A 115343-nucleotide genomic window follows, 5' to 3' on the forward strand; every position below is an offset into this window, starting at 1 on the left:
TACGGTGCCCGTTGCTTCCTGATCGGCGAAAGCCTGATGCGTCAGGACGATGTCGAGGCCGCTACGCGTCATATCCTATCCAACCCTCTGATCCCCGGAGTGATGTGATGCCGCTGACTCATTTTGATGCTCAAGGTCAGGCGCATATGGTTGATGTGTCGGACAAGGACGTGACCGACCGTGTCGCTGTCGCTGCCGGTCATATCAAGATGGCAGCGGAAACCTTTGAAATCATTTCTGAAGGCCGCGCGAAAAAGGGCGACGTTCTGGGCATCGCCCGTCTGGCGGGCATCATGGGGGCCAAGAAGACACCTGATCTGATCCCGTTGTGTCACCCTCTTCCAGTCACCAAAGTCGCAGTTGAACTGACGCTTGATCCTGATCTACCGGGTGTTCAGATCGAGGCCACGGTCAAGACCTCGGGACAGACCGGCGTTGAGATGGAAGCCCTGACCGCAGTCTCAACCGCGGCTTTGACAGTCTATGACATGACAAAGGCCGTCGATAAGGCGATGGAGATTGGTGGCATCCGCGTTCTTCTGAAAGATGGTGGTAAATCAGGGCGTTACGAGGCGAAATGATCACGGTCGAAGAGGCGCGCGCCCTGCTGTTCGATTTGGTGGGGGTTTTACCTTCCGAAGAGGTTCCTCTGGCACAATCCGCCGGGCGCGTTCTGGCGCAGGATGTTGTGGCGGGGCGGAACCAACCTCCCTTCGCGGCATCGTCGATGGATGGGTATGCGGTGAATGCCGCCGAAGTTGAGCTGCACGCCATGTTCAAGGTGGTCGGCGAATCCGCGGCCGGCCATCGGTTTGAGGGCCAGGTCGGTCCCGGTCAGGCGGTGCGCATTTTCACCGGTGCGCCAGTGCCCGAGGGCGCGGATTTTGTGGTCATTCAGGAAGATACCGACCGACGTGGCGACCTGATCACGATTACCGACGAACCCGGTTCCAAAACCAATATCCGCCCTGCTGGCGTGGATTTTGAAATCGGTACCTCCATTTCAGCACCCCGTTTGATCCGGCCTGAGGATGTGGCCCTGATGGCTGCAATGAACACCCCACGCGTCACCGTTGCGCGCAAACCGGTGATTGCCCTGATCTCCACCGGCGACGAACTGGTGATGCCCGGAGAAGAGCCGGGCCCAGATCAGATCATCGCCTCGAACACATTCGGGTTGCAGGCTCTGCTTGAGGGATTGGGAGCAAAGGTACGCGTTCTGCCCATTGCGCACGACACCGTTTCCTCGCTTGAAACTGCATTTGGCCTGGCACAAGGGGCCGATCTTGTCGTCACAATCGGCGGCGCGTCGGTTGGCGATTATGACCTTGTCTCGGATGTCTCGCAGGGATTGGGCATGGAACGGTCATTCTACAAGATCCGAATGCGCCCCGGAAAACCACTGATGGCCGGACGTATCGGTGAAACAGCTATGGTTGGGTTGCCCGGTAACCCGGTCAGCGCCATGGTCTGCGGTTATCTGTTTCTGGCACCGATGGTACGCCGGATGCTGGGCCTGGACCACGTGGTGCCGCCTTTCCTTACAGCGCAACTCACGGAACCCTTGCCGGAAAACGGGCCGCGAGAGCATTACATGCGCGCGGTTCTAAGCGACACAGGCATTGCGGCCTGCGCCGATCAGGACAGCTCGCTTCTCAGCGTTCTGGCACAAGCAAATGCGCTTTTGGTCCGACAACCGCACGATCCTGCGCGTGAAATCGGGGAAACGGTTCAGTATCTGCCAATCTGAGATGTTCTCAAATCCGTTGACACAAAACGTGAACATGCGTAGAACAAAAGAAAACGCATGAGCGACGAGGTGTGAGCGATGCTGACCAAGAAGCAATTGGATTTGCTGGAATTCATCCACAAACGTGTGCAGGCGGACGGTGTTCCGCCCAGTTTCGACGAAATGAAGGCCGCACTCGATCTGCGATCCAAATCTGGCATCCACAGGTTGATTACCGCGCTGGAAGAACGCGGGTTTATCCGCCGCCTTGCCCATCGCGCCCGCGCGATTGAGATCGTGAAACTTCCCGAAAGCCTAGGTGGCGAACCCACAGCCGGGTTTACGCCGCGGGTTATCGAAGGTGACAAACCGGCAGGCCGCCGCCCTGCGAATGTGGAACCAGTGTCAGTCGACGCGCTGGAACTGCCGGTCATGGGTCGGATTGCGGCTGGTGTTCCCATTGAGGCCATCAGCCATGTCTCGCACCATGTTGCCGTCCCTGGCCCCATGGTCTCCGGCAAAGGCGAGCATTATGCGTTGGAGGTTCGTGGAGATTCGATGATCGACGCGGGTATCAACGACGGTGATGTGGTGGTGATCCGGGAAACGTCGACCGCAGATAACGGTGACATTGTGGTTGCCTTGGTCGAGGATCAGGAAGCGACATTGAAGCGTTATTTCCGCCGGGGCAATGCCATCGCGCTTGAAGCTGCCAATCCGGTCTACGAGACGCGCGTGTTGCCCGAAGAAAAGGTTAAGGTTCAAGGCCGCCTTGTGGGCCTGATCCGGACCTACTGAGCCCGCTTGGACCGAAGGTCCCCGGGCGCGTTCGGGGACCAAAGCCTTTGCCCTGTCAGCTCGGCACTTGATATCAGCTTTCCGTCCAGAACAGACAGGCTGCCGGTTTCGTACAAGCGATCGGGGTCAAAAATCCCGCACGGCCCTTCCAAATTCAGAGCCACGGCAGAGACGATGATCTGGTTTGCCTTGCATTCGTTAAACCCGTTTGCAGCCCTTTTACCAGTCAGGTGGATAATCTCCTGATCTTTCAACAGGTAGCGCTGGATCGTGTCCGCCTCGGGCCACCTGAGCGCAGACTGTGACTGATCGACACCATCCCCGTCATTCTCAAGCCAAACGGTTGCAACAAACCCGCTGCCTTTGGTTTTGCTAAGCGCGCGGCCTTGTTCGGTCATCACGCCCACCAACCCTCCGGTTTCAGCAATCAGGGCGTCGGGACGCTGTCCCGTAGTCCAAAGCAAAAAAGCAGCCGCAAGCGGGCCCATCCCGACCCACCGCGCGTGTCCCTGCCACAAGGCAATCCACAAGGCACCCAAGGCAATGAGAGGCAGGACGTACCACGGCGGGCTGACCACAAAGCCTTGTGCGCCATCCATCTGCGAAACCCAATGCGACACTGTCAAAATCCACTGCAACGCCCAGCCCATTACCGTCAGGGGTATCGCCTCGAGCCCCAGAGGCGCCAATAGCGCAGCAACCACAGCCGCTGGGACGACAAACAAACCCATGACCGGAACAGAAAGCAGGTTCGCCAAAAGGCCATAGTGCGACATGGTATTGAAATGCGCTGCACCAATCGGAGCCGTCGCAAGACCGGCAATGGCCGAAGACATGAGCACGCCAACCACCGGTTTAAGCCATTTTGGTCCGGGCTTGGGGCCGACTTCGCGCAGCGCACCAAATACGTTGACCAAAGCAGTCGTGGCCGCAAATGACATCTGGAACCCTGGGCTCAGAAGCGATTCCGGTCTGAGGAGCAGAACGATCACCGCCGCAACCGCCACGGCGCGCAGCGAAATCGCCCGGCGGTCAATCAGCACCGCGCCCAACATGACCGTGACCATGACAAACGCGCGCTCGGTTGCAACGTTACCGCCAGAGAGCATCAGATAGATGGTCGCTGCAACCAATGCAATTACCGCAGCTACTTTTCGGACAGGCAACCGCAGTGCAAGCGGCGGAAACAGCGACAAACCAACGCGACAGGCCACAAACACAAAGCCCGTCAGCAGCCCCATATGCAATCCCGAGATAGCCAGCAGATGCGCGAGGTTGGATGCCCGTAGCGACGACAGCGTGTCTTGCCCCATTCCGCTACGATCCCCTGTGGTCACGGCGGCTGCAAAGCCACCGATTTCGCCAGGAAGTATCTCTTTCACGCGCCTCGATATGGCCATGCGGATGGCGGTTACCCGAACGCCCTCGATCCCGGCCGAGGCTGGTGCGACGGTCAGAACAGGGACGCGTGTGTACCCCACCGCGCCTAAACTCTGGAACCACGCATGGCGGCGGAAATCGAACCCACCGGGTTCCACCGGCCCCTGTGGCGGAGACAGATGCGCCGTCGTCATAATCCTCTGCCCCGGTGCAATAGGTCCGGTTGAGGCATGAACGGAAAGACGGACGCGCTGCGGCCTTCGCTCCTGCGGTACGTCCCCTATGCGTACCTGATCAAGCGTCAACCGCAACGCATCCGAGGCAGACCGGTCCATGGCGACGACCCTCCCCTCGATCGGGCCATAATATCGCCATGACAGAACCGGTTCTGCCACCATATGGGCGCGAGCACCTGCCAGGCAGAAACCAGCAGCGATCAGCGCCCCCCCGATGGCCAACGAACCCACCCCCGGCGCAAGCCAGCGGCGCACAGTGATGAGAACCGCGCAAAGGCCGGCCAGACCAGCATAGTCCAGCAATTCAGGCTCAACCCGAATCCCGAAATACAGACCGATCCCGGTCGCAAGCAAGACCGGCGTCCATGGGAACAGATACCCCGTTTGGCACAGCAGCGCGGCCTCGACCCGTGCAAGAACACGCATGGTTGCCCCCGTCCTTCGGGCTCGTTAGACAGGCGTCAAACTATGCCAGATACGGTTACCAAAAGGTTAATCCCCATCATGTCCGACCAGGTCGTCACCCGTTTTGCCCCTTCACCCACCGGTTTTCTGCACATCGGTGGCGCACGCACCGCGCTGTTCAATTGGCTCTATGCTCGGGGTCGTGGCGGCAAATTCCTGTTGCGGATTGAAGATACCGACCGTGAACGCTCGACCCCTGAGGCGACTGCCGCAATCCTCCAGGGTATGGCATGGCTGGGTTTGGACCATGACGGCGACGTAATCAGCCAGTTCGAAGGTGCGGCCCGCCACGCCGAGGTTGCGCATCAACTGCTAGCCGAAGGCAAGGCTTACAAGTGCTTCTCGACACAGGAAGAAATTGCTGCCTTCCGCGAACAGGCTCGGGCCGAAGGTAAATCGACCCTGTTCCGCAGCCCGTGGCGCGACGCTGATCCGGCAACACATCCCGACGCGCCATTTGTCATTCGCATCAAAGCGCCACAAGACGGTGCGACAGTGATCCGCGATCAGGTTCAAGGCGATGTAACCATCCGTAATGACCAGCTGGACGATATGATCCTGCTGCGTTCGGACGGCACACCCGTCTACATGCTGGCGGTGGTGGTCGACGATCACGACATGGGCGTCACCCACGTTATTCGCGGCGACGATCACCTGAATAACGCCGCGCGTCAGATGATGATCTATGAGGCAATGGGCTGGGACGTTCCGGTCTGGGCACATATCCCGCTGATTCACGGGCCCGACGGCAAGAAATTGTCGAAACGTCATGGCGCACTGGGCGCGCAGGAATATCAGGCCATGGGCTATCCCGCGGCTGGAATGCGCAATTACCTGGCGCGTTTGGGCTGGAGTCACGGTGATGACGAATTCTTCACGGATGCGCAGGCAAAAGAGTGGTTCGATCTGGACGGAATCGGCAAAAGCCCGGCCCGTTTCGATCTGAAAAAGCTGGAAAATCTCTGCGGGCAGCATATTGCAATCTCAGACGATGCTGCATTGCGGCAAGAAATTGAGGATTACCTTGCGGCAGCAGACCTTCCTGCTCTCACTCCGACACAATCTGGTGATCTGGAACGTGCGATGTATTGCCTCAAGGATCGGGCGCGTACTTTCCCGGAACTCCTTGAAAAAGCGCATTTTGCACTGACCCAACGCCCAATTGTTCCGGATGAAAAGGCCGCAAAGGCGCTGGCATCTGTATCCGATGGTATACTGTCGGAATTGACGCCGCAGCTGCAAAATGTTAGCTGGTCCCGGAACGAACTGGAGGAGGCCCTGAATTCCTTTGCCGAGTCAAAGGAGCTCAAGTTCGGCAAGCTGGCAGGTCCGCTACGGGCTGCGCTGGCAGGTCGGGCCGTCACACCTTCGGTTTTTGACATGATGCTGGTGCTGGGACGGGATGAAACCCTGGCGCGGCTTTCTGAGGCAGCGAAATAAACCCAATCTTCATAAACGGGTAACGCTGCTCCGCTAACACCCGGATTGCGCGTCCGCGCGCAGTCGTTGCCCGTATCGCTGGCGGTCTGTCCGGCGTGCGCATGAATGAAGAAGGGACAACTATGACTGACAGCAACAAAACAGCCACTCTGACTGTTCACGGCAAAGAATACGAGTTGCCAGTTCATTCCCCTACCGCCGGGCCTGATGTTGTCGATATTCGTAAGCTTTACGGACAGGCCGGGGTCTTCACCTATGACCCGGGCTTTACATCGACCGCCAGCTGCGACAGCACCATCACCTATATCGACGGCGAAAAAGGCGAGCTGCTGCACCGGGGCTATCCGATCGACCAACTGGCCGAGAAATCGCACTTCCTCGAGGTTTGCTATTTGTTGCTCTACGGAGAATTGCCAGCGGCAAAAGATCTGGAGAAGTTCGAAACAACGATCACCCGTCACACCATGCTGCATGAGCAGATGCAGTATTTCTATCGCGGTTTCCGCCGCGACGCGCACCCGATGGCCATCATGGTCGGTGTTGTCGGTGCAATGTCGGCCTTCTATCACGACTCGACCGACATTTCGGACCCGCAGCAGCGTGAAATCGCATCGCATCGCCTGATCGCCAAGATGCCGACGATTGCGGCCTGGGCCTATAAGTACCACACCGGTCAGCCCTTCGTGTATCCGCGCAACGATCTGGACTATGCGTCCAACTTCCTGCGCATGTGTTTCAGTGTTCCGGCCGAAGAATATGAGGTGAACCCGATCCTCAGCCGCGCGATGGACCGTATCTTTACCCTGCACGCCGATCACGAGCAGAACGCTTCGACCTCGACCGTGCGTCTGGCTTCGTCTTCTGGCGCGAACCCGTTCGCCTGTATTGCCGCGGGTATCGCTTGCCTTTGGGGTCCGGCGCACGGCGGTGCGAACCAGGCATGCCTGGAGATGTTGGAAGAGATCGGCACTGTGGATCGTATCCCCGAGTACATCGCGCGCGCCAAAGACAAGAACGATCCGTTCCGCCTGATGGGCTTTGGTCACCGTGTCTATAAGAACTTTGACCCGCGCGCCAAAGTGATGAAGCAATCGGCCGACGAAGTGCTGGATCTGTTGGGCGTTGAAAACAACCCGAAACTGCAGGTTGCGAAGGAACTGGAGCGCGAAGCGCTGGAAGATCCGTATTTCGCCGAGAAGAAACTGTTCCCGAACGTGGACTTCTATTCGGGCATCATCCTCGAAGCGATGGGCTTCCCGACGTCCATGTTCACGCCGATCTTTGCCCTGTCGCGCACCGTGGGCTGGGTCAGCCAGTGGAAAGAGATGATTGCCGATCCTCAGAACAAGATCGGGCGTCCGCGCCAGTTGTATCTGGGCGAAACGCTTCGGGATTACGTGGATATCGAAAACCGCTGATACATCAAACTTCCCAGACGTTTTTAAGGCCCCGTTTTAACGGGGCCTTTTTCATCGAACACGACGCACTTGCACAACCCGTTGCTTTCGCAGCAAAAACCTTCGGTCAAACCAGATGTGCCATTTGGGCTTCAGAACAAGCTCATTTGGTCACCCGGTTGCGGTGGAACAGCAAACAGATCGCAACGTAAGGACGCAGATTTAACAGAAAGCCCCAACCGTTTGCAGGCTGTCGAAAACCTTTGGGCAATAATCCCGGCGTATTCGCCCTCGCCCCGCATTCTGTGCCCCCAACGCGGGTCATAGTCCCGCCCACCGTGCATGTCGCGCAGCTTGGACATCACTTTTTCTGCTCGTGCCGGTTGGTGTTCGGCAAGCCAGTCCTGCCACAACTGCGACACCTCACGTGGCAATCGCAACATGATCCAACTGGCGGCATCTGCTCCGGCCTCCTGCCCCGCCTCAAGCAGGTTCTCGAGTTCATGATCCGTCAGGCCGGGCACAATCGGAGATGTCATCACACGCACCGGAACCCCGGCCTCGGTCAGTGTGCGGATCATGCGCAGACGGCGCTGCGGTGACGGTGCACGAGGTTCCATCCGGCGTGACAAAGCGGGATCCAAAGTGGTAAGCGAGATCCCGACGCGCACCAATCCACGGCTGGCCATTTCAGTCAGAATGTCCAGATCCCGCTCGATCAGAGCGCCCTTGGTGACAATTGCAACCGGATGGTTGAACTCGTGCAACACCTTAAGGCAGGACCTTGTAATCAGGCGATCTTTCTCGATCGGCTGATACGGGTCCGTGTTTGTTCCTATAGCCAGCGGCGCGACCTTATAAGACTTGGACGACAATTCTTTGCGCAGAACACAGCTCATGTTGGGACGCGCCGTCAGGCGGGTTTCGAAATCCAGCCCGGCAGACAGACCCAGATAGGCATGACTGGGCCGGGCAAAACAATAGACACAGCCATGTTCGCACCCCCGATACGGATTGATGGAACGGTCAAACGGCAAATCCGGAGACCGATTATACGTAATCGCACTGCGCGCCACCTCATCCCGTGTTTCGGTGCGCAGCAGCGGTAAGGTTTCGTCATTGTCCCATCCGTCATCGACAACGACGGTGGCGAAGCGCTCGAACCGTCCGGCGGTGTTTGTACGTGTTCCTCTGGCTTTTACGGTGGGCACAGCATTCACTTCAGCAATTTGTTCGCGTTATGTTCTCACTCAAAACATACGACCGACACAAGCCCTGCGCAAGTCATCCCTGAGTCAGTCCAAATAGGAGCGATCAAGCGGAGTCCACGATAATCATGCAGATTTTTCATTCGAGCCGCGCGTTTTTTTGACATATAGGTCGGTCCCGAAACGACCGACGTCGCAATCGTCACAGTCAGAATGCGACGTTTTGGCCAAAACGGAAAAAATGCCACCACGGGCCGATGGCCCGCCCAGCACAGGGAATACCCCATGTCCGACGAAGAAGACATCATCCTGTCCGAACTGAACGACGACGAACTTGTCGAGCAGATGTTCGACGATCTCTACGATGGTCTGAAAGAAGAGATCGAAGAAGGAACCAACATCCTGCTGGAGCGTGGATGGACCCCTTATGACATTCTGACCAAAGCTCTGGTCGGTGGCATGACCATTGTGGGCCATGACTTCCGCGACGGCATCCTGTTTGTGCCCGAAGTTCTGCTGGCCGCCAACGCCATGAAGGGCGGTATGGCGATCCTGAAGCCACTGCTGGCCGAAACCGGCGCACCGCGCGTTGGCAAGATGGTGATCGGCACCGTCAAGGGCGACATTCACGACATCGGCAAGAACCTTGTGTCGATGATGATGGAAGGCGCTGGGTTTGAAGTTGTCGATATCGGTATCAACAACCCGGTCGAAAACTACCTGGAAGCACTGGAAACCGAGCAGCCCGACATTCTGGGCATGTCCGCCCTGCTGACCACCACAATGCCTTATATGAAAGTGGTCATCGACACCCTGGTCGAACAAGGTGTGCGTGACGACTATATCGTTCTGGTTGGCGGTGCCCCGCTGAACGAAGAGTTTGGCAAAGCCATCGGCGCAGACGCTTACTGCCGTGACGCGGCTGTTGCTGTGGAAACTGCAAAGGACTTTGTAGGCCGCAAGCACAACCAACTGGCTGGCTAAACCGACTGAAATTTCACTCAAAGGGCTGCCCGAACTGGGCGGCCCTTTTTCGTTTCAAACTAATGACATGAAAATCTGGAACACTAGGAAGCGACTTTTCTCAAGAAGCCGTCGGCACAAACCTCAGGCTGCAAAAGCAAACTGAGGACGTCGGCAGCCTGCCTTCAGAGGTCGGAACAAGACTTGCTCATTGTTGATATTCATCCTCTTCTAGGGGCAGATTCAAAGGACGCCATACCATGCAAAAAGACGCCCTGCCCGATGATGCCAGTCTGACAACCAAAGGTTATTCCAGCGCCGAGTCGGGCCGTATTCTTCTGATCGCGTGCGGGGCTTTGGCCCGAGAGATTCTGGATATCAAAACACGTAATCACTGGGACCATATGGAATTAACGTGTCTGCCCGCGATTCTGCATGTTCACCCGGAACGGATCACACAGGCCGTAGAAGATGCTGTGGCCAAACACCGGGACAAATTCGACAAAATCTATGTGGTCTACGCTGACTGTGGAACCGGCGGCCTTTTACAACAAGCCTGCGAAAAACTTGGGGTCGAAATGGTGAAAGGTCCCCATTGTTACTCGTTCTTCGAAGGCAACCAAGCCTTTGAGGCGCGCGGCGAGGACGAGACTACGGCCTTCTATCTGACGGACTTTTTGGCCCGGCAGTTCGACGCTTTTGTCTGGAAGCCTTTGGGGCTGGATCGTCACCCGGAACTGCGTGACATGTATTTTGGCAACTACACAAAGCTGATCTATCAGGCCCAGATCGATAACCCGGACCTGACCGCGCGTGCCCGCGAATGTGCGGATCGTATGGGATTAGAGTTCGAACGCCGTTTCACCGGCTATGGCGATCTGGAAACCACTTTGACAGATTGGGCAAACCGTCCGGCTTGACCTTAAGCGTTTTCCTGCGCGACCTGACGGATACGTTCGATCATGGCGCGCAGGCCGTTTGATCGCTGTGCCGACAGATGATCATTCAATCCCAAACGCGCCAGTTCAGCCCCGGCATCGACCTTGGGCACTTTCGCCACGGGCAATCCATTGTACAAAGACCGCAGGACGGCAATCAGCCCCCGCACGATCAGTGCGTCGCTGTCGCCGTCAAATTTGAACACGCCCCCTTCGATCATGGGATGCAGCCAAACCTGACTGGCACACCCATTTACTTTGGTGGCAGGAACTTTGAACGCGTCATCCAGCGGATCCATCGCTTTGCCTTGTTCGATGACATGGCGATACCGGTCTTCCCAGTCCTCCAGAAACTCGAAATCTTCGACAATGTCCTCAAAGGCGGGCGTGGCCATGGCGCGGCGATCCTTTTGGTTGCGATACCACCAGTGACCTATGCCGACGACCACCTGCTGTCCAGCCCCGCAGTGGCTTTTCAAGGCGAGGAAATTGCGCTAACCCATTGCTTGAATTCGTGTGAAAAGCTGTGGGTCTATGCAAAAATCTCTGTCCGTTCTTATCATCGCCACGCTGACCCTGACTGCATGCAGCGGCTGGCGTGATTCTCGGGTGAACCCGTCGAATTGGTTTGGCTCCAGCAGATCGGTTAAAACTGAAACACCACCGGACCCTAACGCAGCTGATGCTTTGGTGCCTCAGCAAAGACAAGGCACGGGCCTGTTTTCGCGCCCGAATATCGCGGACTCCAGCATTCGGATCGGTCAGATAGACGAACTGCGCATCGATGCCACTCCCACCGGAGCGATCATTTATGCTACGGGAACGGCCGTCCGTCAGGGTGCCTACAATGCGCGCCTGGTTCGTGTAAACTCGGAAGAAAACGAGAAGAACGGCACAATGGAATTTGAGTTCCTCGTGAACTATCCCAACGCACAAACACTGCAAGGGTCCGAACGTACCCGCATGGTGTCGGACGCAGTCAACGTCAGCCGTCAGGATCTTGAAGGTATTCGACTGGTTCGCGTGGTCGGGCAGCAGAACGCGTTGGAATCGCGGCGACGCTAAGCGCCGCTAAAGCGAGACCACCTTGACCGCCTGCCCCTTGGCAGCCAGCGCGATCTTGCCTTCACAAAGTTTCAGCGCGTCTTCACCAAAGACTTCAAACCGCCAGCCTGCCATGGCGGGCAAGTCGCGTTCACCGGCGGCGATCTGATCCAGTTCAGAGCTTGTGGCGATCAGTTTGGCAGCTACGCCGGAACTTTCTGTTTTGGATTTCAGAAGAACGCGCAGCAAGTCGGCCAATGCCGGATTGACCTTCAGCTTGTCCCGCGACGTGTCGACCTTAGGCAGCTTATCCGCAGGGCAATTCACCCCACGTTTTACAGCGGCCAAAATACCTTCGGCAATCGCGCCCTTTCGTGCCTCGCGCAGCAACAGCCGCGATCCACCCAGATCCGAGGGCGTTTTGGGTTTGGTTGACGCCAGTTCAATCAGCGCATCGTCCTTGAAAACCCGGTTCCGAGGAACGTTGTTTTCCTGCGCATAAGCTTCGCGAAACTGGGCCAGTTCCCGCACCACAGCCAGAAACTTGGCCGAATTTGTCCGCGTCTTGACTCGTTTCCAGGCCTCTTCCGGGCGAATGTCATAGGTGGCAGGCTGCGTCAGCGTGCGCAGTTCTTCCCCTACCCAATGGCTGCGCTTTGTCTTCTCAAGTTCAGCCGCCAGGTGTTCGTAAATCTTGCGAAGATGGGTGACATCAGCCAACGCATACGTTTTCTGCGCGTCTGTCAACGGACGCCGTGACCAGTCCGTGAACCGAGAAGTCTTGTCGACTCCCTGCTTGCAGATCTTGCGCACTAATGTCTCGTAACCCACCTGTTCACCAAAGCCGCAAACCATTGCCGCGACTTGTGTGTCAAACAAAGGGTTAGGAAACACCCCGGCCTCGACCCAGAAGATCTCCAGATCCTGACGGGCAGCATGGAAAACCTTTACCACGTCTTCATTGCGGAACAGCTCATAAAGCGGTTCCAGCGACAGATCATCAGCAAGCGGATCCACCAGAACCGCGCTGTCTTCGTCTTCGGAGGGGACCGCCAATTGCACGAGGCAGAGTTTGGAGTAATACGTCCGCTCGCGCAGGAATTCGGTGTCGACAGTGATATAAGGATAGCCTGCAGCGGCCTTACAGAAGTCGGCCAGCTCTTGCGTCGTCGTCAGGGTTTTCATGCGCCGTACTAGTATCGCTCTTGGTTTTTGTGACTGCCCGTTTTTTTACGTCCCGAGCGTTACCATCGACCATAGGCCGATTATCGGGCAGGTGTAAATCACCCAGAGCGGGTTCAGGGCAACAGGACGGGCGACCTGTTGCCTTCAGCGTAACGGCGCAACACTTCGGGGTAGAGCACATGCTCCTGAACCAGCACTCGCGCAGCAAGTAAATCCGGGGTATCGCCCCGCTCGACAGGCACCCGTGCCTGCCCCAAAATTGGGCCATCATCCAGCGCTGCTGTTACTTCATGAACCGAGCAGCCATGTTCGGAGTCACCCGCCTCAATGGCGCGGGCATGGGTGTGTAAACCCTTGTATTTTGGCAGCAAAGAGGGGTGGATGTTCAGCATCCGCCCCTGAAACCTGGACACAAAATCCCCCGTCAACACGCGCATGAAACCTGCCAGGCATACAATGTCCGGCTGTGCCTCTTGCAAGGGCTTCAAAAGCTCGGCCTCAAACGCGGCGCGGTCCCCTTTGTACGGACGATGATCGACCACTGCGGTCGGAATGCCACGGTCCGCAGCTTTTTTCAGCCCGCCTGCCTGTGCATCGTTGGACAGCACCAAACAAGGCCGCGCCGGATGATCGCCAGTCATGCTATCGACCAGCGACACCATGTTCGACCCACCGCCGGAAATTAGGATCGCGACGCGCTTGTGGCTCACAGCAATTTGCCCGAATAGGCAACGCCGGGCGTCTCGGTCACGGTGCCGATCCGCGCAACTGTTTCACCGGCGTCGGACAGCAAGGTCGACAACGCATCCGCCTTGTCTGCCTGGCAAACCACAATCAGGCCGATGCCGCAGTTGAAGGTCTTGAGCATTTCGGCTTCGACGATGCCACCGGTTTCCGCCATCCAGCTGAAGACGGGTGGCAATTGCCAGCTGTCCAGATCGATCTCGGCCCCCAACCCCTCGGGCAACACGCGCGGCAAGTTTTCGGTCAGGCCACCGCCTGTGATATGGGCCAGCGCGTGAACACCACCGGCACGGACTGCAGCCAAAGCTGGCTTAACATACAGGCGCGTGGGCGTCAGCAGGGCCTCACCCAGCGATCCTTCACCGAAAGGCGACGGCGCATCCCAACCCAGCCCAGACAGCTCGACCAGTTTGCGCACCAGAGAATAGCCATTGGAGTGCACACCGTTCGAAGCCAGACCCAGCAGCACGTCACCCGACTGAACACCCGCGGGCAAATCCGCACCACGTTCCATCGCACCAACCGAGAACCCGGCCAGATCAAAGTCACCATCGGGATACATGCCCGGCATCTCAGCCGTCTCTCCGCCAATCAGCGCACAGCCGGATTGCGCACACCCCTCGGCAATGCCTTCGATGATCCGCGCTGCCGTGTCAGTGTCCAGCTTGCCAGTCGCAAAATAATCCAGGAAGAACAGCGGCTCGGCCCCCTGACAGATCAGGTCATTGACGCACATGGCCACCAGATCGATGCCGACCCCATCCACGACACCGGTATCAATCGCAATCCGAAGTTTAGTGCCAACGCCATCTGTTGCGCCCACCAGAATCGGGTCCTGATACCCGGCGGCCTTCAGATCGAACAACGCACCAAAGCCACCCAACCCGCTCATCACGCCGGGGCGGTTGGTCCGCTTGGCGGCGGGCTTGATCCGATCGACCAGAGCGTTGCCCGCGTCAATGTCCACGCCTGCATCGGCATAGGTGATTCCGTTCTTACCCGCTGTCATGGTCGGTCCCTCATGAATGCTTTGCGGGCGGGTTAGTCGATTGTGCAACATGTTGCAACGGTCAGGCTTGACGCGGGCGTTCACCGTGATAGGCAAGACGCCGTGGCGGGCCTGTAGCTCAATTGGTTAGAGCAGAGCGCTCATAACGCTTTGGTTGCGGGTTCAAGTCCTGCCGGGCCTACCAAATCACCGCCTAACGCTTTGACAGAAAAGATAAACGTTTCGCCCTTGGGCCAATTGGCGTGCCGAACCCCGCGAAGTCGAAATGTCTGGCCTGTTTGCACAGCGATACAAAACGTAGATCCTGCTAAAACACCGCAGACCGGCGGAATTAATACTCCAGAAACTCTTCTACGCTATCAGCCAGCCACCAGGGGCTTTGTGTTTCGTAGAACGTATGTGTCCCAGCCGAATTTGGCAGGTTTCTGACGGTCACAAGGTAGTCTTTAAAATCGATCGGCACGGACCAATGTGAGGCGTCATACAGCATGGCCAAGTATTCATCCGCAGTCGGTTCGTAATACTCCTGATCCGGATCTGGCGGGCCATAGACTTTTGCGAACTCGGCTTGGAAGTAATCCAGAACGTAAGAACAATAGATCACCTGATTTGCTCGGACCTGAACCGGAATAGGTGCGAACTCATCTGCGTCTTCCTGGACAAAGTGCTTCAGCTCAAACGCCATCCCCTGAATCACTTCTTCCTGCATCCAATTGCTGCAGGTATCGCCAAGCGCAATGAAGCTTGCCATGCGTTCGAATTTTCGATCTTCGGCTTCCCGTGCGAATTGCGTGATCGGAACAAGCGCGAACAATGAAGTGACAGTAACAACGACTTTCTCAATATTGCTAAGAGCTGCTTTAATCATTTTCTCTGAACCCCACGTCGTTTGAAAACTGGGGTTAGAATGACATGCTTATACAAAAGCACAAAATTGCATGCATTTAATTAGCAAGAGAATTTTGGCTACCTACCGATTATTATATCCGCACAAAGCCCGCCCAAACGCTCGCTTTTTGCCAGCCGCAAGGTTCCACCATGAGCACGGGCAATATCCGCCACGATCGCCAATCCCAGCCCTACGCCGCTGCCTTTGTTCTGATTGCGCGCCGGGTCAAGTCGGGTGAAAGGCTTGACCGCTTCGGTACGTTCCTCGACTGGAATACCGGGACCATCATCTTCGACACGGATACGCATAGACTTGGGATTCAGCGTCAAGCTGACGTCAGCGCGTGATCCATAACGCACCGCATTTCCGATCAGGTTCTCAACGGCCCTGCGAATGGCCATGGGGCGCAACATAACTGTCCCCTGCCCCTCAACCCCAATTAAATCGGCCTGATGCCCGGCGCGCTTAGCATCCTCGACGATCTGGCGAATAAACACGTCGGGCTGCACTTCCTCGGGGGACCCTTCCGCAGCGCCACGTGTGAAATCCAGAAAAGCGTCTAGCAAAGACTGCATTTCTGTCACGTCCTGCTGCAAAGGTGCGGCCTCATCCTCGGGCAGCATGGACAGCCCGAGCTTTAGACGGGTCAGCGGCGTGCGCAGGTCGTGACTGACACCCGACAGCATCAGGGTTCGTTGTTCAATCTGACGTTCGATCCGGGCGCGCATGTCCAGAAACGCATTGCCGGCCGCACGAACTTCGATTGCACCACCGGGGGTGTACGGCACGACCCGCCCCCGACCAAACGCCTGCGCAGCATCGGCCAATCGCGTGATCGGCCGCAATTGGTTGCGCATATAAAGAAAGGAGATCGTAGTCATGATCACCGCGAAAAACACCATCGTCACGATCAACTGGTGCGGCGCAACCGGTGACAACCTGCGCCGATCAAAGGTCAGTTGCAACACGCCAAGGTGCGTTTGCATATAGACCCGCGCCTCGCGGCTGGTTGGCAGAGCAACGGCAACCAGATCGGGCAAGTTCGCCTGAAGATCGGCCTGAACCTGCGGCGCAATGAAATCATACCAACGCCGCGCCCCTATCATCGGTTCTTCGTTCACGCCCAGAAAACGCGCCTGCATTTCAAGGGCTTGCAAATCGGGGCGCATCGCGGCCACAGCCTCTTGCTGGGTTTCAGCATCTGCAATCATCGTGGTGATCAGGGTCACTTCGCGCGAGGCGGCGCTTGTCATCTGCCCGGTGACGTCTTCCAGGTGTTTCTGAATAAACGCAATGCCCACCACAAGCAGCAACACGATCACCGGCAAAACCAGAATCAAGGCGGCGCGGGCGTAAAGGCTGCGAGGCAGATAGGGTTTGAGCCATTGCGAAGACATGGGCTAAACCTAGCGGGCCGCCCGGATAAGAGGAAGAGCGCAGAATGCAGGCACCTGACGATTTCAATCCTACCGCAGGTATTGCGGTCGATCTGCAACCGGGGCTGCGGCGCATCCTGGCCCCGAATCCGTCGCCTATGACTTATCGTGGCACCAACACCTATTTGCTTGGGGATCGAGACATTGCTGTGATCGACCCCGGCCCTGAAAACGAGGCGCATCTGAACGCGATTCTCGATGCTTTGAAGCCGGGGCAAAAGATAAGCCACATTATCGTGACACACACGCATCTGGATCATTCCCCCCTTGCTGCGCCCCTGTCCCAAAGGTCAGGCGCTCCGATCTATGCCTTTGGCGGGCCAGAGGCGGGCCGAAGCGACGTCATGACCGATTTGGTCGCGCAAGGTATGACCGGAGGTGGCGAAGGTATCGACTCGGCGTTTCGCCCGGATGTTGAAGTCGCAGACGGTGAGGCCATTGCTGGTGACGGTTGGCAGTTGGAGGTCATTCACACTCCCGGCCATCTGGGAAATCATATCGCTTTGGGCTGGCAGAACACCTGTTTCACGGCAGACCACGTGATGGGTTGGGCCAGTTCCTTGGTCTCACCCCCGGACGGAGATTTGACGGATTTCATGGCGGCCTGCCGCCGCCTGCGTGCCCGGAGCTGGTCGGTATTCCACGCAGGGCACGGGGCACCAATTACAAACCCCGCCGAGCGTCTGGACTGGTTGATCCAGCATCGGCTAACCCGCGAGGCTCAGATTCTGTCCGCGTTGGAACAGGCAGACGGCACAGCCCGGCAACTGGCCGAGCGTATCTATACCGACTTACCCGCTGCCCTGTTGCCTGCTGCCGAGCGGAACGTCTTTGCGCACCTTGTTGATCTGCTTGGAAAAAACAAAGTTCTCCCACGTGGAGAAATGTCTGTCACAGCCAAGTTTCATCGCGTCGGCTGAAACATAGAAAAATTTTTGCGCTTCGCGCGCTTCCCCTCTGGACGCCGGAAATCCGGGTTGCTATACGCGCCTCAGTTCCGGCGTAGCTCAGCGGTAGAGCAGTTGACTGTTAATCAATTGGTCGTAGGTTCGATCCCTACCGCCGGAGCCAATCAAATCTTAAATCGAGATATTGGCAATTCCCACTTCGCGGTCCTGAAATCCGCGACTTGTTGGACGTGCTAGGGCAAGCGCTTACTCGACCAAGGTTCAAGTCCAGTTTTTTCAATACATTTCAAAGAAACGCTGAATTGCCTAAAAGCTTGCTACTCGGTCCTGCTGAGGAACAAACGCGTCCCAAAACACGCCCCTACGGAAGCGTTAACAACCGAATGACACGAATCAAGCGGTCGGCGGGAATCTGCATCGGCTCTATCTGGAAAATTGCCATGCGGCCGACAAGCTCAGGCTTGGGCAGAAATTCTTCCGCCGCCTGCAGCCGTGGGCGATCCCCATAGTCGTCGAGCAGTAAGGTCACGGGCCGAGTAATGTTGAAGGCTGTTGCCAGGGCACAGCCCACGCGAAACCGACCGTCAACAAGAACCACATCGGGATGTTTGAACCCTTTGCTCTGCCAGATCGAAAGGGGGTATCTGGGATATCGCGCCGATTTTTCCTGATTTACCGGAAACCCCCATTTCTTGGTTTCACCGACATCAACCCAAGAGATATTGACCTCGGTACCCGTATTCGGAGGATTCTCGCGAAACCAACGTCGCATCATACGGGCCCAGCTTCGATCACTTTCGACACTGAAAACTTTTTTTGATTCCATCTCACCAGCGACCACGGTTGAACCGCCAGAGCCATATTCAAGAATTACAGAGGCCGCATCATAATGCTTTCGCAGAACACGTTGCGCATCTTCCGGCATGGTAAGAACAGGTTTTTCCAGGTTTGCCGTTTTCAATATGATCTCCGGGTCATTTCGTACTTTATGTCATACGTATGAATTCACCGTGGTCTCTGTTCCGGCAAACTCGTCCGTTACAGAATTCACACCACATGACAGCTAAATCAATAGCGACAGTGTGATTCCGTGGGCACAGGTCGGTTAAACTCCTGTATCCCGACTTTCAGGATGCAGATGCACCGACAAAAACGGATTACCACGCAAGCTGCAAGAAAGCACCAATAGCCCGAAGAACGGCTTTGTTCCCAAATTTCAGGCCGAAAAAAATTTCCTCAAAATCTTGCACGCCGCACTGGACGCCGGGAAACCGGATTGCTATACGGCGCGAACCGTTCCGGCGTAGCTCAGCGGTAGAGCAGTTGACTGTTAATCAATTGGTCGTAGGTTCGATCCCTACCGCCGGAGCCATTCTTCCATAACGTACTGATTTCAGCCCTTCAGGGCGTCTTCGAAATCTGCGCGCAGGTTGCGTTTCAGGACCTTCCCGGTTGCGTTCAATGGCAGCGCTTCGACAAACACCACCTTGTCCGGGATCTGCCACTTGGCAATCTTGCCTTCGAAGAAACGCAGCAATTCGTCTTCGCTTGGGTCTTCGCCTTCAGCCTTCACAGCGACGAGCAAGGGCCTTTCATCCCATTTCGGGTGCGGCACGCCCACAACGGCGGCAGTTGCAAGCTTGGGATTCGCGACCGCGATATTTTCAAGCTCGACCGAACTGATCCATTCGCCACCGGATTTGATGATATCCTTGGATCTGTCACGGATGGTCATATAGCCATCCGGGTCCAGCGTGGCGACATCCCCAGTGGCAAACCAGCCGTCTTGCAGAAGCTGCTGATCCTGCAACAAAAAGTAGCTGTCCAGAACCCAATGCCCCCGCACCATCAGATCGCCTTGCGTTTCGCCGTCATGTGGCAGGTCATTGCCATCATCATCGACGATTTTCAGCTCGACCCCAAAGGGCGGTCTGCCCTGGCTCAGACGGACTGCGTGCTGTTCTTCCAACGGTAACTGAATGTGTTTGGCCAGCGGGTAGTTTGCTGTACCCAGAGGGCTCATCTCGCTCATGCCCCAAGCGTGAACCGTGTCGACGCCATAATTTTCGCGGAAGGTTTCGATCATCGAGGGCGGGCAGGCTGCCCCGCCAATCACTGTTCGGTCCAGGCTTTTCAACTCGGTCCCGCATTTGGCGGCATGGGCCAGCAGACCTTGCCAAATGGTGGGCACCCCCATGGCCAGCGTCACACCATAAGTGTCGATCAGGTTGACCAATGCTTCTCCGTGCAAATCCGGCCCGGGCAACACAAGTCGTGATCCTGACATGGCACAGGCATAGGGCGACCCCCAGGCGTTGACGTGGAACATCGGCACAACAGGCATGACGACATCCATCGCGGAATATCCGATTACATCTTTTGTGTTCGACGCAAAGCTGTGCAGCAACGTAGACCTATGGGAATACAACACGCCCTTCGGATTGCCCGTCGTGCCGGAGGTGTAACACAAGCTTGATGCGGTGTTTTCATCCAAATCAGGCCATACGAACCCGGCGTCTCCTGTTTCGATCAGTTCGTCGTAGAATTTGAGATCAGGGATCTGTGACGCTGCCTCTTCATTGCGCGGCCCCATCAAGACAAAGTGCCTGACCTCTGTAAGCGCACTATGCAGTGTAGCCACAAGCGGAATGAAAGTTGCATCAAAGAACAGCACACGATCCTGAGCGTGATTGATGATGTAGTTCATTTGCTCGGGGAACAGGCGCGGATTGACCGTATGGCAAACAAAGCCAGAGCCTGACGTCGCGTAGTATATCTCCAGATGCCGCCGGTTGTTCCAAGCCAGAGTCCCGATCCTGTCTTGCGGTTCCAATCCCAGTCCAGTCAACGCCGATGCCAGGCGTCGGGCGTTCACCGCAATCTCGGCCCAGTTGGTTTTGGTGACCGTTCCATCTGTCTCAACCGAGACAATACTGGTCTGGCCATGGTAGCGCTCTGCGTGATCAATCAGTGACGAAATCAGCAAAGGCTGCGTCATCATCTGTCCCAGCATGGACATCCTCCCGTCATTGGCGGCGTCTTAAATGACCCCTGCCTTATCCATCTGACATTAACAGCTAGGGGCAGGCCCCATTGCGTCAATCCAGTCGTTTCCTAGGATGGAACCCTGCCAAGCATTTAATTGTCTGACAATAAAAGAATGCAACGCGCCAGTGAAGCGCGCTGCGTTTTTAGACGTCAATCCCGATGTTTCAACGCATACGCGACCAACGAAGCGGTGGACGCGTCCTTGCCTTCGGCACTCTCTGCTCCATCCACAATTGGGCCAAGTGAAGTAGCCAGTTCCTTACCCAGCTCTACCCCCCATTGGTCGAAAGAGTTGATACCCAACAGCACACCTTCGACAAACACCCGGTGCTCATACAGGGCAATGATCTGACCCAGTACAAATGGTGTGAGCTTCGGATAGATCAGAGTGGTGGATGGGCGATTGCCGGGGAAAACCCGATGTCGCGCCTGTCGCTCAAGTTCCGCATCTGTCAGCCCTTTTGCCGCCATACGGTCCCGCGCTTCGTCCAGTGATCGACCGCGCAACAGGGCTTCGGACTGCGCCAGACAATTGGCCAAAAGCAGGCGGTGATGATGGGTCAGCTCGGGTTCGTGCCCTTCGGCGGCAACCATGAACTCGCAAGGGATGACATCCGTGCCTTGATGAATCAATTGGTAGAACGCGTGCTGACCATTTGTACCCGGTTCTCCCCAGACCACGGGCCCCGACGGAACAGTCAGCGAAGACCCATCCATGGCAACAGATTTGCCGTTCGATTCCATCTCCAACTGTTGGAAATAGGCGGGCAGCCGCAACAGCCGCTGATCATAGGGCAGCACGGCGCGGCTGGCATGGCCCAGAACCTGACGATGCCAGATACCGACCAGCGCCAGCATGACGGGCATGTTCTCGGTCCATTCCGCCGAGCGGAAATGCAGATCCATCGCCTGCCCGCCGCGCAGAAACGCATCAAACGCGTTCGAGCCGACAGCGATCATGACCGGCAGACCCACTGGCCCCCAGACCGAATAACGCCCACCGACCCAATCGGCGAAACCGAACACATGCGCTTCGGGAATGCCAAACGCCTGCGTCTTGTCCAATGCGCTGGATACGGCGGCAAACTGCCGGGATGGATCGCCTCCGCCTTCGGACATCCAGGCACGCGCCGTGCGCGCATTGGTCATTGTCTCAATGGTCGTGAAGGTTTTCGAGGCGACAATCACCAAAGTCCGCGTCGGGTCCAACTGACGCAGCGTGTCCGCGATATGCGCGCCATCCACGTTCGAAACATAGTGCAGACGCGGCCCATCATGATAAGGAGCCAGCGCATGTGTTGCCATGACAGGACCAAGATCAGACCCGCCGATGCCGATATTGACCATATCGGTAAAGCTGCCCCCTGCCCCCGCAATCGCACCACCACGGACTTCTTCGGCAAAGACCCGCATCCGTTGTAGCGTGTCCAGAACCTCGGGCATGACGTCCTGACCATCCACTTCGACCGGGCCACCGTCCAGATTGCGCAAGGCCGTGTGCAGCACCGCGCGCCCTTCAGTTTCGTTGATCTTTTCGCCCGCAAACATCGCATCGCGCCGCGCCGCAAGACCGGCGTCTTCGCAGAGTTGGCTCAGCCCCGCGCGCACGTTTTCGTCGATCTGCGTCTTGGAGTAATCAAAAAGCATATTCCCGGCCGAAGCTGAAAATTCCGCGGCCCTGTTCGCGTCCGACTCAAACAGGTCCAAGATACGGCGGTCCGCGTCTGCCAATGCTTTCAAAGCGCCCAGTTGCATGTGTTTACTCCGACCAATGGACAGTCATACCGCTCAGCACTGCGGCGATTGGTGCTTCTTCAGGTGGCAACGACATGGCCTTTTCCAAAGCATCGCGCTTTGCCTGACCGTAGATGATCAGGTGCTTTGACAGCGCGCCGTCCAAAATCGGCGCTGTCAGCGAAATGCGCGCTTCGGGTTGCACCTCTGTACGTGCAACAGCCAGCGTCGGCGCATTGCTGTCCAGCGCTTCCGCCAACCCTTCCATCCCCGGAAACAACGAAGCCGTATGCATGTCGTCGCCCATCCCAAGCACCAGAACCGACAACGGCAAAACCGGTGCGATCAGGGATTCAATTTCAGGTAGTGCCGCCTCGGGTTCCGCACCGGGTACATAGAGCGGGATATAATGCGCGGCAGAAGCGCGATTGGTCAGCAGTCTTTCACGGATCAAGCGCTCGTTCGAACGCTCGTGATCGGCAGGTACACAGCGTTCATCAGTGGGCAGAACACGCACACGGTCCCACGCCAGATCAGCCGCACAAAGGCTGTCAAACACTGGCCCCGGCGTTATCCCACCGGGAACGGCCAATGCGACTGTCTCATGATGTAGCAGTGCAGCTTCCAGATCACCCGCCAAGGTATTGGCTACGTCGATGGCCAGCATTTCTCGGTCTGCATATTCCAGAATATTCATGGCTTGATTCCTTGCCAACGGCGACCGTCTCTTTTCATCAGCAGCTCGGCGTCGCCCGGCCCTGTGCTGCCGCTGTCATAAGGTTTCGGCACGTCGCCGCGCGCCAGCCAGCCAGCGATGATCGGATCGGTCCAGGCCCAGGCGGCCTCGACCTCGTCCCCGCGCATGAACAGCGTCTGGTTACCCCGGATCACATCCATCACCAACCGTTCATAAGCATCCGGCGGGTCCTGATTTTCGGGTCCCAAAGCCTCGGCAAAGCTCATGTCCAGTGGGACATCGACCAGACGCATTCCACCCGGCCCCGGCTCCTTGATCGTCACCTTCAGGGTGATCCCTTCGTTGGGTTGCAAACGGATCGACAGCGCATTGGCGTGCCGTCCGGCTTCTTCTCCGAAGATCGAATGCGGCGCGTCCTTGAACATGACATTGATCACCGAAGACCGCGCCACCAACCGCTTACCCGTACGCAGATAGAATGGCGTTCCAGCCCACCGCCAGTTGCTGATATGAGCCTTCAACGCCACATAGCTTTCGGTGGTCGAGCGCGGATTGCCAACGCAGTCCCGGTATCCCGGCCCATCTGGCCCTGCTGCAAACTGGCCGCGCACAATGTGATGGGGCTCTACCTGGTCAAGCGCTCGGATTACCTTGAGTTTCTCGTCGCGCACTGCGTCAGGATCAAATTTGGCCGGAGGTTCCATCGCGATCAGGCAGAGCAATTGCATCAGGTGGTTCTGCACCATGTCTCGCATTGCGCCTGCGCGCTCATAATATTCCTCGCGCCCGGAAATCCCGACGGTTTCCGCAACCGTGATTTGGATGTGGTCGACATATTGGCTGTTCCACAAGGGTTCGAACAGCATATTGCCAAAGCGCACAGCCATAAGGTTCTGCACGGTTTCCTTACCCAGATAATGATCGATCCGGTAAATCTGGCTCTCGTCGAAATGCGCAGCCAGCGTGGCGTTCAGGGCCCGCGCACTGTCCAGATCATGGCCAAACGGTTTTTCCACCACGATGCGAGTGTCGTCCGTCGCCAGATCATGCGCCCTGACCCGCTCGGCCAACGGGCCGAACAAACCTGGACCGACAGAGAAATAAAACGCCCTTATGCGGTCCGGCGACAGCTTTTCGCCCAGAACATCCCAACCATCTGCAGCCATGGCATCCAGCGACACGTAATCGAGCCGCTGCAAAAACCGCGTCAGCGCCCGGCTGTCCTGCGCCCGCTTTGGTGCGTGTTGGCGCAATGCCTCGGCAACCATCTCACGAAATTCTTCCGCAGTATGGTTCGCCCGGGCTGCGGCAAGAATATTAGCATCCTCATGCCATTGCCCCGCACAGAACCGACGGAAAAGCGCAGGCAGGATTTTTCGCTGCGCAAGATCGCCGGTACCGCCGAAAATGATCAGATCAAAAGGATCAACTGGGATGACGCGTGAAACCATAAGCTGTCCTTACCCCGCCCCTTTCGGCATGTCCAATGTTAGCGCAATCAAAATTGAAGACTCAAAGCTCATCAAAACTCTGTCAGAACCGTCGCGTCACCCTTACCAAATCCCAAACAACACGCTAGTTCAAACCGACGACATCAGAAAAACCGGATGCGGGAATGAAAGACAACGCCCCACAGCTCGCCAATATCGGCAAGTTTCAAAACAAATTGGTGACGGCAGACGGGCAGACCCGCGCAACAGTTTCACTGACCCAGCCAGACACGCTGTGGTTTAACACAGGTACGCTGTGCAACATCGAATGCGTCAACTGTTACATCGCCAGCAGCCCGACCAATGACGCTTTGGTTTATCTGACCGCTGATGAGGTTCGTGACTATCTGGATCAAATTAAAGAGCGCAACTGGCCCGTGCGCGAGATCGGCTTTACCGGCGGCGAACCCTTCATGAACCCCGAGATGATCGAGATGACGCGTGCCGCGCTGGAGCGCGGATACGACGTCCTGATCCTGACCAATGCAATGGCCCCGATGATGCGCCGTAAGATGCGCGAAGGCTTGTTGGAGTTGCAGAGCAAATACAACGACAAACTGACCCTGCGCATCTCGGTCGATCATCACCGCCCCGACCTGCACGATGAAGAGCGTGGCAAAGGCAGTTTCGACAAAACCGTTGCCGGAATGGAATGGTTGCGCGATCACGGTTTCAACATGGCGATCGCAGGTAGAACGGTTTGGGGGGACACGGATGCAGAGAGCCGCGCTGGCTATGCTGCATTCTTTGCCCAGCATCGCTTTGACATCGACCCCAACGATCCGGCGCAGACCGTTTTGTTCCCCGAGATGGACGAGACCGTGGAAGTGCCTGAAATTACAACCGCCTGCTGGGGAATTCTGGACAAATCCCCAAATGCGGTGATGTGCGCAAGTTCGCGCATGGTGGTCAAACGCAAAGGCGCAGACCGCCCTGCCGTTCTGGCCTGCACGTTGCTGCCTTACGAACCCGAATTCGAGATGGGGCACAGCCTGGCCGAAGCCGAGGCGGATGTTCACCTCAACCACCCTCATTGCGCTAAGTTTTGCGTTCTGGGCGGTGCCAGCTGCTCGGGGTGATCAGTTCAGTTCGGGCGATTTCCAGAACTTGGTGCCGGATGCACCTGCTGACACGCGCCAACCTTTTTTGCTGAGCACAAAGAAAGAGCGCCCGTCGGTAAAGCGCACGGTTTCGCCCGTTTTCTCTTCACCATACATGGCACCAGTTTCAGCCGTTGCGTCATAGCCATGTGTTATGAAGTGTTCCAGGTCTGCCGGGGTTTCGAACAATATCACAAACTTCGTCTCAAAGCCGCCAATGCCAATGGCCGCGCCAACACCGCCCGTGCCCATGTTCATGTAAGTGTGCTGCTCGGTGTCTTTCGAAACGGCCACACCGCGCCCATACCCTGCCGAAACCGGAAAGACCGAAATCTTGCGCGAGTCGAAGGCCGCATAACCTGCACTGACGTCATAAAGTGACTGCGCTTCGGGGTTTTCGGCAAGCAACTGATCAAGGATCTCTCCTGCCATCACGTCCAGCTTGGCACGCGTTTCTTCCGGTGTCGCTTCGTTGGACAGCAAATCCGAAGTGGAATTGATGGTTTCATCGACGGCCTCAGCGCCTTTGCTGATTGTGTCACCGACGCTTTCCGCGCCACGACCGATCGCGTCTGCGGTGTTTTCAGCACCTTTCTTGATCTTGCCCAGAACACCTTCGGCAAATACAGGGCCACTCAGGCTCAGCATTGCAGTAAAAAGTACCGCTCGTTTCATCGTTTTTTATCCTGTGGCTCCAACGAATTGGCTGCCACCATACCCGACTTGTTCTAAATGAGAACGGGTATTTCGATGCTCGGTCAGACTTTCACATCTGCTTAGTTCACTCGGAACTCACCCACCATGTTACGCCATTCGCCCGGCGCGATCATTTTGCGATGGGTAAATTTGACGGAATGAAGCGGCCCTTCGATCTCTCGCTGCCAGAAATCGATGAATTCGAACAGTTTCGGATGATCCGGCGCAAGGTCGTATTCCTGCCAGATGAACGTGTTCAAGACGTGGATATAGTCGGGCATGTGATAGAAGAATTCTGCCGTTGTCAGACCGTACCCTTTAAGCATCAATTCGGTTTCGCTTGGGTTCATGCGGACCTCCGGTTTGTTGCAAGGTCTCTTCAGGCTAACACAGAAACCTTCTAATTCTTGGATAACAATATGTTACCGGGACGTTACCGTGGTTTTTTGCGCTCAATGCGCTGCTTGCTTGCACCTTATGTGCCGGGTCTGATAAGGTGCATCCACAAGATATAGACCCAAGCCAAAGATCGGGCAGTTTACGTGAGCGATACGCCAGAAATTCCTGAAAACATGGACGAAACCCCGCCAGAGCGCCCAGTTTATGACGGCCCGACGGTCTCCATCGAATCCGAAATGCGCACGTCCTATCTGGACTATGCCATGTCGGTCATCGTATCCCGCGCGATCCCGGATTTGCGCGACGGGCTGAAGCCGGTGCATCGGCGTATTCTGTACGCCATGCACGAGACGGGGAATACCCACGACAAAGCCTATCGCAAATCGGCGCGTCCGGTTGGCGATGTGATGGGTAAGTACCACCCGCACGGTGACTCAGCTATCTATGACGCGCTGGTACGAATGGCGCAGGATTTCTCGATGTCGCTGCCTTTGCTGGATGGTCAGGGCAACTTTGGCTCGATGGACGGCGATAACCCAGCGGCCATGCGCTATACCGAAGTGCGGATGGACAAACCGGCTGCCGCACTGCTGGCTGATATCGAAAAAGAGACCGTTGATTTTCAGGACAACTACGACGGAAAGGACAAAGAGCCAACCGTCCTGCCCGCGCGTTTCCCGAATATGCTTGTCAATGGCGCCGGTGGTATCGCCGTGGGTATGGCGACCAATATTCCGCCGCACAACCTTGGCGAAGTCGTCGATGCGACTCTGGCCCTGATCGACGATCCTGACCTGACCTCAGAGCAGTTGATTGAATATGTCCCCGGCCCCGATTTCCCAACGGGTGGCGTCATGCTGGGCCGATCTGGTGCGCGCAAAGCCTATCTGGAAGGTCGCGGCAGCGTCATCATCCGCGCCAAGACCCGTGTCGAAGAAATCCGCAAGGATCGCTATGCGATTGTCGTGGATGAGATTCCGTATCAGGTAAACAAGGCCTCGATGATCGAAAAGATCGCCGAAGCGGTGCGCGAGAAACGGATAGAAGGCGTCAGTCACGTGCAGGACGAATCCGACCGCAATGGCGTACGGGTCGTGGTCGAACTGAAGCGCGATGCGACGCCCGAGGTGGTCCTGAACCAACTGTTCCGCTTCTCGCCGATGCAGACCTCGTTCGGCTGCAACATGCTGGCCTTGAATGGAGGCCGACCCGAGCAGCTGACCCTGCGCCGATTCCTGACGTCCTTCATCGACTTCCGCGAAGATGTTGTGGCACGTCGCACCGCGTACGACCTGCGCAAAGCGCGAGAGCGCAGCCACATCCTTTGTGGTCTGGCCGTGGCCGTGTCGAACGTGGACGAGGTGGTTGCCACGATCCGATCCTCGGCAGACGCCGCCGAAGCGCGCGAAAAACTGATGACCCGCCGTTGGCCGGCATCCGAGATCGAAGGCTATCTGCGCCTGATCGACGATCCTTTGTCAAAGATGAATGACGACGGCACCTATAACCTGACCGAAGTTCAGGCCCGCGCGATCCTGGAATTGCGCCTGCAACGCCTGACCCAATTGGGTGTCAAAGAGGTCACGGACGAGCTGGAAGAACTGGCCGCCAAGATCAAGGAATATCTGGATATTCTGTCCTCGCGCGAGCGCATCATGGGCATCATCGCAGATGAGCTGCGCAGCGTCCGCGAACAATTCGCCGTCGACCGCCGTACCGAGATCGTCGACTGGTCCGGCGACATGGAAGATGAAGACCTGATCGAGCGTGAAGACATGGTCGTGACCGTCACTTCGGGCGGTTACATCAAGCGCACGCCGCTGGCCGACTTCCGCGCGCAGAAACGTGGCGGCAAGGGCCTGTCGGGGATGCAGACCAAGGAAGAGGACGTCGTTACCAACCTCTTCGTGGCGAACACGCATACCCAACTTTTGTTCTTCACCACCGAAGGGATGGTCTACAAGCTCAAGACCTGGCGCTTGCCGCAGTCCAGCCGGACCGGCAAGGGCAAGGCGATCGTCAACATCCTGCCGATCCCGACCGGTGTGTCCATCGCCGCTATCATGCCCGTGGACGTGCCGGATGAAGAGTGGGAGAACCTGCAAATCGTCTTCGCCACAAGCGCAGGCGACGTGCGCCGCAACCGTCTGTCGGACTTCACCAATGTGCGCCGCAACGGCAAGATCGCGATGAAACTGCCCGAAGGCGTGGAGCTGGTGAATGCCCGCATCTGTTCGGAAGACGAAGATGTGATGCTGGTCACCAATTCGGGCCGCGCGATCCGCTTCCGCACCACCGATGTTCGCGTGTTCAACTCGCGCGAATCCACCGGGGTGCGTGGCATTAAGCTGACCAATGGCGACCGCGTGGTGTCGATGTCGGTGATCCGTCACTTTGAGGCCGAAGCTGATGAGCGTGCGGCCTACCTTAAGCGACGCCGCGCCGTGGCAGGCATTGCCGACGATGGTGAGACGGATGAAGATGAAGCAGCGCCAGGTTCGATCACACAAGAACGCTATGCCGAAATGTCAGCCTCGGAAAACCTGATCCTGACCATCACCACCGGCGGAGCAGGCAAGCTAAGCTCCAGCCACGACTACCCTGTCCGCGGACGCGGCGGTATGGGCGTGGCGGCCATGGACAAGGCGATGCGCGGCGGTGAGCTTGTGGCATCTTTCCCGGTCGAGATCGACGACCAGATCATGCTGGCCACGTCGAAAGGTCAGTCGATCCGCGTCCCTGTCGAAGGAATTTCCTTCCGGTCCCGCAGTGCAGGTGGTGTACGGGTCTTCAATACTGGCAAGGGCGAAGAAGTTGTCAGCGTTGCATGGATCGCCGATCAGGGTGAAGACGAGACAGAAGAGTAGTCGTTCCAGATTGTAAAATAGAAAAACCCGAGGTTTGCTGACCTCGGGTTTTTGCGCTTTTTCAATCCTCTGCCGCATTAACGAACTTGCGGCAGAAAAACCTTGTCTAGGCGGTATTGCGCTTTTGGCGACGCCCGTAGGCGAACAGCCCACCGATGCCCCCAAGCAACAGCCACCCGGCAGCAGGCAGCGGAACAGGAGCGACTGTATACTGACCATAAAGCGTTGCATAATTCTTTGTCTCTTCAACTGTACTGAAACCAGTTGAAATTGTGTTCCCGCCGTCCTGTGAAAAGCCGAGCACCGAGAACACATAGTTCTGTCCACCAAAAGAGAAGTTCTGGGACCCGAGTGTGTTGGCAATGGTCACAATATCGTTGCAGGGCGTTGGATCCTGAGGACAATTTGACTGTTGGTTCACGGTCTCATTATGAGTCAGTGAAAAAGTTGAAGACACCAAAGGTCCGCCGCCGATTTGCAGATCGACGACAAGATCAACCGAACTCAGAACTTCCCCCGGAATCGGGAAGTTGAGATGAGTGAACTGTCCCAAGTCAAAAGCTGTGTCCGGCGAAAGGTTCAATATTGGTGTACCCGTCGGCGTAAAATCATAACCACTCGGGTTACTGCCACCGCCCCAACGCAGCGAAATCGTTGAACCAGAGCTGCTTTCAGTAATACCAGTCGTCGGATTGACGTTCTGCCAAGAGGGAGAAATGGCTGTTACGCTCAACGCTGAGGCGGCGCTTCCGGCCAACACCCCAACTAAGGCAATCGCAGCCACGTTGCTTTTCAGTGCCATGTGTTTAACCCCTAACCCTTCAATCACTTTTCACAAATACGCACTCCCACAGAAGTGCCACACAGACTTAAGATCAATTAGCAACCCAGACACAATTTGGCCACCTTTTTTCCTCATTTGAAGCAAAAACCCTCAACATCGTTACCATTACTGCAACAGTAAGGGTGAATGAGAGCTTTTACTCTTATTGGGATACAATTCCTTTGGCCCCAAACACCAACCCGACGGTATCTGGTAACGGCACGATACGCGTGAATACTGCCTCGGGGGATGCCGCTCGCTTTGGGTCGCAAACTGGTGACACATGCGCTGTATTGATTTCACCAACTGCAATCATCTGAGGATCAGAGCATCTACATTGAAAAACGGTCAAAAACCGCTCTTCCCCCGCGGCGTCACGCGGGAGGTCCCACCTTTGTGTCCACAGGCCGGAAACTGTGTATTCAGCTCACAGCTCGTATAGTGCTCCGAACTTTTCTTCCAGATAGGAAAGCAATGGCTCTGGCCCCGGCTTTACGCCGCTGGCACGTGCAATGATGTCGCGCGGTGCATAAAGCCCGCCATGCTGCTGAACCTGATCCCGCAACCAGCCCGTCGCGCCCGAGGTGTCACCTTCTGCAAGTTGGGTATCCAGCCCCGGTACGGCTGCACGCAAAGCCTGATAAAGGCATCCGGCGTAAACGTTGCCCAAGGAGTAGGTCGGGAAGTAGCCGAACAGCCCAACGGACCAGTGCACATCCTGTAAACAACCATTCGAAGGTTTGTCGACCGCGTAGCCAAAATCTGTCTTGAACCGATCGTTCCACGCGGATTCGAGGTCGCTCACCTGCAAGTCTCCGGCCATCAGGGCGCGTTCCAGATCAAAACGCAGCATGATGTGTAGGTTGTATTGCACCTCATCCGCCTCGGTGCGGATATAGCCATTATGAACTCGGTTCACAGTCGCATAGAACGCATCTGTATTGGCAATGCCGAAATCACCAAAAGCCTCAGTCATTTGGGTGAACAGCCAACCGGTAAAGGCGCGCGAGCGGCCAAGTTGGTTTTCATAGATCCGGCTTTGGCTTTCGTGTACGCCCATTGACACACCGGACCCAAGCGGGGTCAGCAAATAGGCTTTGTCGATACCCTGCTCATACGCGGCGTGGCCGACCTCGTGAATGGTGGAATAGAAGCAATTAAAGGGATCCGTTTCGCTGGTGCGCGTGGTGATGCGCACGTCCAAACCGCTGCCCGAGCTGAACGGATGCACCGCCTTGTCCACCCGGCCGTTATTCAGATCATATCCAAATGTTGTCGCCAGTTTTTGCGTCAGGCGCATCTGGGTTTGTTCATCAAAGCTGCCATTCAGGGCTGCCGGTTCCGGTCGGTCCAGTACGGCGGCGCGCAAAGCCACAAGGCGCGGACGCATTTCATCAAAAATGGCCGCAATCTGCGCGCCGGTTGTATAGGGCTCATAATCCTCGACCATCGCGTCATAGACGTCACCGCCCTGCGCCAATGCCTCGCCTTCCTGCCGTTTGAGCGACACAACCTCTTCAAGCACCGGCAGGAAAGCTGAAACGTCTTCATCCGCCCGCGCCTGCGCCCAAGACCCCTGCGCAGCGGATGTCACACGGGCGATCGCTGTTGCCAGATCAGCAGGCACTTTCACCGCACGCTCATAGGCCCGACGGATTTCACGCAACTGGGCCTTACCCACTTCGTCCTGTGGCGCGGCTTGCTCAAGCCATTCCGCCACACGCGGATCGGAACGGCGCGCGTGAAGCACGGCCTCAATCGCGGCCATTTCTTCGGCACGCTGCGGTGCGGCCCCGCGTGGCATGACGGTTTCCTGATCCCAGCCCAGCCGCCCGGCAATCTGGCCCAAAGCCGAGGTTTCACGCTGAAAGGCCATGAGATCATTGAAAGCGGTCATAGGATCATACTCCGCGCAGGGATGTTGCAAGGGGATAAGCGGTCAAGAACCGGGCGCGCAGGATCAGGGTCCAGACGACAACGGCCATGAACTGATGGAAGATAGCGATCTGCCAGGGCGCACCGTAGACCACAGTCACGATGCCGACGACAACCTGCAGCGCCAGCGCGGCAAAGGCGGCATTGAAGGCAAATCGTGTCTGCGGATGCGCGCTGGTCCCGCCACGACGCCAGACGATGAAAGCAAAGATGAACAGCAGATACCCCGCGCAGCGGTGAATGAACTGAACCAATCCGGGACTTTCAAAGAAGTTCCGCCACATTGGCTCCAGCGCTGTGGCATCGGGTGGGAATACTTGCCCGCCGATCAAGGGCCAGTCGGTGTAAGACCGCCCGGCGTCAATCCCAGCAACCAGCGCGCCGATGAGTATTTGTAAAAAGGCGAAATGCATCAGACCGGTGGACAGTGAGAACAGTTTGGCCTCTTTCGCGCGGCGCGCCTGCATCAGGTCGCGTTCTTCGCGGCCAAGTTCAAAGATGTACCACGCCAAGAAGCCCAGGATCACAAAAGCCAGACCCAAATGTGTGGCCAGACGATAACTGGCAACGGCGGTCATGCCCTCACCCTGCGTCACGCCCGAGGCGACCATCCACCATCCGACCGCACCTTGAACACCGCCTAAAAGGCCCGGAATCAACAGCTTACCGGCCCAGCCGGTTGGAATTTTACGTGCAGCTAAGAAACCAAAGAACCCGAGGGCCCAGACAAGTCCGATCACGCGGCCCAGTTGACGATGGCCCCATTCCCACCAGTAGATGAACTTGAAATCATTCAACTCCATCCATTGGTTTTGAATGCGCCATTGGTCGATCTGCTTGTATTTGTCGAATTCCGCCTGCCAGTCGGCCTCATTCATCGGCGGGATGGCTCCGGTGATCGGGCGCCATTCCGTGATCGAAAGGCCGCTGTCGGTCAGGCGCGTCAAGCCACCAACTGCGATCATCACAACAACCAAAGCAAACAGGATCATCAGCCAAACACGGATCGCTTGGCGCGCGCCGCCGCGTCCCCGGTCGATCATTCCCGGTTGCACGGCTTGTTGTTTTTCGGTGTCCGAGACCTCTTCGAAGATGCTGCGCTTACCGCTCATGCTGTCCTCATGTCCTGATTTTGTCGCAAGCTAGGGCTTGGTGGAAGATAGGTCCAGCCTCAGCCTTTGTCTTTCCAGCGGACCATCTGCCGCATGATCCCATGCAGCATCTGCACATCAGCCCGCGTCATCCGCATCCGCGACCACAGATTACGCAGATTGACTTTCATACCCTCTGCTTTTTCAGGGGGATAGAAGAACCCGGCCTCTTCAAGACGGTCCTCGTAATGCTCGACCAGTTTTTCCACTTCGATCCCAGTGGCCCAGTCGCCTTTGCCCAAATCGGTGGTCTTGTGCACCACGTCGCCGGTCTGGCGCATCCACTCATAGGCGGTCAGTAACACGCATTGCCCCAGGTTCAGCGAGGCGTATTCCGGGTTCACCGGAACCGATATGATCGCGTTGGCCTTTGCAATGTCCTCATTCTCAAGCCCTGCGCGTTCAGGACCGAACAGCACGGCGACTTTTTCTCCTGCTGCGACTTTCTCAGCCGCGATCTGCATCGCACGTTCCGGGCTGTAGACCGGTTTGGTCAACCCGCGTTGCCGGGCGGTGGTCGCGAAGACAAACGTGCTGTCGGCCAGCGAACCTGCCAGATCGTCGAACAATTGCGCCTCATCCAGCAACCGCCCTGCCCCGCTGGACATGGCCACGGCTTTGGGGTTCGGCCAGCCGTCGCGCGGGGCCACAATGCGCATACGGTCCAGACCAAAATTCCACATCGCGCGCGCGGCGGCGCCGATGTTTTCCCCCATCTGTGGGCGCACAAGCACGAAAGAGGGCTGAGAGGTATCGCTGGGCATGGCTGTCTCCGAAAAGTTCCGCCCGCTCTAATCCGATGGCGTTTACAGGGCAACCCGATCCTCTTCTTCTGTTTCCAAATACCTGCTTGGCGGGCTAAAAAGTTTGCTTCCCCTCCGCAATCCGCTAAACCGCGCCAAAGACCAAAAGCCGAAGGACGCGCCCATGGAAACCCCCGAGCAGCCGCAGATTTACCTGATCACGCCTCCGACCATCGAGTTGAGCACCTTCACAAACAAGCTGGCAACGGTATTGGACGGTGCCGATATCGCCTGCATTCGTCTGGCGCTGGCCGGAAACGACGAAGACACCCTTTCCCGTGCGGCAGATGCCTGCCGCGAAGTTGCCCACGCGCGTGATGTGGCCATCGTTATTTCGAACCACGTGCTGCTGGCCCAGCGTCTTGGTCTGGACGGTGTGCATTTGGACGACGCGGCTCGGTCCGTCAGGGCTGCGCGCAAGGAATTGGGCGCAGATGCAATTGTCGGTAGTTTCTGCGGTGCCTCCAGCCATGACGGTATGACCGCTGGTGAAAACGGTGCCGATTATGTAGCCTTCGGTCCTGTTGGCACCACCGTTTTGGGCGATGGCACGCGTGCCGAAAAGGATCTGTTCCAGTGGTGGTCCGAGATGATCGAAGTTCCGGTTGTGGCCGAAGGTGGACTAACGCCCGACCTGATCCGCGACCTAGCCCCCTGCACCGATTTCTTCGGCATTGGGGACGAAATCTGGAACAGCGACGATCCGCTTGGCACGCTGAACACTCTAACAGCAGCGATGTCCTAACCGGGCATCACCCCAACATCCAAGGCTCGGCTAGCCAATACACCCCGAGCCCTGCAATCAGGATTGAGGCCAGAACTGCTATCCGGCCGCGGGTCCTGTGCGAACGGCCAGCAAACAATAGCGCCAGTCCAAACGCAGCCGAGGCAGCCAAAACCAGCGGCACCACAACCCCAGCCCCAAACCCCAACATCGCTGGAAGCTGATGGTCCGGCGGCACGCCGATAGCCCGAAGAGCCCTTGCCAAAGCCAATCCAAACACTGTTCCGCCAACAAACACGGTCAACAGCCGCGCAACCTGCAACCGTCGTTCCACGAGGTTCCACAACGCCAGCCCGATGACAAACGCCGTCGGCGCATGTAAACCAACATAGGTCGGCACGTTCAACACGTCGTAGACAGCCAAGCCAAGCCCAACGAACACGCCAACTGACAGAAACACCACCTGCGCCACGACTGCTCGCAAGGACAAGGACAGAAACACAAGGACCACGGCAAGCAAGCACGGTGTGAACGGAGCGTTTATGACGTAATCGATCCCCAACGCAAAAAACGTCTGTAGTGTCTGTTGCGGCGTCAAGGATGCCCCTCCGCGCAATGGTATGAGAGGGCTGGTTTCACCGGCCGCCAAGTAACTGGTATAGGGCGCCGCAACGCCCTGCTGCCGCAGCACAATCGGCCCGCCATCAACCGGCCAGCGCATTTTCAGGTTCGAAGCTTGATCCGGAAAAGGTGCTGTTAGCAGCAGTTTGGTAACACGCGCTTCTTCCTTACCACCGCCTTCAAGGACAAGCACGCGTTCCAAAGTCAGTTTCAAACGCTCGGGAACCTGGACTTCGACGTCCTGCACCCACGTTTCAACAAACGCTCTGATCTGTGGTTCCAGTTCCGATGACGTCGTCTGCCGCAGTGTCAGGTACTGCGGATCCCCGGAAAGAACTTCATGCCGTGTTGGATCAAACCCAAGCAACAGTGCTTCAGCATTCAATCCAACCTCAAGGAACAGCTTTTCATCGGCGATCCAGAAATCAATCACCGTAGGTTGTTCAGATTGCGCCCGCCCCGCGCTTGAAGAAAGGAACGCAAAGACCAAACAGCTAAAAATAATGAGGGCAAAGACACGAAGGATGGCCCGAAATACACGGCCGTTCATAAGAAACACTCCGGTAAAGGAAACAAATCACCAATCATTGTGGTCAATTGTTCCCGTGCAGGTCTCTGTTCGCAAGCGCAAAAGGCGTAATTGCCGGGTGGTTCGGGAATATCTGACAGCGGTTACGTTCTGACTTGCACGGGCATCACCGCTGCGGCATGACATCTTCATGACTCAGAACGCCAATATACTATGTATCGGTTCGGTCCTGTGGGACGTGATCGGACGATCAGCAAGCGCCATGCGACAAGGTTCGGACGTGCCGGGGCGCATCACCCGTTTGCCCGGCGGCGTTGCGATGAACATCGCCATGACGCTGGTGCGCTTTGGTATGACCCCTACTTTGCTCACCGCAATTGGTCGCGATCCCGAGGGTGATGAGCTTGTCCACGCCTGTTCGCGGCTGGGCATGGTCACGGATCACATCTATCGCTCTCAGGATTTGCCGACCGACCGCTATATGGCCGTCGAAGGCGCAAACGGGCTGATCGCGGCCATTGCTGACGCGCACTCGCTGGAAGCTGCAGGCGCAAAGATCCTGCGCCCTTTGATGCATGGACCACTGGGCTATGAGAATGCGCCCTTTGAAGGACCCATCGCGCTGGATGGCAACCTGACGCTGGACCTGTTGGAAGAAATTGCCCAAAGCCCCGCTTTTGCCCGCGCCGACCTGCGCGTGGCCCCAGCCTCGCCCGGTAAAGCCGAACGGCTGCTGCCCTTCCTCAAGCACGCCCGCGCCACGCTTTACGTGAACCTCGAAGAGGCCGGCATCCTCTGCCAACGTGAATTCACCGACTCCGAATCCGCTGCCAAGGGTCTGCTGGATCGCGGCGCGCTACGCGTGCTGGTGACTGACGGTGGAAACTCAGCCACCGTAGGCAGTTCCGACGAAATTCTAACCCAAACGCCCCCGTCTGTTCTGGTCACCCGAGTGACCGGTGCCGGGGATACCTTCATGGCGGCCCATATCGCCTCAGAATCCGGCGGCGCATCGAGTGACGAGGCCTTGACCCGCGCTCTGCACGCCGCTGCAACCTATGTTTCCGGAGAAACCCCACTGTGATCGACATTCAATACTCAGCTGAGGTCCGCGCCGCCAAAGACGCAGGCCAACCCATCGTTGCGCTGGAAAGCACCATCATCACCCATGGAATGCCTTATCCGCAAAACGTCGAAGTTGCGGCTCAGGTCGAACAGGACATTCGTGATGCGGGCGCAGTTCCGGCAACCATGGCGGTGATTGCAGGTAAACTGCACGTGGGGCTGGAACCCGAGCAACTGCAATGGCTGGGACAGGCACAGGGTGTCGCCAAGATCTCGCGCGCAGACATGGCGGCCTGCATTTCGACCGGGGGCACCGGGGCCACAACCGTCGCCGCCACCATGATCGCCGCGCAGTACGCCGGGATCGAGGTCTTTGCCACTGGCGGCATCGGTGGTGTGCATCAGGGCGCAGAGACAACGTTCGACATTTCTGCCGACCTGCACGAGCTGGGCCATACGCCGGTCACAGTGGTTGCTGCCGGGGCCAAAGCTATCCTGGACCTCGCCAAAACGCTTGAAGTGCTAGAGACTTTGGGCGTGCCAGTCATCGCGTATGGGCAAGATGAGTTCCCTGCATTTTGGTCAGCCAAATCACCTTATGCCGCGCCTCTGCGCATGGACAGTGCCGAAGCCATCGCCAAAGCCCATGCCACGCGGCGGGCGCTGGGTTTGCCCGGCGGACAGCTGGTTGCCAACCCGATCCCTGCCGCCGATCAGATAGCGGCCGGGGAACTGGCCCCGATCATCGCCGAGGCTCAGGCCGACGCGGATGCCCACCGCATCACCGGCAAAGCCGTGACCCCCTATCTGCTGCAACGCATTTTTGAGAAAACCGAAGGCCGTTCGCTGACCGCCAATATCGCGCTGGTCCGCAACAACGCACGCCTGGCCGCCAAAATCGCGCAGTCGCTGGTGCAGCAGGGTTGACGCAGCCCTATTGTACCAAAGCGACGGATTGACTACCTAAACCCCGGAAACCATTCGGAACTGCCCACTCGGACCTGCAATGAACACACCTTTCGACGAAGAGCCCCATCGCCGCCCCGGCCTGCTTTCACGGCTGCGCGGCTCCTTTCTGACCGGCATCGTCGTTATTGCACCTGTCTGGTTGACCGTCTGGCTGATCTGGTCTGTGGTCGGCTGGATCGATAGCGCCGTTCTGCCGCTGGTTCCACAACAATTCCAACCAGAACAATATGTGGGCATCAACCTGCGTGGTGTGGGTGTGGTGATCTTCCTGATCTTCACAATCATCGTCGGGTGGATCGCCAAAGGCATTCTGGGCCGCTCGCTGATCCATTTCGCCGAAAGCCTGGTCGACCGGATGCCCGTCGTGCGGTCGGTTTATTCCGGGATCAAGCAGATCTCGGAAACTGTATTTGCGCAGACCGAGCGGTCCTTTGAAAAAGCCTGCCTGATTCAGTATCCACGCCGGGGCATCTGGGCCATCGGTTTTGTTTCGACAAGCGCGCGCGGCGAGGTCAGCCAACGGGCCGAAACCGGGGGCGAATTGCTCAGCGTCTTTGTGCCGACCACGCCCAACCCGACCTCAGGCTTCCTGCTGTTCTTTCCGGCCGAAGACGTAATCTTGCTGGACATGAGCATCGAAGACGCAGCGAAACTGGTGATTTCGGCTGGTCTGGTATACCCCAACGAAAAAGACCCGACCCAACCGCCTGAATGATCAGCCAAACATCGCAGGCAGATCCACTGTGCTGTTCTGGCCAAGATCGTCTTTGTGTTTCGCAAGAAATCCATCTGCCGCGTCGCGCCCGGCCTGCTTGAGCTTGTGCAGGATAACCGGATTGGGGACAGTCTTGGTTGCAACAGACAAGCTGTTCATCAGTTCGTTATCCGCAATCATGTGCACCAAAACACGGCTCATTTCACCGGCTTTCAGTTTGCCCTCTTTCAGCAACCGCTGCACAAAACTGATCGCCCTAAGTTCGCGAAACAGAGATGAATTGAAACTAATTTCATTAATCCGGTTCTGGATCTGCTGCGGCGTGACGGGCACTTCATCGCGCTCCAGCGGGTTGATGTTCACGATCACCACGTCGTCAGGCAGATCGTTAGCAAACAACGGATAAAGCGCCGGGTTCCCTGTATAGCCACCGTCCCAATACGCCTCGGTCCGCTCGGTTTCAGGATCATAGATTTCGACCGCCTTGAACAGGGTCGGCAAACACGCCGAGGCCAAAATGGCGTCTGTCGAAATTTCATCTCCGGTAAAGACACGGATCTTTCCACTTCGCACACAGGTCGCACAGACAAACAGGCGAGGGCCTTCATCTGCGCACACTTCGGCAAAGTTGAACCGATCAACCACCGACTCCAACGGATTGCTGTAAAATGGACCATATGCATAAGGCGACACCATTCGGGACCACGCCTCGCCTAAGGAATAAGGGACCGAATACTCCATAGCTCTGGAAATCGCTGCAGGCTCCACCCCTCGGAACCAATGGGCCATACGCATATCGCCAATCGCTCCCATACGCGCCCACACCGCATCCAGACTTGCGCGTGCGCCGTCGCGCCCGGCATGCACCATACCTGACTTGAACGCGGCCCCGTTCAACGCCCCCGCTGACGTCCCTGTAATGGCCGCAACCTCGACGTCTTCTTCATCCAGAAACCTGTCAAGGACCCCCCAGGTGAACGCCCCATGCGCTCCACCACCCTGCAATGCCAGATTGATACGTTTCATGCCTCAGCCCCTTCATCTTTTCAAAAATACTCCGGGGGTATGGGGGCAGCGCCCCCATGGATTCTCAAAGCGCGGTCCAGCCTCCATCGACCGAAATCGTTGTCCCGGTAATCTGTGCCGCAGCGTCCGAGCATAGAAAGACGGTCGTGCCGCCCAGCTGCTCAACGGTGGCAAACTCCTTGGAAGGCTGCCGTTCCAGCATGACGTTCTTGATCACGTCTTCGCGGCTCATGTTGTATTCCTTCATCGTGTCCGGGATCTGTGCCTCTACCAGAGGCGTCAGAACATAACCCGGACAAATCGCGTTGCAGGTAATCGGCTCCTGCGCGGTCTCAAGCGCGACAGTTTTGGTCATCCCGACCACACCATGCTTTGCGGCGACATAGGCCGCCTTGTAAGGTGAGGCCGTTAAACCGTGGGCCGAGGCAATATTGACGATCCGGCCCCATCCCGCCTTGCGCATCATCGGCAACGCTGCAGCAGTGGTGTGAAACGCCGAGTTCATATTGATCGCAATAATCGCATCCCATTTCTCGGTCGGGAACTGATCAATCGGAGAGACATGCTGAATGCCCGCGTTGTTCACCAGAATATCACAGGCCCCTGCCTGCTCGATCAGTGCGCGGCACTCATCGCCTTTGGACATATCCGCTTTGATGTAGCGCGCGTTGGTTCCGGTTTCTTTTGCAATCTCTGCAGCCAACGCATGATCTTCATCCCGATCGGTAAAGGAATTCAAAACCACATTGGCCCCTGCCTTGGCCAACTCGCGCGCGACCCCCAGACCTATGCCTGAATTTGACCCTGTGATGATTGCCGTTTTGCCCGAAAGGCTCATGACCGATCTCCCTGATGCGATATCCTCGCGCACCATGCCATGCTGCACCTGCAAAGAAAACGGGGAAACATATGGAATTGAAATCCCGGACCTGGACATTCGGAACTGCCCAAAAAAAAACGCCCGCACGAAGCGGGCGTTAAGTTATTGAGGCAGGTTTCATACAGGCAAGAAACCTATCGAGCAGTGGAACCTTTATAAGCAATTCTGCGCCTTCGTCCAAGCTAAAAGTTTGATAATATGAAAAATCATCACTACGATGAATCCCAACAAAATAAGGCCAGAGCAGGATTGTTTCCAAAATGAGCCCGGATTTTCTCCGACCGTTTCGACCATTTGCGGCGGGAATCGCCAGCATTTTTCTCATGTCTGTCGCCCATGCAGAATCGTCTCATGGCATAGCTATGTATGGGGACCCGGCCCTACCACCGGATTTTGTGTCCCTCCCCTACGCCAACCCGGATGCGCCCAAAGGCGGCAAAGCGGTGTTCGGAAACACCGGCGGCTATAACAGTCTGAACCCGTTTTTGCAAAAAGGCACCTCTCCTTGGCAGTTGCCGTTTTGGACCCACGAAAGCCTAATGGGTCGGTCTTGGGACGAACCTTTCACACTTTACGGGCTGTTAGCCGAATCAGTTGAAGCGGCACCGGACAGGTCTTGGGTCGAATTCACTCTGCGCGAAGAGGCTCGATTTTCCGACGGCAGCCCCGTCACGGTCGAGGATGTGATCTGGTCATATGAGACCCTCGGAACCGAAGGGCATCTGCGGTACCGAGGGCTGTGGGACAAGATCGACAGCATTGAACAGACCGGACCGAGCTCGGTTCGGATCACGTTCAACGAGCCTGACCGGGAATTGGCCTTGCTGGCCGGGATGCGTCCGATCCTGCAAAAGGCGCAGTGGGACGGAAAGGATTTCGCGAATGCCAAGTTACAGGATGTTCCAATCGGAACCGGTCCGTACATAATCGACAGCTATGAGGCCGGTCGCTATGTGAACCTGCGACGTGACCCGGACTATTGGGGCGCTGACATTCCGTTTCGTCGCGGCACCATGAACCTCGATGAGCTGCGGATTGAATTCTACGGCGACGGATCTGTCGCGTTCGAAGCTTTCAAAGCCGGAGAACTGTCGGCCGTGCGCGAGTTCAACGCAGACAAATGGAACAAGCAATACAGTTTTCCGGCCGTTCAGCGCGGCGACGTGATCAAGACTGAAATTCCCCATGGAAAACCATCGGGGATGACGGGCTTTGTGATGAACACCCGCAAACCACCGCTGGATGACTGGCGCGTGCGCGAAGCGCTGACGCTTGCCTTCAATTTTGAATTTATCAACGACACGGTCACGGGCGGCGCACAGCCTCGTATTTCTTCTTACTTCTCTGGCTCTGATCTGGCGATGCAACCTGGGCCGGCAACTGAACCGGTGCGCGCTTTGCTGGAGCCTTTTGAGGCTGAGCTGACGCCCGGCACATTGGAAGGGTACGAATTGCCACAAGGCGACGGCTCGGAACGCAACCGGCGCAACATTCGCCAATCAGTCAAGCTGCTGGAAGACGCGGGATGGACCGTTCAGGATGGCGTGCTCAAAAACGCGGAAGGCCGTCCGCTGAAGATTGAAATGGTGATCAGTCAGGGCAGTCTGAATGTCGTGCAAGATGTTGGTACCATAGCCGAGATTTACGCCCGCGCTCTGGAACGTCTGGGCATCGAGTTGGTGGTCGAAAAGGTCGATGATGCGCAATACACCTCGCGCATGAACGAGCTCGATTTCGACATGACGCCTTTCCGACGTGCCCTGTCCTTGTCGCCGGGCAACGAACAAAGGTTCTACTGGGGCAGAGAATTTGTAGACACGCCAGGCACGCGCAACCTGATGGGGGTTTCCTCGCCCGCCGTCGACGCGATGATCGATGCCATGTTGGCCTCGGAGACGCGCGAAGATTTCACCACGGCCACCCGCGCTTTGGACCGTGTCTTGACCGCAGGTCGCTATGTGATTCCGATCTGGAGCTTTGATGTCGGGCGCATTGCGCATATCCGCGAGCTAAAGTTCCCCGACACTTTGCCGATCTACGGGGATGGCCCCCAATACATGCCCGATGTCTGGTGGTATGATGCGAACTAAGCCAATGTTAGCGGACCCGGGACAACCAAGCCCGGGTTCTTTTGCCTCAACTCTCATCAGCATCGAGAATTGAGCAAGTTCCTGCTGATCATTTTCGACACGAGCGCATGAAAGAATATCCGTCGCAGAGTATCTGCAAACGGTACCAACGGCGTTCCATCTCCATAGGACGTTCACGATATCTGGATCGGCCAAAGAGGTTCATCAACACTCGGTGAGTTGTGCGTGAAACCCATTAGAAGTCTTTATTTTTCGGGCAAAAGATATACACACGGCGCATGAATTAGATCAGGTGCGGACTTGAAGATGCGCCTTCGTGCACAGCGTCTGATCCCTTCGGCAGAGCCGGAGAACGCATAATCGGGCCCGCCACCACTCACACCGACTGCAGGCCCGCCCGCCCGTTGCGGAGCTTTCGCAGCGGGCACCACCCCTAAATAATTTGTGAAAGTGCGGTGCGACATTTTGTCATGTCTTACCCTACGGCAGCCTTTCCGTACGCTGTTGTGGGGGAGAGCAGTCCTAATGGCTACAAAAGGAAAGCTCAAAGATGATGAACTGGACGGATCTTAAACAAGACTGGAGCGCGGCCTACGCACGTGCAAAACGGCGCTTTCCGAACTTGCGGGATCAGGACATGATGCGCGTGTCAAAGGACCGGAAAGGGTTCGAAGCTTATCTGGCAGAGCGTCACCAGCTAACCATGAACGAAGCGCACGAAGAAGTTGAAGATTTCCTGTTTACCGAAGGTCTGAACCGCGAATTCACGCACGCATCACTAAGCAAGTGATGTGACCCAAAGGATCGTCGCATCTTCGTCGCTGACGGAGATGACATTGTGCCCCATGCTGCCATCATAATATGCGCTGTCGCCACGGCGCATTTCGACAGGCTCATAAAACTCAGTGAACAGCCGCACAACGCCCGTGAGGACATACATGAACTCCTCACCATCGTGGCGCACCCAGCCCTCAAACTCATCCATCGACCGCGCCCGCACCCGCGCGCGATATGGCAGCATATGTTTCTTGGTCAGCGTCTCGGCCAGCAACTCATGCTCATAGGTGGCCGTGGCATGGGCCGTCCCTTCACCAGTACGCGTCACAGACATCCGACCGATCACCTGATCACGCTGCGGCTGGGTGAACAGTTGCGGCACTGAAATCTCAAGACCAATTGCCAGCTTCTTGAGCGCGTCATACGTGGGCGACATCTGCCCGTTTTCGATCTTGCTCAGCGTCGAGCGCGCCAATCCCGCCTGTGTGGCAGCCTGTTCCAAAGTCCATTTGCGCGCCTTGCGCAGCTCGCGCACCCTCGCACCTAGGTCCAGAGGTTCAACTTCGGTATGGTCACCGGAATCGCGGGCAATTCGGATCAGGGATTTTGGATCTTGAGTGCTCATGCCCTTCTCTATAGGCCCGGTCTGCCGCGCTTGCAACGCGGCAGGCTCCGCGATAGCCAAGGGCCATGTTGTCCATCTTTGATCAGGGGGCGCCCGCGCCCTGCCCCACACCTTTTAACCTGGCTGCTCATGTTCTGGGCCAAGCGGATCGCATCCCCAGCAGGGTTGCCCTGTCCGTGCTGCGTGAGAGAGACGTGCAGGATTGGAGCTTCCGCGATCTGAAAGCAGCCGTTTTGGGCACCGGTGCTGGGTTGTTGCAAGCCGGTTTGAAACCCGGCGACATCGCATTGATGCGGCTAGGCAATACAGTGGATTTCCCGATCGCCTATCTTGGCGCAATTGCAGTAGGCATCGTTCCTGTGCCGACATCGTCGCAACTGACGGAACCTGAAACGGCCAAAATGATCGCGGATCTTGCCCCAGCGGCCATTCTGCGCGACCCCGACGTTGCCTGCGCTGCGCACCCCAAGCAGATTGGATTGGATGCGTTGAAAACCATGCGAAATCTGACTGCAGCCCGTTTTGACATGGGCGACCCCGAGCGCATGGCCTATGTCGTCTACACCTCTGGAACGTCAGGCAAGCCACGCGCCGTGGCCCACGCCCATCGGGCAATCTGGGCGCGGCAGATGATGGTCGATGGCTGGTACGGCCTGCGCGAAACCGACCGATTGTGCCATGCAGGTGCGTTCAACTGGACCTATACGCTGGGCACAGGATTGATGGACCCGTGGACTATCGGTGCAACGGCCCTGATCCCGGAACCCGGCACCAGTATTGACGCGCTACCGACCTTATTGCGCCAGCACCGTGCAACGATCTTTGCCGCCGCCCCCGGTGTTTTTCGAAAGATGCTGCAAACGTCCGAACATATGGAATTGCCCGACCTGCGCCATGGCTTATGCGCGGGTGAGAAACTGTCGCGCGCTTTGCATGAGAAATGGGTCACCGGCACCGGCACCGACCTGTTCGAAGCCTACGGCATGTCCGAATGCTCGACCTTTATCTCATCCAGCCCGGCCCACCCCGCGCGCAGCGACGCGCTAGGGCAGCCGCAACCGGGGCGTCGCGTGGCGATCCTGGGGACGGACGGCCCAGTACCACAAGGACAGGAAGGCACCATCGCCATACACCGATCAGACCCCGGTTTGATGCTGACTTATCTCAACGCACCCGACGAAGCCGAGGCGCGGATGCAAGGCGACTGGTTTCTGACCGGAGATCAGGGCGCGATGGCGGTAGACGGCCAGATCAGCTATCTGGGCCGAGATGATGACATGATGAACGCGGGCGGCTATCGCGTGTCCCCGGTCGAGGTCGAAGCCGCGCTGTCCCGTTTTCCGGGCGTTACGCAGGTCGGTGCAGCGGCGGTCGAGGTCAAACCGGACACATTTGTGATAGCAGCCTTCTATACTGGTCCGGAAAAGCTGGACGATGCGGCCCTGCGCGCCTATGTCGAAGCCAATCTGGCCCGCTACAAACAACCGCGCGCCTTCATCCACCTGCCTGCCCTGCCAACTGGCGGTAATGGCAAACTCCTGCGCCGCGCGTTGCCGGCCTATTTCGAGGCTCCAACCACATGACCCAGACCGTCAAGCTCGACATCCTGTCCGATCCGATCTGCCCCTGGTGCTATATCGGCAAAACGCATCTGGACAAGGCACTGGCCAATATCCCCGATCACCCCTTTGTCATCGAATGGCATCCCTTTCAGCTGAACCCCGACATGCCGGATGAAGGCATGGACCGGCGCGAATACCTTGAGCGTAAATTCGGCGGCAAAGACGGCGCTGTGCGGGCCTATGCGCCTGTGGTGGAACATGCTGAGAGCGCGGGCCTGAAGATCGACTTCGAAGGCATGATGCGTACGCCCAACACGCTGGACGCTCACCGCCTGATCCATTGGGCCGGGATTGAAGGCAAACAGAACGCTGTCGTCGATGCTTTGTTCGATGCATATTTCGTACAAGCCCGTGACATCGGTGACCCCGAAGTGCTGTCTGACATCGCCGACAGCGCCGGAATGGACGCCGCCGTTGTCATGAAATTGCTGAAATCTGACGCGGACCGAGACGACATCCGCAATCGCGATAGCCATTCGCGCGAAATGGGCGTCAGTTCGGTCCCCACCTACATTGTTGCCAACCAACATGCAGTTCCGGGCGCTCAACCCCCTGAGATGTGGGAGAAAGTGATCGCTGAGATCATGTCTCAGCTTGAGGCTTCCCCTGCAGAATAGCACAGAGGTCTGTGCGAATTTCCAGTCTGGCCTAACCTGATCCTCCGTGATAGCGCGAACGGGTTAGGAGTGCTTCATGGCCAACCGCATGTCGAAGGCGGAATTCATTGCTTTGGTCGCAATGATGTTCGCTACCATCGCCTTTTCGATCGATTCAATGCTGCCCGCCCTACCCGAAATCGGCGCGCAGCTTAGCCCCGATGACATTAACCGGGCGCAGCTAATACTGACGTCCTTTGTGTTGGGCATGGGGATCGGCACATTCTTTACCGGCCCGATCTCGGACGCGCTGGGACGCAAGCCTGTGATTTTTGGCGGCGCACTTTTGTATATCGCGGCATCTGCGGTTGCATGGGCCAGTTCATCGCTGGAACTGGTTCTGATTGCGCGCGTTGTGCAGGGTCTGGGCGCCGCTGGTCCGCGTGTGGTCGCCATGGCCATCATCAGGGATCTCTATTCCGGGCGTGAGATGGCCCGCATCATCTCGATTGCGATGATGATCTTCACACTGGTCCCTGCCATCGCACCGATGCTAGGCGCAGGTGTCATCGCTTTGTTTGGCTGGCGCGGTATCTTTGTTTCGTTCATCTTGTTTGCGCTTATCGTCGTCGGCTGGATGAGCGTTCGTCTGCCCGAGTCTCTCGCTGTCGAGAATCGCCGCCCCTTCCGCCTGCCCCTGATGATCGCCGCTGTGCAAGAGATGTTTGCCCATCCAACAGTGCGCCTGTCGATCCTTGTGCAAACCCTGTGCATGGGAATGCTGTTCACCATGCTGACCATGGTGCAGCCGGTCTATGATGTGATCCACGGCCGGGCCGACAGCTTTCCCTTTTGGTTCGGCTTTGTCGCTCTAATGTCCGGCTCGGCCAGCCTGCTGAACGCTGCGTTGGTGGTGCGCGTCGGAATGCGGCGGATGGTGACATTTGCCTTTGGCGCTCAGATCGCAATTACATCAATGGTCATTCTCCTGAACATGACCAACCTGTCTCCAACAACGTCATTTGCGCTGTTCGTCTTTTGGCAAACCATGGTTTTCTTCATGGCAGGCATCACGATCGGCAACTTGAACGCCATCGCGATGGAACCGATGGGGCACATTGCTGGCATGGCGGCCTCGGTCATCGGATCGATTTCAACAGTGTTGGCCGCGGCAATTGCCGCGCCGATCGGATTGCTGTTCGATGGGTCAATTGCTCCTTTGACGTTTGGCATCCTGACCATGTGCGTTCTGGCTTTCGGCCTGATGCTGCATATGGGCCGGGTGGAACAGCGACTGCCAGCCTGATCTGTGCAACCTCCCCGAAACACGCTACCCTAAGCCCAGGCTGCGGGGAGGTTTTTCGATGAATGATTATTACGATCTGGGCAAATACACCTGCCCGGTTTCAACGACAAACCCAGATGCCCAGCGTTGGTTCGACCGCGGCCTGAACTGGACCTACGGGTACAACCACGAAGAAGCCGTTGCGTGTTTTCAACGCGCGGTCGAGCATGACCCCAAATGCGCCATGGCGCATTGGGGCGTCGCCTACGCGGCAGGTCCCAATTATAACTTGCCATGGGACTTGCAGGATGAGCGAGGGCGAAAAAAGGCACTTACGCTGGCCCATGATGCAATGCAGAAGGCGTTGGAATATGCCGATACCTGCACGCCTGTTGAGCAAGCACTGATCCATGCCCTTCCCGCGCGCTACCCGCAACCCGACCCAATCGAAGACATGCACCAGTGGGACCATGACTTTGCCGACGCGATGCGGGCGGGGTTTGCGGCGCATCAAGATCACCTCGACCTGCGCACGGTCTATGTCGAAGCGTTGCTGAACCTGACCCCTTGGCAGATGTGGGATCTGAAAACCGGCCAACCCGCCGAAGGCGCAGCCACACGTGAAGCCCAAGAAGTGCTGGAATGGGCCATGGCCAACGATCCAGCCGCCATGTCACACCCTGGCCTGCTGCACCTCTATGTCCACCTGATGGAGATGTCGCCCACGCCGGAAAAAGCTTTGAAAGCCGGGGATGTACTACGCACTTTGGTCCCGGATGCGGGGCATCTGGTGCATATGCCAACACACATAGACGTGCTGTGCGGCCACTACCAAAATGTGGTGCACTGGAACGAAAAAGCGTCGGAAGCTGACCTGAAGTATTACGAACGTGAAGGCGCGTTCAACATCTACACCGGCTATCGCCAACACAATTATCATTTCGCAATTTATGGCGCCCTGTTTCTGGGACAGATCGAACCCGCCCTGCGCGCCAATCAGGGCCTATGGGATACAACGCCCGAAGAAATGCTGCGTATCGAAAGCCCGCCCATGGCGGATTTCTTCGAAAGCTACATGTCCATGGGGCCACACATCCTGATCCGGTTTGGCCGCTGGGAAGAGGCGAAGGCGCTGGACCTGCCCTCTGATCCGGGCCTGTACCGCACCCTGACGGCCACGACCCACTACGCCCGTGCCATCGCGCATGCCGCTACGGGAGATATCATCCACGCCGAAGCTGAAGAGAACCTGTTTCTCGCAGCCAAGGAATGCGTTCCCGAAACCCGCAGGCTGCACAACAACCGCGTGATCGACCTGCTGGAGATTGCCCGGGAAATGCTGCGCGGCGAGATCGAATATCGCAAAGGCCACTTCGAGATTGCTTTTGCTCATTTGCGTCAATCAGTCGAGTTGGACGACACCCTGCCCTATGACGAACCCTGGGGCTGGATGCAGCCCACCCGCCACGCGCTTGGCGCTTTGCTTTTCGAACAAGGCCACGTCGCCGAGGCCGAAGAGGTTTATCGCGAAGATCTGGGCTTGGGCGGAAGCCTCAGCCGCGCCTCGATCCACCCCGACAATGTGTGGAGCCTGAAGGGGTTGCACGATTGCCTCGCAGCGAGGAAGGAAGCGACAGAAATCCGCCAAATCAAACAGCGGCTCGACCTGGCCTTGGCCCGAGCCGACCAAATGGTGGCGGCCTCTTGCTTCTGTGCGCAGGCTGCGATGCGTGACTAATGGGATAGATCGCGCTGCCGCGCGATGCCTCCGGCTGAGGTATTTTTAGCCAGATGAAGCTGGGATCCGCCCTTCATCTGGCCGTCAATACCTCGGGGGAGATGCGCGGAACGCGCAGCGGGGGCAGCGCCCCCCGCCCACAATTCAACCTGCCTTGGCCTTTTTCTTTACCGCGACCACTTTTTCGGCCAGATCACGGGCAATGGCGAAAGCCCCTTTGATCTTGTCGCTGTCTTTCTTCCAGTCGCGCCTCACCACGATCTTGTTGTCTTTGACCTTGGCCATACCGCGCTGGTTCTGGATGAATTCGACCAGCCCCTGTGGCGAGGCAAACTTGTCGTTGTGAAACTGAATGGTTGCGCCCTTCGGGCCGCCATCCAGCTTGGCAATCCCGGCGCGCTTGCACATCGCCTTGATGCGAACGACCAGCATCAGAGTGTTGACCTCTTTTGGCAGTTTTCCGAACCGGTCGATCAGTTCGGCAGCAAACCCTTCCAGCTCCACCTTAGTCGACAGCGAGGACAGGCGGCGATACAGGCCCAAGCGCACGTCCAGATCGGGAACGTAGTCTTCAGGGATCAAAACCGGCACGCCCAGATTGATCTGCGGGGCCCATTGATCGTCTGCATCCGACAGCCCCTCCATCTCACCTGCCTTGATCTTGGCAATCGCCTCTTCCAGCATCGATTGGTAGAGTTCATACCCGACGTCGCGCATCTGGCCGGACTGTTCCTCACCCAAAAGGTTACCCGCACCGCGAATGTCCAGGTCTTGCGACGCCAGAGTGAACCCGGCTCCCAGCGTATCCAGCGAGCCCAGAACGCGCAGGCGTTTTTCAGCCGTGGCGGTCAGTTTCTGACGCGGCTTGGTAGTCAGGTAAGCATAGGCACGCGTCTTTGACCGCCCTACCCGCCCCCGTATCTGATAGAGTTGCGCAAGACCAAACATATCCGCGCGGTGAACAACCATTGTGTTTGCGGTGGGAATATCCAGCCCGCTTTCGACAATTGTCGTGGCCAGCAGCACGTCATATTTGCCGTCGTAAAACGCGTTCATTCGGTCGTCGAGCTCGCCCGCTGCCATCTGACCATGCGCCACCACATAGGTCAGTTCAGGCAGTTGGTTTTTCAGGAACTCTTCAATCTCCGGCAGGTCCGAAATACGGGGCACCACATAGAAACTCTGACCGCCGCGATAGTGTTCACGCAGCAGCGCCTCTCGGATCGTGACAGCATCGAACTCGCTGACATATGTGCGGATGGCTAAGCGGTCGATAGGAGGGGTTCCAATGATCGACAGATCGCGCACGCCGGTCAGCGATAATTGCAGCGTCCGAGGTATCGGAGTTGCGGTCAGGGTCAGCACGTGAATGTCGCTGCGCAGTTGCTTCAGACGTTCTTTGTGACCTACGCCGAAATGCTGTTCCTCATCGATGATCAGCAAGCCCAGATTGTTGAACCGGATGGTCTTGGCCAGCAGCGCATGGGTGCCGATCACAATATCCACCGTACCGCGTGCCAGCCCATCACGTGTTTGCTGCGCTTCTTTCGTGGACACAAACCGCGAGAGTTGCCGCACTTCCAGCGGAAAGCCACGGAACCGTTCCTTGAAACTGGCCGCGTGTTGACGCGCCAGAAGGGTGGTGGGCGCAACAACGGCCACCTGTACGCCTGACATGGCTGTCACAAAGGCGGCCCGCATGGCGACCTCGGTTTTGCCAAAGCCCACGTCGCCGCAGATCAGGCGATCCATCGGTGCGCCGGAATGCATGTCTTCCATCACGTCCGAGATGGCCCGCAGCTGGTCATCGGTTTCCTGATAGGGGAAGCGCGCGCTGAACTCTTCCCACGCATGGGGCGGCGGGTCCATCACCGGAGCCTTGCGCAGGGCACGTTCAGCGGCGATGCGGATCAGTTTGTCCGCCATCTCGCGGATGCGTTCCTTCAGCTTGGCTTTCTTGGCCTGCCATGCACCACCACCAAGACGGTCCAGCAAACCTTCGTCATGGCCGTATTTGGACAGAAGTTCGATGTTTTCGACCGGCAGATACAGCTTGGCTTGCTCGGCGTATTCCAGCAGCAGGCATTCGTGCGCGGCGCTTGCAGCTGTGACAACCTCCATCCCCATGTATCGACCGATCCCGTGGTCCACATGCACCACCAGATCACCGGGGCTAAGGGACTGAGTCTCGGTCAGGAAGTTCTCGGCCTTGCGGCGCTTCTTGGGCTGGCGGATCAGGCGGTCGCCCAATACGTCCTGTTCGGCGATGACTGTCAAGCCAGGGGTTTCAAACCCGTGCTCCAGCGCCCAGACAGCAAGGTGCAAGCCGCGTTTGCCGATGCGGGTGCCGTTCGTCACCGGAATGGCCTCGGCCAGACCTTCATCTTCGATCAAACCAGTCAGACGTTCGCGCGCACCCTCTGAATACGAGGCGATCAGCACCGGGCCTTTGTCGAGCTTGGCTGTGATGTGGCTGGCCAAAGCGCCAAACAGGCTGATGTTCTCCTGCTGGCGTTCCGGCGCAAAGTTGCGTCCGATCCGCCCACCTGCATCGATGACACCGGGACCAGAAGCCTGCGGCAAGGGGCTGAACTGCATAACCCTGCGATCTGCGACCGCAGCCTCCCACGCGGCATCGTCAAGGTAGAGCAGACCCGGAGGCGTCGGTTTATAGACCGTGTCCATGCGGGATCGGTTTTCCAAAGCCAAACGTCGGGTTTCATATTGATCGGCAATCGTATCCCACCGCGCCAGACGCGCTGGTGTGACCTGATCGTCTACGGTGACCGTGGCGTCCGGCAGATAGTCAAACAGCGTCTCAAGCTTGTCGTGAAAAAACGGCAGCCAGTGCTCGATGCCCTGATGTTTGCGACCGGCACTGACCGCTTCGTAAAGCGGATCATCTGTACCTGCCGCGCCAAATTCGATGCGATAGTTCTGGCGGAACCGGGTAATAGCGGCCTCGTCCAGAATGACCTCGGATACAGGTGCAAGTTCAACCACATCCAGCTTTTCAGTGGTACGCTGAGATACCGGATCAAAGCGACGCGCGCCGTCCAGAACGTCGCCGAAAAGATCCAAACGAACGGGGCCGGATTCGCCCGGCGGGAAGATGTCGATAATGCCGCCGCGAATGGCATAATCGCCGGGCTCCATCACTGTTGGGCTTTGGGTGAACCCCATGCGCACCAGAAAGTTTCTCAGAGCGGTCTCGTCGATGCGCTGATCAACACGTGCGGTAAACGCCGCCTCGCGCAGCACCTCACGCGCGGGCACGCGTTGGGTGGCGGCATTAAGTGTGGTCAGCAGCACGAATTTCTGCGGCATTTGGTGGACCAGAGCGGCCAAGGTGGCCACCCGTGCCGCCGAAATATCCGCGTTCGGCGACACCCGATCATAAGGCAGACAATCCCAGCCGGGGAATACAAAGACCGGCATGTCGGGGGCAAAGAAGGCCAGCGCAGCGCGCATCGCTTCCATCCGCTTGTCGTCACGCGCGACATGGGCCACCGGCCCGTTGCTGCGGGCGATTTCGTTCAGCACAAGTTGTGCGTCAAACCCTTCAGGGGCGCCGCCAACTGTTACGTGGTTCGGAGCCTTCATCGCCTCGCCTTTCAGATAAGTCTAACCCAGAACGCCAATCGAAATGTTCTGATACATGCCCCAGAACGAAGTGACCAGTATCGAGATCATGCCGATGATCTGGGTATAAAGACGGCAGCGGGAAATGGTCTTGGTGACGGTTTCAAGCGTCAGTTCCTGCCGACGCAGACGCCTGGCCTGTGAGATATTCACCAAAAGAACCAGCGTCATCGGAAACATGAGCAAAAAAACCGCCTGCGCAAATTCAACGTCGTAATAAAACCCCAGTGTCGCCAGACCGGTCAGCATGAAACTTGCAAAAGCCAATAGGATGGTACCCGACATGTCAACGATCAGCAAAATTCGGTTCGTGTTGATGCGTACGATGTCCAAAAGATCGACCTCGACCTGCCCGCCGATCCGTCGCGCGCGTACAACCAGATCATACGGAATGCCCATCACCCAGTGGCTTGCCGACGACCAGACCACCGCCAGCACAATCCAGTACCACAGATTCGAAAAACTGCGCATGTCGATGAGTTCAAAAATCGAAGAGTACCAGTCCAAACCCAACCCTTTATTCAAACAACTCAGGGGGGTTTATCGCGGCGGCGCGTCCATTGATACCCTTGAGACCTTTGTGAATTCATGCCACCCAATGCTGGAATGTTCAAGGAGAACGCGCCATGAAACCAACCATTGCCCCCTACCCCCTGACCCGCTTTCGGCGGGCCCGTCAGTCCGAGGCAATTCGGGGGCTGGTGCGTGAAAATACGCTGACCACACAAGACCTGATTTGGCCGGTTTTCGTGCGAGATGGTGAAGGGATCGAAGAACCTGTGCCTTCGATGCCGGGTGTCGTACGGCGATCGGTTGATTTGATTGCCAAAGCCGCAACCGAAGCACAGGCGCTTGGAATTCCTGCGATTTGCATCTTTCCATACACGGATTCGTCGCTGAAGACCGAAGATTGTGCCGAGGCATGGAACCCAGACAATCTTTCGAATCGCGCTATCCGGGCGATCAAGGCTGCCGCGCCTGATATCGCCGTGATGACCGACGTGGCGCTGGACCCCTACAATATCAACGGACATGACGGCTACGTCGTCGATGGTGAGATCGTGAATGATCAGACCGTCGAGGCATTGGTCAAAATGACCCTTGCCCAGGCCGAGGCCGGAGCGGACATTATCGGCCCATCAGACATGATGGACGGTCGGATTGGCGAAATGCGCCGCGCGTTAGAGGGCGCTGGCCACCACAACGTCATGATCCTCAGCTATGCCGCGAAATACGCGAGCGCATTTTACGGCCCCTTCCGTGACGCCGTTGGGGCTTCTGGCGCGCTGACCGGTGACAAGAAATCCTATCAGATGGACCCGGCCAACTCGGACGAAGCGCTGCGCCTGATCGAGCGTGACCTGTCTGAGGGTGCGGATATGGTGATGATCAAGCCGGGCATGCCCTACCTGGACATCTGCCGGCGGGTAAAAGACAGCTTTGGCGCGCCGACTTACGCCTATCAGGTCTCGGGCGAATATGCGATGATCCAGGCGGCGGCGCAGAACGGATGGATCGACGGCGAAAAGGTGATGTTGGAAAGTCTGTTGGCTTTCAAGCGCTCGGGATGTGACGGCATTCTGACCTATTTCTCGCCGCTGGTCGCACGCATTCTTCAGGGCTAAAACCCCAAAGAGTCGCAATTTTTCGCCGACAAACAGGTTGCTTCCGGCAGCTTTCCCGTGACACATCGCCCTAATCGGCGTATCCTTGCCACCAAGATCGGGATCACCCGACACATCAGGCACAGTTACAGAGATATAAAAACCATGAGCAGTTCCCCTTCCCCCCGACTGAGCCGTCGCGGCTTTGCCTTTGGCATGGCAGGTCTGACCCTGACCACCGCCTGCGGTAACGGCGTCGGCACATCAAACGCAGCAACTATCGACGCTCGCGTCGACGCCACGCTGACGGAAATGTACGCGAAATATCCCAACACGGTTGAGATTGTGAACAAATCCACTGGGATGTTGGTTATGCCCCTGATCACCGACGCCGGATTGATCATCTTTGGGGGTGCCTACGGCCAAGGCGCGCTGCGCATCAACGGCGCGACGGTCGATTATTATTCCGCAATTTCCGGGACCGCCGGCCTGCAATTTGGGGCGCAGCAATATGCGCATGTTCTGTTCTTCATGACCGAAGATGCATTGAATGATTTCCGCCGTTCCAGCGGATGGACAGCCGGAGCCGACATTGGATACGTGGTCGACGCAACAGGGAATTCCTTGTCTGCGGACACAACAACATTGCGTTCGCCGGTACTGGCGGCGGTCTTTGGTCAGGCCGGTCTGAAATTTGGCGCGACCATCGAAGGCACGAAATACACGCGCATCATTCCATAATTCGGATTACCACTTCCCCCACACATGGTCCCCGTCGCAGCACAACACTGCGGCGGGGCAAGTGTTTACAAGCCTTTCCGCGCAGGTTCTTGCGGCGTTCCTCTTTCGGTCAGACCCGCCATCCACTAGTCTCGGCGCAATCTGAATTCGAATGATAATATGGGGCAGTAATGGGTCTTGTTTTCCGCTGGCTGGTGCGCATCGCGTCGGGTCTGATTATTCTGATCCTCGCCGCGATTGGCCTTGTCTATTTCCTGGCCAGCCAATCCCTACCGGATTACGACCAGACCCTTGAAGTTGATGGTCTTACCGCCCCTGTTGAGATCGTTCGCGACACCGCCAACGTGCCGCATATTTTGGGCCAGACCGATCCCGATGTGTTCTTTGGCCTAGGGTACGCCCATGCACAGGACCGGCTTTGGCAAATGACCGTGATGCGCCGGACGGCACAAGGCCGTTTGTCCGAAGTTTTTGGCACACGCACTCTGCACATCGACAAATTGCTGCGGCGGCTGGATCTCTATGGCCTAGCACATCGTTCGGTCGAGGTGCAGGACGACTACACCAAAGCCGCATTGCGGGCGTATGCGGCCGGGGTCAATGCAAGGTTGACTGAAATTAATGAACAGGCGCTGGGTCGCGGTGCACCGGAAATGTTCCTGTTCAACGCCCCGGTATCACCCTGGCAACCGGGCGATAGCCTTGCGATCATAAAGTTGATGGCTTTGCAATTGTCTGGGCACTTGACTGACGAAGTTCTGCGCGCCCGCACCTCTTTGATGCTGAACAACCCAGAACGTCTTGCCGATATTCTGCCGGATGTCCCAGGCCCCGGTATCGCGGCTTTGCCGGAATACGCATCCCTTTTCCCGAATCTTCCACGCTATGCCGCCGGAAAAGAGGCACCCGAGACACCTCTATCACCGCTTCCAAAACGCGGTCTGGCCGGAGCATCGAACGCTTGGACCGCCGCCCCATCTCGGTCGGCAAGTGGAGGCACTTTGCTGGCAAACGACCCTCATCTGGGCTTCACAGCACCCGGTGTGTGGTACTTGGCGCATCTTGATCTTGAAAAAGGCGGTGTGATCGGGGCCTCGATACCCGGTGTTCCTGCCATTATGACCGGACGCAGTGACAGGTTGGGATGGGGGCTGACCTCATCTTATCTAGATGATCAGGACCTGCACATAGAACAGCTGAACCCGGACAACCCCGAGGAATACCTGACCCCGGACGGCTACAAGGAATTTCTGACCCGCCCATCGATCATCGCCATCAAGGACGAGGCGCCAGTCACACTAACGCTGCGCTGGACAGATAACGGCCCGGTGCTGCCCGGCACGGATTACAAGCTGGAGACAATCACTCCGCCCGGCCATGTGGCGTCGTTATCCTGGACAGCGCTGAGCCCCCGTGACACGTCAATGACCGCATCCATGGCCCTGATGAATTCCGACAATGTGCAACAGGCCATTCGGGCGGGCGAGCAATACATTGCCCCGTCACAGAACTTGTCGCTGGTTGACCGGACCACCATCGGAATGAAGTTGATCGGTGCCATGCCGCAGCGCGATTTGCAAAACCAAAGCCGTGGGCGCATTCCTAGCCCCGGATGGATTGAAGCAAACCGCTGGCAGGGCCGTTTGCCCTATACAGACAATCCCGAATTTATCGCCCCTGTTGGCGGTATTCTGGGCAATACGAATAACAAGATTATCGACCGCCCCTTCCCCAACCATGTCTCGTTTGAATGGGGGGATACACAGCGCGTGCATCGGTGGGATCGTCTGATGCAATCGCGCGAGGTCCATACCCGCGACAGCTTTATCGAAGCGCAGTTGGATACAGTTAGTTTTACCGCCCGGTCCTTGCTGCCGTTGATCGGCGCGGATCTGTGGTTCACCGGTGCGTCTGCGCCCGAGGGCACGCCGGAACGTCAACGCCAGATCGCCTTGTCGCTGCTGGCGGATTGGAACGGCGAGATGAACGAACACCTGCCCGAGCCACTGATCTATGCAGCATGGTTGCGCGCTCTTCAGATCCGCCTGATCGCGGACGAACTGGGACCACTCGCCAGCGAATACAAACACGTGGAACCGTTGTTTATCGAGCGCGTTTATCGCGACATCGACGGAGCAAGTGTGTGGTGCGATGTACGACAAAGCGCCCCGGTTGAGACGTGTACCGAAATGGCCCGACTGGCGCTGGACGACGCCCTGATCTGGATCTCTGAACGCTATGGCAGCGCGTTGGAGTCCCTGCGCTGGGGAGATGCCCATCAGGCCACGCATGATCACCAGGTTCTGGGCGACGTGCCTGTCCTGCGCTATTTCGTGAACATCCGCCAATCGACCAGCGGTGGCGACAACACGTTGCTGCGCGGGCGCACCTCGGGCGAAGGCCCGGATCCGTTTCAGAACGTACACGGTGCCGGGTATCGTGGGGTGTACGACTTTGCTGATCCCAACAGCTCGGTCTTTATCACCGCGACCGGTCAATCGGGGCACTTCCTGTCGCGCTACTACGACGATCAGGCACAGCTATGGCGGCGTGGCGAGTATATTCCCATGTCGTTGGACCTTGATCTGGCGCGCGCTGCAGCGGTTGGTGTGACCAATCTGATCCCGCGATAATCCGCCTAGTCGGCAACTCCTCGCCCCGATTTCCGGGGCGTCGTGGCACCTTGAACCTTTTTCGCCTATGATCATTCCACCGATTATGTGGGACCAAAAGGGGGCGAATATGGCCAGTATTCGGGATGTCCTGAATAATCTTGCGCGGGACTACGCGATTGCATGGAGTTCTGGTGACCCCGATGCAGTTGCCGGCTTCTTTGCACCTGATGGACAAATCACAATCAACCGAGGCGACCCCATAGAGGGGCGCGCTGCGATTGCCGATATGGCTCGTGGCTTCTACGCCGACTTCCCGGACTTAGAGGTCCGTTGCGATATGATGCGGTGGGCCGGATCTCACGCTATTTTTGTTTGGACCCTAGAAGGGAACCACGTCGAGACCGGCAATCACGTTGTGGCGCGCGGTTGGGAAGAGTGGGAATTGACGTCAGACTATCTTGTAAAGTCTTCGCTGGGCTGGTTCGACGCAGATGACTATCAACGGCAGATTGACGGCAAATAGCTTAACGCGCTCGATCCGCAGCTGTTTCTATCGTGTAGTTTCGGGGTATTCCCTGCGTGACCTGAAACCAGTCTGACGCCTTAGCCCGTGCCTGATGTGCGTCAAAAGCCGCTTGCGTTGCAAACACTTCTGACACCATGAACCGCCCGGGCGTTGCCTGATCTTCCACAACTTCGAAAGATATACAGCCCTCTTCCGCCCGTGTGAGAGAGATGTGGAGCGGTAATGCTGCCCGCACAGCTTCAAGCCGGTCGGGTGGCACGTCGATATGGCCTTTCAGGAAAACCCGTTGATCCGATACATCCGACATGCCCGCCCCTTGTCTTGTTCAAAGCGACGCAAACTGCGCGGCCTGTTTGTCCGTCCACAAAACGGTCAGACGGAACCCGTCCTCGGTTTGATCCTCGCTCTGGACAACGTCCTGACGGAATAACCACGCCCGCTTGTTCCCCTCGGCGAAAGAAAGTTTCAAAACTACCTCGTGCCGCGCCCCCTGAAGCAGTGTGGCGATCTCGGCCAACAGCGGGTCAACGCCTTCGCCGGTAACAGCCGAGATTGAGAAGATAGTCGGGTCCCGCTCGGCCCGCGCCAATGCGGCGTCCTTGTCCTCGGGGTTGAGCAGGTCGATCTTGTTCCAAACTTCAAGCCGTGGACGTTCTTCATCGACACCTAAAGAGGTTAGGATGGACTCAACATCCTGGGCCTGTGCATCCGTTTCTTCATGGCTGATGTCACGCACATGAACGATCAGGTCCGCGCCCAGCACTTCCTCGAGGGTTGCGCGGAACGCCGCCACAAGCTCGGTTGGCAGGTTTGAGATAAAGCCCACCGTATCCGACAGGATTACCTCGGGGCCATCAGGAAGCTGTACGCGCCGCATGGTCGGATCCAGCGTGGCAAACAGCATGTCCTTGGCCATGACCTCAGCTCCGGTCAGACGGTTGAACAACGTTGACTTGCCCGCGTTTGTATACCCCACCAGAGCAACGATGGGATACGGCACCTTGGCACGTGCGGCCCTGTGCAGCGTGCGGGTCTTGACCACCTTCTGCAACTGACGCCGCAGCCTGACCAGTTGCTCGTCAATGGCGCGGCGGTCGGCTTCGATCTGTGTTTCACCCGGTCCGCCAACGAATCCCAGCCCACCCCGTTGCCGTTCAAGGTGGGTCCAGGCCCGCACCAATCGCGTGCGCTGATAGCTGAGAGCCGCCATCTCGACCTGCAACACCCCTTCACGGGTGCGGGCGCGATCGCTGAAAATTTCAAGGATCAGCCCGGTTCGGTCGAGAATTTTGACCTCCAGCGCCTTTTCCAGATTGCGTTGCTGCACCGGTGTAACCGGACCGTCGATCAGGACCAGATCAACCTTGTGGTCATGAAAGCGGTCATGCAGCTCGTCGATCTTACCGCTGCCGAAGAGATACCCGGCCTGCGCACGAGGAAGGCGCACGATTTCAGTCCCGACCACTTCCAGATCAGGCAACGCGGCAGCCAGCGCAACCGCTTCGGCCAGCGCCGGTTCAGGGACACGGCGCTGTTCATCTGATTTGATTTCGGGATGCAGCACCCAGGCTCGGGTGCGCCTCCGGTCATGTTCCATCAAGAGGCGTCTTCGCCCTCATACAGGTTGATCGGCTGTGACGGCATGATGGTTGAAATCGCGTGTTTGTAGACCAGCTGCGACTGTCCGTCGCGGCGCAACAATACGCAGAAATTGTCGAACCAGGTGATCACACCTTGCAACTTCACGCCATTGATCAGGAAGATCGTTACCGGAACCTTAGCTTTCCGTACATTGTTCAGGAAGGCATCCTGAAGATTCTGTCTGTCCGAAGCCATATTTTTATAATCTCGCCATTGTTCTTGCTACGCGCTGCGGACCAACGCGCTCCCTCCCGGCGAGTATGGAGTGCCGCGAAGAGATATTCCAGATGAAAAATAAGGCGGTAACGTCCGCGGGGCGTGTTCGGCTCAATCGCGCCACAGCGACGGTGTGATCAGGGCGATGATCGCCAGCGTCTCGAGCCGACCGATCACCATCGCTGCACACAGCGTCAGTTTCGCCCCGGAAGACAGATCAATTAGCCGAATTGGGACGTCCGTAGCCAGTTCGATCAGCGGACCCGTTGTCGTCAAAGTGGCAACACTCAGCACCATTGCCTGTTCAAAGCCGGACCCCATCGCCGCCAGCAAAAGGTTAAACACCGCAAGCGTCAGCGCGAAAAGCATCAAAAAGATCCAGGCGATAAAGGCCCCGTCGCTTTGAATGCGCCGATTGCCGCCGCCGACACCGCTGACGGACGAAGGGTAAATCAAGCGGTCGATCTCTCGCGCGCCGTTGAGGTACAACGCAAAAACCCGCAACAGCTTGACGCCTCCGGCAGTGGTGGCGACGCCGCCGCCGATCAGCGCCAATCCCATCAGCAATAACCCCGGCGTACCCAGACCCGACAATTGCTGGGCATCGTTCCAGTTCGCACTTTCAAATCCAGCCGTGGTCAGGAAGGCCAGCACAGTGAACAGCATGCCCCAGATCACCTGCAACGCCTGAAGCGGAGCAATCTGCCCGCCGATTTCCGTCACGCCAGCCACCACGCGGAAGAACAGCAACAACGCGACCGCAAGAACGATCATCAAACCGATGCGAAACTCGGGGTCTCTGTCCAAACGTGAATATCCGGTGGTGGCGGTATCAGTCGAAAAGGTCAGGCGCGAAAGGGCAAAGAACAGGAAAAGGAAAAGGATTGCTTCACCTGTAAATCCGGCCTGTGCGCCTTCCATGCCGCCAACCGGAGAGATACCCGAAGTCGCCATCACTGACATCGCGTGACAGACAGCCGTTAGCCCGGCCTCACCCGCGATCAGCAGAAGCACCCAGATTACTACAGTCAGCCCGGCATATACCGGCGTCAGCGCCCGCGCCACACGCAGCAAACGGCCGCGGGGATCCACGCGCTCGCTTTGTGCGACACCCGATACCGGGCGACCGGGTTGCCCTTTTGCAGTCACCTCGAACCCACCAAGGGACAGCGGGGCCAGAATCGCGGCAGCCGCGATCCACATCAGCAAGCCCCCCATCCAACCGACCAGCGCACGCCAAAGGTGCAGCGGCGCGCTTAGACGGTTGTGGTCAGGAAACAGGTCGGCCCCGGTGGTCGTCAGTGCGCTGACCATATCGAAGTAAGCGTTCAGAAACGTGGTCGTGCCAAGCGCATCATGAAACGGGATCGCAAGAAAAATAGGAAGGATGGTGAAACATCCCAACATTACCGCCAGTTGCCCCAAAGTACCCCGTCGCGGGATTCGATTCGACGACGCCATTGCGATGATGGAGACCAGGAACAGGCCCAGAATGCCCGAGTACAGAAATGACCGCGAGGTCTCGTGATCATCCAATACCAGCGCATAAAGAGCCGGAATCCACATGGCCAGAGACACGATGGCCCAGATCAGCAGGAACAACGGCAATCGCCGCAAAAGCCCAACCTGTTGTGTCCCAGCGCGCGCCATCAGAAGAAATCGATTGAAACCTGCATCAGGCGTTCGACCTCGGGCACGTCCTTGGCCATGGCAAAGATGGCAACCACATCCTTTTCATCGATCCGCAGACTGCCCGTCGGACGCAGAACCTCATCCCCTTTGCGCACAGCACCCACCAGCACACCTTCGGGGAAATCGATATCGCGCAGTTTCTGCCCCGCCATCGGAGAGGTTGACAGAACCTCGGCCTCAATCACCTCGGCCTCGGCATCGCCGATGGAATACACCTGTCTAACACGCCCATGCCGGATATGGCGCAGGATCGAGCTGACGGTGGTGGCGCGCGGGTTGATATAGGCATCAATGCCCAACGGTCCCATCAGGGCAACCATGCTGGGATCGTTGATTAGAGCAATCGCAAGCGCACAGCCTTCGGCCTTGGCACGCACGGCGGCCAGCATGTTGGTGCGGTCGTCATCCGTGACCGCCAGCATCGCATCAGCGCGGTCGATGCCGGCCTCGCTCAGCAGACCGGAATCCAAACCGTCCCCGTGCAGAACAATCGTCCGCTCCAGCGCTTCGGCGGCGATTTCGGCGCATTTCCGATCCCGTTCGATGATCTTGGCGCGCACCCGGCTCTCGCGCTCTTCCAGGGTGCTGGCGACTTCCAATCCGACGTTGCCGCCCCCCACAATCACAACGCGGTCCTGACGCTTCTGGGCCTTGCCGAACACCTCCATCGTGCGGTTCACGTCGTTTACACTGGTAAAGACGTAGCATTCATCACCGACAAACAGCTGGTCTTCGGACTCAGGCGCAAACAACGTGCCATCGCGTCGGACCCCCACCACAATCGAACTGAGTGTGGAAAACAGATCAGTCAGTTGCCGCAGCGGCGTATTCACGATTGGGCAGTCCTCTTCCACCCTGATACCCAGCAGCTGCGCCTTGCCATCCATGAAAATTTCGGTGTCAAAGGCCGATGGGGCCGACAGGCGGCGCATGGCGGCGGCGGCCACTTCGCGTTCCGGGCTGATCACCACATCGATGGGCAGGTGATCGCGGCGATAAAGATCCGAATGAATGGCTTCCAGATAAGATTTCGACCGAAGGCGCGCGATCTTGCGCTGGATCGAGAACACCGAATGCGCCATCTGACAGGTGACCATGTTCACTTCGTCAGAATGGGTCGCGGCGATAATCATGTCGGCGTCACGGGCCCCTGCCCGCTCCAGCACGTCAGGGTAGCTTGCAAACCCTGCAATGCCCTGTACATCCAGCGTTTCCGTCGCCCGGCGCACGAGGTCGGGATTGTTGTCCACGACCGTAACGTCATTCAGTTCGCCCGAAAGGTGCCGCGCAATCTGCCAGCCAACCTGACCCGCACCGCATATGATGACCTTCATGTTTCTGGCCCTTCTGCCTGAAAGGATTGAATGACAGATGCCCCTAAAGCGGTCAATTGAATTGTCATCCCAGCGCAGCTGCGGCAAGATAAGCATATGAAAACGCTGTTTCCTATGCTTGCAACCCTAATGGTGCTGTCCTCATGCGGCGGGCCGCTTTCGCTCTATTACCGCGAAGGGGCAACCGTTTCCCGCCTGCAAAAAGAGACGACACAGTGTCAGCTAAAGGCAGTACAAGAAGTGCCGGTTGCCAATCAAATCCGTCAAAGCCCGCCAACATACTGGCCCGGTCGCACCTATTGCGACGGTCGGGGACGGTGTTACCAGTCACCGGGATGGTGGCAGCCGGGCCGGGTTTACACCGTGGATGTGAACCAGGGCCTGCGCAACACGGTCGAGGCGCAGTGCATGGCGCAAAAAGGGTTCCGCCCCGTCAGCCTGCCAGCCTGCAAGCAAAACGTAAAATCAAGCGTACCTGCAACGCGAACAACAACATTGCCGCCGCTTACGACGCAATCGTGTTTTGTCAAATTCGATGACGGGTCTTTTCAAATCATTTCGCCCGGTCAGTCAGGCTGACCGCGTTTGTGCCGCGCGCTGGCGGGCCAGCGCGATATGCGCAAGGATCGCGATTGCATAAATTCCGATCACACTCAGCAGCATCCCGGCCTCATCCACGCGCCACAAAACCGCCAGCAGAACTGGTGTACCCAGCAAGTTGCCCGCGTTTCCCATCTGCGCCATTGCCCCATAGCTAAGCGCCTGCGCCTCGGCCGTTTGGTTCAGGATCGGCACTGCTGCAAAGCTGCCCCCCTGTACGAGTCCCAACACGGCAAACAGCAGAACGCATACTATCTCCAGCGGCAGACCAAGGAAGGCCCCGGCAATGGAAAAAATGCCCAGCCCGAACCCCAGATTGATCACCGCGACGCAGGGCATCACATTCAATAGGACGGGAACTGCTATCCAACTCAGGACAATTCCAGCCAGCGGCATCAACCCGGCGACGTGCGCGCTGATTTCTTCCGACAAACGACCCGGCAGGATGGCCAGCAAAGACACAAAGGTCAGCGTATAAAAGAACCACCCCACTGCCGGGGCTGACACGAACGGAGAGCGATAGGTGCGAAGATGAACGTTCAGCACTTCTGTCCACTGCCAGGGTTTGGTGTCAGAGGCAAATTGCACGCGCATCCGGCAGATCAGGATCACGCCAGCTACTCCAAGCATCAAGAAACCATGCAGCAGGAAGAACGTGGTCAGACCAAAAGCGGCGATCAGCGGCAATCCGATCCACGCATTCAGCGCAAAAGCGACGCCAAAGAATGTGCTCCAAAGGACCATCGCAATGTTGCGCGCCTTGCCGGTTGTGATCTGTGCGATCAGTGTGGGCGCAGCGACGACAATGGCCAGATGTGAAAGCCCCTCGACAAAGCGACTGGCCAGCATGATGTAAAACCCGGGCCATGTCGCCTGAAACATCGAAATCGCGCCACCGAGGCACAAGCCGAAGATCAAAAGTTTCAAGGGCCCAACCCGCCCCACGATGGCCCCGGACAAGGCCCCAAGCAAGGCTCCGATCAGGCTGATGATCGATAGCAACCATCCCATGGTTTCGACGTGATCAGGATACAGTAAGACAAGCTCGGGAAACGGAACTGCAATTTTTGCAAATTGCGTCGCCGCGCCCAGACCAGCAAGCCAGAGAAGAAGAACCTGAAATATCTGTACCATAAGCCGCTTCTACTGCGCGCAACCGGATCAAGGAACGCATAAATTATGCGGCCTCAATATCTGGATCCGCTGACCAGACGAACAGGCGTTCCGTCAGACAGATACAGGCGTTCCCAGATGATTTCGCCCGCGCTGATGCGAATACGGTCATGGACAGCTTCGGACGTCAGGAACGCCTTTGGCGCGGGCGTATGCATGTCCCACCATCCATCGGCATCGAGTTCAGCCTCGGCTGCCTGTATTTCATCCGTTGCAAACTGCCACAGAGATACTCCCAGCAGCGCGCTCTGACTGGTTTTCCAATCGCGCGCCCGGTTGGCCGAATAGGCAAGACACCTGTGGCTCGCCTCTTCGACCAAATGCACACAATCTGACGAGCTCATGACCAACCGCCGCAATGCGCTGTCGTCAGCGCGGACCGGTCCAAGGGCAGCAAAGACGGCCTGTTGGGTCTCGGGTGGCGGTGTCTGACCGCCTCTTTCCCACCGCGAAACGGTCGCCTGATCCACCTGCAAGAGGTCAGCCAGATGAGCTTGCTTGAACCCGACGGATCGGCGCAGCCGTTTCAGGCGCTTTCCGAAACCCGGATAGCCGCGGGTTTCAAGCCGGTTCACTGCTCTCAAAACACTCATGGCCAGCCCAGCCGTCCCGGCGGATTACTCCGCCGGTTCCGGCTCATCGATTTGCGCAACACGTGCACCGGACTTGTTCGACGTCACCACGCCCAGCGACTTCAGCTTGCGGTGCAGCGCGCTGCGCTCCATCCCGACAAAGCTGGCCGTGCGGCTGATATTGCCGCCAAAGCGATTGATCTGGGTCAGCAGATACTCTCGCTCGAACGCTTCGCGCGCCTCACGCAGTGGCAAGGTCGCCAGCGCACCCGACAGAACGACGCGGCCCGAATCTTCGGTCTTTTCCTCTTCGCTTGGCAGCTCGCGCGCTTCGATCGGGCCGGTTCCGTCGCCCAGGATCAAAACCCGTTCGATCAGGTTCTTAAGCTGACGCACATTCCCCGGCCAGGTCATCGTCTGCAACAGAGCGACGGCCTCTTCCGACAGTTCACGGATCGGCAAACCTTGGGTTTCGTTACACATTTCGATGAAATGCTGGGCCAGAACCGGAATGTCCTCGCGGCGATCTTCAAGCGAAGGAACCGCAACCGGCACAACGTTCAATCGGTGATACAGCTCTTCGCGGAAACGCTCGGCTGCGATTTCTTCGTCCAGATCCTTGTTGGTGGACGAGATAACCCGCAGATCCACACGCACCTTGTCGGAGCCGCCCACACGCTGAAATTGCTGATCCACCAACACCCGCAGGATCTTGGATTGCGTGCCCAATGGCATATCCGCCACTTCGTCAAAGTACACCACACCACCATGGGCTTCTTCCAGCAATCCGGGTTCAACGCCACGCTCGGCGGATTCCCGGCCAAACAATACCTCTTCCACGCGCTCAGGCTCGATCCCGGCACAGTTCACGGTGACAAAGGGCGCGTTTGCGCGGTTGGAATGCGCATGGATATAGCGCGCTGCGATTTCCTTGCCCGACCCGGCAGGACCGCTCAGCATCACGCGACCATTTGATTTGGTCACTTTGTCCAGCTGACCCTGCATGGCCCGGAACGACGCGGATTTGCCGATCATGTCCGAGTTGTTGACCTCTTTGCGCTTCAGCGACGCATTCTCGCGACGCAGGCGAGAGGTCTCCATCGCGCGGCGGATCACCACCATCAACTGGTCAATATTAAAGGGCTTTTCGATAAAATCGTAAGCGCCCTGCTTGATAGCAGCTACAGCGATTTCGATGTTGCCGTGCCCGGAAATGATCACCACCGGCACATCCGGGTTATCGCGTTTCACCGCCTTCAGAATGTCGATCCCATCCATGCGGCTGTCTTTCAGCCAGATATCAAGGATCAACAGCCCCGGCGGTTCGGAATTGATGGACGCCATACACTCGTCTGAGTTGGCCGCCAGCCGGGTTGAATAGCCTTCGTCCTCCAGAATGTCGGACACCAGCTCGCGAATATCGCGCTCGTCATCTACGATCAGAATGTCACTCATCTTTGGCCTGCTTTCAGTTTGTTGGTTCTAATTGCCTGCTTCTTTGGCGCAACGGTCGAGGACATATTGGCCCCCGGCAAACGGATTACGGCCATCGCGCCAAAATGGTCCTGTCCGTCAAAGACGGGCGCGTCCTCAAGCGTCAGCGCTCCGCCGTGTTCTTCGATGATCTTCTTGACGATGGGCAGGCCCAGCCCCGTCCCTTCGTCGCGTGTGGTCACATAGGGTTCAAACAGTCGCGCCCGATCCTCGGGCAGACCGATCCCGTTATCTGCAATGGTGATGACCGTACCCGCATCATCACTGGAAACTGCCACTTTTATCTGTGGCTTGAGATTTTCCGGCGCCCCTTTTTCTTTAAGGGTACCAATCGCTTCTCCGGCGTTTTTAATGAGGTTCGTCAGGGCCTGATGCAACATCGTCGCATCCAGATCAGCCATGATGGGGTGCTGCGGTAAATCCGCGTCGATCTGCACATCCGGTTGCCCTGCCTGTTGCAATACAACCGCTTCACGCACGAGTTCGACCACATTTTCTTCGCGGCGCTCAGGCTCGGGCATCCGCGCGAATTTCGAAAACTCGTCCACGATGCGACGCAGGTCGTTGGTCTGGCGCACAATGACGCCTGTCATCGACTCGAGGCTTTCGCAATCCTCTTCGTCCAGCTTGCGCGCAAACTTGCGTTTGATGCGCTCTGCGCTCAGCTGAATTGGGGTCAAAGGGTTCTTGATCTCATGGGCGATCCGGCGGGCAACGTCGCCCCACGCCGCCATCCGCTGCGCACTGACCAGATCGGTCACGTCATCAAATGCGACCACATAGCCTTCCAGCCCCCCATCTTCACCGCGCCGGATGGCCATGCGTACCAGAAGGTTTTCCAACCGACCCTTGCGGGTGACTTTGACCTCTCCTTGGACTGCCTCCTGCCCGCTGTCTTTCAGGCTTTCGAACAGAGGCAGAAACTCTGGCACCGCGATGCCAATGGCCAGGTGCTCTTCTCCCCGCGACCAGTCCAGCAACCGTTCGGCCGAGCGGTTCACAAAGGTCACGCAGCCTTCGGGGTCAACGCCGACAACACCCGATGTGACAGAGCTCAGAACCGAGTCGAACAATCGGCGGCGGCTTTCGATTTGCTGTGTGTTTTCCAGCAGCGTGTCCCGCTGCCCTTTCAGTTGCCGGGTCATCTGGTTGAAATACCGGCCCAGCATGGCGATCTCGTCATCGCTGGCCTCTTCTATAACCTGAACGCTCAGGTCCCCGGCCCCGACCCGTTGTGCCGCTGTCGTCAACCGACCAACCGGGCGCGACAAACGTTCTGCGAACCACATACCCAATGACATTGCAGCAAGGATCAGGATCAATGCAAAGCCCAGATAAAGTAGGCCGAACTCGAACAGCACCCTTCCCCGTTCGCTTTCGAGTTGTTGATAGAACTGCGCCGTTTCCTTGGTGTCATCCAGCAGGGTCAGCAACTGCCCATCCACCTCACGACTGACATAAAGGTAACGGTCCAGATAAGCTGTCAGGGGAACTAGTGCCCGGAATTCATTGTTAGGCCAGTCAGCTATGATCAGCAGCCCTGTGTCAGTGGCCTCGGCCATCTGTTCCGCAGTGGGTGCTTCGTAGTTGAACAGATATGACCGATCGCCGCGCGATTTGATCTCGCCGCTGCCGTCGATAACATAAGCTTCCCGCAATCCGCGTTGGATCTGAGCCTGCCCCTGCGCCAACACTTCGCGCAGTTCAGCATCCGAGATGTAGAAATCCAGCGAACGCGCATTGTCCAGGAACCGCGCCAGCACCGAGGCGTCCTGAACCAACCCGCGGCGGTGTTCTTGTTCATAAGCTTCTGCCGCTGTCAGTGACGATCCCACCACTTGCCGAACCCGGTCCGAGAACCAGCCTTCAAGGCCGATATTCACCGTGAGCCCGGCAAAAATCGCCACGGTTACGGTCGGCACCAGCGCCAGCAGTGTAAAAGCCCCGATCAAACGCAAATGAAGGCGCGAACCCGCCGACTTGGCCCTGCGCGCCGCAATCAAGCTGCCGACCTGACTCAGCACCAGTGCCGCGACGACAAGTACATAGACGAGGTCTGCCAACAGAATCAGCCGCAGGGTTGGTGCCGTTGCGCCAAGATCAAAGGGACCAATGACCAGATAGGTTGCCAGCGCAAGAATTGGCCCCAAAAGGACCAGCCCAAAGGTACCGAAATTGCGCAGTTTTCGTGATTTACGCCATCGACTTATCGATGGGATCATCCCGCTCTGTGCTCGGGTTGCCACCGTCTGCCCTCATCCTGATGTGCCGCGTTTGCGGCTTACCGCCATATATCGTGATCTTTTCCCAACAGATGCCGGGATGCCACGGTTTGTGTGGCGATATTACATCAGTTTGCGGCGGCGTGTCACCTGAATATCGAGGTCCGTAATCTTTTTTCGCAACGTATTTCGGTTGATTCCCAGCAAATCGGCACATTTCGCCTGATTTCCGCCGGTTGCGTCCAGTGCAATTTCGATCAGCGGTGCCTCAACCTCGCGCAAAATGCGCTGATACAAGCCCGGCGGCGGCAGAATATTGCCGTGCAGGTCAAAATACCGCCGCAGATGTCGCTCGACCGAGGTTGACAGTTTTTCACGCTCGCCGCCGCTGAGAACCGGTTCCGCCTCGGGCTGGCTGCCCAGAACCATTTCCACCTCGGCTTTCGAGATTTCATCCGCGCGGCTGGTCAAACCCAATCTGCGCACCGCGTTTTCCAACTGCCTGACGTTACCGGGCCAAGAATAGCGGCGAACCAGTTCCACCGCTTCGGGGCTGAGCCAACGTTTTGCTCCACTTTCACGTTCTTCGCGGGCCAAGAAATGCTCGGCTAAAAGCGGAATGTCGTCCACTCTTTCGCGCAGAGACGGCACATGAATGGTGGCGCCGCACAATCGGTAATACAGATCCTGACGAATGCGTCCGGTTTCCATGCCTTCGGTCAAATCCGACTGGCTGGTGGCCATGAAACGCGGAACGTGATCGCCAGGCGTATCCATCATGCGCACGATCCGGGCCTGAACTTCATCATCGATGTCGGCAATTTCATCAATCAAAAGCGTGCCGCCGCGTACCCGTGCCAAAACACGCGCGGGGCCTTCCAGATCCCGCAATTCAGCCGCTGTAACGGTGACAAACGGCAAGGTGCGACGGTCAGAAAAGTCGTGAATAGCGCGCGCAATCAAAGATTTACCCGTGCCGCTTTCACCAGAAATCATCACTGAAAGATCGGTATTCATGACCCGAGCAACCAGCCTGTAAAGGGCCTGCATCACTGGGGTGCGTCCAACCAAAGGCAGCTCGTCCGGGCGCTCGCTATCTGCTTCGGCAGGCTCTGGCTGCGCACGTTGTTTCTGATCCAGCGCACGTGCGGTTCGCTTCATCAGGTCCGGCAAATCGAACGGTTTGGGAAGGTAATCATAGGCATCCGCCTCTGCGGCCTGAATCGCCGTCATGATCGTATTCTGCGCTGAAATCACAATGACAGGCAGACCCGGGCGATCTTCGGCAATCTTTGGCAGCATTTCCAACCCGTTGCCATCGGGCATGACCACGTCCGAGATCACCACGTCGCCCTTGCCCTCGCCGACCCAGCGCATCAACGTGGTCAGAGACGATGTCGCATGTACCTTGCACCCGGCACGCGTCAGGGCCTGTGTCAAAACGGTCCGGATCGTGCGGTCATCATCCGCAACCAGTACTGTGCCATCCATTAGGTGGTCTCCTTTTTGTGCTCGGCGTCTTCGCGCGGTGCGCGGCGCAGCGACAGTTTGAATACGGTTCGCCCGGGCACAGAATCGGCCGAAATCCAGCCGTCGTGGTCCGATATGATCTTACTCACCAGCGCCAGTCCGAGGCCGGTGCCGTTCTCTTTGCCTGAAACAAACGGATCAAAGATATCGCCGCGAATGTCTTCGGGCAGCCCCGGACCGTCGTCTATGATCTCGATCTGTAAAGGCAGCGAATGGCCGGACCCATCGCTGCGGCGCAATCGGAAAGAGTGTTCGAAATAGGTCCTTAGCCGAATAGTTCCGCCTTTTGGCCCGGCAGCCTCGGACGCGTTCTTGAGCAGGTTCAGCACCACTTGCAACAATTGATCCGGGTCTCCGAACGCCAGCGGCAAGGACGGGTCGTAGTCTTCGATGATCGTCATATCCGCGCCAAACCCCAGCAATGCAGACCGGCGGGCGCGATCCAAAACATCGTGGATATTGACAGGTTTGAAGTCGGGTTTCTGCAAGTTTCCGAATTGCTCGACCTGTTCTAACAGCTTCACGATCCGGCGACTTTCAGCCACGATAAGGTCCGTAAGTTCAAGATCTTGCGCCGGGATATTCATGCTTAGCAACTGCGCGGCACCCGTGATCCCGGCCAAAGGGTTCTTGATTTCATGCGCCAGCATTTCGGCCATGCCGATAGCCGATTGAGCCGCCGATTTTACGGTGTTGCCTCGTGTCATCCGCCCCGACAATTCGCGTGGCGAGATGATCATGATCATCGATCCCGGATACCCAACCAACGGCGCGATCTGCAACGCGCATTGCAACGGCGCACGATTTCCCGATCCGGCGTCAACATCGTTTACAAACAGAGGCGTGCCATAGGTCCGTGCACGTTCAAAAGCCTCTTCAAGCGGTGCATCTACTGCGATCTGATCCCACACGGGATGGCCGATCACAGCCTTGCGGGACGCGTTCAAAAACCCCTCACCTGCCGCATTCACATCAGAAATGCGATCGTCCGGATCAATGATGAAGGCCGGAACGGGCAATGAGTTCCAGATGCTGGCGTTCGAGTTCATGCCGCCACCTCGCCCGTCTCACTCAATGCATCCGCCAGCAGGCGCAACACTTCGTTTGGATCGCGTGAGGTCAGAACGGCCCGCCGCAAAGGCGCTGGCGTCCCGGCTTCATCCATGTACCAGCCAAGATGCTTGCGGGCGACGCGCGGGCCCAGATCCGCCCCATAGAAGGACAGCATCGCCTGATAATGCGCCTGCACCATGTCTATCAGGTCCGCGCCGACCGGAATCTCAGGGGCCTCTGCCCCGAATAGGTCATGGCATATCTGCGCCAAGAGCCAGGGCTTGCCCTGCGCGCCGCGTCCAACCATCACCCCATCTGCACCCGACTGATCCAGCGCAGTCTGCGCGGCCGCGGTATCCACGATATCGCCGTTTGCAACGACTGGAATCGACACGGCCTCTTTCACAGTTCGGATCGCCCGCCAATCGGCATGGCCCTTGTAAAACTGACATCGCGTGCGCCCATGAATCGTGACCATCTGAATACCGGCGTCCTGTGCCCGTCGCGCCACGTCTGGTGCGTTTAGCAGAGAGTCGTCCCAGCCCAGCCGGGTTTTCAAGGTCACCGGCACATCAACGGCACTGACCACGGCTTCGATCAGGGTCAACGCATGATCCGGCGTTTTCAGAAGCGCCGAACCAGAATAACCATTGGTCACTTTCTTGGCGGGACAGCCCATGTTGATGTCGATCACCCGTGCGCCCCTGTCGGCGACCTGACGAGCGGCTTCAGCCATCCAATGCGCCTCGCGCCCGGCCAATTGCACAGCAGTGTTTTCGACATCCGCAGACAGTTCCGCACGTTCGCGCACGCCAGGCTTGGCTTGCACCATCTCCTGGCTGGCAACCATTTCGCTTACCACCATGCCGGCACCAAACCGCATCACCAGATCGCGAAACGGGCGATCCGTGATTCCGGCCATCGGGGCCAGCAATACTGGTGGGTTTACTTCCTTGTCAGCGAGGTGAAGGGTCAACGTGCTTAATCCTTGGGCAGTTGCTGATTTGATATCGAATTCCGCGCATATGAACAACAAAATGGCGTGAAACAAGCCCGCAAAATCATCACATGCCTATTTTTTAATCGTTTTACCTTGGGTGATTGCCTCTGCTTTCACCGCCGCCTAAACACAGCCAAGACGAAGGAGCGCCCGAGACATGACCACAGCCGCCATTATAGTCGCCGCGGGGCGCGGGTTGCGCGCCGGAGGCGGCGTGCCCAAGCAATGGCGCAGCCTTGCGGGGCGTCGTGTGGCCGACTGGACGATCGAGCAGTTTCGCGGACAGGTGGATCACATCGTTCTGGTGCTTTCTGACGAAGACACCCCCGCATGGGAAGAGTTTCGCAATTCAGATCTGATCCTCGCATCTGGCGGATCAGATCGCTCAAGCTCGGTCCGGGGCGGACTGAAGGCCGTAGAAGGATTGGGTGTTCAACATGTTCTGATCCACGACGTGGCCCGCCCTTGTGTCTCATCGCGCATTATACAGGACGTGCTGACCGCGCTGGAAACGCATCAGGCGGCCGCCCCGGGGCTTGCTGTCACCGATGCACTGTGGGTTGGGCAAGACAACGCCGTAACGGGCACGCAGGACCGCAATGGCCTCTACGCCGCGCAAACACCGCAGGGGTTTCACTATGACGCTATCACTGCTGCCCACGCGGCCCATTCGGGCGAGGCGGCGGATGATGTGGAGGTCGCCCGCGCGGAAGGCCTTGATGTTTGCATTGTCCCCGGCGACGCAGACAATCTGAAAATCACCCGACCCGAGGATTTTGCCCGGGCGGAACGGATAATGGGAACGGATATGGATGTAAGGCTTGGCAACGGGTACGACGTGCACCGTTTTGGCGAAGGGGATCACGTTATCCTGTGCGGCGTGAAGGTGCCTCATGGGCGCGGATTGCAGGGGCACTCGGATGCAGATGTTGGGATGCATGCCGTAACCGATGCGATCTATGGCGCTTTGGCGCAGGGTGACATTGGTCAACACTTCCCGCCCTCAGATCCGCAATGGAAGGGTGCAGCCAGCGAGATTTTTCTGCGCCATGCGGTCGAGCTGGCCTGGCAGATGGGATACCGCATTTCGAATGTCGATTGCACCTTGGTCTGCGAGTATCCAAAGATAGGCTCTCATGCCGCTGCCATGCGCGCTGAAATGTCTAAAATCATGGGGTTAAGCGCAGATCAGGTCTCGGTCAAGGCCACCACATCTGAGCGTTTAGGCTTTACTGGTCGCAGCGAAGGGATCGCCTCGCTTGCCACAGCCTGCTTGGTGAAGGCATGACTGCGGCGCAGGTGATCGGCACCGTGGGTGGTGTCGGCTATTTACGCCCTGCCCCAGGCACCTGGGGATCCCTGGCGGCGCTACCGATGGCTTGGGTGTTGCATACGCTGGGTGGGTTTCCCCTGCTGGCACTTGCAACACTGGCCGTTTTTGTTGGCGGCCTTTGGGCAACCCGCGTGATGACCGAGGGCCAAGATGATCACGACCCGTCAGAAATCGTCATTGATGAGGTCGCAGGCCAGTTCATCGCGCTTTGGGCAATTTCTTACCCGTCCTGGGCCCATGGGATCGACATTACCGCCCTTTGGCCCGGTTGGGTGGCTGGGTTCATCCTGTTCCGCCTGTTCGACATCACCAAACCCGGCCCCGTTGGTTGGGCTGACAGGCGTGGCGATCCGATGGGCGTTATGCTCGACGACGTCATCGCCGGCGTTTTCGCAGCGATCGGCGTCATGGTAATGGCGGGAATAGCACACGGAGTACTGGGTCTGTGAACGTGAGCAAGCTGTTGGATCTTGCCAAGGCGCAGGGCGTGATGATCGCCACGGCTGAAAGCTGTACGGGCGGGATGGTGGCTGCGGCCCTGACCGATATTCCCGGCAGCTCCGCTGTGGTTGACCGGGGCTTTGTCACTTACACCAACGCAGCCAAAAAGGACATGCTGGGCGTTTTGGCCGAGACGCTGAACGCGCATGGCGCAGTGTCAGAGGAGGTCGCCCGCGAGATGGCAGACGGAGCCCTTCGCAATTCTCAGGCGCAGCTTGCCGTATCGATCACCGGCATTGCCGGACCGGGCGGATCCGAGTTCAAACCGGAAGGGCGCGTGTGTTTCGGACTGGCCCGCGACGGCCGGGACACGCAGACCGAAACCATAGAATTTGGCGCGTTGGGTCGGGACGCTGTGCGTCTGGCGGCGCGGGATCACGCGTTAGAGTTGCTCAAAAACGAACTTTCACAAGCGCCCATTATTTAGGCACTCCGCACCAAAAGATGCGGAAACTGTCATCACTTGAACAAAAGGCGACATTTTAAGCGCCTTTTGCAGGTCTGCCTCTTTTTTCCTCACTCCCCCTCGGTTTCAAGGCTGCGCACACACTCACACGGGTCCGGAGAGCTGCCGAACAGCCTCCTGACCAAACGCAGGGGAAAGGAGAGCGGCCCATGAATGGAGCCGATACAGCCTGGATCATCGTTGCAACCGCACTGGTCCTTTTCATGACATTGCCGGGCCTTGCGCTGTTCTACGGTGGGCTTGTACGTGCCCGAAATGTGCTCAGCGTGTTCATGCACTGCTTCTCAATTGCCTGTTTGATGAGCATCTTGTGGCTGGTTGCGGGCTACTCGATCGCCTTTGGTCCTGGAGAAAGCGGGGTTTGGGGTGGTTTGGGCAAAGCGTTCCTGAACGGTGTTGATGCCGATAGCCTTGCGGGTACCCTGCCCGAGATCCTGTTCTTCGCCTTTCAGATGACCTTTGCGATCATCACACTGGCCTTGATCGTTGGCGCCTATGTCGAACGTGTTGGCTTTGGCTTTGTCCTGACCTTTTCAGCCCTTTGGATGCTGCTCTGTTACGCGCCGGTCGTCCATTGGATCTGGGGCGGCGGAATGCTGGCTGATGGCGGTATTCTGGGTGAGATCGGTGTACGCGACTTTGCGGGCGGAATCGTTGTCCATGAAACTGCGGGTCTGGCCGCTCTGATCATCGCCGTCATACTTGGCCCGCGCCGCAATCGCACCACACCGCCGCACAACCCCGGCTATGTCATGGTTGGTGCTGCGATGTTGTGGGTGGGTTGGTTCGGCTTCAATGGCGGATCACAGCTGGCCGCAGATGGCGGCGCCGCAATGGCCATGACCGTCACGCATCTGTCCGCCGCAACCGCGTCGCTGACCTGGGCCCTGTGGGAACGTATCCGCTTTGGCAAGGCTTCGATGGTTGGTCTAGTCACGGGAACCATTGCCGGTCTGGCCTCGATCACCCCGGCATCCGGCTTTGTGGGTCCGGTACAAGCGCTGATCATCGGTGCGGTCGCCGGTGTCCTGTGTCAGGAAGCCGTCAGTGTCATCCGCAACAAGCTGAACATCGACGACACACTGGATGTCTTTGCGGTGCATGGCGTCGGCGGCATTTTAGGCACCATCATGATCGCTGCTTTTGGCCTTGGCACATGGACCGCGCAATTGGGCGGGTTGATGATCGTGGGTGTCTTTACGGCAGTTGTTACGATTGTGTTGGTGAAGGTGGTTGCACTTATCACCCCGCTTCGCGTAGACGCCGAAACCGAAACAAATGGGCTCGATCTTTCGGTACACGGGGAACGCGCCTACGACATGAGCAGCTAAGCCCACCTTGGCGCTCTGCCCGAAAGGGCGAAAAGCGGACCTCTTGGAGGTCCGCTTTTCTTTTGCGACCCTCTCGACTCTGGGCCAGCGCTCGGGCTATCAGCCCGCAACGTGTATTCAGCCCCGAGGTTTGCGCCATGATCCCCAGTTCCTTTCCCGACAGCACCGAAATCGCCCGCCTGACCGCGCGAATGCTGCTGGAGATCGAGGCCGTTCATTTCAATGCGCGCGAGCCGTTCACGCTGGCCAGCGGACTGCCCAGCCCGACTTACATCGACTGTCGCAAGCTGATCTCGTACCCGCGCATCCGGTCGACCTTGATGGACTTCCTGACCGTGACCGTAATGCGCGATGCCGGGTTCGAAGCGTTCGACAACATCGCAGGCGGCGAGACGGCAGGCATCCCCTTTGCTGCCATGGTGGCGGAACGCATGGCGCTGCCGATGACCTATGTGCGCAAGAAACCCAAAGGCTATGGTCGCAACGCCCGCATCGAAGGCGCGATGAGCGAAGGCGAGCGTGTGCTGCTGGTCGAGGACCTGACCACCGATGGTGGCAGCAAGCTGTCTTTTGTGGACGCTATCCGCGAAACCGGCGCGACCTGCGGGCATACTGCGGTGATTTTCTACTATGGCATTTTCCCCGAAACCGAAAAGACGCTGGGCGACCACGGCGTAAAGCTGCATTCGCTGTGCACATGGTGGGACGTTCTTGCCGAGGCCAAGGCACAGAAAGCCTTTGACCAAGAGACACTTGACGGTGTTGAGGCGTTCCTGAACGATCCGCGTGGCTGGCAAGAAGCCAATAAATCCACGTAAACCTCTTGTGGGCAAATTGGGGATAAGTGCACAAGAATCGGGGCATGGGCCACGATATCTGGTGACTTTTCCCTCATTTCATACATAATAAGCTACGCATACGCAGGTATCCAAACGGTCCGGAAAGTTATCCCTAGGCTTTACCCCAACTTAGCCACAGGTATTTCCAGATAGCTTGCGGTGGCGTTTCGCGTGTAAAACCCCCTAACGGGCAGCGGGGACAAGATGAACGAGATCAGCAGTATCGAGCAGGCAGCGGCGCAGATTCAAAACGCGGAAACCATGCCGCATTCCATCGAGGCCGAGCAGCAATTGCTGGGCGCGATTCTGACCAATAACGATCTGTATGACCGGGTGGCTTCGATTATCGGGGCCGAGCATTTCTATGATCCGGTCCATGCCCGGATTTATGAAGTCGCCGCCGCCCGTATCGCCAAGAACGCGCTGGCGTCACCTGTCACGCTGAAATCGTTCATGGGCGAAGACGAGGGTCTGAAAGAACTGGGCGGTCCGGCCTATCTGGTCAAGCTGGCCGGGGCCTCGATCAGTGCCTTCGCGGTGCATGACTACGCCCAGATGATCTATGACCTCGCCATTCGGCGCGAGTTGATCCGTCTTGGCCGCGATATCTCGGACAAGGCCGCGCGGGTCGAAGTCAACAGTGAGCCCAAAGAACAAATCGTCGAGGCCGAGCAGCAGCTCTATCAGCTATCCGAGCAGGGCCAGACCGAACAAGGTTTTCAATCCTTCCTCAAGGCGGTCACAGAAGCCGTCAACGTCACCAATGAAGCCTACCAGCGTGGTGGCGGCATGGCGGGGATATCCACCGGTCTGGCCGACTTGGACAAGCAATTGGGTGGCCTGCACCCCTCTGACCTGATCATTCTGGCCGGACGTCCGTCGATGGGGAAAACCTCGCTGGCGACGAACGTGGCGTTCAACGTGGCCAAAGCCTACAAACGCGGACAGAAGCCGGATGGATCAGAAGGCGCGATTGACGGTGGTGTGGTCGGGTTCTTCTCACTTGAGATGAGCGCCGAGCAATTGGCGGGCCGTGTGCTGGCCGAAGCGTCCGAGATTTCCAGCCACAAGATCCGTCAGGGTGACATGACCGAGGCCGAGTTCCGCCGCTTCGTCGATGCAGCCAAGGAACTGGAAGCTTGCCCCCTGTTCATCGACGACACGCCTGCCCTGCCGATATCACAGCTTGCCGCCCGCGCGCGGCGGTTGAAGCGGACGCATGGGCTGGACCTGCTGGTGATCGACTATCTGCAGCTTTGCCGCGGTATGTCAGACAACCGGGTAAACGAGATTGCTGAAATTTCGATGGGCATGAAAGCCATCGCCAAGGAATTGAACATCCCGGTCATCGCGCTGTCACAGCTGAGCCGTCAGGTGGAAAACCGTGACGACAAGCGCCCTCAGCTGTCTGACCTGCGTGAATCGGGCTCGATCGAACAGGATGCGGACGTGGTGATGTTTGTATTCCGCGAGGAATATTACAAAGAGCGCGAAAAACCCGGCGATCACGAATTGGAAAAGATGGAAGAGTGGAAGCAGGCCATGGAACGCCTGCACGGCAAGGCCGAGGTTATTGTTGGCAAGCAGCGCCACGGTCCGATCGGCACGGTCGAGCTTTCGTTCGAAGCCCAATTCACCCGCTTTGGCAATCTTGTTAAACCCTGGCAACAGGGCGGCGAGATCGAGGGATACTGATCACACTGCTTCTGACAATGGGTACGCCGCTGGTCGAACTGGTGGCGTAGTTTTTAGGCTATGTTAAGGTAGATAAAGTTAACCTGCACAGCACGCTCATACTGGTCGGAGACCCCGAGTTTTGCCCGCGATCATCTCGGAAATCAGGTATCGGAACGGCCCGAATTTTGCGCCGGACGGGGATTTCATTGAAGTCCGTGTGCCGACCGGAACGGATGTCACCGGGCTTCAGGTTGATGTCTATAATTCAAATGGCACAGTGCGCAGTTCCACAGATGTCGACACCGCGACAATGACGACGGTGGGCGGCTTCGACTATTACGTGGTCACGGCCCGTATCAACCGATTGGGCGCTGTCTCATTGTCCGACAACGGTTCGGTTCTCAGCTTTGTGTCCTTCGATGCGCAGGTAACGGCCACCCAGGGTCCGGCCAACGGTCAGACCTCAACCCAGATCGGCAGCAATGGCACGGATGATACGTCTTCGTTGTCCTCAACCGATGGGGTGAATTTTGTTCAGGATCCAAATCCAAGTCCCGGCGCCCCTTGTTTCACCTCGGACACGTTGATTCTGACCGATCAGGGCGAGGTCCTCATTCAGGATATCGAACCCGGAATGCGCGTCATGACAACCGATGGCACCCTGGAAACGGTACGAATGCGCCTGTCACGGACCCTACGACACGCGGATCTTCTGAAGAAACCAGAGCTCTACCCGGTCTGCATCATGGCTGGTTCATTGGGTCATGGTTTACCGCGCCGTGACCTGATTGTATCGCGCCAACATCGGATGTTGGTCCGCTCGGCCATTGCGCAGCGGATGTTTGCAACGCGAGACGTTTTGATCTCGGCCATTCGATTGACCGAGTTGCCTGGCATCTACGTCGACGATTTAGCGACCAAAGTGACCTATCATCACCTCATTTTTGAGCGTCACGTTGTTCTGTTTGCCGAAGGCGCGCCAAGTGAAAGCCTTTTTACTGGACCAGAAGCGTTAAAATCGCTTTCACCAGAAGCGCAACAGGAACTGCTCAAGCTGTTCCCGTCCCTGATCAGTGATCAAGAAATGGCACCTGCTTGCCATATCCCCAGCGGGCGGCGGCAAAAGACACTGGTTGCCCGCCACATACGCAACAGCAAGGCGATGCTTGATCAACCTCTGTTCTAAAGGCAAATCCCGTTGCGTGGCTTCAGCTTATTGAGGGTCACCAAAGCGTTGGATTATTCAACGCAGCCACGCAATGCGACGGGCCTGTCAGTGACGTTAGTTCCCGACCATTCAACGCTTGCCCCAACCACCCATGCGGATGGCTCAGCGACAGTGGCGGTTGCGCAGTGTCCTCAGTAATCTGCGTGAACCCCGTTTTACAATAGTACTCCGGATCACCGTAGGTCAGAGCAACATCCACACCTTTGGCCCGCAATTGGTCCAGCCCGTAGGAAATCAACGCTTGGCCAACACCGGTTTTCTGGCTGCCGGTGGTGACGGCCATCGGTGACAGAATGAACACAGAACGCGTATCCTGTGGATACACGATCCGAGAAAAGATGGCGCATCCCAGCAACTCGTGATCGCGATGTGCTGTGCACACGACCAGATCCTCAGGTGGGGTGGTTTCGATCAGGTCTTGCACAAACGCGCCGATCAGCGCGCCTTCATCCTCTCCTTCGGATGCTGAAAAAACATCCGCAAACAACTGCACCAAAGTAGAAGGATCCGGTGTTAGCCCCGTCGAAAACTCCATAATTTGCGTACTCCTACTGCTGCGGTCCCGAGTGTATTGCGATGGAACGATCACACTCTCAAGATCGTTTTAACATCAATGTGAAGACAATCCCAAAACCGATCCTGTACAGCGACAAACCGCCAAAATCTCTTGGTTTTCGGCACTTTTCGTCGATTGCGGCAACGTGGCAACGGAATACGTTACGGAAATGCGCCATTCCCTCTTGACCTTGGACGGCGCAATGTCATGAACAGTTCCATGAGTACTGCACGTTTGACGATCAATCTTCAGGCGTTGGCCAGCAACTGGCGGGCGCTTGATGCGAAGACCGGGGTTGAGACCGGGGCTGTGGTCAAGGCCGATGCCTATGGGCTGGGGGCCGGGCCGGTTAGCGATATGCTGGCCGAAGAAGGCGTTCGCAAGTTCTTTGTCGCCGCCGCCGAGGAAGGCGCTGCGGTGCGCGAGGCCGTGGGTCCAGGCCCGATGATCGGTGTCTTTTCCGGGCATATGGAAGGCGACACAGATCTGTTGCGCGCGCACGACCTGACCCCCCTGATCAACTCGGCCGAACAGTTCCAGCGTCACCTTCAAGCCCTGCCCGATCACGCATTTGGCATTCAGCTGGACAGCGGCATGAACCGTCTGGGGCTTGAGCCCGCCGACTGGGCGGAACTGCGCCCAAAGGCTGAGGCTTTGAACCCGTCGGTGGTCATGTCTCATCTGGCCTGTTCGGACGAACCGGATCACCCGATGAACCAGCAGCAGTTGAAAACGTTCCGCGAGATGACCGACGGCGTCACCGCACCGCGGTCACTGGCCGCGACCGGAGGCACGTTTCTGGGACCAGAATTCCATTTCGATTTCTGCCGTCCGGGCATCGGCCTCTATGGTGGCCTGCCCTTTGCCGGTGCCAAACCGGTTGTCACCGTTGATCTGCCCGTCATCCAGGTGCGTAAACTGGAGGTCGGAGAAACGGTTGGCTATGGCAACAGCTGGGTGGCGCGCCGCCCGTCGCGTATCGCCACTGTTGCTGCGGGATATGCGGATGGCCTGCATCGCGCCATCGGTGGTGGGATTGACACATTTGCCGGAAACCAGCCCTGCCCGGTGGTCGGACGGATTTCGATGGACCTGATCACCGTGGACGTGACCGATCTGCCCCATGACCCGGAACGCCTGCGTATTCTCAACGGCCATCAGACCGTCGACGATCTGGCCGAAGCTGCCGGAACGATTGGGTATGAGATCCTGACATCCTTGGGCAATCGCTATTCGCGGGGCTATGTGGAATGAACCCAATTTACGCGCTTGGGGGGCTGGGCCGCGCCGTACTAAGCCTGTTTGCGGCCTTTGGCCGTGTCGCATTGTTCGCGCTGGATGCCATCTCACACATTCTGCGCCCGCCCTTCTATCCGCGCGAGTTCGGAATGGCGCTGCTGAACATCGGCTGGCTGTCCCTGCCCGTGGTTGGCCTGACCGCGATCTTTACCGGCGGTGCATTGGCGCTGCAGATTTACGCAGGCGGCGCCCGTTTCAACGCCGAAGCCGTGGTGCCTCAGATCGTCGCCATTGGCATGGTACGAGAGCTTGGCCCGGTGCTGGTCGGCCTGATGATTGCCGCCCGCGTGACCTCATCCATCGCGGCCGAAATCGCCACGATGAAAGTGACCGAACAGATCGACGCATTGGTCACGCTGTCGACCCACCCAATGAAATACCTGACTGCGCCCCGCGTCTTGGCCGCGCTGATTACCGTGCCCGCCCTGGTCGCGGTGGGTGACATCATCGGCATTGCCGGAGGCTACACGGTTGCCACTCAAAACCTGGGCTTCAACCCGGCGGCTTATCTGAAAAACACCGTGGATTTCCTTGAAACCCGCGACATCGTCTCATCACTGGTCAAAGGCGCGGCCTTTGGCCTGATCGCGGCCATCATGGGCTGTTACTATGGCATGAATTCCGGTCGCGGCGCGCAAGGCGTGGGCCGCGCCACCAAAGGCTCGGTCGAGGCCGCAGCTGTGCTGATCCTGGCTGCAAATTTCGTTCTCACAGGGGTATTCTTCTCGCTATGATCCGGATGGAGAACGTACATAAAGCCTTTGGCGACAACCACGTATTGCAAGGTCTTAACCTTGAGATCCCAAAGGGCACCTCGATGGTCATCATCGGTGGGTCGGGCACCGGGAAGTCGGTGGCGCTGAAATGTATCCTTGGCCTGATCCACCCGGACAGCGGCATGATCTATGTGGACGGCAAAGACGCCAGCAAAGTCGACCGCGACGCGTTTCTGGCCCGGTTCGGGATGCTGTTTCAGGGGGCAGCCCTGTTTGATTCACTGACCGTCTGGCAGAACGTCGCCTTCCGCTTGCTGCGTGGGTCTCTGAAACGTCCGACCGAAGAAGCGCGCGAAATCGCCATCGAAAAACTGCGTCGTGTGGGCCTAAAATCCGACGTCGCCGACCGCTTTCCGGCAGAGCTGTCGGGCGGGATGCAAAAACGTGTCGGCCTTGCCCGCGCCATCGCCGCCGAGCCCGAGATCATCTTTTTCGACGAACCCACCACCGGTCTTGACCCGATCATGTCCGGCGTCATCAACGATCTGATCCGCGAAATCGTGACCGAGATGGGCGCCACCGCGATGACCATCACCCATGACATGAGCTCGGTCCGTGCGATTGCCGACAACGTCGCCATGCTGCACGGAGGCGTCATCCAGTGGACCGGTCCCGTGGGGCAGATGGATGCCTCGGGTGATCCCTATGTCGAGCAGTTCATTAGCGGGAGTGCAGAGGGGCCGATTGAGGCGGTGCGGTGAGCATTGGCTGGGGGAATTTCGATTTCTCGGTATTGCCAGCTCTCTATGGTTTGTCTGTTATGATTGCTTGGTTCGCTGCGGACAGACTCCGCGAGGGCATTTTGTTTCAAAAACCCCTGTATGTTACTGCCGCAGTGTGTCTGATTGGTGTATTCCTTGCATACTTGACTGAACTTGCATTCCCTCAAGCCGAGTGGCTATCGAACCTCATAGAATTGATCGGTATCATGGCCGGATTTGTACTATTGCATAGGAGTCTGCTTTCCAAAGTGGCAAATAAATGGCGTTGGAATATCGCGATTGGTGTGGTCTTGCTTCTTCTGGTCCTAACGCCGGTTTTGTTTCACACTCTCTCCATATAAAAAATCAACATGACCCTCCGCCTCGCCACCCTCTCGCTCCTGATCCTATACCCCATCGCATGGTTCGCCCCGCTGATGCGCGCGGGGTTCCTGCCGATCTTCGGTCTCAGCGAAATCAGCGTCATCACCGGCCTCCAGTCGCTTTGGAAATCCGACGTCTTCCTCGCGCTGATCGTCACCATCTTCGCGCTCTTCGCCCCGTACATCAAAACCGTCGGCACTGCGCTGATCCAATGGAACCTGCTGGATGCCCGCGTCCAGCCTGCGCTCAACATCCTGGGCAAACTGGCCATGGCCGACATTTTCCTGATCGCTCTTTACATCACTTTGGCCAAAGGAATCTCTTACGCGACCATCGAAACCGCATGGGGTCTTTACCTGTTCACGGCCTGCATTCTGGCCTCGATCGCACTGGGTCATATTACAGAGATGACATCTGGTTCACGAAAACCTCAGACCTAATTGATTGAAAACACATATCTAAGTATCATCTTTATATTTCGAGCAGTTAAGATTTGTAGTTTTCGGGTCCGCAGCGGATCGCCCTAAGTTGTTTGATCTTCCTCCGCTTCGGCCCGGTGTGTTCCGGTTTGAAAAAGGAGTTCGACGATCATGGCCGCCCTCCACAACATCACATTGCAATGTCAGAATGTCTTTTTAAGATTGACTTTTTTACTGATCTGCATGGCGGCCCTGCTGGCCGTTTCAACCACGATTTTATCCGTTTTGGGCGTGTTGCCCTGGCTTTCAATGCAGGCCGGATTCGGCGACGAACCGGCGGCGGATGTCGGGATGTTCATCCAGATCGGGCTGACCGCACTGATTCTCATGCTGGCGTTTTATCTGCCGGCAAATGCGCGAATGATGGCGTTGGAGAACAACCATCGCAAATTTGCCCTCAACATGTATGACATCGCGAACGCGTATCAGATGGCCCATGCCGCTGACCGAGGCGGGCTGTTCATGATGTCTTCCGAGTTCGACGCGGTCAAAGAGCGTATGGCGTTTCTGCGCCAGCACCCTGATCTGCAAACGCTGGAACCAGAGATTCTGGAACTGGCTGCGCAGATGAGCCAGATCAGCCAGGAATTGGCCGAAACCTATGGCGACGCTCGGGTCGAACGGGCGCAAATGTTCCTGCAACAACGGCAGCAAGAGATTGAGCTGTTCCAGCAACGTTTGGAAGAGGCTCAGGTCATCCAAAACGAATTGCGCCAATGGACGCGCGACGTGGAAATGGAAGAGACCATCGCCAAATCGCAATTGGCACGCTTGCGGGATGAACTGTTCGAGCTTTTGCCCGAACTGTCGACTCAGTTGCAAACGCCACGCAAAGACAGCACCTCAAAAGCGTCCAGCGTGGTTGCGATGTCCCCCCCTCGGGCGGCGGAATAGGCGCGTCAGCGCCCGCTGTGGGCGATGGCCCGTTCTGGGCCTGAGGCCGCAGCGCGCCACCGGCGGTGAGGAGAGCCCGCAAGGGCTTGAAGAACCGCCCAAGCTCGGGCACCAAAGGCCGCATGGCAAAAACGACTTCTTTCTCCTGCTCGGCCTGCGGAGCAACACATACGCGGTGGTCCGGACGCTGCGACGCGTGCGGCGAATGGAACACCATCGTTCAAGACGTGCCCCTTTCGGCTGGCCCGACCAAGAAATCCCTCGGCGGCAAACGCGGCCAGTCCATTGCACTCACGGATTTGTCGACCGAGGAAACCCCACCGCCCCGCACCCTTTGCGGCGTGGAAGAACTTGACCGGGTATTGGGCGGTGGTCTGGTCCCGGCCTCTGCCCTTCTTGTGGGCGGAGATCCGGGCATCGGTAAATCCACGCTGCTATTGCAGGCTGCTGCCCGGTTTGCGCGTGCTGGCGTCAAAACCATCTACGTCTCGGGCGAGGAAGCCAGCGCACAGGTCCGGATGCGCGCACGTCGCCTTGGGCTTGAGGACGCGCCAGTCCAACTGGCCGCAGAAACCAACCTGCGCGACATCCTCACGACGCTTGAGGCTGAAAAGCCCGGTCTGGCGATCATCGACTCGATCCAGACCATGTGGGCCGACAACGTGGACAGCGCGCCCGGATCGGTATCACAAGTCCGGGCCGCAGCCCATGAATTGACCACATTTGCGAAACGACATGGCGTTTCGATCATCATGGTTGGCCACGTTACGAAAGAAGGTCAGATCGCGGGCCCGCGCGTGGTCGAACACATGGTCGACACTGTGTTGTATTTCGAGGGCGAACGCGGCCACCAGTTCCGCATCCTGCGCGCGGTCAAGAACCGCTTTGGCCCCGCTGATGAGATCGGTGTGTTCGAGATGACGGGCAAAGGGTTGGCTCAGGTCACGAACCCTTCGGCCCTGTTCCTGTCGGAACGCGGTACGCCCAGCCCCGGTTCTGCTGTGTTTGCAGGCATTGAAGGCACCCGCCCCGTTCTGGTCGAATTGCAGGCCCTTGTCGCCCCTTCTCCCCATTCCCAGCCCCGTCGCACGGTCGTTGGATGGGACAGCGGGCGGCTGGCCATGATCCTTGCCGTGCTCGAGGCGCGCTGCGGAATCCCGTTTGCTGGCCTTGATGTCTATCTAAACGTGGCCGGGGGGCTAAAGGTCAGCGAACCCGCCGCCGACCTCGCGGTTGCCGCAGCGTTACTCAGCGCGCGTGAAGACACCGCCCTGCCCGCCGACACCGTCGTTTTCGGAGAAATCTCGCTATCAGGGGCACTTAGACCCGCTCCGCAGACAGAAAACAGGTTGAAAGAAGCTCAAAAACTTGGTTTCACAGCGGCAATTGCTCCGGCAGGTGGCAAAACCGGCACTGTGGCAGGTCTGTCACTCACCCGACCCTCTGATTTGGTTGGGTTTGTTGGCGAAACCTTCGGAGCAGGTTAAAGTCGCGCCTTGAGGGGCAGAAAACGAACAGGCGAGGGCCATGGAAGGTTTTACAATAATTGACGGGGTCGTCGCCCTGGTCATCGTGCTATCGGGCTTATTGGCCTACTCACGTGGTTTCATGCGCGAAGTTCTGGCCATCGCTGGCTGGGTCGCAGCGGCTGTTCTGGCGTTCATCTTTGCTCCGCAGGCCGTCCCACTGGTCAAGGAGATCCCCGTAGTCGGAGATTTCCTGCGCGACAGTTGCGAGCTTTCGGTCATCACCGGCTTTGCTGCAGTCTTTGCTGTGGCGCTGATCGTGGTCAGCATTTTCACGCCGTTGTTTTCGTCACTGGTGCAACGCTCGGCTTTGGGTGGTCTGGATCAGGCGCTTGGTCTGTTCTTTGGCATCGCGCGGGGCATCCTATTGGTTGCGATCGCTTTCTTTGTCTACGACACCGTTATGACCGGTCAGTCGTACACAATTGTCGACGAAAGCCGCTCGGCCAAGGTGTTTGAGCAGTTCAGCGGTCAGATCGAAGAACAAAACCCCGAGGCCGCTTTGGGCTGGGTTACCGCACAATACGAAGAACTGGTGGCCAGCTGTACCGCAGGCAACACCCAGCCTGAGACCACTGCACCTGCGGAAGGCTAAACACCGCCCAATCCATGTTTCATCGAAAGCCCGGTTCGGACCGGGCTTTTTTCTTGTGGGTCAGGTGAAACCTTCGCCGCCGCATACAGTGCATTTGATCGTTTTTAATCCAAAACACCCATCACACCGGCTGGAGATCGGTTTGCCAAGAATATCGCGGCTTTTGACAACTTCACCTGCGCCGTTGCAGATCTGACAGGGCGCGCGCCCCATGCCCCGGCATCGATGGCACCGTTGCTTGACCCGTTCCGGTTTCTTTTGCTGAGACTTATGTTGCCACATTCGGATCCTCTGGGTGTTTCTCCAATCCAGACTTATACATATTCATGCGCATGACAGCATATATGACTGCACATGTCATCCGTTTCCCGAACATCAGCCGTTGTGCACAATTTCAGCCTGCGGCAATTGGTAAATGTGATCCTTTGATGACAGCCACGCCATTAGGCTTTATGTGGAGGCCAACCCGCCACGGAATCGGAGCCACCGATCTTGTTGTTTCTGTATGAATGCGCGCTGGTCGTGATGATGGTCGCCCTATTGGCGTCACTTTCTTCTGCCTCAAATACACCCGCGCACGCGTCACAGATTGTCCGAAGCCGTAAAGCGGTCAGTCCTCAGATCAAATCGTCATAGAAGTTGGAGCCCCGTAAATGTGTGGGATTTTGGGAATCGCAAGCCGGACACATGATGTGTTTGCCGAGATCTATGACGGGCTGCTGATGCTGCAGCACCGGGGTCAGGATGCCTCGGGGATCGTGACCTTCAATGGCGAGTTTTTCCGCGAAAAGAAGGCCAACGGTCTGGTCAAAGATGTATTCAACGCTCAGGACGCGGAAACCCTTCTGGGCCATGTTGGCATGGGCCATGTCCGGTATCCCACCGCAGGTTCGCTTAGCGCGGCCGAGGCGCAACCGTTCTTTGTGAACGCGCCATACGGCATCTATCTTGTTCACAACGGCAACATCACAAACACCGCTGAACAGCGCGAAAAGGTTACAGGCAAATACAGTCGTCACCTGCGCACCACGTCAGATTCAGAAATCCTGTTGAACGTGCTGGCCGACAAAGTGGCTGACGCGATCAAGGTGAACGGCAATGCAGAACCCATCCGCAACCTGTTTGCAGGTGTGAAGATGACGATGGAGCGGGTTCAGGGCGCTTATTCCGTGATCTGCTTGGTCGCAGGCGTTGGGATGCTAGCCTTCCGCGATCCGTTTGGCATTCGCCCCTTGTCGGTTGCAAAACGCACTGTGGATGGCGCAGGGGATGATTATGCGTTCGCCTCGGAAGATGTGGCTTTTGGCATCAATGGCTTTGAGAAACTGCGTGACCTGCGTCCGGGTGAAGCGATCCTGATCGATCTGGACGGCAACATGCACGAATTTCAAGCAGTTGAAGGCAAGCTGACACCCTGTATCTTTGAGTATGTCTATCTGGCCCGCCCGGACTCACTGCTTGACGGTGTTTCGGTCTACAAGACCCAGATGCGCATGGGTCAGACACTGGCCAAACAGATTCAGGAGTCCGGCCTGGAAATCGACCGGATTATACCGGTGCCCGACAGCGCCCGCCCCGTGGCGTTGGAAGCCGCAAAGATCACAGGCATCCCTTATCGCGAAGGTCTGGTCAAGAACCGCTACGTCGGGCGTACCTTCATCATGCCGGGTCAGGCAGAGCGACAGAAATCCGTCCGCCGCAAACTGAACGCCGTGCCGCTGGAATTTGATGGTCACAGTGTTCTGCTGATCGACGATTCCATCGTACGCGGGAACACAATTAAAAAGATCGTTCAGATGTGCCGCGACGCAGGTGCCAAAAAGGTCTATGTCGCCAGCGCCTCACCCCCGGTGAAATATCCCAACGTCTACGGCATCGACATGCCGACCAAGGCCGAACTGATCGCAAACGGCAAAGAGATCGAAGAAATCCGGGAAGAATTGGGCGCGGACGCGCTGTTCTATCAGCATCTGGATGACCTGATCTGGGCCGCGAAAGAAGGCAACCCCGAGATCGAAGCCTTTGACTGCTCGTGCTTTGACGGAAACTATATTACCGGCAGCGTCAGCGAGGATTATCTGGACAATCTGGAAAACAGCAGCCGCGTCAGCCAGAAACGTGCAGATATGCAGGTACCCGGCGGGTCGTGGAACGCAGCAAAGCTGGCGTCTGGTTAAACGGGTTTACCTTTACCATCCCACGTTAACGGCGAATGATTCGCTTTATCAGCTTGGCGACTGCATTCGTTTCGAACCGTTGTAATGAGTGGGTTTTTGCCACAACTCAGCGGTGAATGCTGCGTGATCTCAAGGGCTTTTTTGTAGGGCACGTTTGTCTCGATGACATCAGTGTGTGATGCGCTTTAGCTTCCGTTTCGGTTTTGATATTTGGCCCGCACCACTCACTTACAAAGGGGTTTGGGCTACGGTCCAGGCCGCAGATCATGTCGAATACAAAAGTCAAAAGCGCAGCCACCCAGCGTGGCGCGTTAAAGAAGAATTCCGTTTCGGTTCTTGGGGTCTTTGGGCCAAAAGCCGATCTGCGGGCCCTTATGCGGCTTTCATCGGGGCGCGTGAAAGAGGTGAAAACCGGCAGCCGAGTTGCTTCGGGTACGGTTGTTGCGATTGATGAACATGGCATTATGCTGCGACAAAGCGGCCAGACCAAGCGGATCACCATTCCCGGCAGCTAATCGCGACTTGACGCCCCGCGCGCAGGGGTACAAACCGCAGCCATGACCGATCAGACCAAAATCGCCCTTATCACCGGGGCCTCCCGCGGGTTGGGCGCTGCCCTGGCCGAAGCGTTGGCGCCCGAGTATCACATAGTTGCAGTCGCCCGAACCACTGGCGGACTGGAAGAGTTGGACGACCGGATCAAGGCCAAGGGAGGTTCGGCAACGCTGGCCCCTATGGACATCACCGATCCAAATGCCATGGCAACCTTGTGCAGAGGGATTCACGACCGATGGGGTAAGGTGGATCTCTGGTTGCACACGGCGATCCATACCTCGGCCCTGACACCAACTCATTTCATTGATCCGAAAGAGTGGTCAAAGGCCGTTAACACCAACGCCAATGCGACCTCGGTTCTGATCCCCTACGTTACGCCCCTGCTGGGTGAAAACGGCCACGCGGTGTTCTTTGACGACCCGAAGGCCGGCGAGAAGTTCTATGGCATCTATGGGGCCACCAAGGCCGCGCAGATGGCCCTGGCCCGCAGTTGGGCCGCGGAAACTGAACGCACCGGCCCACGCGTTTCAATTGTCGAACCTGCGCCTATGCCCACCGCCGTGCGCGCACGGTTTCACCCCGGAGAAGACCGGGACGCGTTGAACAGCACGGCAAACGAAGCCGCGCGCATTCTGGCACTGCTATAGGAAATGGCCCTCGCGGGCCATGCCTCCGGCGGAGGTATTTTTGGCCAGATGAAGCTGGGATCAGGCGATGTGAACGCCGTTGCGACCGGCCAGATCGACAAAGAATTGCCAGGCAACGCGGCCTGAGCGTGAGCCGCGCGTGGCTTGCCACTCAATGGCTTCGGCCCTCAGAGTGCCTGCATCGACCGATACGCCATAGGCCGCGCAATAGCGGTCAATCATGGCCAGATATTCGTCCTGATCGCAGGGGTGAAAGCCCAGCCAAAGTCCAAAACGGTCGGACAGCGAAACCTTTTCCTCAACCGCCTCGGATGGGTTGATGGCGCTGGAGCGTTCGTTTTCGATCATGTCCCTTGGCATCAGGTGACGACGGTTCGAGGTGGCGTAGAACACGACATTTTCCGGGCGACCTTCAATACCACCGTCCAGAACGGCCTTGAGCGATTTGTAATGCTGGTCATCGTGGCTGAACGACAAATCGTCACAGAACAGGATGAACCGGTGCGGCGCAGCGCGCAGATGGTTCAGAAGGCGTGCAACCGACGCCATATCCTCGCGTTGCAATTCGACCAGCTTCAAATCCGGATGGTCCGATTGCAGGGTTCCGTGCACTGCCTTGACAAGGCTGGACTTCCCCATGCCCCGCGCGCCCCACAACAACGCGTTGTTCGCCTTGTATCCGGCGGCAAACCGACGCGTGTTATCAAGCAAGGTGTCGCGCGAACGATTGATGCCGACCAACAAGTCCAAATCGACGCGGTTGACCTGGTTCACAGGCTCTAACCGGTCGGGTTCCACATGCCAGACAAATGCAGGGGCTTCGTCAAAATCCGGGGCAGCCAATGGGGCCGGTGCCATGCGGTCCAGCGCATCAGCAATACGGTTCAGGGCTTGATCATCCATAGGGGCCTCCGGTCGTTTTGGCGTTCAAACCATGTTCCTTCCGGCGCAACAAGAGGCGGAAACGAAAAAGGCGCGCCAGAGATCGGCACGCCTTGTTCAGTATTTTCTATAGATCACGATTTTTCTTCGTAATCCTGCATATGATCGGCATCCGCTTCGGCCTCTTCATCGTCGTAATAGCCGTCGGCACGTAGCTGTTCTTCGCGCTTGCGTTCGACCCGAGCGACCAGGAAGATCGAAATTTCGTAAAGGCCATAAACCACAACAAAGAGAATGATCTGCGTGATTACATCCGGGGGTGTCACGATAGCAGCCAGCACCAGAATGCCTACGACTGCATATTTGCGCACGGCACCCAGGCCTTCGGCGCTCACCAGCCCTGCCTTACCCATGAGGGTCAAAAGAACCGGCAGTTGGAAGCACAGCCCGAAAGCCACGATGAACTTGATCGTCAGGTTCAGGTATTCCTGTGCTGAGCCCTGGAAAACCACGCTCAGAGGTGCAGCAGTTGCACCATCTGCTACGGCTTCACCTTCAGCACCAAATTGCTGAAACCCAAGGAAGAAATCATAGGCCAGTGGCGTGACGACATAGAACGCGAAGCTTGCGCCCAGAAGGAACATGAAGGGCGAGGCCAGCATGAAGGGCAAAAACGCGTTCTTTTCCGACTTATACAGCCCCGGCGCCACAAAGCGCCACATCTGCATCCCGATATAGGGAAACGCCAGAATGAACCCGCCAAGCAACGAGACCTTGATAGCCACAAAGAAACCTTCCTGTGGCGAGATGAAAATCAGGCCGCAATCCTGTCCACGCTCAGTCAGTACCTCGCATAGGGGATTGGTCAGAAAGTTAAAAAGCGGCGTGGCCACGGTAAAGCAAATGATCATCCCGACCAGAAAAGCCACGACGCAGTGTATCAACCGCGTGCGCAGCTCGGCCAGATGCTCGATCAGGGGGGCCGAGGTATCTTCGATCTCGTCGGTCTTGCTCATGTCTTGCTTTCAGTGTTCAGCGCGGCTTCGGCCTCTTCCGCCTTGGCCAGTGCGTCGGCGGCTTCCTTGGCTTTGCGTTCGGCAGCGGCACGTGCTGTGGTGGCCTGAATTTTCTTGGCCTGCTCGGCCCGTTCTGCCGCCAGTTTGCCGGTTTCGCTGTCAGGATCGAACTTGGTAGGATCAATGCTTTTGGCCATATCCTGCGCGGCTTGTTTGACACCGTCCATGGCAGAACCCACAGGATTCGCGGCAGCGTCGAGACCTTTCTTGATCTCGTTCACACCAGCTTGATCGGCGGCCTCGTTCATGGCGCTGCTGAATTCGCGCGCCATGCCACGGGCTTTGCCGACAAAACGCCCGACATTGCGGAACAACACCGGCAGGTCCTTTGGCCCCACAACGATCAGGGCAACGATGCCGATGACCAGAAGTTCGGTCCAGCCCAGATCAAACATCTGCGCTTACGCCTTGTCTTTCTCGGTTTCAGGTGTGACGTCCTTGGCCATCTCGGACGCATCTTGTTCCAGCTCTTCCGTGCCATCCTTCACGCCCTTCTTGAACGCGGTGATACCTTTGCCTACTTCACCCATCAGCGAGCTGATCTTGCCGCGGCCAAACAGAACCAGAACCACAACGGCGATCAGCAGAAGACCGGGAAGGCCGATATTGTTGAGCATGTCTTTTCTCCTCTTTCATCGGCACCCTTACGTGCCGGGAATATGAACTGGCTCTGTGTTTACGCCCGGATGCGTTGCCTCAAAAGGGATCAAGCACGGTTTGAAGGGAAAAATTGATGTGATCCCGCAAAATCTAAGGGCTCGCATTTTACAACTGACAGGTTTATGTCAGTTGAATAGCAATAAGAAGACGGTATCGAAACCTGGTCAACGGAGACCCAAATGACCCATGTTGCTGAAATCGTCACCTTCACCCTTGCCAACGGCACCACACCGGAAGAATTTGTGAAACTCAGCCAAGCCTCAGAAGCCTTTGTCCGCAGCGCACCGGGCTTCGCCCATCGCCAGTTGAGCCAGGGCGAAGACGGGCGTTGGACCGATTATGTCGTCTGGACGGACATGAAGGCGGCCAAAGACGCCGCCGCGCAATTCCCACAACAGGACTTCTGCGCCGGTCTGATGGCAGCCATCAATCCTGACAGCATTCAGATGCGCCACGAGAACGTGTTATGGAACATGACCGCCTAAGCGCGGTCTGGACGGCGTAATATGCGCCGCACGGATCGTCTTTTCGACATCATACAGATCCTGCGCGACGGCAAACTGCACCGTGCGCAGGACATTGCGGACCGGCTCGAGGTATCGGTCCGCACCATCTATCGCGATATGGATACGCTGGTGGCTTCGGGTGTTCCGGTCGAAGGCGAACGCGGCGTGGGCTACATGGTGCGCGAGCAGATCACCCTGCCCCCGCTGAACCTGACTACAGCCGAGCTTGAAGCGCTCAACCTCGGTATGGCTATCGTGGCCGAGGCCGCCGATCCTGACCTGAAAGCCGCTGCCAATTCTCTGGCTGACAAAATCGATGCCGTCTTGCCCACGCAGGTAGTAGCCGAAGCCGACGCATGGAAGTTCGCCGTTTACCCCTTTGCCGATGCTGCCCGTGGGCTGGCACATATGGCCCCGATCCGCGCAGCCATCAAATCGCGCCAGAAACTTCGCTTGTCATATCAAAGGATCGACGGGGTTCTGACCGAACGCACCATCCGCCCGCTTCACATGGAATACTGGGGCCGCGTCTGGACCCTCACCGCTTGGTGCGAACTTCGCCAGGGTTTCCGCGTCTTCCGTATCGACCTGATCGAAACTATCGCCCCGCTGCCGGAACTCTTTGCGGACGAACCCGGCAAACGCCTGAGCGACTACGACCCAAACGTCTGACCTTCTTCATCTTTTCAAAAATACTCCCGCCGGAGGCATGGCCCGAAACGGGCCATTCATCCTCACTTCAGGTAGGGCTCTGGATCAACAGACTCGAACCCTTTGCGCACTTCAAAATGTACATAGGCGTTGTCTCCACCCCGCAACTGCGCCAGCTTTTGACCACGACGTACGCGGTCACCTTTCTTGACGGTGATGTCGTCCACATTGGCATAAACTGTCAGCAGATCGTTTTTGTGTTTGACCACGATGATCGGAACCTGATCCGCATCCGCCGTTATCGCCGCAACCGTACCTGCCTCGGCCGCTGTTACAGCCGTACCGGGTGCTGCGGCTATGTCGATGCCCTCATTCTTGCCCTTGTTGTAGCCACGGATGATGGTACCGCTTACTGGCAGTGAAAGGGCTGAAGAGCGCGTGTTGGTCGGGGCTTCGGCCGTCACATCCGGCGCCTCGGCTTTGGGTGCAACTTTTTCTTCAGGCAGCGGCTGGGTGGCGCTTGGCGGGGTCGGAGTTGGCGATCCCTGCCCCGGCTCGGTCACTTCAGTGGCCGCAACAGGTGCCGCAGCCGTCGCAGCGCTTTGCCGGGGCGCAGGCTGGTTCTTGACCGGAATCAAAAGAAACTGACCTTCGCGCACGGTAAAATCGGGCCCAAGCCCGTTCCACTCCGCAAGCGCGTCGACCGGCACCTGATAGAGCCTCGAGATGGTGTAGGCCGTCTCGCCCCGTTTGACCTTGTGCCGGACCGGTTCCGGCCCCGAAGGCACAGGGGCGGCGGTTGGCGCGGGTTTCGCTGGTTCCAATGTCGTTGTCTGAACCGAACCCGTATCCGGGGCCTGATCGATCGCACTTCCGGCCACCGAAGCGATATCCACCCCGCTACCGGCGCCGACCGAGCGCGGCAAGGCCAGCACTTCGCCTTCTCGCAAACTGTCGGTCGCCTGCAATCCGTTGAAGCGCGACAACTCACTTTCCGGCAGGCCAACACGCGCGGCAACGTCACGCACTGTGTCGCCCCGACGGGCTACGGCAACCTGATAGTTGGGATAAGTGATCACACCCCGGCTGTCCGGTGTGGGCCGCGATGTGGTGGAAGCTTGCGCCGCATCGGCAGTCGAGAACCCACCGACCTGCCCACGCAGATCATAGTCCAATGGCCCTTCACACCCGGCCAAAACGGCCACAGCGACCAGTCCGGTCGCGCAGCGGCGCATAGCTGATTTGGATACTGCTTTCATAATTCTGTCCTCAAAGCCTGCCCCTGTTGTCCGGGGTTCCGGCGACCAATTCACAAAGCCTGTTACGTCTCGTCCTTCCCAAGCCCCTCCAGCAGAGGCACAAAACGAACCGACGTCAATTCATCATAGTCCAGACCGGTTTCAGTGCGCGTCACTTTGATCAACTGCTGCACGGCGTCCGACTGACCCACGGGTAAAACCATAATACCCCCGATTTTCAGCTGCGCCAAGAGCGGGCCCGGAGGGTCTTCGGCCGCTGCGGTCACAATGATCCGATCAAACGGCGCCTGTTCCGGCAAACCAAAGGATCCATCCGACAACATGGCAGTGATATTCGTCAGTCCCAGGTCGGCAAACAGCTTACCCGTTTCATTGACCAACCGCCTGTGGCGTTCGACCGTGTAAACCCGGCGCGCCAGCTTGGACAGGATCGCCGCCTGATAGCCTGAACCAGTGCCAATCTCGAGCACGGTGTCCCGTGCACGCACATCCAGCGCCTGCGTCATCAGCCCGACAACCGAAGGCTGGCTGATCGTCTGGCCGCAGGCAATCGGAAGCGGCATGTCCTCATAAGCGCGGTCTGCAAACAGGCCGGTGACAAACCGGCCCCGGTCCACCTGCTCCATCGCTGCCAGAACGCGCGCATCGGTCACGCCCCGTTTGCGCAGGGCAAACAGGAACTGCATTACGGTTTCAGGGTCCAGTCCGCTCATTCGACTGCCTTCAGCGCCTCCAGCATGTCGTAGGCGGTCAGGTCAGCACGCATTGGCGTGACCGAGATATAGCCTTCCAGATTGACCGCCGCATCGGTGCCCGGGGCGGTTGGGTTGTGCTGATAACCGCCTTTGATCCACAGGAATCGCCGCCCCGAGGGCGAGCTGTGCGGTTCGACCGAGAAATGCGTGTCGCGCCGGAAGCCCTGCGCTGCAACACGCGTGCCCAGCACCTCATCTGCAGGAACGGGTGGGAAATTCACGTTATAGAACAGGCGGTAATCGCCCTGCTCGGCCGGATTGGCATCCAGAATACGCCGGACCAGATCAGCGCCAAAGCGCGCGGCGGCCTCAAACGGATCATCCAGCCCAAGATTGCGCGGGCCGAAATACTGCGACAGTGCAATTGCGGGCACACCTTGCAGGGCTGCCTCCATCGCACCACCAATCGTGCCGGAATAAAGCGTGTTCTCAGCCGAGTTGTTCCCCCGGTTTACACCGGATAAAACCAGGTCGGGTCGGCAGTCTGCCATCACATCATGCAGCCCCGCCAAAACGCAATCCGCAGGCGACCCTTCGGCTGCATAGCGCCGCTCGCTCAGCTTGGCGATCATTGTGGGATGGGTGTAGCTGATACAATGCCCAACCCCGGATTGCTCGAAGGCAGGCGCAACCACCCAAACTTCGCCATCCGGCCCAGCCAGTTCGGCTGCAATCGCCTCAAGCGTGATCAAGCCCGGAGCGTTGATCCCGTCATCATTGGTCAGAAGAATACGCATATGCCCGTTTTACCCCCGCGTTTGGCCCTTGATAGACCCCGGCCTGCGTTGCGGCAAGCGACGCAGGACTGCAATCTGAGGCTTTCGCGCACCACTTGGGTGGAAATCGTCAGGTCAGGTTTTGCTCTCGGGGAATACAAAACACCTGTCCCGGCGAATGGTCAGCCACATGACGCGACCCGGACCCGGCACAAAGACATTTGGAACCGTCGCCTTGAGGATCGAGCCGTCATAGTCCATGCGAAACTCGACAAGGCTTTCGTTTCCTAAAAAGCGCGCACGCTCGACCACGCCTCGCGCAGCCACACCAGCCGAGGGCGTGGGCGAAGGCCCCTTACCATTGCGGTCAAAGTCCAGCTTGACGTGCTGCGGGCGGAATACAATTTCGACATCTGTTCCATCCGGGATACCTGGCGCAAGAAACTGACCAAACGGCGTATCCGCCAAAGCCCCATTGACTTGTGCCCGCAACACGTTGACATCACTGAAAAAAGCCACGGCAGCTTTGTCTGCCGGTCGGGTGTAAACGTTATAGGGCGCGCCTTGCTGCACCACCTTGCCACGCCGCATCAGCGCGATCTCATCCGCCATGCGCATCGCTTCTTCCGGCTCGTGCGTGACCAGCAAAACGGCGGCGTCCTCTTCCTTGAGGATGGACAGCGTTTCGTCCCGAATGCCATCACGCAGACGGTTGTCGAGGCCGGAAAATGGCTCGTCCATCAACATAATCCGGGGTCGTGGAGCCAAGGCGCGGGCCAGCGCCACACGCTGCTGCTCACCCCCAGACAACTGATGCGGAAACCCGTCGATGAAGCGCATCAGATCCACTTTGCGCAGCAGTTCTTCAACCCGGGCGCGTTTTTCATCCTTGCTGCCTTTCAGGCCAAAAGCGACATTGTTGGCCACGCTCAGATGTGGAAACAGCGCGAAATCCTGAAACATCAGACCAATCTCTCGCCGTTCCGGGGGAACCCGGAAGACAGTGTCGCAAATCAGCTTGCCATCTACGTATATCTCGCCCGAGTCCTGCATCTCGACCCCGGCGATCATGCGCAGCGTCGTGGATTTGCCGCAGCCCGACGGCCCCAACAAACACGTCACCTTGCCCGCCTGAACGGTCAGTGACACGTCATCCACCACAACCCGCCCCTCGAAGCGGCGGATAATGTTGCGAATTTCCAGACGTGGAGGAGTTGCGTTACCTGTCACCGATGGACCCCAATTGCCTTTCCCGATCAATTCCATCGGGCTTAGGCGGGGATAGCAACCCCGCCCCTCAGGTGCAAGGGATCAGCAGCAGCCGCCGCCCGAGGATGCGGTTTCACCCACGGCCTCAAACGGGCTTTCACCGCCGCAGCCTTCGAAGATGCCGTAATGGGTCGAGAAGTCACCGATAAAGTCAAAGTGCCGCGCGAACCGCGTGTCATGCAGCATCATCCATGTGTTGCCGCAGACCAGAAAGACCTTGCCGGTTTCGATGATGTGATGATCGTCCAGAACAAACTCATGCGGGGCGTTGGGTACAGTGCCCTTATAGATCACCGCCTGGCCGTAATCTTCGCAAGCCGGTTCCAGCGCGGGCAGTTTGAACAATCGATACGTCGCCGACAGGAACTTAAGCGGTGCCACACGTGCTTCGAGCGCGGGATTTTCGATAGTCAACGGACGGTGAGTCTCGCGTCTTGGATCACCAAAACCGGCCTTACGGGCCATCGACAGGAAGTCATTCCAGTACAATGCACCCGACAGGCATTCGCCATACAGCACTTCGTCCTCGGCCATCGCCTGCGGGATACGGCGGTCTGCGTAAACGTCCGAGAAATACATCTCGCCGCCTTCTTTCAACAGCCGATGCGCGCCGCGCAGAACTGCATCTTTGTCGGTGGCCAGGTTGATGACGCAGTTCGACACGATGATGTCGAAGGATCCGGGCTCCAAGTCCAGCTCATCCAGCTTTTCGATATAGCCGTGATGGAATTCTACGTTGCTTTTGGCGTGCCCAAACGCTTGGGCGTGATAGTCCTGATGCGCACGGGCAATATCCAACTGCTCGGGCGTCATGTCGACACCAACCACCCGGCCCGTTTCACCGACCATGGCTGAAAGGGCGTACACGTCACGCCCCGCGCCACAGCCCAGATCGAGGATCGACATGCCCTCAAGATCCAGAGGCGCGATCAGACCACAGCCGTAGTACCGTGTCAGCACGTCGTCATGGATTTTCGAGAGGATCTTTTTCACGTGATCCGGCATGTCATCGGGCGTACAGCACGCGTTGGTCTGCAAATCCGCGCTGCTCTGCAGGACTTCACCATAGTAATTCTGCACCGATTCATGCTTCATCGCAGTCTTCCCTTCATACTTGGTTGGTCCGCAGGTAATGCAGCGCGCTGTGTCAAGCAATCCAAAGCCTGCGTTTATTACAAAAACGTTAACTTTATATGTGGGCCTAGCCCAGCAGCTCGAAATCGACACCTGCACGAACCTTGCCGTTCACTTGCACCTCAAGACGATGCGCACCGGGCACCAGTTTGAACGTTGTGGCGTCGCCCTTCAGCTTATGACGTTTGCTTAGGTGCAAGCGACCATTCTTCAGCGCCGCCTGCTTGAGTTTATGCACCTTGGCCGAGGTTTTCCCGCCAGGGCGTTGGAAATGAACAATATAATCCACCAGAACCGGCTGTTCGCCTGCACCGGTCAGGGCAACTGAAAACTCAAGCGCATCACCAATCCGGGCTTCAGAAATCACATCAATTGACGCAGCTATTTCAGCATCCGGATCAAACCCCAGCACCTTCATCGCCTCAGGGTGTCCTGCTTTCACCAGCCCGCGCAATGTGTGCGACGTCATCCAATCCAACTCGGCCGTGTTTTGTTGCCCAGCAACGCGCCACTTTTTTAAGCGTTCCAATACCAGTTCGGGGTTCTTCTTGGTGATGTCGTTCAGATGGTTGGCCACAGACCGGGTGACATAGCGTGTGCCGTCCCCGTGCAGCTGGTCCAGCAGCGGTAGCGGATCGGTCAATTCCAGATCAATCCCCTGTCCCCATGGTAACCGGGGGCGTGTGCCCTCGCTGACCAACCGGCGCACGTGATAACTGTCATGGCTGCACCACTGTTGCATCCGCTTTATCACAGCATCAGGGGCTTGGTTCAGAAACGGGCGAATGGCCCACTCCATGGAAAACCGCTGTGTTATCTCTTCCAACACATCCAACGCCAGTTCCACATGATCCTGCCCGATCGCCGCCACCCATTCGCCCAAGGGGGCAAAGATGAAATCTCCGAAATCGTCATCTGTTTTCGTGGGGTCCAACGGCGGGGGCAAAGCGCGCAGGATAACGGGGGCAACCGTTGGCAGATCGCCCGGCACAGCCTGTTGAAGACAGTCTGAAATCCAGGCCATTCTCTCTTTCAGTTCCAGTTCCAGCAGACGCGACATGACCTGCGCATGAAACGCCTCGGCATCAAAAGACGCATCAGCTGCGTCAAACAAACCCGCGAGATAGCGGGTTTTTTCCGCATTGAACAACTGGTCTTTCAAAGAGAAATTCTGCGCCATCTTTACATCGTCATGTTTCCGGCGCCACCGTCCAGCAGAACGTTTTGCCCGACTATGAATCCCGCCTGTTGCGAACAAAGAAATGCACAAGCGGCACCGAATTCCTGCCGTGTGCCATAGCGGCGTGCAGGGATCGTGGCTGCTCGGTTTGCACGCGCCTCATCCATCGAAATGCCTTGTTGCGATGCGACACCGCTGTCCAGTGAATCCGCCCGGTCGGTGGCATGAATTCCCGGCAGCAGGTTGTTGATATTGACCCCAAAGGGCGCAACCTGACGCGACGTGCCGGCCACATATCCGGTCAGACCCGTGCGCGCCGCGTTCGACAACCCCAAGGCCGGGATCGGAGCACGCACAGATTGCGACGTGATGTTGACGACACGCCCCCATCCTTTGTCGATCATTCCGGGCAACAGTGCTTTCATAAACGCAATTGGCGTCAGCATGTTGGCATCCAACGCCTTAATGAAGTCGTCACGATCCCAATCCGACCACAATCCCGGAGGGGGACCACCTGCATTTGTCACAAGGATATCAACGCCCTGCGCCGCATCAATCACGGCCTCTTGCCCTTCGGCTGTGGTGACATCACAGGCAACGGTGTTCACCTTGACGCCGTAGTCATTTCGCAGACGCGCAGCCTCAGCCTCCAAAGCGTCAGAACCTCGCGCGTTCATCACCAGATCAACGCCTGCTTCGGCCAACGCCTCGGCGCAGCCCAATCCCAACCCTTTGCTACTGGCACACACCAGCGCACGTTTTCCCTGAATACCCAGATCCATTCTGATCCCCTTTGCCTGTCTTCGTGCGCATGTCTAGCACTGGCCAGACAAAGAAGACCAGAAACGGTTCGTTCATCAATAAAAGAACTCTTCCCGCACGATTTTGCCGTCGGCCACGTGGTAGACGCCCACTTCGCGCATATCGAAGGATTCACCAGTTTCCTTCACAGTGCCCTGCACTTCGAAAATCACGGCAAAACGGTCGTCACCATGGGGAAACGGATCACTGACGGAAGCCCCCGAGACTTCATGGGCACTTTCCCACCACTCATGCTTGCCACGTATGGCTTCCACGCCGTGGGTTTCGCGCCCCATGCCTTGAAAGTCCTGCCCTTCGACCGAAACAGCATCGGGAGCGTAAAGCGTAGACAGGTTTTCCTTGGCACGGTCCTCACGGCATCCGGCGACCAGTTCATCTGCAATCTCTTTCAAATTCATTGATCCTCTCCATTATTTGTTCACTATATGTTCTTATTGTCACAGGCACATGATTCGAACCACCCCCTTTGTCTTGCTTCGGCGGGTTTCCCCGCATATACGCGCGCTCATGCTTGATACCTCGAACCAACCAACCCTGCCGCCCGAGATCGCCCGTCGCCGGACATTCGCCATCATCTCGCACCCGGATGCGGGCAAGACCACGTTGACGGAAAAGTTCCTGTTGTATGGGGGCGCGATCCAGATGGCCGGTCAGGTGCGCGCCAAGGGCGAGGCACGGCGGACGCGGTCGGACTTTATGCAGATGGAAAAGGATCGGGGCATCTCGGTTTCCGCATCGGCCATGTCGTTCGACTATGACAATTTCCGCTTCAATCTGGTGGATACGCCCGGCCACTCGGACTTTTCAGAGGATACTTATCGCACGCTGACTGCGGTGGACGCGGCCGTCATGGTGATCGATGGTGCGAAAGGTGTGGAAAGCCAGACGCAGAAACTGTTCGAGGTCTGCCGTCTGCGCGATCTTCCGATCCTGACCTTCTGTAACAAGATGGACCGCGAAAGCCGCGATACGTTCGAGATCATCGACGAAATTCAGGAAATGCTGGCCATCGACGTCACGCCTGCGGCCTGGCCGATTGGCGTGGGCCGTGACTTCATCGGCTGTTACGACATGCTGCGTGACCGGCTGGAACTAATGGACCGCGCTGATCGCAACAAGGTGGCGGAAAGCATCGAAATCAACGGGTTGGACGACCCGAAATTGGCCGAACATGTGCCCGAGCACCTGCTGGACAAGCTGCTGGAAGAAGTCGAGATGGCGCGTGAGCTGTTGCCCGCGCTTGACCCGCAGGCGGTTTTGGAAGGCCACATGACCCCGATCTGGTTCGGTTCGGCAATCAACTCGTTTGGCGTCAAAGAGCTGATGGAAGGTATCGGCGCTTACGGCCCGCAGCCGCAGGTTCAATCGGCGGAACCGCGTCAGATTGCGCCCGACGAAAAGAAAGTCGCAGGCTTTGTCTTCAAGGTGCAGGCCAATATGGACCCCAAGCACCGCGACCGGGTTGCCTTTGTCCGTATGGCTTCAGGTCACTTCAAACGTGGCATGAAGCTGACGCATGTGCGGTCCAAAAAGCCCATGGCGATCTCGAATCCGGTTCTGTTCCTTGCATCCGACCGCGAACTGGCCGAAGAGGCTTGGGCCGGGGACATCATCGGCATCCCGAACCACGGCCAACTACGCATCGGCGATACGCTGACCGAGGGCGAGGCGCTGCGCGTGACCGGCATTCCTTCGTTTGCGCCAGAACTGCTGCAGGGCGTCCGTGCGGGCGATCCGATGAAAGCCAAACATCTGGAAAAAGCCCTGATGCAATTCGCCGAAGAAGGCGCGGCCAAAGTGTTCAAACCCTCAATCGGGTCGGGCTTTATCGTCGGCGTTGTCGGCGCGCTGCAATTCGAAGTGCTCGCCAGCCGGATTGAGATGGAATACGGCTTGCCCGTTCGGTTCGAGGCGTCGCAATTCACCTCGGCCCGATGGGTCAGCGGTGACAAGGCCGAGGTCGAGAAGTTCGTCAACGCAAACAAGCAGCACATCGCCCATGATCATGACGGTGACATCGTCTATCTGACGCGCCTGCAATGGGACATCGACCGGGTCGTGCGCGACTATCCGGCGCTAAACCTGACCGCGACAAAAGAGATGATGGTGTAATCCAACTGGCTGATTGCGCAGCCGAACCCGGCTGTGCAATCCTGCGCGCATGAGTGACGACGAACTGACCTTTCCCGGTGGCTTGCCCGACATGCTGGACAGCTATGAGAACCGGCGCAGTCCGTTTCAGTTCGGCACCCTCACCCTGCCCGATCCCGACGTTGATCTGGATGATCTAGCCAGACGCACGGTTCCAGACAGCGCCACCGAAGTGCCGCCCGGGCGCAGCACCACATGGGATCGCAAACGCGCCCAAATCGCGCGCGAGTTTGTTGGTCAGTCGGAACTGGCCTTCCTAAACGCGCAATTGATTTCGAACCTTAGAAAACGGTCTTTTCCCCGCCACGCGCCAGCCCTTTTCTGCCGATTGTGGGACGAACAGTCCGATCACCTGCTGGCCACACTCGACCTGCGCTGGCTGGTGTCTTCGGTTCAGACATTTGCAGACCACGGCCAGACGGCAACACAGCGCGAGGTGGGTCACGCGTTGCGGATGCTGTTTGGTCTGATGAAGCTTTACGAGTTTGAACGCCTGTTCTCGGGCCTGGCCCCGGATACGCCCTTTCGGTTCGAAGACAAAAACCATGTAGATCTGCCCTTTCAAATGAAGGGTTTTTCTTTTGAAAAAGGTGGGTTGGACGTCAATCTTATCGCCCCAATCTGGACCCAGGCGATGCACGACCCAACCATCGCGCCGCTGGTCGATCACCTGATGACGAATCTCAACAAAGATTCCGGCGGTGTCTTTCGCCGCCTGAAACAGATGCGCGACGCCCGCGCGACGCGCGCATGACCACCTGGGGTATCGTATCGATGGTTCGGGGGCCGACCGAGAACGTGCTACGTTTTGTGGCCCATCACCTCGATCTGGGCGCGGACTTTATGTACATTTACATGGACGAACCCAATCGGCTTACATTTCGAACCCTTCGGATGCACCCCAAGGTGCGTGTGCGGGTCTGCGATGATGCGTTCTGGGAAAATCGAGGTCGCGCTCGGCCGGAAAAGCATCAGGTTCGTCAAACGGTTCATGCAACCTTTGCCTATCGCAACACGCCATTGGACTGGCTTGCACATATTGACGTGGACGAGTTTCTTTGGTCCCCAACCCCCATCGCCGATGTGCTTGGCAATGTACCGCCCAACATCAATGCCGCCCGTGTCCGCCCGATGGAGGCGCTGGCAACTGGCGACGATCTGTACAAGGCACACATCCCCCAGGGCCCCAACCGCGAGGCTCTGGTCGAAGCGATTTATCCAACCTACGGAGCTTTTGTTCTGGGCGGTTTTCTCAGCCACGTGCAGGGCAAGCTGTTCGTACGAACCGGTCTGAAGTACCTGAACTTCCGCATCCACAACCTGTTTCAGAACAAAAAACTGCTGCCGTGCAAATACGAGCTGCCTGAAGTTGAACTGTGCCACCGACACGCACCGGATTGGGACCACTGGATCGGGCATTACCAATTTCGCATGGATCGCGGCTCGTATCAGGCAGGCATGGCACCCAACGTACCACGCGAGCAAGGCGGGCTGAACAAGAACGAACTACTCAACTGGATTGAGGACGAACAGGGCATGGAAGGGCTGCGCGCGTTTTTCGATGAAATGAGCGGCGCAGACCCCGAAGTGCGCGCTCGACTGGACCAGCACGGCCTGTTGCGGCACCGCCCCCTGGATTTAGATGAAAAATTGGCGAAACACTTCCCCGGAAGCTGCTGAATTGTTGCGGAAAATCTTGCGAACGGTCTGCGTGCCCCGCATTAAGCCGACTTCATTTGACCCTGACCTACGTTTTTGTTATGTCCGCCTCCAAGCCGAACAGGCGCATTGCGCGCATGGCCATCCGGGCCCGGCACATCTTTGACGCGCGGGCCAGGTCAAGTGTCCGCAAAAACCGGACTTACATGACAAAGTTTAACGAACTGAACCTGAACCCAAAGGTCCTCAAAGCCATTGAGGAAGCCGGATACGAAACCCCCACTCCGATCCAGGAAGGTGCGATTCCGCCCGCTCTGGAAGGTCGCGATGTTCTGGGGATTGCGCAGACCGGCACTGGCAAAACCGCCAGCTTCACCTTGCCGATGATCACCCTGCTGGCCCGTGGCCGCGCCCGTGCACGCATGCCGCGTTCGCTGGTTCTGTGCCCGACACGCGAACTCGCCGCGCAGGTGGCTGAGAATTTCGACACCTACACAAAGCACCTGAAACTGACCAAAGCGCTGTTGATCGGCGGCGTCAGCTTTAAGGAGCAAGAGGCGTTGATCGACCGGGGCGTTGACGTTCTGATCGCCACGCCGGGTCGCCTGCTGGACCATTTCGAACGCGGCAAGCTGTTGCTGACCGGTGTTCAGATCATGGTGGTGGACGAAGCCGACCGGATGTTGGACATGGGCTTTATCCCCGATATCGAACGCATCTTCTCGCTGACGCCGTTCACGCGCCAAACCCTGTTCTTCTCGGCCACCATGGCCTCTGAGATCGAACGCATCACCGACACCTTCCTATCCGCCCCTGCCCGGATTGAGGTTGCCCGTCAGGCCACCGCATCCGAGACCATCGAACAGGGCGTCGTCATGTTCAAAGGCGGTCGCCGCGATCGTGAGGCCAGCAACAAACGCAAAGTTCTGCGTGCGTTGATCGATGCCGAGGGTGACAAGTGCACCAACGCGATCATCTTCTGCAACCGCAAGACAGATGTGGATATCTGCGCGAAATCGCTGAAGAAATACGGCTATAACGCTGCCGCGATCCATGGTGATCTGGACCAGTCGCAGCGCATGAAAACGCTGGACGGGTTCCGCGATGGATCCTTGCGCCTGCTGGTGGCCTCGGACGTCGCCGCGCGGGGTTTGGATATTCCTTCGGTCAGTCACGTGTTCAACTTCGACGTTCCCGGCCATGCCGAGGACTACGTCCACCGCATCGGCCGCACCGGTCGCGCCGGGCGCGAAGGCAAGGCCATCACGATTTGCTCGGGCCGTGATGAGAAAGCTTTGGATGCAATCGAAAAGCTGATCCAGAAAGACATCCTGCGCATCGACAACCCGGTCAAGGAAGAGGCCAAGCCCGAAAAGCCCAAATCTGAGAAACCGAAGCCCGAGAAAAGGGCCAAAGACCAGGAAGGCGCTAAGGACACCCGGAAAGAGCGTGAACCGAAAGGGCGCGGCCGAGGCCGCAAGGCTGATAACGGTCCGGTTGTTGTAGGGATGGGTGATCACCTGCCCAGCTTTATCGCTCTTAGCTTTGATGAGCGTCGTGCTGGCTAAATTGCCAGCACCAGAGCCAGTATCGAAAGCCCCAGCAAAGTCATTCCGGCGATCTCTCGCCGGGTGATCGTTTCACGGAAGAACAATGTCGAGGCCATCAAGCTGAGGAGCAGTTCGACCTGCCCCAGCGCTTTGACATACGCTGCGTTTTGCAAAGTGAACGCCCAGAACCAGCAGAACGACCCACCCAGACTGGTCAGCCCGACAAAGATGCCGGTGGACCGCGTTTGCCAGACTGCGATCAACTCGGACCGATCGCGCCACAACAGCCATAGCCCCATGCTGAGAAATTGAAACGTGACTACGGCGGCCAGAGTGACCAAGGCCCTGAACCATGCATCCACATCGCCCAGTTGCAACGAAGCACCGCGATAGCTGACTGCAGAGAAAGCAAACAAAACGCCCGAACCAAGCCCCAGTTGCGAGGCGCGATTGCTCAGATGTCGCCACCATACCCCATCACCTCCGGGTGTTTTCGACAGCAGCAAAACTGCGGCAAGCCCCAACAGAATGGCCACAAGCGCACCCGCTGACACGCGATCCCCCAGAACCAGAAAGCCGACAATCGCTGTTTGTATCACCTCGGTTTTCTTAAAGGTGATCCCCACCGCAAAGTTGCGCTGCTTGAACAGGGCAACAACACAAATCGTCGCCAGTATCTGCGCCGTCCCGCCGATCACCGCGTATAGCCAGAACAAAGGGCTGAGCGTTGGCAGGCTTGCCCCCGTTACCTGCAAAGCGACCAGCAACCCTGCAGCAGCCAACGGCATGGAATAAGCAAAGCGCGCAAACGTTGCGCCAGCCGCAGACAGTTTCACACTGCTCAGCGACTTTTGCAGCATGAAACGTACCGTCTGAAAACTGGCGGCAGCGATGGTGACAGGGATCCAGAGACTCATGCCACCCGTTGTGTCGTCAAATCAGGACTTTGGCCAGAGCGGATGCGGCACAGGGTCTTTCGCGCGAAGCAGATACTGTCGGAAAATCTGCGCGTAAGACCGGTACACGTAAGCCTCATTGCAGGCCAGATACCTATCCTTGCCGTCTTCATACAGTTGCGGCAACTGGTACCACGGGGCGTTGGGGTTCATGTGATGAACCACGTGCAGGTTGTTGTTCAGAAACAGAAAAGCCAGCGGGCCCCGGTCTTCGATAATAACCGTACGCGCACGGGATTTTTCATGCGCACGGTGCTCAAGGAAGGTCCGTATTTTTAGCAGCCCCAGCCCGAAATAGGCAGAAATCAAATAGGCCCAAACCGGCATGGACGACTGGGCAACAACCCACAGCACCACCGCCGCACCCGGCAGGTGCAAAGCCCAAGCCAGCAGGATATCCTTGTCCCAATGCCGCGCGCCTCGCCATTCGTCGCGCAGAAACAGAACTTGTCCGATAGCCGGGCCCAAGACCATGCGCCCAAGCAGCGTGTTGTTGACCGCCAGCAGCTTTTGTAAGCCGCGCGGAAGAGTCGACCAGATCTTGGGATCCAAATAGTTCGATTCCGGGTCGTCATATGGATCGGTCAACGCTGCATCCTGATGATGCGCCAGGTGCAAATCCCGAAAACGGTTGTACGGGATGAACAGTGTAAGCGGCAGCGCCATCAGCGCCTCGTTCACCCATTTTGTGCGGAAAGGATGCCCGTGCAGGGCCTCGTGTGTCAGCGAAGAATGCAGCGCCGCAACAACAGCAAGGGCCGGAACAGCCAGCCAAACTGACAGGCTTGCCAACCAAAACAGCCCTGCAAGCCACGCCCCATAGCAGGCAATGATCAGGAACAATGTGCCCCATTCAGGCGATTGGGAAGTGGGTCGCTCAGCCATTGCGCCCCCACGAGATACCTGCCCAAACCCGCTCGTAAATCACATACATGGTCAGGCCAATGGCGGTGTTCACCAGCGCCACAACCCCGCCCACAGTGGCCGAGCCCGTGGCAATCAGCCCCACAACAGTCATGGTGACTAGCCCCATGACATTCCAAACGATTGCTTTCACGACAGATCTTCGCCGCGTTTCCATTCCGACCCTCAGTCTTTTTGCTTTTTTCAAAGGGTTACAGGGCGATGGTCATGGTGGGAATTCTGAATATGATTAACAAAATTCACCATCTATGATATTTATCACTGTATGCAGGAAAAAATCGACAAAAGAGATCGCGCCGCTCAGTTCCGTCAACGTCTGGCTCAGGCGATGGAGCAGCGAAACATCAGTCAAAGCGCGCTGGCACGGCACATCAGTGTTGACCGCTCGACCGTATCGCAGCTTTTGACCGGGCATGGTGCGCGTCTGCCCAACGCGCATGTGGTCGGAGGATGCGCGGCCGCACTTGGTGTTTCAGCCGATTGGTTATTGAGCCTCTCCGACAGGCCCGAAAGCGCGGCCGAACTTCTGGCCAGCTCTCTCAGTTTCACCGAAGCCCCCCGCGCGCTGGTCGATGAGCGGATCTTCGAGTGGCACAAGGAGGCCGCTGGCTACAAGGTTCGCTATGTCCCGGCGACCCTGCCCGACATGCTCAAGACCCGTGCTGTGCTGGAATGGGAATATGCCCCGCATCTGGGGCGCACGGCAGATCAGGCCATCGGCGCGTCCGAGGACAGGTTGGCCTGGATGCGCAGTGCGCAGTCAGATTATGAAATCGCCATGCCGCTGTTCGAAATCGAGAGCTTTGCAAGCGCCACAGGGTATTACAGCGGCCTTAGCGCGCAGGTGCGGCTGGAACAGATCGACCACCTTCTGACACTTTGCGATCAGCTTTACCCCAGAATGCGGATCTATCTGTTTGATGCAAAACGGCTTTATTCCGCCCCGGTGACGATTTTCGGCCCCCTGCTCTGCGTGTTCTACGCTGGCAGTCACTATATGGCGTTCCGCGACCGGGACCGAATCGAAACCTTCACACGTCACTTCGACACGCTGGTGCGCGAAGCTGATGTGACTGCCCGAAACTTTCCCAACCACCTGCGGCAGCTCAGATCCAGGGTTTCTGAAACCACATGATGCGGGCAGACCAATCCTGTGCTATGGTCCGTTGGCGCGAACCTTCGGGCATTCCGATCACAGACGGAGGACCACAGGAATGGACGCATTACAAACCGCTCAATACGCACGTGCCCTTTACGCCGCTCACGGAGACCGGGCCGAGGCCGAAGCTGCGCAGAAAATGCGCGAATGCGAGGCTGCCGGAAACCAACAGGAAGCACAGGACTGGCAGGCGGTCCGTCAGACCATCCGCCAGATTCGTGGGCCAAATCAGGGCTAGATCACAGTTTCGGGTCAGGATTAACCGTGTGACCATCCACCGCGATGACCTGACCCGACACCAGCCGCGCCGCATCTGACGCAAGGAAGACGGCCATATTGGCTATGTCCTGCGCTTCGACAAAGCGCCCCATGGACGTACCCGAAGCATAGCCTTGGTACACCGCGTCTCGGCTCATGCCTTTGGCTTCTGCCTCACGGGCCAGAACGCCTTCCATGCGCGGACCTTCCACTGCGCCCGGACAGATGGCGTTAGCGCGTATGCCATGCGGGCCCAGCTCCATCGCGAGTGTCTTCATCAAGCCAATGACCGCCCATTTGGCCGAAGCATAGGGCGCGCGGTACGGATAGCCATACTGCCCCGCCGTCGACGAGGTCAGGATGATGCTTCCCGCCCGCGCCGATTTCATCAATGGTGCTGCATATTTGGCAGCCAGAAACGCACCGTCCAGATTAACCGCAATACAGGCCCGCCATGCGTTCAGATCGATGTCTTCAATGGCATCGGTTGGCCCTGCTATTCCTGCATTGGCACACAGGGTGTCCAGCCCGCCTGCCTCAGACACAGCATCAAAGACGCAGCGCATATCAGCCTCATCCGACGCATTGGCGCAATGCGTCGTCCAATGATCGGGCACGGAGCTTAGCGCTGCCTGATCGATATCCGTGACCCAGACATCATATCCAGCCGCGTCAAACGCTTCGGCCATGGCGCGACCGACACCAGACGCGCCAGCCGTTACCAGCACCCTCTGGTTCATGAGGGTTTCCGAATAGCAGCCCCTGCACCTTCAGGGTAAGGCAAAGCGGATTGCGCCTCAGCAATTCTTGCCATCGCAGCCTCAATCTCAGCGGAAGGAGGGCACGGTCGGCGCGTCTCAAGGCTGACATGCAGCATGAAGCTTTCGCCAGTGGCCAGAAGCTTGTCGCCTTCATACATGCTGTGGAACACGTGCAACTTTTTGCCCTGCCCCAGCAACATCTGCGTGCGCACCTCGATCTTGGCGCCCGCGTGCACCTCGTCGATATACCGGATGTGATTTTCAGTTGTGAAATAGCTGCCGCCGGATGAGATATACTCGGCGTCGCATCCGATGATCTCCATGAACCGGTCGGTGGCGGCAGAGAATGCTTCCAGATATTTTGCCTCGTTCATATGACCGTTATAGTCGGTCCAGTCCAATGGAACCGCACGCGCAAGGGTCAGGATCGGCTGGCTCACATCCGCCTGATCCAACGTCGGCAAGGCACCTGGTTTCAAAGCCGCATCATGCTGGTTCAGCACAGCGCCTGCCCCGTAATTCTGCACCTTGAGCGCCCGCATCATGCCCACAAGGTTGTTGTCGCGAATACGCTCCAGCTCGCGAATCGTGTGCATCCCCGATTGCACGTCGGACTGATCGGCGATCATGTCGACCAGTTCATCGGTGAACTCGGGTACATCCATCAGCTTGGTCCAGGGCCATTTCAACGCCGGGCCAAACTGCGCCATGAAATGCCGCATTCCGGCTTCACCACCCGCAACGCGGTAGGTTTCGAACAGACCCATCTGGGCCCAGCGAATGCCAAACCCCATGCGGATCGCTTCATCGATTTCCTCGGTCGTCGCAATGCCGTCCTTGACCAGCCACAAAGCCTCGCGCCAGACCGCTTCAAGGAACCGGTCCGCGATATGCGCATCGATTTCCTTCTTGATATGCAATGGGAAAAACCCAACCGATTTCAACAACTCCTGCGCTCGCGCGACCGTCTCGGGCGGGTTCTTGTCGCTGGGCACCAGCTCGATCAGCGGCAGCAGGTAGACCGGGTTGAACGGATGTGTGACGACGATCTGCTCGGGGCGCAACGCGCCGTCTTGCAGTTCGGAGGGTTTAAAGCCGCTGGTCGAGGACCCGATGATTGCGCCCGGTTCGCAAGCCTCTTGCAAACCCTTGTAGACTTTCAGTTTCAGATCCAGCCGCTCTGGTACGCTTTCCTGAATCCAAATCGCGCCTTCAACCGCGTCAGCCATGTCATCATGGAAGCTCAGCGTCCCTTCGGGCGGCAATGGCACATCGCTCAGGCCCGGCAGTGATCGCCGCGCATTGTCCAGAACCTCACCAATCTTGCGTTCCGCTTCCGGGTCCGGGTCGAACACCCGCACGTTCCAGCCATTCAGCAGGAACCGCGCGGCCCATCCGCCGCCAATGACCCCACCCCCGATGATTGCTGCCGTTTTTGTCATATCGTCCTCTAATCGATACAGATCACTTGTGCCTGCCCCGCCTCATCCAGATGCGAAATGCATCCGAATTTCGGCGTAACGGCACTGCATTGTTTGGTGTCCGACAGGCAGAACCCTGCACAATCGGAGGCTTTTTCACAGGACTCCCCGGCGTCTGGCAAAGGTTCAAAGCAGATAAACTGCCGGAGTCGCCCACCCACCTCATAGCGTCCACCCTTGGCTTCGCACTCCTGACGGGCCAAGTCGTCCTCTGTGGCTTGCGCTGCCCCTTCCCTGGGCAGGCACAGCATCAGGAGCGCCACGCACATCACCAGAACCGCTCGCATGGTTTTGATCCTTATGCTGACACCCTGAGCTTTCGGATTGGGCCGTCCAACGCGAACAAATCAGTTTTTGGGCGCGCGTTTTTCCAATCCCAACTTCTCGCGCACTTCTTGCGGCCCGATGACCCGTGCGCCCATATTCTCGATGATGGTCCCGGCCCGTTCGACCAGTTGCCAGTTCTCGGCCAGCACGCCCTTGTCCAACCACAGGTTATCCTCCAGACCCACGCGCACGTTGCCGCCCGCCAGCACCGTAGCGGCGACATAAGCCATCTGGTTACGCCCCAGCGAAAATGCGCTGAAGGTCCAGTCATCGGGGACATTGTTCACCATTGCCATGAAGGTATTCAGATCGTCCGGCGCGCCCCACGGCACACCCATGCACAGCTGAACCAAGGCGTTGGGCTCCAGAATCCCCTCTTTCACCAACTGCTTGGCAAACCACAGGTGGCCGGTGTCAAAGGCTTCGATCTCGGGCTTTACCCCCATATCCGTCATCATCTGTCCCATAGCGCGCAGCGCACCGGGCGTGTTGGTCATGACGTAATCGGCCTCGGCAAAGTTCATGGTGCCACAGTCCAATGTGCAGATTTCGGGCAAACACTCGGCAATATGCGCCACGCGCTCCGACGCACCGATCATGTCCGTGCCGGCCTCATTCACAGGAAACGGGCTTTCAACGCCCCCAAACACGATGTCCCCACCCATCCCCGCGGTCAGGTTCAGAACAACGTCCACGTCGGCGTCGCGAATCCGGTTTGTCACTTCACGATACAGGTCCAGCCGACGGCTTGGCGCACCGGTTTCGGGGTCACGCACATGGCAATGCACAACCGCAGCCCCAGCCTTGGCGGCGGCGATCGCACTGTCGGCAATCTGCTGCGGCGAGCGCGGTACATGAGGGCTGCGATCCTGCGTTCCACCCGAGCCGGTCACGGCGCAGGTGATAAAGACATCACGGTTCATTTCCAGAGGCATGGCGTTTTCCCCAAGTTATACCCGGTTTTGACCTGAGTTTTCCCCAGGCTTCTCCCCGGATTCCGATTTGCGTTCTGACCCGACTCTGGCGCAGCCTTGGGAAAACAACTTGCCAGAATGCGAATCGAACTTGATGCAATCCGCAAAAAACATACTGCAACCCGAACATCGCGCCCTGAAAACGGCGGTGCTGGTGCTTGATGACTGCAACACGCTCAGCTTCGCCTCGGCCGTCGACCCGATGCGCGCGGCCAACCGTCTGGCCGACCGCCCGGCTTTTGACTGGGACTATGTGACAGCCACACCCGAACCGGCAATGCTGACCAGCGCCCTGCAAGTGCCCGGCATCCCGCTGGCACGTCTACAAGGCTGTGACCTGATGATCGTTGTGGCCGGGTTCCAACTGGCCCGTCACGCCACCCCCAGCCTGCTCGCGGGTCTACGCCGGATCGCAGGCACCGGTGCAACAATGGCAGGCATCGACGGCGGCCCATGGCTGCTGGCCGAGGCCGGGCTGCTTGACGGTCACGCCGCCACCACCCATTGGGAAGACTTGGAAAACTTCGCCGCGCGCTTCCCCGAGGTCGATGTACGCCCTGACCGCTACACCGTCTCGGACACCCGCCTGACGTCAGGGGGCGCGATCCCAGCGGTTGAGATGATGCTGCACATCATCGCCGCCCGCCATGGCGCGGGTTTCGCGGCGCGCGTTTCGGGCTTGTTCCTCTACGAAGGCGCTCCAGACCCTGCCAAACCGCAAAGTCGCACTGGCGCACCACACCGCCACACAGCTTTGACCGCCAAGGCCAATTCACTGATGCAGGACTCTTTGGATGACCCCCTGCCGCTTGCCTATATCGCAGACCGACTGGGCACCAG

Annotated in this window: 112 protein-coding genes and 3 tRNA genes (2 of these 115 cut by a window edge); 57 read left to right on the plus strand and 58 right to left on the minus strand. The window is 57.7% G+C overall.

What is annotated here, in order from left to right; genetic code table 11:
- The 4 genes from trpC to lexA all read left to right on the plus strand — a co-directional run.
- Window positions 1-108 carry the final stretch of an indole-3-glycerol phosphate synthase TrpC gene (trpC, locus tag GOV90_RS03110; RefSeq protein WP_171090248.1) on the plus strand. It extends 705 nt beyond the left edge of the window, so 108 of the gene's 813 nt are visible here — the last part of the coding sequence; the start codon falls outside the window, past its left edge; the stop codon is at window positions 106-108.
- Window positions 108-581 carry a cyclic pyranopterin monophosphate synthase MoaC gene (moaC, locus tag GOV90_RS03115; RefSeq protein WP_171090250.1) on the plus strand — a complete coding sequence of 158 codons (474 nt, stop codon included), beginning with the start codon at window positions 108-110 and terminating at the stop codon, window positions 579-581. The genes trpC and moaC overlap by 1 nt, the downstream gene beginning before the upstream one ends.
- Window positions 578-1750, plus strand: coding sequence for a gephyrin-like molybdotransferase Glp (gene glp / locus GOV90_RS03120; protein WP_171090253.1), 1173 nt, complete (start codon window positions 578-580; stop codon window positions 1748-1750). The genes moaC and glp overlap by 4 nt, the downstream gene beginning before the upstream one ends.
- Window positions 1751-1828: 78 nt before the next feature.
- On the plus strand, window positions 1829-2527 hold the full coding sequence (lexA, locus tag GOV90_RS03125; protein WP_171090255.1) for a transcriptional repressor LexA: 699 nt from the start codon (window positions 1829-1831) through the stop codon (window positions 2525-2527).
- Here lexA and GOV90_RS03130 read toward each other — a convergent pair.
- Window positions 2521-4569 carry a ComEC/Rec2 family competence protein gene (locus tag GOV90_RS03130; protein WP_171090257.1) on the minus strand — a complete coding sequence of 683 codons (2049 nt, stop codon included), beginning with the start codon at window positions 4567-4569 and terminating at the stop codon, window positions 2521-2523. The two genes, lexA and GOV90_RS03130, sit on opposite strands and share 7 nt — an antisense overlap.
- 78 nt (window positions 4570-4647) lie before the next feature.
- Between GOV90_RS03130 and gltX the strand changes: the two genes are divergently transcribed.
- Both gltX and gltA read left to right on the plus strand, forming a co-directional pair.
- Window positions 4648-6048: a glutamate--tRNA ligase gene (gene gltX / locus GOV90_RS03135; RefSeq protein ID WP_171090259.1), complete on the plus strand. Its 1401-nt coding sequence runs from the start codon at window positions 4648-4650 to the stop codon at window positions 6046-6048.
- A gap of 122 nt (window positions 6049-6170) precedes the next feature.
- Window positions 6171-7466, plus strand: a complete 1296-nt coding sequence (gltA, locus tag GOV90_RS03140; protein WP_171090260.1) for a citrate synthase — start codon at window positions 6171-6173, stop codon at window positions 7464-7466.
- A 131-nt stretch (window positions 7467-7597) separates the two neighbouring features.
- Here the strand turns inward: gltA and GOV90_RS03145 are convergent, their stop codons facing one another.
- Window positions 7598-8656, minus strand: a complete 1059-nt coding sequence (locus GOV90_RS03145) for a PA0069 family radical SAM protein (RefSeq protein WP_256367920.1) — start codon at window positions 8654-8656, stop codon at window positions 7598-7600.
- A 282-nt stretch (window positions 8657-8938) separates the two neighbouring features.
- Between GOV90_RS03145 and GOV90_RS03150 the strand changes: the two genes are divergently transcribed.
- Window positions 8939-9637 (plus strand): B12-binding domain-containing protein, encoded by a 699-nt coding sequence (locus tag GOV90_RS03150; RefSeq protein ID WP_171090262.1) that lies wholly within the window; start codon window positions 8939-8941, stop codon window positions 9635-9637.
- Window positions 9638-9876: 239 nt separating this feature from the next.
- Window positions 9877-10536 (plus strand): DUF1638 domain-containing protein, encoded by a 660-nt coding sequence (locus GOV90_RS03155; protein ID WP_171090264.1) that lies wholly within the window; start codon window positions 9877-9879, stop codon window positions 10534-10536.
- 2 nt (window positions 10537-10538) lie between these two features.
- Here GOV90_RS03155 and GOV90_RS03160 read toward each other — a convergent pair whose 3' ends face one another.
- Window positions 10539-10949, minus strand: coding sequence for a SufE family protein (locus tag GOV90_RS03160; protein ID WP_171091173.1), 411 nt, complete (start codon window positions 10947-10949; stop codon window positions 10539-10541).
- Window positions 10950-11088: 139 nt separating this feature from the next.
- Between GOV90_RS03160 and GOV90_RS03165 the strand changes: the two genes are divergently transcribed.
- Complete coding sequence (locus tag GOV90_RS03165; RefSeq protein ID WP_171090267.1) at window positions 11089-11619, plus strand: hypothetical protein; 531 nt, start codon at window positions 11089-11091, stop codon at window positions 11617-11619.
- Window positions 11620-11625: 6 nt separating this feature from the next.
- On the opposite strand, the gene rnd is transcribed toward GOV90_RS03165, so the two are convergent.
- The 3 genes from rnd to purM form a co-directional block, all read right to left on the minus strand.
- Complete coding sequence (rnd, locus tag GOV90_RS03170; RefSeq protein ID WP_171090268.1) at window positions 11626-12783, minus strand: ribonuclease D; 1158 nt, start codon at window positions 12781-12783, stop codon at window positions 11626-11628.
- Between the two features lie 113 nt (window positions 12784-12896).
- Window positions 12897-13493 (minus strand): phosphoribosylglycinamide formyltransferase, encoded by a 597-nt coding sequence (gene purN, locus GOV90_RS03175; RefSeq protein WP_171090270.1) that lies wholly within the window; start codon window positions 13491-13493, stop codon window positions 12897-12899.
- A complete protein-coding gene (gene purM / locus GOV90_RS03180; RefSeq protein WP_171090272.1) occupies window positions 13490-14536 on the minus strand; it encodes a phosphoribosylformylglycinamidine cyclo-ligase in 1047 nt (348 codons plus the stop codon). The genes purN and purM overlap by 4 nt, the downstream gene beginning before the upstream one ends.
- Window positions 14537-14643: 107 nt before the next feature.
- On the opposite strand from purM, the gene GOV90_RS03185 reads away from it, so the two are divergent.
- Window positions 14644-14720: transfer RNA gene (locus GOV90_RS03185), tRNA-Ile, on the plus strand.
- A 147-nt stretch (window positions 14721-14867) separates the two neighbouring features.
- Here the strand turns inward: GOV90_RS03185 and GOV90_RS03190 are convergent.
- Together GOV90_RS03190 and GOV90_RS03195 are read right to left on the minus strand one after the other, a co-directional pair.
- A complete protein-coding gene (locus GOV90_RS03190; RefSeq protein ID WP_171090273.1) occupies window positions 14868-15404 on the minus strand; it encodes a hypothetical protein in 537 nt (178 codons plus the stop codon).
- Window positions 15405-15502: 98 nt separating this feature from the next.
- Window positions 15503-16822, minus strand: a complete 1320-nt coding sequence (locus GOV90_RS03195; protein WP_171090275.1) for an ATP-binding protein — start codon at window positions 16820-16822, stop codon at window positions 15503-15505.
- A 44-nt stretch (window positions 16823-16866) separates the two neighbouring features.
- Between GOV90_RS03195 and GOV90_RS03200 the strand changes: the two genes are divergently transcribed.
- On the plus strand, window positions 16867-17781 hold the full coding sequence (locus GOV90_RS03200; RefSeq protein ID WP_171090277.1) for an MBL fold metallo-hydrolase: 915 nt from the start codon (window positions 16867-16869) through the stop codon (window positions 17779-17781).
- 76 nt (window positions 17782-17857) lie between these two features.
- A tRNA-Asn gene (locus GOV90_RS03205) sits at window positions 17858-17932 on the plus strand.
- Between the two features lie 198 nt (window positions 17933-18130).
- On the opposite strand, the gene GOV90_RS03210 is transcribed toward GOV90_RS03205, so the two are convergent.
- Complete coding sequence (locus tag GOV90_RS03210; RefSeq protein ID WP_371808816.1) at window positions 18131-18730, minus strand: hypothetical protein; 600 nt, start codon at window positions 18728-18730, stop codon at window positions 18131-18133.
- A 336-nt stretch (window positions 18731-19066) separates the two neighbouring features.
- Here GOV90_RS03210 and GOV90_RS03215 point away from each other — a divergent pair.
- Window positions 19067-19141, plus strand: a tRNA-Asn gene (locus GOV90_RS03215).
- 21 nt (window positions 19142-19162) lie between these two features.
- Here the strand turns inward: GOV90_RS03215 and GOV90_RS03220 are convergent.
- From GOV90_RS03220 to zwf, 4 genes are all read right to left on the minus strand, one after another.
- Window positions 19163-20782, minus strand: a complete 1620-nt coding sequence (locus tag GOV90_RS03220; RefSeq protein ID WP_171090281.1) for a long-chain-fatty-acid--CoA ligase — start codon at window positions 20780-20782, stop codon at window positions 19163-19165.
- A 185-nt stretch (window positions 20783-20967) separates the two neighbouring features.
- Window positions 20968-22572, minus strand: a complete 1605-nt coding sequence (gene pgi, locus GOV90_RS03225; protein WP_171090282.1) for a glucose-6-phosphate isomerase — start codon at window positions 22570-22572, stop codon at window positions 20968-20970.
- A 4-nt stretch (window positions 22573-22576) separates the two neighbouring features.
- Window positions 22577-23248, minus strand: coding sequence for a 6-phosphogluconolactonase (gene pgl / locus GOV90_RS03230; RefSeq protein WP_171090285.1), 672 nt, complete (start codon window positions 23246-23248; stop codon window positions 22577-22579).
- Window positions 23245-24699: a glucose-6-phosphate dehydrogenase gene (zwf, locus tag GOV90_RS03235; RefSeq protein WP_171090287.1), complete on the minus strand. Its 1455-nt coding sequence runs from the start codon at window positions 24697-24699 to the stop codon at window positions 23245-23247. Before zwf ends, pgl begins: the two co-directional genes overlap by 4 nt.
- Window positions 24700-24863: 164 nt before the next feature.
- Between zwf and GOV90_RS03240 the strand changes: the two genes are divergently transcribed.
- Entirely contained in the window at window positions 24864-25817 is a 954-nt protein-coding gene (locus tag GOV90_RS03240; protein ID WP_171090289.1) for a radical SAM protein, read from the plus strand.
- Here the strand turns inward: GOV90_RS03240 and GOV90_RS03245 are convergent, their stop codons facing one another.
- Together GOV90_RS03245 and GOV90_RS03250 are read right to left on the minus strand one after the other, a co-directional pair.
- Window positions 25818-26513: a hypothetical protein gene (locus GOV90_RS03245; RefSeq protein WP_171090291.1), complete on the minus strand. Its 696-nt coding sequence runs from the start codon at window positions 26511-26513 to the stop codon at window positions 25818-25820.
- Between the two features lie 101 nt (window positions 26514-26614).
- Window positions 26615-26884: an usg protein gene (locus GOV90_RS03250; protein ID WP_171090293.1), complete on the minus strand. Its 270-nt coding sequence runs from the start codon at window positions 26882-26884 to the stop codon at window positions 26615-26617.
- A 192-nt stretch (window positions 26885-27076) separates the two neighbouring features.
- Between GOV90_RS03250 and gyrA the strand changes: the two genes are divergently transcribed.
- Complete coding sequence (gyrA, locus tag GOV90_RS03255) at window positions 27077-29800, plus strand: DNA gyrase subunit A (protein ID WP_171090295.1); 2724 nt, start codon at window positions 27077-27079, stop codon at window positions 29798-29800.
- Between the two features lie 106 nt (window positions 29801-29906).
- Here the strand turns inward: gyrA and GOV90_RS03260 are convergent, their stop codons facing one another.
- From GOV90_RS03260 to GOV90_RS03275, 4 genes are all read right to left on the minus strand, one after another.
- Window positions 29907-30602, minus strand: coding sequence for a THxN family PEP-CTERM protein (locus GOV90_RS03260; protein WP_171090297.1), 696 nt, complete (start codon window positions 30600-30602; stop codon window positions 29907-29909).
- A 448-nt stretch (window positions 30603-31050) separates the two neighbouring features.
- Complete coding sequence (locus tag GOV90_RS03265; protein ID WP_171090299.1) at window positions 31051-32520, minus strand: carboxypeptidase M32; 1470 nt, start codon at window positions 32518-32520, stop codon at window positions 31051-31053.
- Window positions 32521-32524: 4 nt separating this feature from the next.
- Window positions 32525-33670 (minus strand): heme A synthase, encoded by a 1146-nt coding sequence (gene ctaA / locus GOV90_RS03270; RefSeq protein WP_171090301.1) that lies wholly within the window; start codon window positions 33668-33670, stop codon window positions 32525-32527.
- 59 nt (window positions 33671-33729) lie between these two features.
- Entirely contained in the window at window positions 33730-34473 is a 744-nt protein-coding gene (locus GOV90_RS03275) for an RNA methyltransferase (RefSeq protein WP_171090303.1), read from the minus strand.
- Between the two features lie 163 nt (window positions 34474-34636).
- Here GOV90_RS03275 and GOV90_RS03280 point away from each other — a divergent pair, with 163 nt between their 5' ends.
- Window positions 34637-35257, plus strand: coding sequence for a thiamine phosphate synthase (locus GOV90_RS03280; protein WP_171090305.1), 621 nt, complete (start codon window positions 34637-34639; stop codon window positions 35255-35257).
- 7 nt (window positions 35258-35264) lie between these two features.
- On the opposite strand, the gene GOV90_RS03285 is transcribed toward GOV90_RS03280, so the two are convergent.
- A complete protein-coding gene (locus GOV90_RS03285; protein ID WP_171105269.1) occupies window positions 35265-36407 on the minus strand; it encodes a HupE/UreJ family protein in 1143 nt (380 codons plus the stop codon).
- 169 nt (window positions 36408-36576) lie between these two features.
- Between GOV90_RS03285 and GOV90_RS03290 the strand changes: the two genes are divergently transcribed.
- The 3 genes from GOV90_RS03290 to GOV90_RS03300 all read left to right on the plus strand — a co-directional run bounded on the left by GOV90_RS03290 (window position 36577) and on the right by GOV90_RS03300 (window position 39135).
- Entirely contained in the window at window positions 36577-37470 is an 894-nt protein-coding gene (locus GOV90_RS03290; RefSeq protein ID WP_171090309.1) for a PfkB family carbohydrate kinase, read from the plus strand.
- The gene (locus GOV90_RS03295) at window positions 37467-38378 is read left to right on the plus strand and encodes a pseudouridine-5'-phosphate glycosidase (protein WP_171090311.1); all 912 of its coding nucleotides are present in this window, start codon (window positions 37467-37469) and stop codon (window positions 38376-38378) included. The genes GOV90_RS03290 and GOV90_RS03295 overlap by 4 nt, the downstream gene beginning before the upstream one ends.
- A 79-nt stretch (window positions 38379-38457) precedes the next feature.
- A complete protein-coding gene (locus GOV90_RS03300) occupies window positions 38458-39135 on the plus strand; it encodes a DUF502 domain-containing protein (RefSeq protein ID WP_171090313.1) in 678 nt (225 codons plus the stop codon).
- Here GOV90_RS03300 and GOV90_RS03305 read toward each other — a convergent pair whose 3' ends face one another.
- From GOV90_RS03305 to GOV90_RS03315, 3 genes are all read right to left on the minus strand, one after another.
- Window positions 39136-40161 carry a patatin-like phospholipase family protein gene (locus GOV90_RS03305; protein WP_171090315.1) on the minus strand — a complete coding sequence of 342 codons (1026 nt, stop codon included), beginning with the start codon at window positions 40159-40161 and terminating at the stop codon, window positions 39136-39138.
- 64 nt (window positions 40162-40225) lie between these two features.
- Window positions 40226-40999 carry a 3-hydroxybutyrate dehydrogenase gene (locus GOV90_RS03310; RefSeq protein WP_171090317.1) on the minus strand — a complete coding sequence of 258 codons (774 nt, stop codon included), beginning with the start codon at window positions 40997-40999 and terminating at the stop codon, window positions 40226-40228.
- 139 nt (window positions 41000-41138) lie between these two features.
- Entirely contained in the window at window positions 41139-41366 is a 228-nt protein-coding gene (locus GOV90_RS03315; protein WP_171089108.1) for a hypothetical protein, read from the minus strand.
- Here GOV90_RS03315 and GOV90_RS03320 point away from each other — a divergent pair.
- Together GOV90_RS03320 and GOV90_RS03325 are read left to right on the plus strand one after the other, a co-directional pair.
- Window positions 41302-43131, plus strand: a complete 1830-nt coding sequence (locus GOV90_RS03320) for an extracellular solute-binding protein (protein WP_171090319.1) — start codon at window positions 41302-41304, stop codon at window positions 43129-43131. The two genes, GOV90_RS03315 and GOV90_RS03320, sit on opposite strands and share 65 nt — an antisense overlap.
- 550 nt (window positions 43132-43681) lie before the next feature.
- Window positions 43682-43921: a hypothetical protein gene (locus GOV90_RS03325; protein ID WP_171090321.1), complete on the plus strand. Its 240-nt coding sequence runs from the start codon at window positions 43682-43684 to the stop codon at window positions 43919-43921.
- Here the strand turns inward: GOV90_RS03325 and GOV90_RS03330 are convergent.
- Window positions 43910-44533, minus strand: a complete 624-nt coding sequence (locus GOV90_RS03330) for a helix-turn-helix domain-containing protein (RefSeq protein WP_171090323.1) — start codon at window positions 44531-44533, stop codon at window positions 43910-43912. The genes GOV90_RS03325 and GOV90_RS03330 overlap by 12 nt on opposite strands.
- A 65-nt stretch (window positions 44534-44598) precedes the next feature.
- Here GOV90_RS03330 and GOV90_RS03335 point away from each other — a divergent pair, with 65 nt between their 5' ends.
- The 4 genes from GOV90_RS03335 (at window position 44599) to GOV90_RS03350 (ending at window position 49774) form a co-directional block, all read left to right on the plus strand.
- Window positions 44599-46116 carry a class I adenylate-forming enzyme family protein gene (locus GOV90_RS03335; RefSeq protein WP_171090325.1) on the plus strand — a complete coding sequence of 506 codons (1518 nt, stop codon included), beginning with the start codon at window positions 44599-44601 and terminating at the stop codon, window positions 46114-46116.
- Window positions 46113-46772 (plus strand): DsbA family oxidoreductase, encoded by a 660-nt coding sequence (locus tag GOV90_RS03340; RefSeq protein WP_171090327.1) that lies wholly within the window; start codon window positions 46113-46115, stop codon window positions 46770-46772. The genes GOV90_RS03335 and GOV90_RS03340 overlap by 4 nt, the downstream gene beginning before the upstream one ends.
- A 76-nt stretch (window positions 46773-46848) precedes the next feature.
- Window positions 46849-48057, plus strand: a complete 1209-nt coding sequence (locus tag GOV90_RS03345) for a multidrug effflux MFS transporter (RefSeq protein ID WP_171090329.1) — start codon at window positions 46849-46851, stop codon at window positions 48055-48057.
- A gap of 58 nt (window positions 48058-48115) precedes the next feature.
- On the plus strand, window positions 48116-49774 hold the full coding sequence (locus tag GOV90_RS03350; protein WP_171090331.1) for a tetratricopeptide repeat protein: 1659 nt from the start codon (window positions 48116-48118) through the stop codon (window positions 49772-49774).
- A gap of 144 nt (window positions 49775-49918) precedes the next feature.
- Here the strand turns inward: GOV90_RS03350 and mfd are convergent, their stop codons facing one another.
- Entirely contained in the window at window positions 49919-53377 is a 3459-nt protein-coding gene (gene mfd / locus GOV90_RS03355; protein WP_171090334.1) for a transcription-repair coupling factor, read from the minus strand.
- A gap of 21 nt (window positions 53378-53398) precedes the next feature.
- Window positions 53399-53923 (minus strand): component of SufBCD complex, encoded by a 525-nt coding sequence (locus GOV90_RS03360; protein ID WP_171091175.1) that lies wholly within the window; start codon window positions 53921-53923, stop codon window positions 53399-53401.
- A gap of 119 nt (window positions 53924-54042) precedes the next feature.
- On the opposite strand from GOV90_RS03360, the gene hemB reads away from it, so the two are divergent.
- The 4 genes from hemB to GOV90_RS03380 all read left to right on the plus strand — a co-directional run bounded on the left by hemB (window position 54043) and on the right by GOV90_RS03380 (window position 58899).
- Window positions 54043-55041, plus strand: a complete 999-nt coding sequence (hemB, locus tag GOV90_RS03365) for a porphobilinogen synthase (RefSeq protein WP_171090336.1) — start codon at window positions 54043-54045, stop codon at window positions 55039-55041.
- 144 nt (window positions 55042-55185) lie between these two features.
- Window positions 55186-55761 carry a YSC84-related protein gene (locus GOV90_RS03370; RefSeq protein WP_171090338.1) on the plus strand — a complete coding sequence of 192 codons (576 nt, stop codon included), beginning with the start codon at window positions 55186-55188 and terminating at the stop codon, window positions 55759-55761.
- Between the two features lie 170 nt (window positions 55762-55931).
- Window positions 55932-58394: a penicillin acylase family protein gene (locus tag GOV90_RS03375; protein WP_171090340.1), complete on the plus strand. Its 2463-nt coding sequence runs from the start codon at window positions 55932-55934 to the stop codon at window positions 58392-58394.
- 109 nt (window positions 58395-58503) lie between these two features.
- Entirely contained in the window at window positions 58504-58899 is a 396-nt protein-coding gene (locus GOV90_RS03380; protein WP_171090341.1) for a nuclear transport factor 2 family protein, read from the plus strand.
- A 1-nt stretch (window position 58900) separates the two neighbouring features.
- Here the strand turns inward: GOV90_RS03380 and GOV90_RS03385 are convergent, their stop codons facing one another.
- From GOV90_RS03385 to trkA, 5 genes are all read right to left on the minus strand, one after another.
- Window positions 58901-59209, minus strand: coding sequence for a putative quinol monooxygenase (locus tag GOV90_RS03385; RefSeq protein ID WP_171090343.1), 309 nt, complete (start codon window positions 59207-59209; stop codon window positions 58901-58903).
- 18 nt (window positions 59210-59227) lie between these two features.
- A complete protein-coding gene (gene hflX, locus GOV90_RS03390; RefSeq protein ID WP_171090346.1) occupies window positions 59228-60499 on the minus strand; it encodes a GTPase HflX in 1272 nt (423 codons plus the stop codon).
- Window positions 60499-60738, minus strand: coding sequence for an RNA chaperone Hfq (gene hfq / locus GOV90_RS03395; RefSeq protein ID WP_005982826.1), 240 nt, complete (start codon window positions 60736-60738; stop codon window positions 60499-60501). The genes hflX and hfq overlap by 1 nt, the downstream gene beginning before the upstream one ends.
- Window positions 60739-60870: 132 nt before the next feature.
- Window positions 60871-62409 (minus strand): TrkH family potassium uptake protein, encoded by a 1539-nt coding sequence (locus GOV90_RS03400; protein WP_171090348.1) that lies wholly within the window; start codon window positions 62407-62409, stop codon window positions 60871-60873.
- Window positions 62409-63785 carry a Trk system potassium transporter TrkA gene (gene trkA / locus GOV90_RS03405; protein WP_171090349.1) on the minus strand — a complete coding sequence of 459 codons (1377 nt, stop codon included), beginning with the start codon at window positions 63783-63785 and terminating at the stop codon, window positions 62409-62411. The genes GOV90_RS03400 and trkA overlap by 1 nt, the downstream gene beginning before the upstream one ends.
- Window positions 63786-63881: 96 nt before the next feature.
- On the opposite strand from trkA, the gene GOV90_RS03410 reads away from it, so the two are divergent.
- Window positions 63882-64364, plus strand: a complete 483-nt coding sequence (locus tag GOV90_RS03410) for a hypothetical protein (RefSeq protein WP_171090351.1) — start codon at window positions 63882-63884, stop codon at window positions 64362-64364.
- On the opposite strand, the gene GOV90_RS03415 is transcribed toward GOV90_RS03410, so the two are convergent.
- The 7 genes from GOV90_RS03415 to dusB form a co-directional block, all read right to left on the minus strand.
- A complete protein-coding gene (locus GOV90_RS03415; RefSeq protein WP_171090353.1) occupies window positions 64356-65519 on the minus strand; it encodes an MFS transporter in 1164 nt (387 codons plus the stop codon). The two genes, GOV90_RS03410 and GOV90_RS03415, sit on opposite strands and share 9 nt — an antisense overlap.
- 53 nt (window positions 65520-65572) lie before the next feature.
- Complete coding sequence (locus GOV90_RS03420; protein WP_171090355.1) at window positions 65573-66151, minus strand: helix-turn-helix domain-containing protein; 579 nt, start codon at window positions 66149-66151, stop codon at window positions 65573-65575.
- Window positions 66152-66175: 24 nt separating this feature from the next.
- The gene (locus GOV90_RS03425; RefSeq protein WP_171090357.1) at window positions 66176-67585 is read right to left on the minus strand and encodes a sigma-54 dependent transcriptional regulator; all 1410 of its coding nucleotides are present in this window, start codon (window positions 67583-67585) and stop codon (window positions 66176-66178) included.
- On the minus strand, window positions 67582-69846 hold the full coding sequence (locus GOV90_RS03430; RefSeq protein WP_171090359.1) for a PAS domain-containing sensor histidine kinase: 2265 nt from the start codon (window positions 69844-69846) through the stop codon (window positions 67582-67584). Before GOV90_RS03430 ends, GOV90_RS03425 begins: the two co-directional genes overlap by 4 nt.
- 123 nt (window positions 69847-69969) lie before the next feature.
- Window positions 69970-71337, minus strand: coding sequence for a response regulator (locus tag GOV90_RS03435; protein ID WP_171090361.1), 1368 nt, complete (start codon window positions 71335-71337; stop codon window positions 69970-69972).
- Complete coding sequence (locus tag GOV90_RS03440) at window positions 71337-72425, minus strand: nitrogen regulation protein NR(II) (RefSeq protein ID WP_171090367.1); 1089 nt, start codon at window positions 72423-72425, stop codon at window positions 71337-71339. Before GOV90_RS03440 ends, GOV90_RS03435 begins: the two co-directional genes overlap by 1 nt.
- Window positions 72422-73405: a tRNA dihydrouridine synthase DusB gene (gene dusB / locus GOV90_RS03445; RefSeq protein WP_256367919.1), complete on the minus strand. Its 984-nt coding sequence runs from the start codon at window positions 73403-73405 to the stop codon at window positions 72422-72424. The genes GOV90_RS03440 and dusB overlap by 4 nt, the downstream gene beginning before the upstream one ends.
- Before the next feature lie 181 nt (window positions 73406-73586).
- Between dusB and GOV90_RS03450 the strand changes: the two genes are divergently transcribed.
- From GOV90_RS03450 to GOV90_RS03480, 7 genes are all read left to right on the plus strand, one after another.
- Window positions 73587-74717, plus strand: coding sequence for a bifunctional 2-C-methyl-D-erythritol 4-phosphate cytidylyltransferase/2-C-methyl-D-erythritol 2,4-cyclodiphosphate synthase (locus tag GOV90_RS03450; protein WP_171090371.1), 1131 nt, complete (start codon window positions 73587-73589; stop codon window positions 74715-74717).
- A complete protein-coding gene (locus GOV90_RS03455; protein WP_171090373.1) occupies window positions 74714-75211 on the plus strand; it encodes a phosphatidylglycerophosphatase A in 498 nt (165 codons plus the stop codon). Before GOV90_RS03450 ends, GOV90_RS03455 begins: the two co-directional genes overlap by 4 nt.
- Complete coding sequence (locus GOV90_RS03460; RefSeq protein WP_171090375.1) at window positions 75208-75690, plus strand: CinA family protein; 483 nt, start codon at window positions 75208-75210, stop codon at window positions 75688-75690. Before GOV90_RS03455 ends, GOV90_RS03460 begins: the two co-directional genes overlap by 4 nt.
- Before the next feature lie 188 nt (window positions 75691-75878).
- Window positions 75879-77060: an ammonium transporter gene (locus GOV90_RS03465; protein ID WP_171090377.1), complete on the plus strand. Its 1182-nt coding sequence runs from the start codon at window positions 75879-75881 to the stop codon at window positions 77058-77060.
- Between the two features lie 137 nt (window positions 77061-77197).
- Entirely contained in the window at window positions 77198-77878 is a 681-nt protein-coding gene (locus GOV90_RS03470) for an orotate phosphoribosyltransferase (RefSeq protein WP_171090379.1), read from the plus strand.
- Between the two features lie 225 nt (window positions 77879-78103).
- The gene (locus tag GOV90_RS03475; RefSeq protein ID WP_171090381.1) at window positions 78104-79594 is read left to right on the plus strand and encodes a replicative DNA helicase; all 1491 of its coding nucleotides are present in this window, start codon (window positions 78104-78106) and stop codon (window positions 79592-79594) included.
- Between the two features lie 121 nt (window positions 79595-79715).
- On the plus strand, window positions 79716-80762 hold the full coding sequence (locus GOV90_RS03480; RefSeq protein ID WP_171090383.1) for a Hint domain-containing protein: 1047 nt from the start codon (window positions 79716-79718) through the stop codon (window positions 80760-80762).
- Window positions 80763-80799: 37 nt separating this feature from the next.
- Here the strand turns inward: GOV90_RS03480 and GOV90_RS03485 are convergent, their stop codons facing one another.
- Window positions 80800-81339 (minus strand): GNAT family N-acetyltransferase, encoded by a 540-nt coding sequence (locus GOV90_RS03485; RefSeq protein WP_171090385.1) that lies wholly within the window; start codon window positions 81337-81339, stop codon window positions 80800-80802.
- Window positions 81340-81579: 240 nt separating this feature from the next.
- Here GOV90_RS03485 and alr point away from each other — a divergent pair, with 240 nt between their 5' ends.
- The 11 genes from alr to GOV90_RS03535 all read left to right on the plus strand — a co-directional run bounded on the left by alr (window position 81580) and on the right by GOV90_RS03535 (window position 91393).
- Entirely contained in the window at window positions 81580-82614 is a 1035-nt protein-coding gene (gene alr, locus GOV90_RS03490; protein ID WP_171090387.1) for an alanine racemase, read from the plus strand.
- Window positions 82611-83393 carry an ABC transporter permease gene (locus GOV90_RS03495; RefSeq protein WP_171090389.1) on the plus strand — a complete coding sequence of 261 codons (783 nt, stop codon included), beginning with the start codon at window positions 82611-82613 and terminating at the stop codon, window positions 83391-83393. The genes alr and GOV90_RS03495 overlap by 4 nt, the downstream gene beginning before the upstream one ends.
- Window positions 83390-84136 (plus strand): ABC transporter ATP-binding protein, encoded by a 747-nt coding sequence (locus GOV90_RS03500; RefSeq protein ID WP_171090391.1) that lies wholly within the window; start codon window positions 83390-83392, stop codon window positions 84134-84136. The genes GOV90_RS03495 and GOV90_RS03500 overlap by 4 nt, the downstream gene beginning before the upstream one ends.
- Entirely contained in the window at window positions 84133-84498 is a 366-nt protein-coding gene (locus GOV90_RS21055) for a hypothetical protein (RefSeq protein WP_171090392.1), read from the plus strand. The genes GOV90_RS03500 and GOV90_RS21055 overlap by 4 nt, the downstream gene beginning before the upstream one ends.
- A gap of 9 nt (window positions 84499-84507) precedes the next feature.
- Complete coding sequence (locus GOV90_RS03505; RefSeq protein ID WP_171090394.1) at window positions 84508-84960, plus strand: paraquat-inducible protein A; 453 nt, start codon at window positions 84508-84510, stop codon at window positions 84958-84960.
- Between the two features lie 150 nt (window positions 84961-85110).
- Window positions 85111-85893 carry a DNA repair protein gene (locus GOV90_RS03510; protein WP_171090396.1) on the plus strand — a complete coding sequence of 261 codons (783 nt, stop codon included), beginning with the start codon at window positions 85111-85113 and terminating at the stop codon, window positions 85891-85893.
- A gap of 122 nt (window positions 85894-86015) precedes the next feature.
- Window positions 86016-87380 (plus strand): DNA repair protein RadA, encoded by a 1365-nt coding sequence (gene radA / locus GOV90_RS03515; protein WP_171090399.1) that lies wholly within the window; start codon window positions 86016-86018, stop codon window positions 87378-87380.
- Window positions 87381-87420: 40 nt separating this feature from the next.
- Entirely contained in the window at window positions 87421-88014 is a 594-nt protein-coding gene (locus GOV90_RS03520; RefSeq protein WP_171090400.1) for a CvpA family protein, read from the plus strand.
- 653 nt (window positions 88015-88667) lie between these two features.
- The gene (gene purF, locus GOV90_RS03525; RefSeq protein ID WP_171090402.1) at window positions 88668-90191 is read left to right on the plus strand and encodes an amidophosphoribosyltransferase; all 1524 of its coding nucleotides are present in this window, start codon (window positions 88668-88670) and stop codon (window positions 90189-90191) included.
- 266 nt (window positions 90192-90457) lie between these two features.
- A complete protein-coding gene (locus GOV90_RS03530; RefSeq protein ID WP_171090404.1) occupies window positions 90458-90706 on the plus strand; it encodes a hypothetical protein in 249 nt (82 codons plus the stop codon).
- A gap of 42 nt (window positions 90707-90748) precedes the next feature.
- On the plus strand, window positions 90749-91393 hold the full coding sequence (locus GOV90_RS03535; RefSeq protein WP_171172813.1) for an SDR family oxidoreductase: 645 nt from the start codon (window positions 90749-90751) through the stop codon (window positions 91391-91393).
- A 60-nt stretch (window positions 91394-91453) separates the two neighbouring features.
- Here the strand turns inward: GOV90_RS03535 and GOV90_RS03540 are convergent, their stop codons facing one another.
- The 4 genes from GOV90_RS03540 to GOV90_RS03555 form a co-directional block, all read right to left on the minus strand.
- The gene (locus GOV90_RS03540) at window positions 91454-92296 is read right to left on the minus strand and encodes an ATP-binding protein (protein ID WP_171090408.1); all 843 of its coding nucleotides are present in this window, start codon (window positions 92294-92296) and stop codon (window positions 91454-91456) included.
- Window positions 92297-92409: 113 nt separating this feature from the next.
- Complete coding sequence (gene tatC / locus GOV90_RS03545) at window positions 92410-93291, minus strand: twin-arginine translocase subunit TatC (protein WP_171090410.1); 882 nt, start codon at window positions 93289-93291, stop codon at window positions 92410-92412.
- Window positions 93288-93746, minus strand: a complete 459-nt coding sequence (gene tatB, locus GOV90_RS03550) for a Sec-independent protein translocase protein TatB (protein ID WP_171090412.1) — start codon at window positions 93744-93746, stop codon at window positions 93288-93290. Before tatB ends, tatC begins: the two co-directional genes overlap by 4 nt.
- Window positions 93747-93752: 6 nt before the next feature.
- Window positions 93753-93968 carry a twin-arginine translocase TatA/TatE family subunit gene (locus GOV90_RS03555; RefSeq protein ID WP_171090414.1) on the minus strand — a complete coding sequence of 72 codons (216 nt, stop codon included), beginning with the start codon at window positions 93966-93968 and terminating at the stop codon, window positions 93753-93755.
- Between the two features lie 222 nt (window positions 93969-94190).
- On the opposite strand from GOV90_RS03555, the gene GOV90_RS03560 reads away from it, so the two are divergent.
- The gene (locus tag GOV90_RS03560; protein WP_171090416.1) at window positions 94191-94496 is read left to right on the plus strand and encodes a hypothetical protein; all 306 of its coding nucleotides are present in this window, start codon (window positions 94191-94193) and stop codon (window positions 94494-94496) included.
- Window positions 94497-94517: 21 nt separating this feature from the next.
- Window positions 94518-95189 carry a YafY family protein gene (locus GOV90_RS03565; RefSeq protein ID WP_171090417.1) on the plus strand — a complete coding sequence of 224 codons (672 nt, stop codon included), beginning with the start codon at window positions 94518-94520 and terminating at the stop codon, window positions 95187-95189.
- Between the two features lie 62 nt (window positions 95190-95251).
- Here the strand turns inward: GOV90_RS03565 and GOV90_RS03570 are convergent, their stop codons facing one another.
- From GOV90_RS03570 to GOV90_RS03605, 8 genes are all read right to left on the minus strand, one after another.
- Window positions 95252-96427, minus strand: coding sequence for a peptidoglycan DD-metalloendopeptidase family protein (locus GOV90_RS03570; protein WP_171090419.1), 1176 nt, complete (start codon window positions 96425-96427; stop codon window positions 95252-95254).
- A 62-nt stretch (window positions 96428-96489) separates the two neighbouring features.
- Window positions 96490-97140 carry a protein-L-isoaspartate(D-aspartate) O-methyltransferase gene (locus GOV90_RS03575; protein ID WP_171090421.1) on the minus strand — a complete coding sequence of 217 codons (651 nt, stop codon included), beginning with the start codon at window positions 97138-97140 and terminating at the stop codon, window positions 96490-96492.
- Window positions 97137-97919, minus strand: coding sequence for a 5'/3'-nucleotidase SurE (surE, locus tag GOV90_RS03580; protein ID WP_171090423.1), 783 nt, complete (start codon window positions 97917-97919; stop codon window positions 97137-97139). The genes GOV90_RS03575 and surE overlap by 4 nt, the downstream gene beginning before the upstream one ends.
- Window positions 97920-98033: 114 nt before the next feature.
- Window positions 98034-99164 (minus strand): ABC transporter ATP-binding protein, encoded by a 1131-nt coding sequence (locus GOV90_RS03585; protein ID WP_171090425.1) that lies wholly within the window; start codon window positions 99162-99164, stop codon window positions 98034-98036.
- A 45-nt stretch (window positions 99165-99209) separates the two neighbouring features.
- Entirely contained in the window at window positions 99210-100262 is a 1053-nt protein-coding gene (locus GOV90_RS03590; RefSeq protein WP_171090426.1) for a methyltransferase domain-containing protein, read from the minus strand.
- 106 nt (window positions 100263-100368) lie between these two features.
- Entirely contained in the window at window positions 100369-101481 is a 1113-nt protein-coding gene (locus GOV90_RS03595) for a hypothetical protein (RefSeq protein WP_171090428.1), read from the minus strand.
- Window positions 101482-101483: 2 nt separating this feature from the next.
- Window positions 101484-102263: an SDR family oxidoreductase gene (locus GOV90_RS03600; RefSeq protein ID WP_171090430.1), complete on the minus strand. Its 780-nt coding sequence runs from the start codon at window positions 102261-102263 to the stop codon at window positions 101484-101486.
- A 75-nt stretch (window positions 102264-102338) separates the two neighbouring features.
- Entirely contained in the window at window positions 102339-102701 is a 363-nt protein-coding gene (locus GOV90_RS03605) for a nuclear transport factor 2 family protein (RefSeq protein WP_171090432.1), read from the minus strand.
- Between the two features lie 109 nt (window positions 102702-102810).
- On the opposite strand from GOV90_RS03605, the gene GOV90_RS03610 reads away from it, so the two are divergent.
- From GOV90_RS03610 to GOV90_RS03625, 4 genes are all read left to right on the plus strand, one after another.
- On the plus strand, window positions 102811-104415 hold the full coding sequence (locus GOV90_RS03610) for a peptide chain release factor 3 (RefSeq protein ID WP_171090433.1): 1605 nt from the start codon (window positions 102811-102813) through the stop codon (window positions 104413-104415).
- Window positions 104416-104464: 49 nt separating this feature from the next.
- On the plus strand, window positions 104465-105208 hold the full coding sequence (locus tag GOV90_RS03615; protein ID WP_171090435.1) for a hypothetical protein: 744 nt from the start codon (window positions 104465-104467) through the stop codon (window positions 105206-105208).
- Window positions 105205-106134, plus strand: a complete 930-nt coding sequence (locus GOV90_RS03620) for a glycosyltransferase family 2 protein (RefSeq protein WP_171172814.1) — start codon at window positions 105205-105207, stop codon at window positions 106132-106134. The genes GOV90_RS03615 and GOV90_RS03620 overlap by 4 nt, the downstream gene beginning before the upstream one ends.
- Before the next feature lie 185 nt (window positions 106135-106319).
- Window positions 106320-107681, plus strand: coding sequence for a DEAD/DEAH box helicase (locus tag GOV90_RS03625; RefSeq protein ID WP_171090439.1), 1362 nt, complete (start codon window positions 106320-106322; stop codon window positions 107679-107681).
- Here GOV90_RS03625 and GOV90_RS03630 read toward each other — a convergent pair.
- Genes GOV90_RS03630 through GOV90_RS03640 form a run of 3 tightly spaced genes read right to left on the minus strand, consistent with a single transcriptional unit; the run spans window position 107678 to window position 109700 of the window.
- A complete protein-coding gene (locus GOV90_RS03630) occupies window positions 107678-108580 on the minus strand; it encodes an EamA family transporter (protein WP_171090441.1) in 903 nt (300 codons plus the stop codon). The two genes, GOV90_RS03625 and GOV90_RS03630, sit on opposite strands and share 4 nt — an antisense overlap.
- 21 nt (window positions 108581-108601) lie before the next feature.
- Window positions 108602-109504, minus strand: a complete 903-nt coding sequence (locus tag GOV90_RS03635; RefSeq protein ID WP_171090443.1) for a fatty acid desaturase — start codon at window positions 109502-109504, stop codon at window positions 108602-108604.
- Window positions 109497-109700, minus strand: a complete 204-nt coding sequence (locus tag GOV90_RS03640) for a DUF2061 domain-containing protein (protein WP_171090445.1) — start codon at window positions 109698-109700, stop codon at window positions 109497-109499. Before GOV90_RS03640 ends, GOV90_RS03635 begins: the two co-directional genes overlap by 8 nt.
- 108 nt (window positions 109701-109808) lie before the next feature.
- Here GOV90_RS03640 and GOV90_RS03645 point away from each other — a divergent pair, with 108 nt between their 5' ends.
- Window positions 109809-110678: a helix-turn-helix domain-containing protein gene (locus GOV90_RS03645; protein ID WP_171090447.1), complete on the plus strand. Its 870-nt coding sequence runs from the start codon at window positions 109809-109811 to the stop codon at window positions 110676-110678.
- 79 nt (window positions 110679-110757) lie between these two features.
- Window positions 110758-110940 carry a hypothetical protein gene (locus GOV90_RS03650; protein WP_171090450.1) on the plus strand — a complete coding sequence of 61 codons (183 nt, stop codon included), beginning with the start codon at window positions 110758-110760 and terminating at the stop codon, window positions 110938-110940.
- Window position 110941: 1 nt separating this feature from the next.
- Here GOV90_RS03650 and GOV90_RS03655 read toward each other — a convergent pair whose 3' ends face one another.
- Genes GOV90_RS03655 through GOV90_RS03670 form a run of 4 tightly spaced genes read right to left on the minus strand, consistent with a single transcriptional unit; the run spans window position 110942 to window position 114464 of the window.
- Window positions 110942-111700, minus strand: coding sequence for an SDR family oxidoreductase (locus GOV90_RS03655; RefSeq protein WP_171090452.1), 759 nt, complete (start codon window positions 111698-111700; stop codon window positions 110942-110944).
- Window positions 111697-113163 carry a carnitine 3-dehydrogenase gene (locus GOV90_RS03660; RefSeq protein ID WP_171090453.1) on the minus strand — a complete coding sequence of 489 codons (1467 nt, stop codon included), beginning with the start codon at window positions 113161-113163 and terminating at the stop codon, window positions 111697-111699. The genes GOV90_RS03655 and GOV90_RS03660 overlap by 4 nt, the downstream gene beginning before the upstream one ends.
- Before the next feature lie 8 nt (window positions 113164-113171).
- Entirely contained in the window at window positions 113172-113489 is a 318-nt protein-coding gene (locus GOV90_RS03665) for a hypothetical protein (RefSeq protein ID WP_171090455.1), read from the minus strand.
- Window positions 113490-113549: 60 nt separating this feature from the next.
- The gene (locus GOV90_RS03670; protein WP_171090457.1) at window positions 113550-114464 is read right to left on the minus strand and encodes a 3-keto-5-aminohexanoate cleavage protein; all 915 of its coding nucleotides are present in this window, start codon (window positions 114462-114464) and stop codon (window positions 113550-113552) included.
- A gap of 133 nt (window positions 114465-114597) precedes the next feature.
- Between GOV90_RS03670 and GOV90_RS03675 the strand changes: the two genes are divergently transcribed.
- Window positions 114598-115343: the 5' portion of a GlxA family transcriptional regulator gene (locus tag GOV90_RS03675; protein ID WP_171090459.1), read on the plus strand. The gene runs 241 nt beyond the window's last position; 746 of the gene's 987 nt are visible here — the first part of the coding sequence; its start codon is at window positions 114598-114600; its stop codon lies beyond the right edge, outside the window.

The sequence above is a fragment of the Ruegeria sp. HKCCA5929 genome (assembly GCF_013034525.1).
In the GTDB taxonomy this organism is placed as follows: domain Bacteria; phylum Pseudomonadota; class Alphaproteobacteria; order Rhodobacterales; family Rhodobacteraceae; genus Ruegeria.

Coding starts and splice junctions, on each gene's coding strand:
- moaC (WP_171090250.1), top strand. CDS start 108: ATGCCGCTGACTCATTTTGATGCTCAAGGTCAGGCGCATATGGTTGAT.
- glp (WP_171090253.1), top strand. CDS start 578: ATGATCACGGTCGAAGAGGCGCGCGCCCTGCTGTTCGATTTGGTGGGG.
- lexA (WP_171090255.1), top strand. CDS start 1,829: ATGCTGACCAAGAAGCAATTGGATTTGCTGGAATTCATCCACAAACGT.
- GOV90_RS03130 (WP_171090257.1), bottom strand. CDS start 4,569: ATGCGTGTTCTTGCACGGGTCGAGGCCGCGCTGCTGTGCCAAACGGGG.
- gltX (WP_171090259.1), top strand. CDS start 4,648: ATGTCCGACCAGGTCGTCACCCGTTTTGCCCCTTCACCCACCGGTTTT.
- gltA (WP_171090260.1), top strand. CDS start 6,171: ATGACTGACAGCAACAAAACAGCCACTCTGACTGTTCACGGCAAAGAA.
- GOV90_RS03150 (WP_171090262.1), top strand. CDS start 8,939: ATGTCCGACGAAGAAGACATCATCCTGTCCGAACTGAACGACGACGAA.
- GOV90_RS03155 (WP_171090264.1), top strand. CDS start 9,877: ATGCAAAAAGACGCCCTGCCCGATGATGCCAGTCTGACAACCAAAGGT.
- GOV90_RS03160 (WP_171091173.1), bottom strand. CDS start 10,949: ATGGCCACGCCCGCCTTTGAGGACATTGTCGAAGATTTCGAGTTTCTG.
- GOV90_RS03165 (WP_171090267.1), top strand. CDS start 11,089: ATGCAAAAATCTCTGTCCGTTCTTATCATCGCCACGCTGACCCTGACT.
- rnd (WP_171090268.1), bottom strand. CDS start 12,783: ATGAAAACCCTGACGACGACGCAAGAGCTGGCCGACTTCTGTAAGGCC.
- purM (WP_171090272.1), bottom strand. CDS start 14,536: ATGACAGCGGGTAAGAACGGAATCACCTATGCCGATGCAGGCGTGGAC.
- GOV90_RS03190 (WP_171090273.1), bottom strand. CDS start 15,404: ATGATTAAAGCAGCTCTTAGCAATATTGAGAAAGTCGTTGTTACTGTC.
- GOV90_RS03195 (WP_171090275.1), bottom strand. CDS start 16,822: ATGTCTTCGCAATGGCTCAAACCCTATCTGCCTCGCAGCCTTTACGCC.
- GOV90_RS03200 (WP_171090277.1), top strand. CDS start 16,867: ATGCAGGCACCTGACGATTTCAATCCTACCGCAGGTATTGCGGTCGAT.
- GOV90_RS03220 (WP_171090281.1), bottom strand. CDS start 20,782: ATGCTGGGACAGATGATGACGCAGCCTTTGCTGATTTCGTCACTGATT.
- pgi (WP_171090282.1), bottom strand. CDS start 22,572: ATGCAACTGGGCGCTTTGAAAGCATTGGCAGACGCGGACCGCCGTATC.
- pgl (WP_171090285.1), bottom strand. CDS start 23,248: ATGAATATTCTGGAATATGCAGACCGAGAAATGCTGGCCATCGACGTA.
- zwf (WP_171090287.1), bottom strand. CDS start 24,699: ATGGTTTCACGCGTCATCCCAGTTGATCCTTTTGATCTGATCATTTTC.
- GOV90_RS03240 (WP_171090289.1), top strand. CDS start 24,864: ATGAAAGACAACGCCCCACAGCTCGCCAATATCGGCAAGTTTCAAAAC.
- GOV90_RS03245 (WP_171090291.1), bottom strand. CDS start 26,513: ATGAAACGAGCGGTACTTTTTACTGCAATGCTGAGCCTGAGTGGCCCT.
- GOV90_RS03250 (WP_171090293.1), bottom strand. CDS start 26,884: ATGAACCCAAGCGAAACCGAATTGATGCTTAAAGGGTACGGTCTGACA.
- GOV90_RS03260 (WP_171090297.1), bottom strand. CDS start 30,602: ATGGCACTGAAAAGCAACGTGGCTGCGATTGCCTTAGTTGGGGTGTTG.
- GOV90_RS03265 (WP_171090299.1), bottom strand. CDS start 32,520: ATGACCGCTTTCAATGATCTCATGGCCTTTCAGCGTGAAACCTCGGCT.
- ctaA (WP_171090301.1), bottom strand. CDS start 33,670: ATGAGCGGTAAGCGCAGCATCTTCGAAGAGGTCTCGGACACCGAAAAA.
- GOV90_RS03275 (WP_171090303.1), bottom strand. CDS start 34,473: ATGCCCAGCGATACCTCTCAGCCCTCTTTCGTGCTTGTGCGCCCACAG.
- GOV90_RS03280 (WP_171090305.1), top strand. CDS start 34,637: ATGGAAACCCCCGAGCAGCCGCAGATTTACCTGATCACGCCTCCGACC.
- GOV90_RS03285 (WP_171105269.1), bottom strand. CDS start 36,407: ATGAACGGCCGTGTATTTCGGGCCATCCTTCGTGTCTTTGCCCTCATT.
- GOV90_RS03290 (WP_171090309.1), top strand. CDS start 36,577: ATGACTCAGAACGCCAATATACTATGTATCGGTTCGGTCCTGTGGGAC.
- GOV90_RS03300 (WP_171090313.1), top strand. CDS start 38,458: ATGAACACACCTTTCGACGAAGAGCCCCATCGCCGCCCCGGCCTGCTT.
- GOV90_RS03305 (WP_171090315.1), bottom strand. CDS start 40,161: ATGAAACGTATCAATCTGGCATTGCAGGGTGGTGGAGCGCATGGGGCG.
- GOV90_RS03310 (WP_171090317.1), bottom strand. CDS start 40,999: ATGAGCCTTTCGGGCAAAACGGCAATCATCACAGGGTCAAATTCAGGC.
- GOV90_RS03320 (WP_171090319.1), top strand. CDS start 41,302: ATGAGCCCGGATTTTCTCCGACCGTTTCGACCATTTGCGGCGGGAATC.
- GOV90_RS03315 (WP_171089108.1), bottom strand. CDS start 41,366: ATGAGAAAAATGCTGGCGATTCCCGCCGCAAATGGTCGAAACGGTCGG.
- GOV90_RS03325 (WP_171090321.1), top strand. CDS start 43,682: ATGATGAACTGGACGGATCTTAAACAAGACTGGAGCGCGGCCTACGCA.
- GOV90_RS03330 (WP_171090323.1), bottom strand. CDS start 44,533: ATGAGCACTCAAGATCCAAAATCCCTGATCCGAATTGCCCGCGATTCC.
- GOV90_RS03335 (WP_171090325.1), top strand. CDS start 44,599: ATGTTGTCCATCTTTGATCAGGGGGCGCCCGCGCCCTGCCCCACACCT.
- GOV90_RS03340 (WP_171090327.1), top strand. CDS start 46,113: ATGACCCAGACCGTCAAGCTCGACATCCTGTCCGATCCGATCTGCCCC.
- GOV90_RS03345 (WP_171090329.1), top strand. CDS start 46,849: ATGGCCAACCGCATGTCGAAGGCGGAATTCATTGCTTTGGTCGCAATG.
- GOV90_RS03350 (WP_171090331.1), top strand. CDS start 48,116: ATGAATGATTATTACGATCTGGGCAAATACACCTGCCCGGTTTCAACG.
- mfd (WP_171090334.1), bottom strand. CDS start 53,377: ATGAAGGCTCCGAACCACGTAACAGTTGGCGGCGCCCCTGAAGGGTTT.
- hemB (WP_171090336.1), top strand. CDS start 54,043: ATGAAACCAACCATTGCCCCCTACCCCCTGACCCGCTTTCGGCGGGCC.
- GOV90_RS03370 (WP_171090338.1), top strand. CDS start 55,186: ATGAGCAGTTCCCCTTCCCCCCGACTGAGCCGTCGCGGCTTTGCCTTT.
- GOV90_RS03375 (WP_171090340.1), top strand. CDS start 55,932: ATGGGTCTTGTTTTCCGCTGGCTGGTGCGCATCGCGTCGGGTCTGATT.
- GOV90_RS03380 (WP_171090341.1), top strand. CDS start 58,504: ATGGCCAGTATTCGGGATGTCCTGAATAATCTTGCGCGGGACTACGCG.
- GOV90_RS03385 (WP_171090343.1), bottom strand. CDS start 59,209: ATGTCGGATGTATCGGATCAACGGGTTTTCCTGAAAGGCCATATCGAC.
- hflX (WP_171090346.1), bottom strand. CDS start 60,499: ATGGAACATGACCGGAGGCGCACCCGAGCCTGGGTGCTGCATCCCGAA.
- hfq (WP_005982826.1), bottom strand. CDS start 60,738: ATGGCTTCGGACAGACAGAATCTTCAGGATGCCTTCCTGAACAATGTA.
- GOV90_RS03400 (WP_171090348.1), bottom strand. CDS start 62,409: ATGGCGCGCGCTGGGACACAACAGGTTGGGCTTTTGCGGCGATTGCCG.
- trkA (WP_171090349.1), bottom strand. CDS start 63,785: ATGAAGGTCATCATATGCGGTGCGGGTCAGGTTGGCTGGCAGATTGCG.
- GOV90_RS03410 (WP_171090351.1), top strand. CDS start 63,882: ATGAAAACGCTGTTTCCTATGCTTGCAACCCTAATGGTGCTGTCCTCA.
- GOV90_RS03415 (WP_171090353.1), bottom strand. CDS start 65,519: ATGGTACAGATATTTCAGGTTCTTCTTCTCTGGCTTGCTGGTCTGGGC.
- GOV90_RS03420 (WP_171090355.1), bottom strand. CDS start 66,151: ATGAGTGTTTTGAGAGCAGTGAACCGGCTTGAAACCCGCGGCTATCCG.
- GOV90_RS03425 (WP_171090357.1), bottom strand. CDS start 67,585: ATGAGTGACATTCTGATCGTAGATGACGAGCGCGATATTCGCGAGCTG.
- GOV90_RS03430 (WP_171090359.1), bottom strand. CDS start 69,846: ATGATCCCATCGATAAGTCGATGGCGTAAATCACGAAAACTGCGCAAT.
- GOV90_RS03435 (WP_171090361.1), bottom strand. CDS start 71,337: ATGGATGGCACAGTACTGGTTGCGGATGATGACCGCACGATCCGGACC.
- GOV90_RS03440 (WP_171090367.1), bottom strand. CDS start 72,425: ATGAACTCGAACGCCAGCATCTGGAACTCATTGCCCGTTCCGGCCTTC.
- GOV90_RS03450 (WP_171090371.1), top strand. CDS start 73,587: ATGACCACAGCCGCCATTATAGTCGCCGCGGGGCGCGGGTTGCGCGCC.
- GOV90_RS03455 (WP_171090373.1), top strand. CDS start 74,714: ATGACTGCGGCGCAGGTGATCGGCACCGTGGGTGGTGTCGGCTATTTA.
- GOV90_RS03465 (WP_171090377.1), top strand. CDS start 75,879: ATGAATGGAGCCGATACAGCCTGGATCATCGTTGCAACCGCACTGGTC.
- GOV90_RS03470 (WP_171090379.1), top strand. CDS start 77,198: ATGATCCCCAGTTCCTTTCCCGACAGCACCGAAATCGCCCGCCTGACC.
- GOV90_RS03475 (WP_171090381.1), top strand. CDS start 78,104: ATGAACGAGATCAGCAGTATCGAGCAGGCAGCGGCGCAGATTCAAAAC.
- GOV90_RS03485 (WP_171090385.1), bottom strand. CDS start 81,339: ATGGAGTTTTCGACGGGGCTAACACCGGATCCTTCTACTTTGGTGCAG.
- alr (WP_171090387.1), top strand. CDS start 81,580: ATGAGTACTGCACGTTTGACGATCAATCTTCAGGCGTTGGCCAGCAAC.
- GOV90_RS03495 (WP_171090389.1), top strand. CDS start 82,611: ATGAACCCAATTTACGCGCTTGGGGGGCTGGGCCGCGCCGTACTAAGC.
- GOV90_RS03500 (WP_171090391.1), top strand. CDS start 83,390: ATGATCCGGATGGAGAACGTACATAAAGCCTTTGGCGACAACCACGTA.
- GOV90_RS03505 (WP_171090394.1), top strand. CDS start 84,508: ATGACCCTCCGCCTCGCCACCCTCTCGCTCCTGATCCTATACCCCATC.
- GOV90_RS03510 (WP_171090396.1), top strand. CDS start 85,111: ATGGCCGCCCTCCACAACATCACATTGCAATGTCAGAATGTCTTTTTA.
- radA (WP_171090399.1), top strand. CDS start 86,016: ATGGCAAAAACGACTTCTTTCTCCTGCTCGGCCTGCGGAGCAACACAT.
- GOV90_RS03520 (WP_171090400.1), top strand. CDS start 87,421: ATGGAAGGTTTTACAATAATTGACGGGGTCGTCGCCCTGGTCATCGTG.
- purF (WP_171090402.1), top strand. CDS start 88,668: ATGTGTGGGATTTTGGGAATCGCAAGCCGGACACATGATGTGTTTGCC.
- GOV90_RS03530 (WP_171090404.1), top strand. CDS start 90,458: ATGTCGAATACAAAAGTCAAAAGCGCAGCCACCCAGCGTGGCGCGTTA.
- GOV90_RS03535 (WP_171172813.1), top strand. CDS start 90,749: ATGACCGATCAGACCAAAATCGCCCTTATCACCGGGGCCTCCCGCGGG.
- GOV90_RS03540 (WP_171090408.1), bottom strand. CDS start 92,296: ATGGATGATCAAGCCCTGAACCGTATTGCTGATGCGCTGGACCGCATG.
- tatC (WP_171090410.1), bottom strand. CDS start 93,291: ATGAGCAAGACCGACGAGATCGAAGATACCTCGGCCCCCCTGATCGAG.
- tatB (WP_171090412.1), bottom strand. CDS start 93,746: ATGTTTGATCTGGGCTGGACCGAACTTCTGGTCATCGGCATCGTTGCC.
- GOV90_RS03555 (WP_171090414.1), bottom strand. CDS start 93,968: ATGCTCAACAATATCGGCCTTCCCGGTCTTCTGCTGATCGCCGTTGTG.
- GOV90_RS03560 (WP_171090416.1), top strand. CDS start 94,191: ATGACCCATGTTGCTGAAATCGTCACCTTCACCCTTGCCAACGGCACC.
- GOV90_RS03565 (WP_171090417.1), top strand. CDS start 94,518: ATGCGCCGCACGGATCGTCTTTTCGACATCATACAGATCCTGCGCGAC.
- GOV90_RS03570 (WP_171090419.1), bottom strand. CDS start 96,427: ATGAAAGCAGTATCCAAATCAGCTATGCGCCGCTGCGCGACCGGACTG.
- GOV90_RS03575 (WP_171090421.1), bottom strand. CDS start 97,140: ATGAGCGGACTGGACCCTGAAACCGTAATGCAGTTCCTGTTTGCCCTG.
- surE (WP_171090423.1), bottom strand. CDS start 97,919: ATGCGTATTCTTCTGACCAATGATGACGGGATCAACGCTCCGGGCTTG.
- GOV90_RS03585 (WP_171090425.1), bottom strand. CDS start 99,164: ATGGAATTGATCGGGAAAGGCAATTGGGGTCCATCGGTGACAGGTAAC.
- GOV90_RS03590 (WP_171090426.1), bottom strand. CDS start 100,262: ATGAAGCATGAATCGGTGCAGAATTACTATGGTGAAGTCCTGCAGAGC.
- GOV90_RS03595 (WP_171090428.1), bottom strand. CDS start 101,481: ATGGCGCAGAATTTCTCTTTGAAAGACCAGTTGTTCAATGCGGAAAAA.
- GOV90_RS03600 (WP_171090430.1), bottom strand. CDS start 102,263: ATGGATCTGGGTATTCAGGGAAAACGTGCGCTGGTGTGTGCCAGTAGC.
- GOV90_RS03605 (WP_171090432.1), bottom strand. CDS start 102,701: ATGAATTTGAAAGAGATTGCAGATGAACTGGTCGCCGGATGCCGTGAG.
- GOV90_RS03610 (WP_171090433.1), top strand. CDS start 102,811: ATGCTTGATACCTCGAACCAACCAACCCTGCCGCCCGAGATCGCCCGT.
- GOV90_RS03615 (WP_171090435.1), top strand. CDS start 104,465: ATGAGTGACGACGAACTGACCTTTCCCGGTGGCTTGCCCGACATGCTG.
- GOV90_RS03620 (WP_171172814.1), top strand. CDS start 105,205: ATGACCACCTGGGGTATCGTATCGATGGTTCGGGGGCCGACCGAGAAC.
- GOV90_RS03625 (WP_171090439.1), top strand. CDS start 106,320: ATGACAAAGTTTAACGAACTGAACCTGAACCCAAAGGTCCTCAAAGCC.
- GOV90_RS03630 (WP_171090441.1), bottom strand. CDS start 108,580: ATGAGTCTCTGGATCCCTGTCACCATCGCTGCCGCCAGTTTTCAGACG.
- GOV90_RS03635 (WP_171090443.1), bottom strand. CDS start 109,504: ATGGCTGAGCGACCCACTTCCCAATCGCCTGAATGGGGCACATTGTTC.
- GOV90_RS03640 (WP_171090445.1), bottom strand. CDS start 109,700: ATGGAAACGCGGCGAAGATCTGTCGTGAAAGCAATCGTTTGGAATGTC.
- GOV90_RS03645 (WP_171090447.1), top strand. CDS start 109,809: ATGCAGGAAAAAATCGACAAAAGAGATCGCGCCGCTCAGTTCCGTCAA.
- GOV90_RS03650 (WP_171090450.1), top strand. CDS start 110,758: ATGGACGCATTACAAACCGCTCAATACGCACGTGCCCTTTACGCCGCT.
- GOV90_RS03655 (WP_171090452.1), bottom strand. CDS start 111,700: ATGAACCAGAGGGTGCTGGTAACGGCTGGCGCGTCTGGTGTCGGTCGC.
- GOV90_RS03660 (WP_171090453.1), bottom strand. CDS start 113,163: ATGACAAAAACGGCAGCAATCATCGGGGGTGGGGTCATTGGCGGCGGA.
- GOV90_RS03665 (WP_171090455.1), bottom strand. CDS start 113,489: ATGCGAGCGGTTCTGGTGATGTGCGTGGCGCTCCTGATGCTGTGCCTG.
- GOV90_RS03670 (WP_171090457.1), bottom strand. CDS start 114,464: ATGCCTCTGGAAATGAACCGTGATGTCTTTATCACCTGCGCCGTGACC.